Here is a 114,363-nt window from a genome sequence, read left to right as displayed (position 1 = left end):
GCGGTCCATCATCACCTTGCCGGCGATCAGGCGCAGGTCCAGGCGCTGGGCCTCCTCGAACAAGGCATCGACCGACTCGGGGTGGACGCTGCCGAACACCAGCGCCGTGGTGGTGCCGTTGCGTAGCAGTTCTTTCAGGAAGATGCCCGCCACCTTGTCGGCGTGGGCCTTGTCGGCGAATTGCTTCTCGCAAGGGAAGGTATAGGTGTTCAACCAGTCCAGCAGCTGTTCGCCATAGGAACCGATCATGCCGGTCTGTGGGAAGTGGATGTGGGTGTCGATGAAGCCCGGGGTGATCAGGGCGTCCTGGTGGTGCACCACCTCGACATCTGCACCCAGGGTGGGCAGCAACTCGCTGGCATGGCCCAGCGCGCTGATGCGCCCATCTTCGACCACCAGCAGGCCGTCTTCGTAATATTCGTGGGAAGCGTCGAGGCCCACCTCGGCCGGGTCGGCGATGCTGTGCAGGATGGCGGCTCGGTAGGCTTTGCGGGTTGCGCTCATAACGGTCTCGTCAATTGGCTTGGCTGCGCCGGGAGGGCGGCAGCAATTGGGCGATCGGGCCTGAATTGGCGGCAGCGTCGTGCTGGCCGAAGCAGGCGTTGTAGGTGGCGATGATTTCCCCGGCGATGGACACTGCGATCTCGATCGGCAGCTTGCCCTTGACCTCGGCCAGGCCCATCGGGCAGCGCATCCGCGCCACCACGGCGTCGTCGTAGCCGCGCTCGCGCAGGCGGTGTTCGAACTTGACTCGCTTGGTCTTCGAGCCGATCAGGCCGAACCAGGTGAAATCATTGCGTTTGAGGATGGCTGCGGTCAGCTCCAGGTCCAGCTGGTGGTTATGGGTCATGACGATGCAGTAGCTGCCCGCCGGCAGCTCGGCCACCTCGTCGACCGGCTCCTCGCTGACGACCTTGGTCACGCCGTCGGGGATGGTCTCGGGGAACTCCTGTTCGCGCGAGTCGATCCAGCGTACCCGGCAGGGCAGCGCGGCAAGCAAGGGTACCAGAGCACGGCCGACATGGCCCGCGCCGAACACGGCGATCTGTGCCTGCACGGCGGCCATCGGTTCGAACAGCAACACGGTGACGCCGCCGCAGCACTGGCCCAGGCTCGCGCCCAGGCTGAAGCGCTCCAGGTGCGGGGTGGTGCGTTGCTCCTGGAGCATCTGCCGGGCGATGTGCAGGGCCTTGTACTCCAGGTGGCCACCGCCGATGGTGTCGAACAGACCGGTGGCGCTGACGACCATCTTGGAGCCAGCGTTGCGTGGCGTGGAGCCACGCTCCTCGATGATGGTCACCAGGACACAGGCTTCGCCGCGGGCCTGGTGGTCGGCGAGGGCGTTGATCCATTGGTGCATGATGCAACCTCTCAAAAAGACGACACGTTTCTCTGTAGGAGCCTTGTGCCGCGAAAGGGGCGCGTAGCGGCCCCAGGATCTGGGCAACAACGAAGATTTGGGGGGCTGCTGCGCAGCCCTTTCGCGGCACAAGGCCGCTCCTACAGGGTCAATGTGTCAAAGGTTCCAGTTCCTGCTCGACAACCTGCTGCTTGGCCACCGCCTTGCGCATCTGCTCGCAGCCCCACAGCACTCGCTCAGGCGTCGCCGGTGCGTCGACCTGCGGTTGCACGCGGTAGTCGGCGATGCTTGCCACGGCGTCCTTGATCGCGCACCAGGCGGCGATGCCGAGCATGAACGGCGGCTCACCCACGGCCTTGGAGTGGAATACGGTGTCTTCCGGGTTCTTGCGGTTCTCCACCAGCTTGACTCGCAGGTCCAGCGGCATGTCGGCCACGGCCGGGATCTTGTAGCTGGCCGGGCCGTTGGTCATCAGCTTGCCCTTGGCGTTCCACACCAGTTCCTCGGTGGTCAGCCAGCCCATGCCCTGGATGAAGCCGCCCTCGACCTGGCCGATGTCGATGGCTGGGTTCAGCGAGGCGCCTACATCGTGCAGGATGTCGGCGCGCAGCATCTTGTATTCGCCGGTCAGGGTGTCGACGATCACCTCGACGCAGGCTGCGCCGAAGGCGAAGTAGTAGAATGGCCGGCCACGAGCCTGGTCGCGGTCGTAGTAGATCTTCGGCGTGCGGTAGAAGCCGGTGCTCGACAACGACACTTGGGCGAAATAGGCCTGTTGCACCAGGTGCTCGAAGCTGACGATCTGGTCGCGCACGCGCACATGGCCGTTGCGGAACTCCACGTCTTCCTCGGTGACTTTGTAGTGGCGGGCAGCGAACTCGGTCAGGCGCTTCTTGAGGATCTCGGCGGCGTTCTGGGCCGCCTTGCCGTTCAGGTCGGCGCCGCTGGAGGCCGCGGTAGGCGAGGTGTTGGGGACCTTGTCGGTGTTGGTGGCGGTGATCTGGATGCGCTCGAAATCGACCTGGAACACCTGCGCCACCACCTGGGCAACCTTGGTGTTCAGGCCCTGGCCCATCTCGGTGCCGCCGTGGTTCAGGTGGATGCTGCCATCGGTGTAGATGTGGATCAGCGCACCGGCCTGGTTGAGGAAGGTGGCGGTGAACGAGATGCCGAACTTCACCGGTGTCAGCGCCAGGCCTTTCTTGAGCACGGGGCTGTGCTCGTTGAAGCGGCGGATCGACTCGCGGCGTTCGGCGTAGTCGGCGCTGGCCTCGAGCTCGGCGGTCATTTCCTCGAGCATGTTGTGCTCGACGGTCTGGTAGTAGTGGGTGACGTTGCGCTCGGTCTTGCCGTAGTAGTTGGCCTTGCGCACCGCCAGCGGGTCGAGCGCCAGGTGGCGGGCGATGTGGTCCATCACCTGCTCGATGGCGACCATCCCCTGGGGGCCGCCGAAACCACGGTAGGCGGTATTGGAGGCGGTGTTGGTCTTGCAGCGGTGGCCATGCACCGTGGCATCGCCCAGGTAGTAGGCGTTGTCGGAGTGGAACATGGCGCGGTCGACGATCGAGCCGGAGAGGTCCGGCGAGTAGCCGCAGTTGCCGGCCAGGTCCAGGTTGATGCCATGCAGGCGGCCGGTGTCGTCGAAGCCGACGTCGTACTCGACGTAGAACGGGTGGCGCTTGCCGGTCATCATCATGTCTTCGACACGCGGCAGGCGCATCTTGGTCGGTTGGCCGGTCAGGCGCGCGATCACCGCGCACAGGCAGGCCGGGCTGGCCGCCTGGGTCTCCTTGCCGCCGAAGCCGCCGCCCATGCGGCGCATGTCCACGACGATCTTGTTCATCGGCACGGCCAGCACCTCGGCCACCAGTTTCTGTACTTCGGTGGGGTTCTGGGTCGAGCAGAAGACGATCATGCCGCCATCTTCGGTAGGCATCACCGAAGAGATCTGGGTTTCCAGGTAGAAGTGCTCCTGGCCGCCGATGTGCAGGGTGCCTTGCAGGCGGTGCGGGGCGCTGGCCAGGGCCGTGCTGGAATCGCCACGCTGGTGGGTGTGGCTGTCGAGCACGAAGTGCTTCTTGCGCAGGGCTTCGACCACGTCCAGTACCGGTTCCAGGTCCTCGTACTCGATAGTCGCTGCCATCGCCGCGCGGCGAGCGGTGTCCAGGTCGCGCGCGGCCACGGCGACCACCGGCTGGCCGAAGTATTCGACCTTGTCGATGGCCAGCAGCGGGTCACCGGCGACCACCGGGCCGATGTCCTTGAGCCCGGGGATGTCTTCGTGGGTGATGGCGATGCGCACACCCTCGAAGGCATAGCACGGGCTGGTGTCGATGCGCAGGATGCGCGCATGGGCGCGGTCGGCGGTGCGCGCATAGACGTGCAACTGGTTGGGGAATTCCAGGCGGTCGTCGATGTACACCGCTTCGCCGGACACATGCTTGTCCGCACTGTCGTGCTTGATGCTGCGACCGACTCCGGTGGTCAGGTCCTGGCTGAACAGTTCGGCCATCTCGGCCTGGCTCTTGGCTGCGTGATGGTTAGACATATGCGGTCACCCGGGTCTCGATGTGCGGCGATTGCAGTTCGATGAAGTACTTGCGCAGCAGGTTCTGCGCCGTCAGCAGGCGGTACTCGCGGCTGGCGCGGAAGTCGGTGAGCGGGGTGAAGTCCTCGCCCAGGGCCTGGCAGGCCCGTTCGATACTGGCCTGGTTCCATGGTTTGCCGACCAGGGCGGCCTCGCAGGCACGGGCACGCTTGGGGATGGCCGCCATGCCGCCGAAGGCGATGCGTGCGTCGCTGACCACGCCATCCTCGATGCGCAAATTGAATGCGGCGCATACCGCCGAGATATCGTCGTCCAGGCGCTTGGACACCTTGTAGGCGCGGAACGCCCAGGCATCGCTGGCACGCGGCACGATGATCTTCTCGATGAACTCGCTGTCCTGGCGGGCGGTGATGCGGTAATCGATGAAGTAGTCCTCCAGCGCCAGGGTGCGCTGGTGTTCGCCCTGGCGCAGCACCACCTGGGCATCGAGGGCGATCAGCAGGGGTGGCGAGTCGCCGATCGGCGAGGCGTTGCCGATGTTGCCGCCGAGGGTGCCCTGGTTGCGGATCTGCAACGAGGCGAAGCGGTGCAGCAGCGCGCCGAAATCCGGATATTCCTCGTTGAGTGCGGTGTAGCAGTCGGTCAGCGGCGTGGCGGCGCCGAGCTCCAGGTGGGTCGCGGTCTTCTCGATGCGCTTGAGCTCGGCCACGTGGCCGACATAGATCATCACCGGCAGCGCCTTGTGGAACTGGGTGACCTCCAGGGCCAGGTCGGTGCCGCCGGCCAGCAGGCGCGCCTCGGGGTGCGAGCTGTACAAGTCGGCAAGGTCGGCCACGGTCAGCGGGACCAGGCAGCGTTTGTCGCCACTGTTGAGCTCGCCGGTCTCGGTCGGGGTGATCGCCTTCAGGCGCGCGATGGTCTGGGCCTGCTGTTCGTCGAACTGGTCGCGGCAGGGGCGGGCGCAGCTCTGCTCGGCGGCGGCGAGGATCGGGCGGTAGCCGGTGCAGCGGCACAGGTTGCCGGCCAGGGCTTCCTGGGCTTGGTGCAGGTCGTGGCCGTCGCTATTTTTCTGCAAGGCGAACAGGGACATGACGAAGCCTGGGGTACAGAAGCCGCACTGCGAACCATGGCAATCGGCCATGGCCTGTTGCACGCTGTGCAGCTCGCCTTGATGCTTGAGGCCTTCGACGCTAATCAATTGCTTGCCGTGCAAGGCCGAAACGAAGGTCAGGCACGAGTTGAGGCTGCGGTAGCGCAGGGTGTCGCGGCCCTGGTCGTCCTGGGCCAGCTCGCCCACCACCACGGTGCAGGCACCACAGTCGCCACTGGCGCAGCCTTCCTTGGTGCCGGGTTTGCCCAGGTGCTCACGCAGGTATTGCAGCACCGTCATGTTCGGGTCCAGGGCGTGCTCACTACGCAGCTCCTGGTTGACGAGAAACTGGATCACGGGGAAGGCCTCGCAATGGTTTTATTGTTGTTCGGGCGGACTCTAAGCAACGGCTGACCTTTTGGTCAATAATTTTCTGACTCAAAGGTCAAGAATTTGCCTGCGGCCCTGCCCGACGGCAATGATCGTCCTGTTCCAAGCATAGTGCCTGCCAGCGTCCAGGCGGGCCCCGCAGGTCGAATAAAGCGCGTCGATCCGCTGCGCGGCGGGCAGGCAATTACGCTACAATCGCCACCTTGTGCCCCGTTCAAAGATTCTGAAGGAAAACCATGACGTTCAAGGCGCCGGACAGCCTCTCCGAGCAGATTGCCCATTACCTGGCCGAGCGGATCATTCGCGGCGAACTCAAGCCGGGCGAACGCATCCAGGAGCAGAAGGTCACCCAGGCGCTCAATGTCAGCCGTGGTTCGGTGCGCGAGGCGCTGTTGATCCTCGAACGCCGGCACCTGATCGCCATCCTGCCGCGCCGTGGCGCCCACGTCACCGAGCTGGACGAACGTGGCGTGCGCAGCCTGTGCGCCCTGATGGGCGAGTTCTACATCCTGTTGGGCAATGCGGTGGCCAGGCACTGGCGCAGTGAAGCTGATCTCGAGCCGTTCCTGGAGATCCAGCAGCGGCTGCAGCAGGCCCATGCCCGGCAGGACATCGAGGCCTTCGTCGCCGACAGCTTCGCCGTGATGCGCGCGGCCTACCCGTTCGCCGACAACCCCTACCTGCAGGAAACCGTCGAGAACCTGCAGCCGGCCATGAGCCGCGCCTACTACCTGGCCCTGGACCAGCGCCAGGCCAACATGGTCGACTACCTGGAGCTGTTCGCCCGGCTGCTCGAAGCCGTGGTCGCCCGTGACCAGGTGCGCATCCGCGAAGTGCTGGTCGCCTATAGCCAGCGCAGTTGCGAGCTGGTGCTGGCGGCGCTGGCACGGATCTGATCGATGCGCCTGAAGTGCATTCGCCTGGCCGGGTTCAAGTCGTTCGTCGACCCGACCACGGTCAACTTCCCCAGCAACATGGCTGCCGTGGTGGGGCCCAACGGCTGCGGCAAATCCAACATCATCGACGCGGTGCGCTGGGTGATGGGCGAGAGTTCGGCCAAGAACCTGCGTGGCGAGTCGATGACCGACGTCATCTTCAACGGCTCATCCGGTCGCAAGCCCGTCAGCCAGGCCAGCATCGAGCTGGTATTCGACAACAGCGAAACCACGCTGCTGGGCGAATATGCCGCCTACGCCGAAATTTCCATCCGCCGCAAGGTCACCCGCGACGGGCAGAACACCTACTACCTCAACGGCACCAAGTGCCGGCGTCGGGACATTACCGACATCTTCCTCGGTACAGGCCTGGGGCCGCGCAGCTATTCGATCATCGAACAGGGCATGATCTCCAAGCTGATCGAAGCCAAGCCTGAGGAGTTGCGCAATTTCATCGAGGAAGCCGCGGGCATCTCCAAGTACAAGGAGCGCCGCCGCGAGACCGAGAACCGTATCCGCCGCACCCAGGAAAACCTCGCCCGCCTGACCGACCTGCGCGAAGAGCTGGAGCGCCAGCTCGAACGCCTGCACCGCCAGGCCCAGGCCGCCGAGAAGTACCGCGAATACAAAGCCCAGGAGCGCCAGCTCAAGGCGCGCCTGTCGGCGCTGCGTTGGCGAGACCTGGACGAGCGTGTGCGCCAGCGCGAGGCCGTCATCGGCGATCAAGAGGTAGCCTTCGAGGCCCTGATGGCCGAGCAGCGCAATGCCGATGCAAGCATCGAGCGCCTGCGTGATGGACATCATGAGCTGTCCGAGCGTTTCAATCAGGTTCAGGGCCGGTTCTATTCGGTCGCAGGCGACATCGCCCGGGTCGAGCAGAGCATCCAGCATGGCCAGCAACGCCTGCGCCAATTGCAGGATGACCTCAAGGAGGCCGAGCGTACGCGCCTGGAGACCGAGTCTCATCTGGGGCACGACCGCACCCTGCTGGCGACCTTGGGTGAAGAGCTGGCGATGCTCGAACCCGAGCAGGAGCTGACCTTGGCCGCGGCCGAGGAAGCCACCGCCCACCTTGAGGAGGCCGAGGCGGGCATGCAGGGCTGGCAGGAGCAGTGGGACACTTTCAACAGCCAGTCGGCTGAGCCGCGACGCCAAGCCGAAGTGCAGCAGTCGCGCCTTCAGCAGCTCGAAGCCAGCCTCGAACGCCTGTCAGAGCGTCAGCGCAAGCTGGGTGAAGAACGCGACCAGCTGGGTGCCGACCCGGAAGGCGAGGTGCTGCTCGAGCTGACAGAACAGCTTGCCGGTAGCGAGTTGTTGCTTGAAGAACTCCAGCTGGCCGAGCAACAGGTGGTCGAGCAGCTGGAAGATGTACGCGAGCAATTGCAGTCGGCCACCGAGACCCATCAGCAATCCCAGGGCGAGTTGCAGCGCCTGGGTGGGCGCCTGGCTTCCCTGGAGGCCTTGCAGCAAGCCGCCCTGGAGCCCGGCGCCGATGCCGCCGACTGGCTGCGCGGCCAGGGCCTGGCGCAACGGCCGCGCCTGGCCGAAGGGTTGCGGGTCGAGCCGGGGTGGGAGCTGGCCGTGGAAACCGTGCTCGGCGCCGACCTGCAGGCGGTGCTGGTCGATGATTTCGGCAATCTGGACTTCGCTGCCCTCGAGCAGGGCGAACTGCGCCTGACCCTGGAGCAGCCCCAAGGTACCCGGCTACCAGGCAGCCTCCTGGATAAAGTCGAAGGCCACACCGACCTTGCGCCCTGGCTCGGCCAGGTGCGCCCGGTGGAGAGCCTCGAGCAGGCCCTGGCGCTGCGCGAAGGCCTGGGCCAGGGCGATAGCCTGGTCAGCCGCGACGGCTACTGGGTCGGGCGGCATTTTCTGCGGGTCAATCGGGGGGGCGAGTCCCAGGGCGGCGTACTCGCCCGTGGCCAGGAGATCGAGCGCCTGGGCCTTGAGCAGCGCGAATTGGAAGAGCGCCTGGAGCACCTCGACCGCGAGGTCCAGGCTCGTCGCGAACAACAGCGCGAGCTGGAGGCGCAGCGTGAGCAACTGCACCGGCGCACCCAGGAGGCAAGCCGCCAGCAGGGCGAGCTCAAGGCGCGCCTGTCGGCTGGTCGCGCCCGTGCCGAGCAGGTGGCGTTGCGCCAACAGCGCCTGGGTGAAGAGCTGGCCGAGCTGCAAGAGCAACGCGCCCTCGAGCATGAACAACTAGGCGAGGCGCGCCTGGTGCTGCAGGAGGCCCTGGAGCAGATGGCCCAGGACACCGAACAGCGTGAGCAGCTGATGGCCCGCCGCGACACCCTGCGCGAGGGCCTGGACCGCATTCGCCAGGAGGCTCGCCAGCACAAGGATCACGCCCACCAGCTGGCCGTACGCCTGGGCTCGCTGCGTGCCCAGCACGACTCCACCCGCCAGGCCCTGGAGCGCCTGGAACTGCAGGCGGCGCGCCTGAGCGAGCGCCAGGAACAGCTGAACCTGAACCTGGAAGAAGGCGAGGCCCCGCTGGAGGCGTTGCGCCTGAAGCTCGAAGAGCTGCTCGAGCGGCGCATGGGCGTCGATGAAGAGATGCGCCAGGCCCGCCTGCACATGGACGAGGCCGACCGCGAACTGCGCGATGCCGAGCGTCGTCGTACCCAGGCAGAGCAGCAGGCCCAGTTGCTGCGTGGCCAGCTGGAGCAGTCGCGCCTGGAGTCCCAGGGCCTGGACGTGCGCCGCAAGACGCTGCAAGAGCAATTGCTGGCCGATGGCTATGATTTGCAGGGCGTACTCGCCACCCTCGAGCCCGAAGCCGGCGAGCAGGGCACCGAGCAGGAGCTGGAGCAACTGGACGGGCGGATCCAGCGCCTGGGGGCGATCAACCTGGCGGCGATCGAGGAGTACCAGCAGCAGTCCGAACGCAAGCGCTACCTGGACGCCCAGGACGCTGACCTGGTGGAAGCCCTGGAGACCCTTGAAAACGTCATTCGCAAGATCGACAAGGAGACCCGCAACCGCTTCAAGGATACCTTTGATCAGATAAATGCCGGTTTACAGGCACTTTTTCCAAAAGTTTTCGGTGGCGGCAGTGCCTACTTGGAACTGACGGGCGAAGATCTACTCGATACAGGGGTGACGATCATGGCGCGCCCGCCGGGCAAGAAAAACAGCACCATCCATCTGCTGTCCGGCGGCGAGAAGGCGTTGACCGCCCTGGCATTGGTGTTCGCCATCTTCAAGCTGAACCCGGCACCGTTCTGCATGCTCGACGAGGTCGATGCCCCGCTGGACGATGCCAACGTCGGGCGTTACGCCAGGTTGGTCAAGGAAATGAGCGAAAGCGTGCAGTTCATCTACATCACCCATAACAAGATCGCCATGGAAATGGCCGAACAATTGATGGGGGTGACGATGCACGAGCCGGGCTGTTCACGTCTTGTTGCAGTTGATGTGGAGGAAGCGCTGGCCATGGTCGACGCCTGATGAGAGAACAGAGGGCACAAACCAGAGGGAAATGCCCCCGACATGTGCGACAGACGGTGTAAAGTTGTCTTTGGTCGTGCTAGCTTAATGTCACTTGTTTTTTGCGTGGGTAAAACGCCTGTCAGAACATAGAGTTGGCGCCACGTGTTAAAGGGCTTTGAAGCCTTTGTTTTCAAGCATATTTTTTAGAGGCACGGGATTACATGGAAATCGGTCTGCGCGAGTGGCTGATCGTCATCGGCGTCATTGTCATCGCCGGTATTCTTTTCGACGGCTGGCGCCGCATGCGCGGCGGCAAGGGCAAGTTGAAATTCCGTCTGGATCGCAGTTATTCCAACCTGCCGGACGAAGAGGGCAGCGCCGAGGTGCTCGGCCCTGCTCGCGTACTGGAAACCCAGAAGGAGCCTGAGCTGGACGAGAGCGACCTGCCGTCGGTCAGCGCGCCGGCGCGCGAGCGCGAGCCCAAGCCGGCCAAGGCCGCCAAGCGTGGCAAGCGTGCTGGCGAGCCGCAGCAGGGCGACCTGAACCTGGCTGCCGAGCCGCGCGAGCCCGACCTGTTCGCCGATGCCGACGATGACTACCCGGCCGACAAACGCCACAGTGGCGCGGCGGGCAGCAATACCGTCAAGGAGCTGCCGCCGGCGGAGGAAGTGCTGGTGATCAGCGTGATCTCCCGTGACGAGGGTGGCTTCAAGGGTCCGGCCCTGTTGCAGAACATTCTCGAAAGCGGCCTGCGTTTCGGCGAGATGGACATCTTCCACCGCCACGAAAGCATGGCCGGCCACGGCGAGGTGCTGTTCTCCATGGCCAATGCGGTCAAGCCGGGCGTGTTCGACCTGGACGACATCGACCACTTCAGCACCCGCGCGGTGAGCTTCTTCCTGGGTTTGCCCGGGCCGCGTCATCCGAAGCAGGCCTTCGACGTGATGGTGGCTGCGGCGCGCAAGCTGGCCCACGAACTCAACGGCGAGCTCAAGGACGACCAGCGCAGCGTACTGACTGCCCAGACCATCGAGCACTACCGCCAGCGCATCGTCGAGTTCGAGCGCCGCGCGCTGACCCAGAAGCGCTGATGTACCCCAGCGGGCGGATCCGGCCTCCGGATCCGCCCGCGAGATTTCATCGAAAGAGTAGCCCGCAGAGGCTGATGCTGTTCACTTAAGCTATTTGTGACATTGGTTGGGGCTGCTATGCAGCCCATCGCGGGGCGAGCCCGCTCCTACAGCGATCACACCCGCGCCGTAGGAGCGGGCTCGCCCCGCGATGGGGCGCGTAGCGGCCCCAATTGCTTAGGTACACAGCATCAGCCCCAGGCTGCTCTTTTGCTTTGCAAGAGAAAACGGACGATGAACGACGAAAACCGTATCCATGAATTGCGTGCCGAGCTCGACCAGCACAACTACCGCTACTACGTGCTCGACGAGCCGAGCGTGCCCGACGCCGAATACGACCGCCTGTTCAACGAGCTCAAGGCCCTGGAGGCCGAGCACCCCCACCTGGTGACGCCCGACTCGCCGACCCAGCGGGTGGGTGGCGCGGCGCTGGCGGCGTTTAGTCAGGTTCGTCACGAAATCCCCATGCTCAGCCTGGGCAACGCCTTCGAGGAGGACGACCTGCGCGATTTCGATCGCCGGGTAGTGGAAGGCCTGGACCTGCCGTCAGGCGACCTGTTCGCCGAGGAGGCGGCCGTCGACTACAGCTGCGAGCCCAAGCTCGATGGCCTGGCGGTCAGCCTGCTGTACCGCGATGGCCTGCTGGTGCAGGGCGCCACCCGTGGCGATGGCACCACGGGCGAGGACATCAGTGCCAACGTGCGCACCGTGCGCAACATCCCGCTCAAACTGCAAGGCAGCGGCTGGCCGGCAGTGCTGGAGGTTCGTGGCGAGGTCTACATGAGCAAGGCCGGCTTCGAACGCCTCAACGCCGCCCAGGCCGAGAGCGGTGGCAAGACCTTCGCCAACCCACGCAACGCGGCCGCTGGCAGCCTGCGCCAGCTGGACCCGAAGATCACCGCCAGCCGCCCGCTGGAGTTTTGCTGCTATGGGGTGGGCCAGGTGTCCGAGACCATCGCCGACAGCCATATCGGGATCCTCGAGAAGCTCAAGGGCTGGGGCATGCCCATCAGCCGTGAGCTCAGGCATGCCGCCGGGGTCGAACAGTGCCTGGCCTACTATCGCGACATCGGCGCCCGGCGCAACGACCTGCCCTATGAAATCGACGGCGTGGTGTTCAAGGTCAACAGCCTGGCCGCCCAGCGTGAATTGGGCTTCCGTGCCCGCGAGCCACGTTGGGCCATCGCCCACAAGTTCCCGGCCATGGAAGAGCTCACCGAAGTGCTCGATGTCGAATTCCAGGTCGGCCGCACGGGCGCAGTGACGCCGGTGGCGCGGTTGAAGCCGGTCAAGGTGGCGGGTGTCACCGTTTCCAACGCCACCTTGCACAACATGGACGAAATCGCCCGCCTGGGCCTGATGATCGGTGACACCGTGATCATCCGGCGGGCCGGCGACGTCATCCCGCAGGTGATGCAGGTGGTGGCCGAGCGCCGCCCCGAGAATGCCCGGCCGGTGCAGGTGCCCAGCCAGTGCCCGGTCTGTGGTTCGCAGGTCGAGCGCACCCAGCTGGTCAAGCGCAGCAAAGGCAAGGAAACCACCAGTGAAGGCGCGGTATACCGTTGCGTCGGCCGCCTGGCCTGTGCGGCCCAGCTCAAGCAGGCGATCATCCACTACGTCTCGCGCCGTGCCATGGACATCGATGGCCTGGGCGAGAAGAGTGTCGAGCAGTTGGTCGATGAAGGCCTGATCCGCTCGCCGGCCGACCTGTACCGCCTGACCTTCGAGCAAGTGGTCGAGCTCGAAGGTTTCGCCGAGGTCTCCAGCAACAAGTTGCTGGACGCCATCGAGGCCAGCAAGCGGCCCAGCCTGGCGCGCTTCATCTTCGCCCTGGGGATCCCGGATGTCGGCGAGGAAACCGCCAAGGTCCTGGCCCGTTCCCTGGGCAGCCTGGCGCGGGTGCAGCAGGCCTTGCCGCAGGTATTGACCTACCTGCCGGACATCGGCCTGGAAGTCGCCTACGAGATCCACAACTTCTTCGAGGACGACCACAACCGCGACGTCATCCAGCAGTTGCTCGACAGCGGCCTGCAGTTGCAGGACGAAGGCGAGCTGGCCGCCGAGTTCGCCGCCAGTACCACCCTGGACGGCATGATCGCCAAGCTCGACATCCCCTCGGTCGGCCCGACCGGTGCGCAGAAGCTGGTGGCCAAGCTAGGCACCCTGGACAAGATCATCGCAGCCGACGGCATCGACCTGCGCCAGGCCTTGAACGCCAAACAGGCCGAGGCCGTGCGCGAGTTCTTCAAGGCGCCGGCCAACCAGCAACTGGCCCGTGACATCGAGGCGCAACTGCTGGCATTCGGCATGCACTGGGCCAGCGAGAAGAAGGTCGCAGAAGGCTTGCCCCTGGCCGGGCAGACCTGGGTCCTGACCGGCACCCTGGAGCGCATGAGCCGCGACGTCGCCAAGGACAAGCTGGAAAGCCTCGGCGCCAAGGTGGCCGGCTCGGTGTCCGGCAAGACCCATTGCGTGGTCGCCGGCCCCGGCGCCGGCTCCAAGCTGGCCAAGGCCAACGAACTGGGCCTCCAGGTGCTCGATGAAGATGCCTTCGTCAGCTTCCTCGAGGCCCAGGGCATCGCCGTCTGACCGACGAATGGGACAAGTCATTGAGAAATGATGGTTTTTTCTCGATGCAGAGGTTGTAACTTCGCCCCAGACCGGTACAATGGCGCGGCTCGTCACTTGGCGAGCCGCGTAGTGGTGGCCCCATCGGTCCCCCCGCAACGATTACCCGTTAACCTGGTCAGGCCCGGAAGGGAGCAGCCATAGCGGGAACATCGTGTGCCGGGGTGTGGCTGGTGGGGCCGCCTCCATTTTTGGCCTCTGCCAAAGCCGTTTCATCCTTCCGACCTTGCCTCGCACCCAGCCGTCAACGCCTGGTAATACCGCGCACCTTTCTCCCGCCCCTTCGCGCGCCTTATCATGCAAGGCATTCCGCCAGTCCGTTTTGGCCGCGAGGTAACGACCATGGACCACATAGACGACCAGACCCGCCACAAGATCCGTGAGTGGCAGGTGCGCCGCCTGGAGATCAAGGACCTGATGGCTGCCCATCCCGAGCGGGTGCTGGAGCTGACCAAGGTGCTTGACCAGATGGAAGAAGAGCACGAGCGCATACTGGGCGAGGCCGAGGTGGTGAGCAGCGCCAAGCCTGTTGTGACGAGCCCCGGTGGGTTCGAGCTGCAGTTGCGGGTTTCGGCCGGCAACGCCCGGCACCTGCGCAAGCTGCTGGAAATGGCGTTGTACGAGCTCGACGGGGTGATCGAGGCCGACGGCGAGGCGGGCGCGGGCCAGGCGCGGGAATACCCAGGCGGGATGAGTGGCAGCCTTGGGGCCTATGAATACGCATTGCAGGTGGCGGCTGGTGCCGAGCCGTGCGCTGTTGAATGATTTTGGCGTGAGCGCGTATGCAACCTGAACACTACGATTTCACCCGCCCGGTGTTCCTGCCGGTGACCGCAGAGGCTTGCCAAGGCCTGCTCGATGCACCTGGGCTGCCTGCGCTTGAGGCTCTGGACGATCCGCAGTTGGCTGCGGTGCTGGTCATCCAGCATCTTGCCGATGTCAAAGGGCAGGTGCTCGACCCGGCGGCTGCCGAAAAAGTGCTGGCCAAGCTGCTGGCCTGGGCGGTCGATGGGCGCCATTCGCCGGGCGTTGGGCTGCTGTCGGAAGCGCGTCGGTTGTTCGATGTGCGCAAGCTGTACTTCGGCCTCGAAGTCATGAAGGGGTCGAAGCTGCATCTGTTACCGGCGGACGAAGTCGATGCGCGCGATTATCTGTTGCCCGATGGCAAGTGGGATTTCGAATTCAAGGTCCGTCGGCACCTGAACAACAACCCGTTCCGCCAGCAGGCCATCACCGGCATGAACAAGGAGCGATGGCTCACCGATGCGCAGGACAAGCTGGTCCGGGTGGTGCGGGCCAACCCGGAGGAGGACCTGCATGTGCAAGGGTATGCAGGTATCGGCAAGAGCTATCTGCTCGGCGCCCTGATCGATTGCCTGCCGGCAGGCCGGGTACTGCCGTTGGCACGTACCACCGGGAAGCTGCAAACCCTGCGCCGTCGCCTTGGCGTGCAGGCCGACAGCAAGCGCGGCAGGACCTTCGGTGAGTTCGCCCAGGAGTTGCTGCAAGGTGCACGACGGCCTGCGGCCAAGCCAGCCCGGTTGCCGCGCAAACGCGCCCTGGCCGAGGAGCTGGGGATTCTCGGCGTTCGCCAATACGGGCCGGAGAAGGCGCTGGAGATCTGCCTGGAGGTACTGAAGGCCTACTGCGAATCGTGGGACTACAGCATCACTGCCCGCCACCTGCCGTTCTTCGAGCAGCCCTTGTCGAATGTCGACAGCCGCGTCCTGCTTGAATACGCCAGTCGCCTGTGGACGTACTTGCAGGCCAACCCAGCGTGGGACAGCTACAGCGGTTTTGCGCCACTGTTACTGGTCAAGCGCGCGAGCCTGGCCGGTTGCAGCGTGCCCGCGCACTACAGCCATGTGATCATCGACGAGAGCCAGGACGTGCCGGCGTCGCTGCTGCAGATCATCGAGCGTGGCCGCCAGGTGCTGATCACCCTGGGCGACGAATACCAGCGCGCCTGGGGGCCGGGTTTGCGCAGGCAACGCGAGGTACGCCAGCGCGAGATTGCCTTCTCCGTGCGCAGTGGGCCCCAGGTCGAGCGCTTGATCAACCCGCTGATCAGCGTGCATTCGCAGAAGTCCAAGCTCGCCTTCGAGGGCGCCGGCAGCGCCGAGGTCGGGATCGAGTTCTATCCGCAAGGGTTCGTGCCGCCGGTCGGGTGCGTGGTGTTGACGGCCTCGCACTGGGACACCATGAAATGGGCCATGGAGCTGGCGGGCAAGCGTTGCGCGTTTGGCTTTGCCGAACAGTCGGGCATGCCGGCCTTCATGGAGACCGCAGTCAAGCTGTTTCGCGGCGAGCATGATGGCGATACCTCGCACCCGTATTTTGCCCATAGCGCCGACTGGCGCCAGGTACAAGATGCTCACCGTTACGACGCGTCGTTCCTCTGGGTGCAGGCCCGGCTGCAGGAAAGCTTCAGGATGGCCGACCTGAACACGTTAAAGGCACAGGTGACCGGCCAGCCGGGTAGCATCCTGCTGATGCTGGCCGAAGAGGCCGGAGGGCTGGAGTTCGATCATGTGCTGCTGACGCCGGAACTGATGAGCACCGAGCCGTTCCAGGATGCCTATGCATTCGACGCTAGGGTCTGCGCGGTGTATATCGCCTTGTCGCGCGCCCGTCGGCAGCTGTACCTGCCCTACGATGTGCAGGAGTGGGTGGCCTATCACAAGGGCCAGCCGTTCCGAGAGTCTCACGGTTATTGAAGGGGGACTGTACCGGCCCAATCGCGGGGCAAGCCCGATCCCACATGACCCTGCACGTCGTAGCCTATGGTCGATAACCCACCTTGTCGGGCTGCGAACACCGACCCTGTGGGGGCGGGCTTGTCCCGCGATTGGGCCGGCGGGCTAACACCTGCGCACCTACTTCCCGTCCGCGTATTGAACATGCTGTGTATTGTCTCGGGTATTGCGTAGGAGTTGCCTTGCAGTAGGACCGGAGATTTCCGGCATCTACGTAGGAAATTAATCCTTATTATCCAAGCTCATCACAAGAACAAGCGGAGACGCAAACATGCAGATGAGCACAATGAAACAAGAAGAACTGACCCCGCTTCAGGGTGTCGCCATTGGCCTTGTCGTGTTGGGCATCATCATTTTTCTGAGCGCTGTTGCGCTTGCGTAGCAAGGCTCATCGATCGATGGCCTGGCGGGACGCGGCTGGTTGTATCGCAGGTGCGCCGTAGCGCTGGACGATCCGGTCGATCTGCCCTGACCGCTTCATGCGTGCCAGTGCCTCGAGGATGGGCCGGGTAGGAATAGCCGGGTCGTCGCGGACCATGCAGTGCAGGTCCTGTTCCTCCAGCACGGCCAGGGCCGGCAATTGCCCGGCGGGCGGCTGCTGGCGGTTGAACCAGTGCAGGGAGAGCGCATTGCTCACGGCATGGCGATAGCGCCCGGCCTGCAGTTTCTGCAAGACCAGCAGTTGGTTGCGGCTGTCTTCGCGGTGCAACTTGCCTTGGGCGAACAGGCCCTCCAGGGCAGGGTAGCTGTACCCCAGCACGGTGCCCACCGGTTGTTGCACCAGCTGGTCTGCCTGGGTGGGGCGGTGCGTGCCAGGGCTGCCGACCAGCAGGTCGCTCTGGCGAAGCAGGGGTACGCTCCACACGAAGTTGGCGAAGCGTTCGTTGAACCATTGGGGCGTGACGTAGCAGCGTACATCGATATCGCCGCTGTCCATGGCTTGCTTGAGCCGCAGACGGGCCATCAGGTGATAGCGTGGGCGCACGCCTGCTTCGCGGGCCAGGGCCTGCATCAGGTCGAACAGGATGCCTTCGACCGGCTGACCCTGCTCCAGGCGAATCAGCGGCATGCTCCAGCTTTCGGCCACGGAAAAACGCAGCATCGGCTGCTGCGCCAGGCTGTGGCTGGCCCAGAATATGAGGATGAGCAGGACTCGCCGCACGTCAATCCTCCCTGATCGCTGCCAGAGCGTGCCTGTTCATAGCGTAGACGAGTTCGGCAGGGTGCAATTTTGCCCCCGCTCCGCTAGCATTAGCGATCTTCCGCTCGTTCAGGTTGCGATGGTTTTTGATGAGTTATCAGGTTCTTGCACGTAAATGGCGCCCGCGCTCGTTCCGCGAAATGGTCGGCCAGACCCATGTGCTCAAGGCTTTGATCAACGCCCTGGACAACCAGCGCCTGCACCATGCCTATCTGTTCACCGGTACCCGCGGCGTGGGCAAGACCACCATCGCGCGTATCATCGCCAAGTGCCTGAACTGCGAGACCGGCATCACTTCCACGCCGTGCGGCACCTGCTCGGTATGCCGGGAGATCGACGAAGGCCGCTTTGTCGACCTGATCGAGATCGACGCCGCGAGCCGCACCAAGGTCGAAGACACCCGCGAGCTGCTCGACAACGTGCAGTACGCCCCCAGCCGTGGGCGCTTCAAGGTCTACCTGATCGACGAAGTGCACATGCTCTCGACCCACTCGTTCAACGCGCTGCTCAAGACGCTGGAAGAGCCGCCGCCCTACGTCAAGTTCATCCTGGCCACCACCGACCCGCAGAAGTTGCCGGCCACCATCCTCTCGCGCTGCCTGCAGTTCTCCTTGAAGAACATGAGCCCGGAGCGGGTGGTCGAGCACCTGAGCCATGTGCTCGGTGCCGAGAACGTGCCCTTCGAGGAAGATGCCCTGTGGCTGCTCGGCCGTGCGGCCGATGGCTCGATGCGCGATGCCATGAGCCTGACCGACCAGGCTATTGCCTTTGGCGAGGGCAAGGTCTTGGCCGCGGACGTACGGGCGATGCTCGGTACCCTCGACCATGGGCAGGTCTATGGCGTGCTCCAGGCCTTGCTCGAAGGCGATGCCCGGGCACTGCTCGAAGCGGTGCGCAACCTGGCCGAGCAGGGCCCGGACTGGAACGGCGTGCTGGCCGAGATGCTCAACGTGCTGCACCGCGTTGCCATCGCCCAGGCGTTGCCCGAGGCTGTCGACAACGGCCAGGGCGATCGCGACCGGGTGCTGGCCCTGGCTTCGGCACTGCCGGCCGAAGACGTGCAGTTCTATTACCAGATGGGCCTGATCGGTCGTCGCGACCTGCCACTGGCGCCGGACCCGCGCGGGGGCTTCGAGATGGTCCTGCTGCGAATGCTTGCCTTCCGCCCGGCGGATGCCGACGATGCACCGAAGCCGGTACTAAAGCCGGTGGGGATCAGCCAGGCCACAGCTGATCCGGCAACACCGGTGGCAGCCGCGGAGCCTGCCGTCGAGCCGGTTGGCGCCGTCGAGCCGGAGCCCACCGCTGCACCAGCGGACGTAGCGGCCGTGGCCGACCCCGTCGTCGAGCCTGTCGAGGCGTTGCAACAGGCGGCTGAACCCGCTCCGCCCGCGTACCCTGAGCGCGACCCCGAGCCTGAGGTGCAGGCCGAGGTCCACGCGCCAGAGCCGCAGGTGGAGGAGGTCATCGACCTGCCATGGGAGGCGCCTGTTGCCCCGCAAGCACCTGTCGCTGCGGCACCTGCCCCTGAGCCGGTACCTGCACCAGAGCCGAGCGTGGAGCAATCGAACGACGACGAGCCACCGTTCGACCCGTCTGCGTACGGCCCTGTCGGTATGGACCGGGACGATGAGCCTCCGCTGGACGAGGATTACTACACACCGGACAGTGACCCGGCAGCCTTCAGCTACCTGGACGAGCTGGCCGAGCATGTACATGAGGCCGAACCGGCCAAGGCGCCGGAGCCACTGCCAGCGGCCAAGCCCGCCACGGGCCTGGCCTTGCAATGGCTGGAATTATTCCCGCAATTGCCTGTGTCGGGCATGACAGGCAACATCGCCGCGAACTGCACGCTGATCGCCGCTGAGGGCGATGACTGGCTACTGCACCTGGATCCAGCCCAGGGCGCGCTGTTCAATTCGACCCAGCAGCGGCGTCTGAACGAAGCGCTCAACCAGCACCTGGGGCGCACCCTGCGTTTGAAGATCGAACTGATCCGGCCGGAGCAGGAGACGCCAGCCCAGGCTGCCGCACGCAAGCGTGCCGAGCGTCAGCGCGACGCAGAAGTGTCGATCGAGCAGGACCCGCTCATCCAGCAGATGATCCGGCAGTTCGGTGCGACGGTACGGCAGGATACTATTGAGCCTGTACAGGCCCTGGTCAGCCAGGACGAATAACGGATAACCATGCGCCCGGCGCTGCGTCGGCCGCATCACATGAACCAATCGAGGTGTACCCCATGATGAAAGGTGGCATGGCCGGCCTGATGAAGCAGGCCCAGCAAATGCAGGAAAAGATGCAGAAAATGCAGGAAGAGCTGGCCAACGCCGAAGTCACCGGCCAGTCTGGTGGCGGCCTGGTGAGCGTGGTGATGACCGGTCGTCACGACGTCAAGCGCGTCAGCATCGACCAGAGCCTGATGTCGACCGAAGAGGACGACAAGGAAGTACTGGAAGACCTGATCGCGGCGGCGCTGAACGACGCCGTACGCAAGGTCGAGCAGAACAGCCAGGAAAAGATGGGCAGCATGACCGCTGGCATGCAACTGCCGCCTGGCTTCAAGATGCCGTTCTGATGCGTTGCCGGTGTTGACCGGCTGCCTATGAAGTCCGGCGTAATTCTTGTATTGCCGGCGAAATCGCGCGCCGCCCACGCGGCGCATCGCGAGCTGCGCTCGCTCCTACGTTTGTTATGGGCCAGTAACGCCTGTGACGGGCGCGCGCGACCGCTTGGTTCGTACGACACAATCTTGCGTCAGGCGCTAAAGCGTCCGCGCGAAAATCCCACAGGAATACTTCGTCCGAAACAAACGTAGGAGCGAGCGCAGCTCGCGATGCGCCGCGCGGGCGGCGCTCGATCTCCCAGGCGCCACCTCACTACCGCCATACTCGTCCACCACCCGTACAATTCGTACCCGCGTCCATTTGACGTGAATGACCCTGATGGGTATAAACCGCCTCCTATTGATCTGTCAGGCCTTTCCCATGAGCTTCAGCCCCCTGATCCGCCAACTGATCGACGCCCTGCGCACCTTGCCCGGCGTCGGCCAGAAAACCGCCCAGCGCATGGCCCTGCAGCTGCTGGAGCGCGACCGCAGCGGCGGTCTGCGCCTGGCACAGGCCCTGAGCCAGGCCATGGAAGGCGTTGGCCACTGCCGCCAATGCCGCACCCTGACCGAGCAGGAGTTGTGCCCCCAGTGCGCCGATACTCGTCGCGACGACACCCAGCTGTGTGTGGTCGAAGGCCCGATGGACGTGTATGCGGTGGAGCAGACCGGGTACCGCGGTCGCTATTTCGTACTCAAGGGGCACCTGTCACCCCTGGATGGCCTGGGCCCAGAGGCCATTGGCATTCCGCAGCTGATGGCACGGATCGAAGAGCAGGGTACTTTCAGTGAGGTGATCCTGGCCACCAACCCCACCGTTGAAGGGGAGGCGACCGCCCACTACATCGCTCAACTGCTGGCCGAGAAAGGCCTGACCGCCTCGCGGATCGCCCACGGCGTGCCGCTGGGAGGGGAGCTGGAGATGGTGGATGGCGGGACCCTGGCTCATGCATTTGCAGGGCGAAAAGCCATTTCGTTGTAAGCCGATACGCCCCTCCCTGTAGGAGCGGGCTTGCCCCGCGATCGGGCCGCAAAGCGGCCCCGCAGGCATCAATATTCGCTGAGCGAAAACTCGGTCAGGCAGAAGGTCGGCACCCCGGCCGCCTGCAGGCGACGTGAACCTTCCAGTTCCGGCAGGTCGATGATCGCCGCTGCCTCGAACACTTCGGCGCCGGTACGCCGCACCAGGTTGGCAGCCGCCAGCAGGGTACCGCCGGTGGCGATCAGGTCATCGAAGATCAACACCGAATCGCCCTCGCACAGGCTGTCGGCATGCACTTCCAGGAAGGCTTCGCCGTATTCGGTCTGGTAGGCCTCCGACAGCACGTCTGCCGGTAGCTTGCCTTGTTTGCGGAACAGAATCAGTGGCTTGTTCAACTGGTGGGCAATGATCGAGCCGATCAGGAAGCCCCGGGCATCCATGGCACCAATGTGGCTGAACTCGGCCTCGACGTAGCGCTCGATGAACTGGTCGGCGACGTAGCGCAGCCCACGGGGCGACTGGAACAGCGGGGTGATGTCGCGGAAGATCACGCCCGGCTTGGGGAAGTCCGGGACCGGGCGGATCAGGGCTTTGAGGTCGAAGGTATCGCAGTGCATGTGGCTTTCCTGGAAAACGGATGCGCCAGTATACCTTGCCGGGGAGGCTTGTTCAGGCTTCCATCGCACCGCCCGCCAGCGCGCACAGCTGGATCGGGTCGAGGATGTGCACTTCCTTGCCTTCGGCCTTGATCAGGCCATTTTGCTGGAAGCGGGTGAAGACTCGCGACACGGTTTCCACCGCCAGGCCCAGGTAGTTGCCGATCTCGTTGCGCGACATGCTCAGGCGGAACTGGTTGGCCGAGTAGCCGCGGGCGCGGAAGCGCGCGGAGAGGTTGACCAGGAAGGTGGCGATGCGCTCATCGGCAGTCTTTTTCGACAGCAGCAGCATCATCTGCTGGTCATCGCGGATTTCGCGGCTCATCACACGCATCAACTGGCGACGCAGTTGCGGCAGTTGTACCGACAACTCGTCCAGGCGCTCGAACGGGATCTCGCAGACCGAAGTGGTCTCTTGTGCCTGGGCCGATACCGGGTATGCCTCGGTGTCCATGCCGGACAGGCCGACCAGTTCGCTGGGCAGGTGGAAGCCGGTGATCTGCTCTTCGCCGCTGTCGCTCAGGCTGAAGGTTTTCAGGGCGCCGGAGCGCACCGCATACACCGAGCCGAAATTGTCGCCCTGGCGGAACAGGAATTCCCCTTTCTTCAGCGGGCGACCGCGCTTGACGATCTCATCCAGTGCGTCCATGTCCTCCAGATTGAGGGACAGGGGCAGACACAGGGGCGCCAGGCTGCAATCCTTGCAGTGGGCCTGGTTGTGAGGGCGCAGTTTGACTGGCTCGGACATTTCAATCGATCCTTGTGGGAAAGCACACATAAGCTGTAAGGGTAACTCACAGCATGGGGTGTAGGCCAGCATGCGCTATTTTGGTGCGCGCTGACCAGGCCGTGGCGTATGGCTACCCAGGCCTGTCAATTGCCCATAGTGTCCCTGGCAAGGAGGTCTGTCCATGCGGTCGATCGACTCGTATCAGATCACCCGTGAAAAACGCTGGCGGTTGTGCATGGCCAGGTAGGCATCGAACACCATGCATACCGAACGTACCAGCAGGCGCCCGGCAGGGAGTACGCGGATGCCTCGGGTGTCCAGGCTGATCAGGCCGTCTCGCTGCATGGCTTGAAGCTCTGGCCACTGCTCGTTGAAGTAGCCGCGGAAATCGATGGTGAAGGCCTGTTCGATGGTCTCGAAATCCAACTCGAAGTGGCAGATCAACTGCTGGATCACGGCGCGCCGCACGCGGTCGTCCGGGGTGCATAGCAGGCCGCGCTGGGTCGCCAGCTGGGCGGTGGAGAGGGTTTCCTGGTACCTGGCCAGGTCATTGCTGTTCTGGCAGTAGAGGTCGCCGATCTGACTGATGGCCGATACGCCCAGGCCGATCAGGTCGCAATGGCCGTGGGTGGTGTAGCCCTGGAAGTTGCGTTGCAAGGTGCCTTCCTCCTGGGCGATGGCCAGCTCGTCATCGGGCAGGGCGAAGTGGTCCATGCCGATATAGCGGTAGCCGGCGGCCGTCAGCTGCTCGATGGTGCGGTGTAGCATCTCCAGCTTGGCACCAGGCGCCGGCAGCTCATTGCTGTCGATGCGCCGCTGGGGCATGAAGCGCTCGGGCAGGTGGGCGTAGTTGAACACCGAGAGACGGTCCGGTTGCAGACGGATCACTTCCTCGACGGTACGGGCGAAGCCGTCCGGCGTCTGCCGGGGCAGGCCGTAGATCAGGTCGAGGTTGACCGAACGAAACTGCAGGGTGCGTGCAGCCTCCACCAGCGTGCGGGTCTGCTCCAGGCTTTGCAGGCGGTTGATCGCCCGCTGAACGGCCGGGTCCAGGTCCTGCACGCCCAGGCTGACGCGGTTGAAGCCCAGTTCGCGCAGCAGGCCCATGGTCGACCAGTCGGCCTCGCGTGGGTCGATCTCGATGCCGTAGTCGCCGGAGTCGTCGTCCAGCAGGTGGAAATGCTGGCGCAGGGTCGCCATCAGGTGGCGCAACTCCACATGGCTGAGGAAGGTGGGGGTGCCGCCGCCGAAATGCAGTTGCTCGACGCGCTGGTTGGGGGCCAGGTGGCAGGCGACGAGCTGGATTTCCTGCTCGAGGCGTTGCAGGTAGGGCTGGGCGCGGGCGCGGTCCTTGGTGATGACCTTGTTACAGGCGCAGTAGTAGCAGATGTTGGCGCAGAACGGCACATGCACGTACAGCGACAATGGGCGAACTGCACGGCGGCTCTCGCGCAGGGCGTGGAGCAGGTCGAACGAGCCCACTTCGCCATGCAGTTGCACGGCGGTCGGGTATGAGGTGTAGCGTGGCCCGGCCAGATCGTAGCGGCGGATCAGGTCGGAGTCCCAGCGTAGGTCGTCGAGCATGGTGGTCCCCGGATAGAGCAGCAGAGTCCGGAGTCTAGGGGGCCGGTGAAAACGCCGTCTTGATTTGCATCAACGGGCTTCGGATGACGCACCCGGGCCGCAGCGCGGCCCGATCGCCGGCAAGCCGGCTCCCACAATTACGGCGGTGTCCTTGAAAACAGGGCAGGGCAGGTGGGAGCCGGCTTGCCGGCGATTGGGTTGCGTAGCGACCCCGATCAATGCCCCATCAACCAATGCTGATGCGGCCCTGGCAGCGTCCACAGGCCGAACAGGATCACCAGCAACCCGCCCGCCATGCGCACGCCACGCTTGCGCAGCACAGCGCCGACACGCTCGGCGGCAAGGCCTGTGGCTACCAGCACAGGCCAGGTCCCAAGCCCGAACGCCAGCATCAGCACGGCACTGTGGGCCGCATTGCCCTGGCTGGCCGCCCACAGCAGCGTGCTGTAGACCAGGCCGCACGGCAGCCAGCCCCACAGGGCACCAAGCAACAGGGCACGGGGCAGGCTCGATACCGGCAGCAAGCGCGTCGCAAGCGGTTGCACATGCCGCCACAGGCCGCGGCCAAGCGCTTCGATACGCGTCAGGCCGCTCCACCAGCCGGCCAGGTACAGCCCCATGGCAATGAGCAACAGCGCGGCTACCACGCGCAGCCCTTGGGCCAATGGGCTGCTGGCCAGCGCCACGCCGGCAAGGCCCAGCACCAGGCCGGCAGTGGCGTAGCTGAGGATGCGCCCCAGGTTGTAGGCCAGCAGCAGGCGCAGGCGTCGGCCGCGTTGCTCGGGCGGGATGGCGAGGGTCAGGGCGCCCATCAGGCCGCCGCACATGCCCAGGCAGTGGCCGCCGCCAAGCAGGCCCAGGACCAGCGCCGAGCCGAGGAGCGGGAGCAGGTCAGGCACGTGGTTTGGAATCCTTGTCTTCTTCGGCGGGGGCCTGGTCAGGTTTCACGGCAGCCTGGTGGCGCGGGTCCTGGTCATCGAACAGGATGCTGTGGGCCGGGCTGTCGAGGTCGTCGTACTGGCCACTGTCCACTGCCCAGAAGAAGATGTACACGGCCACGCCTACGATCAGCAGGGCCGCTGGGATCATGACGTAGAGGGCGGGCATAGCGGTTTCCTTCCGGGTGTCGAGGGCTCGTGTGCGGCCAGGCCCGCTGCGCTGGGCAGGCGGGTCAGGCGCAGGGCGTTGAGGACCACGATCAGCGAGCTGACCGACATGCCGATGGCCGCCCAGACCGGCGTGATCCAGCCCAGGGCGGCGAACGGCAACATGAGGCCATTATACAGGGTCGCCCAGAGCAGGTTCTCGAGGATGTTGCGGCGGGTACGACGGGCCAGCTCGAAGGCCTGCACCAGCGCTTCGAGGCGGTTTGACAACAGCACCGCGTCGGCGCAGGTCTTGGCCAGGTCCGTGGCCGATCCCATGGCGATGCTGATGTCGGCGGCGGCCAGCACTGGCACGTCGTTGACACCATCACCCAGCATCAGCACCTTGTGGCCTTCGGCCTGCAAGGCCTTGAGGCGGTCCAGCTTGTCGTCCGGGCGTAGGCCGCCGATAGCCTGCTCGATGCCCAGTTGCGTCGCCACTTCGGCAACCATCGGCGAACTGTCGCCGGACAGCAGCAGCGTCTTCCACCCTCGCGCTTTGCAGGCAGCCAGCAGGGCAGGGGCATCCTCGCGCAGGCGGTCATCGAGGCCGAACCAGGCCAGGGGGCCCTGGCTATCGCCCAGCAACAGCCATTGGCCACGCGGTTGCGGCACGCTCGGCACGGGCGCGCCGCTCAAGGCGCAGACGAATGTGGCCTGGCCGATGCGCAGGCGCTCGCCTTCGAACTGCCCCTCAAGGCCCAGCCCAGGCACCGTCTGGACATCTTCGGCGGCCGTGGCGGCACGACCGAAGGCACGTGCGATCGGGTGTTCCGAGCGGTTTTCGAGCGCGGCGGCCAGGGCCAGGCAACGATCGGCGGGCAAGGCGCCCAGCGGGTGGATGCTGCGCAGGGCCAGGCGGCCTTCGGTCAGTGTGCCGGTCTTGTCGAAGATCACCGTGTCGATCTGGTTCAGGCCCTCGAGTACATGACCGCGTGTTACCAGCAAGCCTAGCCGGTGCAGGGTGCCGGTGGCTGCGGTGAGGGCGGTGGGCGTGGCCAGGGACAGCGCACATGGGCAGGTTGCCACCAGCATGGCCAGGACGATCCAGAACGCTCGGGGCGCGTCGACCTGCCACCACAGCAAGCCAATGGCGACACTGGCCACCAGCGTGAACAGCAGGAACCACTGGGAGGCTCGGTCGGCGATCTCGGCCAGCCGGGGTTTTTCCGACTGGGCCCGTTCGAGCAGGCGGACGATGGCCGAGAGGCGCGAGTCCTGGCCCAGCGCCTCGACTTCCACGGTCAGGGTGCTTTCGACGTTCAGCGTGCCGCCGGTGACGCGGTCGCCGGCCTGGCGCGCCAAGGGCAGATATTCGCCGGTCAGCAGCGACTCGTCGATGCTGGAGCGGCCGTCGACGATGCGGCCATCGGCCGGGATCACCGCGCCGGGCAGCACCTGCACCCGATCACCTTGGCGCAAGTCCGCCAGCAGGATGCGCTCGCTGTGCCCGGCGGCATCCAGGCGCAGGCACGAGGCCGGTAGCAGGTTGACCAGCTGGGCAGTGGCGGCGGCGGTGCGCTCCCGGGCACGGCGTTCCAGGTAGCGGCCGGTGAGCAGGAACAGGGCGAACATGCCGACCGTGTCGAAATACAGCTCGCCGCTGCCGGTCATGGCTGTCCAGATTCCGGCGCCGTAGGCCAGGCCGATGGCCAGCGATACCGAGACGTCCATGGTCAGGTGGCGGGTGCGCAGGTCGCGGGCGGCGCCCTTGAAGAACGGTGCGCAACTGTAGAAAACGATGGGGGTGGTCAGGAACAGCGCGACCCAGCGCAGGATGGTATGCAGCTCGGGGCTCAGGTCGATGTTGAATTCGGGCCAGGTGGCCATGGTCGCCATCATCGCCTGGAACCACAGCAGGCCCGCCACGCCCAGGCGACGCAGGGCGCTGCGGTTCTCCCGGGCCAGTTGCTCGGCGGCCTGGTCGGGCTGGTAGGGGTGAGCGGCGTAGCCGATCTGGCGCAGCTCGGCCAGCAGGTGCGAGAGCGGTACCCGGCGATCGTCCCAGGCCACCAGCAGGCGATGATTGGACAGGTTCAGGCGCGCCTCGGCCACGCCCGGCAGGTTGCGCAAGTGTTTCTCGATCAGCCAGCCACAGGCGGCGCAGCTGATGCCTTCGATCATCAGCGTGGTTTCGCGAAGCTCGCCCTGCTGGCGGACGAAGCCCTGCTGCACATCGGCGCGGTCGTAGAGCGCCAGCTCGTCCTGCAACTGGCGTGGCAGGGCTTCTGGGTTGGCGCTGGTGTCGCTGCGGTGCTGGTAGTAGCTCTCCAGGCCACCGGCCACGATCGACTCGGCCACGGCCTGGCAGCCTGGGCAGCAGAACGACCGCGGTTCACCGAGGACCACGGCGGTGAAGCGGCTGCCGGCGGGGACGGGCAGGGCGCAGTGGTAGCAGGGGGTAGGGGAGGTCATTGTGATGATGTCTTATGCCATTGGATTGCTGGGGCGGCTATGCCGCCCATCGCGGGCAAGCCCGCTCCTACAGGAGCACACGGCCTTGTGCCGCGAAAGGGGCGCAACGCGCCCAGGTCATTCCTGGTGCTCGGCACCTTGCAGGGCTTCATCGCCCAGTTCCAGGTTCACCCCATGGGCGACCTTCTCCTCCTCGAACAGCCGCCACACGCGGCCGTCCTGGCTGCCCAGCAGTTCCACGAAGCGTCGGCCTTCTACCTTGTCTTCCAGCTGGCCGACATAACGGCCAGGTTCGGTACGGGTCAGTTGTACCTTGCGGTCGCGTTCCGGCTGGGTCGGCGAGATCAGGTTCAGTTCCAGCGCTTGTGGGTCGCTGTCGCCGCTCAGGCGTACCTGGACTTCGCCGGTCAGCTCGTCCAGGTGCACGCTCGCCTTGAGGTTGAGGGTCTGGGCCAGCAACTCGCGGTCCAGAGAGCGGTTGATGCCCTTGCCAGCCTCGTAGTAGTTGTCGTTCACCAGGTTGTCGGGGTTGCGTACGGCAATGCTGACCATGGCCAGGCTCAGGCACACCGAAGTGGTCAGGATGCCGATGATGATCCAGGGCCAGAGATGCTTGTACCAGGGGCTGGCGGCGGTTGCGGCAGGCATGTCGTTCTCTCTCAGCGGATTTGCGGGCCGATGAAGCGGCTCTTGGCTTCAACCTGGGTGGCGCTGTCGTCGGCGTCCCTGAGGATGAAGGTGATTTCGTTGGTGGTCGAAGGCAATTGCTCGGGCGCGACCGACAATTGCACCGGCAGGCTGACGATATCGCCGGCGGCGACACGCACCTCGCGGTGTCCTTCGAGCTGCAGGCCGGGCAGGCCGGCGGCGTCGAGCACGTATACGTGGTCGCGCTGGTCCTTGTTCATGACCTTGAGGCTGTACACGTTCTCGATCCGCCCCTGGGCGTTCTCGCGATATAGCACGCGGTCCTTGCTGACATCGAAGCCCACCAGCGAGCGGGTGGCGAATGCGGTGACCAGCAGGCCGATCATCACCAGCAGCACCAGGGCATAGCCGATCAGGCGCGGGCGCAACATGTGGGTCTTCTGCCCGGACAGGTTGTGTTCGGTGGTATAGCTGATCAGGCCCTTGGGGTAGTTCATCTTCTCCATGATGTTGTCGCAGGCGTCGATGCACGCCGCGCAGCCGATGCATTCGATCTGCAGGCCGTCGCGGATATCGATGCCGGTCGGGCAGACCTGCACGCACATGGTGCAGTCGATGCAGTCGCCCAGGCCCTTGGCCTTGTAGTCCATGTCCTTCTTGCGTGGCCCGCGGGTTTCGCCGCGGCGCGGGTCGTAGGAAACGATCAGGGTGTCCTTGTCGAACATCACGCTCTGGAAGCGCGCGTAGGGGCACATATGCACGCACACCTGTTCACGCAACCAGCCAGCATTGCCATAGGTGGCGAGGGTGAAGAAACCGACCCAGAAATAGGCCCAGCCATCGGCCTGGCCGGTGAAGAATTCGCCGACCAGTTCGCGGATCGGCGAGAAATAGCCGACGAAGGTCATACCGGTGACGAAGCCGATCAGCAGCCACAGGCTGTGCTTGGCGGTCTTGCGCAACAGCTTGTTGCCGCTCATCGGCGCCTTGTCCAGCTTCATGCGTTGGTTGCGGTCGCCCTCGGTGACTTTCTCGCACCACATGAAGATCCAGGTCCAGACGCTTTGCGGGCAGGTATAGCCGCACCACACGCGCCCGGCGAACACGGTGATGAAGAACAGGCCGAAGGCGGCGACGATCAACAGGCCCGAGAGCAGGATGAAGTCCTGGGGCCAGATGGTAGCGCCGAAGATGTAGAACTTGCGCTCGGGCAGGTTCCACCACACGGCCTGGTGGTCGCCCCAGTTCAGCCACACGGTGCCGAAGTAGAGCAGGAACAGGATGGCTCCGCCGACCATCCGCAGCCTGCGGAACACGCCGGTGAAGGCACGGGTGTAGATCTTTTCCCGGGAGGCATAGAGGTCGAGGGATTCCTGGCCTTTCTTGGCGGGCGGGGTGACATCATGTACCGGAATTTGCTTGCTCATCATCGTGTCCCACGGCAGTGGAGAAATGCCGCGGCCAGTACCTGCCGGCCGCAGTCCTACGCATTCTGCTAGCGCTCTGCGGCCCATGATACGCCTGTGCTGGCAGGCAGGGAGCGCGCCGCGACCTTTAGTCGCATTGGGTTTATGGATTGGATCGTGTAGTGGCAGCTGTCAATTGATCCAGGTCATCAAGGGTTGAATTGTCTGGCTTCATCGCCGGCATGCCGGCTCCCACAGGTTATGGCGGTGTCTCTGAAAACAGCGTGGGGCAGGTGAGGCTTGCCGGCGATAGCGCCGGAACCCCTGCTCAAGAAAAAGGCCCCGGCAGGGTCACTGGCGGGGCCTGGGTCACACACTCACTCGGCCTTGGCCGTTTCCTGTTCCTGGTGCGAAAGGCTGTAGACATAGGCCGCCAGCAGGTGGACCTTGTCGTTGCCCTGCATCTGCGCCTGGGCCGGCATCTGGCCCTGGCGACCGTAGCGGATGGTCTGTTGCAGTTGGGCGAAGCTCGAGCCGTAGATGAACGCCTGTGGGTGGGTCAGGTTCGGCGCGCCCATGGCCGGGGTGCCTTTGCCTTCAGGCCCGTGGCAGGCCACGCAGTTGGCGGCGAAGAGCTTCTGGCCATTGGTCGGGTCGGCCTTGGCGCCTTCCGGCAGGCTGCGCCCGTCCAGGTTGGTCAGCACGAAGGCGGCCACGTCGGCCACGCCCTGCTCGCCGAGCACTTCGGCCCAGGCTGGCATCACGCCATGGCGACCATTCATGATGGTGGTCTTGATGGTCTCCGGCTCGCCGCCCCAGCGCCAATCGTTGTCGGTCAGGTTGGGGAAGCCGTAGGCACCCTTGGCGTCAGAACCGTGGCACACCGAGCAGTTGGAGGCGAACAGGCGGCCGCCCATCTTCAGTGCTTGCGGGTCCTTGGCCACTTCCTCGATGGGCATGGCGGCGAACTTGGCGAAGATCGGCCCGAAGCGGGCGTCGGCCTTGGCCATTTCCTTTTCCCACTCGTGCACGCCGGTCCAGCCCGGCTGGCCGTTGCTGAACTCGGTCTTCTTCTCGTTATCCAGGTACTGGTAGCCGGGCAGGATGCCTTTCCAGTTACCCAGGCCCGGGTACAGCACCAGGTAGCCCAGGGCGAACACGATGGTGCCGACGAACAGCCAGAACCACCACTTGGGCAGCGGGTTGTCGTATTCCTCGATACCGTCGAAGGCATGGCCGACGGTCTCGTCGGTCGCTTCCTCGCGCTGGCCCTTGCGGGTGGAAAGCAACAGCCAGGTCAGAGAGAAGATGGTGCCCAGGGTCAGGACGGTGACGTACAGACTCCAGAAGGTTGTCATTGTTCGTTGCTCCTAGAAGCTTTCGCTTGCGCTTGCTCGACGTGCTGGCTGGCCTCGGGGTCATCGGCGAACGGCAACCGGGTCGCCTCGTCGAACTCCTTCTTGCGCCGTGGGTTGAACACCCACAGCGCCAGGCCAACGAAGGCCACCATCACCACGACGGTGCCCAGGCCGCGAATCATCCCGATATCCATCAGTGTCACCGCTTGCTCTTGATGATGGTGCCAAGGCCTTGCAGGTACGCCACGATGGCGTCCATCTCGGTCTTGCCCTTGACCGCGTCGCGGGCGCCGGCGATGTCCTCGTCGGTGTAGGGCACGCCCAGGGTGCGCAGGACTTCCATCTTCTTCGGCGTATCCTTGCCGTCGAGCTTGTTCTCTACCAGCCAGGGGTAGGACGGCATCTTCGACTCGGGCACGACGTTGCGCGGGTTGTACAGGTGTGCGCGGTGCCAGTCGTCGGAGTAGCGGCCACCGACGCGAGCCAGGTCAGGCCCGGTACGCTTGGAGCCCCACAGGAACGGGTGGTCCCAGACGCTCTCGCCAGCGACCGAGTAATGGCCGTAACGCTCGGTCTCGGCGCGGAACGGGCGGATCATCTGCGAGTGGCAGCCCACGCAACCTTCGCGGATGTAGATGTCGCGGCCTTCGAGCTCCAGCGCGGTTCGGGGCTTCATGCCTTCGACCGGCTTGTTGGTCACGTCCTGGAAGAACAGCGGGACGATCTGGGTCAGGCCGCCGATGCTGACGGCGATGACCATGAAGAAGGCCAGCAGGCCGATATTCTTCTCGACTGCTTCGTGTTTCATCAGTGAGCTCCCACGACGACGATCTTGGCGGCTTCCTCAGCTTCGGCCGGCTTCGAGGCGCGGACGGTGCGGTAGACGTTGTAGGCCATCAGCAGCATGCCGGAGGCGAAGAACGCACCGCCCAGGGCGCGGACGATGTAACCCGGGTGGCTGGCCTGGAGGGCTTCGACGAAGGAATAGGTGAGGGTGCCGTCGTCGTTGATGGCGCGCCACATCAGGCCCTGGGTGATGCCGTTGACCCACATCGAGGCGATGTACAGCACGGTGCCGATGGTCGCCAGCCAGAAGTGCGCGTTGATCAGGCCGACGCTGTGCATCTGCTGGCGGCCGTAGAGCTTGGGAATCATGTGGTAGACCGAGCCGATGGAAATCATCGCCACCCAGCCGAGGGCGCCGGCGTGGACGTGGCCGATGGTCCAGTCGGTGTAGTGCGACAGCGAGTTGACCGTCTTGATGGCCATCATCGGGCCTTCGAAGGTGGACATGCCGTAGAAGGCCAGCGACACCACCAAGAAACGCAGGATCGGGTCGGTGCGCAGTTTGTGCCAGGCGCCAGAGAGGGTCATCATGCCGTTGATCATGCCGCCCCAGCTCGGGGCCAGCAGGATGATCGACATCACCATGCCCAGCGACTGCGCCCAGTCAGGCAGCGCGGTGTAGTGCAAATGGTGCGGGCCGGCCCAGATGTACAGGGTGATCAGCGCCCAGAAGTGCACGATCGACAGGCGATAGGAGTAGATCGGGCGTTCGGCCTGCTTGGGCACGAAGTAGTACATCATCCCCAGGAAGCCGGTGGTCAGGAAGAAGCCCACGGCGTTGTGCCCGTACCACCATTGGATCATTGCGTCGGTGGCGCCGGAGTAGGCCGAGTACGACTTGAACCAGCTGACCGGCAGGGACATGTGGTTGACGATGTGCAGCATCGCCGTGACCACGATGAAGCCACCGTAGAACCAGTTGCCGACGTAGATGTGCTTGGTCTTGCGCTTGACGATGGTGCCGAAGAACACCAGGCCGTAGGTGACCCAGACGATGGCCAGGAGAATCGCCAGCGGCCATTCGAGCTCGGCGTATTCCTTGGTGGTGGTGTAGCCCATCGGCAGGGTGATCAGGGCGCCGACGATCACCGCCTGCCAACCCCAGAAGGTGAAGGCGGCCATGCTGTCGGAGATCAGCCGGGTCTGGCAGGTGCGCTGCACGACGTAGTAGGAGGTGGCGAACAGTGCGCAACCCCCGAAGGCGAAGATCACCAGGTTGGTGTGCAGCGGGCGAAGGCGGCCGAAGCTCGTCCATGGCAGGTCCAGGTTCAGCTGGGGCCATACCAGTTGCGAGGCGATGAAGACGCCGAGCCCCATGCCAAGGATCCCCCAGACCACCGTCATGATGGCGAACTGGCGGACGACCTTATAGTTATAAGCAGTCGGACTGATTACAGTGCTCATTCTAAGGTTCCACGGTTTAGGGTGTTCTTGTTGGTCGAAAATCGGCGCCAGTATCGATAACCACCAGGGTTATGGCAACGCAAGGATACCTGCGCCGACCCGTGTCCAGGCCCTTTCCACCACCGTCCCGCGGTTTAGGGGCTGGATGATTGTACACAAATAAATGTTTGTAATGTGTACCGTTTTTCGCCTTTTTCTGATCGATCGGTCAAGCTTTTTCTGTGCAGGCCTTGGAGTGCGGAACGGGCTTCCAGGGCCGCGGGTGATCGAGGTCGAAGACGTTGCACGGCGTCAGGCCCCACGCCGTGCCAGAGCGTCTCGCGATAAGCGAGGCTGCTGTGGCAACAAGCTTAGTTCCGTTCAGAGGGGGTGCAAGGAGGGATGAGGCGGGGAGGGCAGTGCTGAGGCCATTGACGGATGCGGTTCGTCCTGGCACTTCGGCGGGATTTTCGCGGGTAAACCCGCTCCCACTGGGACAGCGGTGATCCTTGTGGGGGCGGGTTTACCCGTGAAGGGTGTTACTTGGCGGACACGGTTTCGGACCCGACATCCTGCGACAGGCTATACACATAGGCGGCGAGCAAGTGGACCTTGTCGTTACCCTGGATCTCGCGCTGGGCCGGCATCTGGCCCTGGCGACCGTAGCGGATGGTCTGCTGCAGCTGGGCGAAGCTCGAACCGTAGATGAAGGCCTGCGGGTGGGTCAGGTCCGGTGCGCCCATGGCTGGGGTGCCTTTGCCCTCAGGGCCATGGCAGGCCACGCAGTTGGCGGCGAAGATCTCCTGGCCCTTGGCCGGGTCGGCCTTGGCGCCTTCCGGCAGGCTGCGCCCGTCCAGGTTGGTCAGCACGAAAGCAGCCACGTCGGCTACGCCCTGCTCGCCGATCACCTCGGCCCAGCCCGGCATCACGCCGTGACGCCCATCCATGATCGAGGCCTTGATGGTCTCCGGCTCGCCACCCCAACGCCAGTCCTTGTCGGTCAGGTTGGGGAAGCCATAGGCGCCCTTGGCGTCGGAGCCATGGCACACCGAGCAGTTCGAGGCGAACAGGCGGCTGCCCATCTTCAGGGCTTGCGGGTCCTTGGCCACTTCCTCCACGGGCATGGCGGCATACTTGGCGAAAATTGGCCCGAACTTGGCATCGGCCTTGTCCATCTCCTTCTGCCATTCGTTGACCTGGGTCCAGCCATTCTCGTAGCCCGGCAGAACGCCTTTCCAGTTGCCAAGGCCTGGGTAGAGGATCAAGTAGCCGACCGCGAACACCAGGGTGCCGACGAACAGCCAGAACCACCACTTGGGCAGTGGGTTGTCGTATTCCTCGATGCCATCGAAGCTGTGGCCCATGGTCTGGTCGGTGGTGTTCCTGCTCTGGCCCTTGCGGGTGCCGAGCAGCAGCCAGGTCAGGCCGATGAGGCTGCCGAGGGTCAGTACGCTGATGTACGTACTCCAGAAGGTGGTCATTACCGGTTACTCCTTGTGGCAGGTTCCTGCCCGGCCGGGGGCAGGCGGTCATCGACGAAGGGCAGCAGGCGCGCTTCGGCGAAGTCGCGGTCGCGGCGACGGTTGAATACCCACAGGCTCAGGCCGATGAAGGCGATCATCACCATCAGGGTGCCCAGGCCGCGGATCATGCCGATATCCAATGACAGTTCCATCACTTACCTCTTGTTCTTGATCGAGGTGCCCAGCACCTGCAGGTAGGCCACCAGGGCGTCCATCTCGGTCTTGCCCTTGACCGCGTCGCGGGCGCCGGCGATGTCCTCGTCGGTGTAGGGCACGCCTAGCGTGCGCAGGGTGCGCATCTTGGTGTCGGTATGGCTGTTGTCGACCTTCTGCGCCACCAGCCACGGGTAGGACGGCATCTTCGACTCGGGCACGACGTTGCGCGGGTTGTACAGGTGCGCACGGTGCCAGTCGTCGGAGTAGCGGCCACCGACGCGGGCCAGGTCAGGCCCGGTGCGCTTGGAACCCCACAGGAACGGGTGGTCCCAGACGCTTTCGCCGGCGACCGAGTAATGGCCGTAGCGCTCGGTCTCGGCGCGGAACGGGCGGATCATCTGCGAGTGGCAGCCCACGCAGCCTTCGCGGATGTAGATGTCGCGGCCTTCGAGCTGCAGGGCGGTATAGGGCTTCATGCCTTCGACCGGCTTGTTGGTCACGTCCTGGAAGAACAGCGGGACGATCTGGGTCAGGCCGCCGATGCTGACGGCAAATACCATCAACAATGCCAGCAGGCCTACGTTTTTCTCGATGACTTCGTGTTTCATCAGGCTTCTCTCCTCAGGCCAGCTGGGCGTTCGCAGGGGCGGCGGCGGTGGCTGGTGCGCGCACGGTGCGCCAGGTGTTCCAGGCCATCAGCAGCATGCCGGTGAGGAAGATCGCGCCGCCGACGAAGCGGACGATGAAGCCTGGGTGGCTGGCCACCAGGGTCTCGACGAAGGAATAGGTGAGCGTGCCGTCGGCGTTGACCGCGCGCCACATCAGGCCCTGGGCGATGCCGTTGACCCACATCGAGGCGATGTACAGCACGGTGCCGATGGTGGCCAGCCAGAAATGCGCGTTGATCAGGCCGATGCTGTACATGCGCTCCTTGCCGAACACTTTCGGGATGGTGTGGTACAGCGCGCCGATGGAGATCATCGCCACCCAGCCGAGTGCGCCGGCATGGACGTGGCCGATGGTCCAGTCGGTGTAGTGGGAGAGGGCGTTGACGGTCTTGATGGCCATCATCGGGCCTTCGAAGGTGGACATGCCGTAGAAGGCCAGCGACACCACCAGGAAACGCAGGATCGGGTCGCTGCGCAGTTTGTGCCAGGCCCCGGAGAGGGTCATCATGCCGTTGATCATGCCGCCCCAGCTCGGGGCCAGCAGGATCAGCGACATGATCATGCCCAGCGATTGCGCCCAGTCAGGCAGCGCGGTGTAGTGCAAATGGTGCGGGCCGGCCCAGATGTACAGGGTGATCAGCGCCCAGAAGTGCACGATCGACAGGCGATAGGAATACACCGGGCGCTCGGCCTGCTTGGGCACGTAGTAATACATCATGCCCAGGAAGCCTGCGGTCAGGAAGAAGCCCACGGCGTTGTGGCCGTACCACCATTGCACCATCGCGTCGGTGGCGCCGGCGTACAGCGAGTAGGACTTGGTCAGGCTGACCGGCATCTCCAGGTTGTTGACGATGTGCAACATCGCCACGGTGAGGATGAAGCCACCGTAGAACCAGTTGCCGACGTAGATGTGCTTGGTGTTGCGCTTGATCAGCGTGCCGAAGAACACCACGGCGTAGGCGACCCAGACGATGGTGATCAGAATGTCGATCGGCCATTCCAGTTCGGCGTACTCCTTGGAGCTGGTGTAGCCCAGTGGCAGGGTAATGGCTGCCAGCAGGATCACCAGTTGCCAGCCCCAGAACGTGAACGCCGCCAGGCGCGGCGCGAACAGGGTGGTCTGGCAGGTGCGTTGCACCGAATAATAGGAGGTGGCGAACAAGGCGCAGCCGCCGAAGGCGAAGATCACCGCATTGGTGTGCAGTGGTCGCAGGCGGCCGAAGCTGGTCCACGGGAGGTCGAGGTTCAGGGCGGGCCAGACGAGCTGTGCGGCGATGAATACGCCGAGCCCCATCCCGACGATTCCCCACACCACCGTCATGATGGCGAATTGGCGGACCACCTTGTAGTTGTAGGCGGTACTGCTGGTTGTGTTCATGTATGGGTTCCCATCCACGGTTATAGGCAGGCTAGATAGCGAGGCGAAGCATGAGTAATGGGCACATTGCCGGTATTGACGGGGATCAATGGGCGCAGGTGGGAAATGTCTCAGGCTTGCGCTGCGATCCACCTCGGGTGGGGGGCAGGGAGGGTTACAAAGGCTGCCTGATCCTGGCCCACGGCGCAGGCGCGCCGATGGACAGCGGTTTCATGGAGGACATGGCGCAAAGCCTCGCGGAGCAAGGGGTAGGGGTTGTGCGCTTCGAATTTCCCTACATGGCGCAGCGTCGCGTTGGGGGTGGCAAGCGACCGCCCAATCCGCAGCCGGTGCTGCTCGATTGCTGGCGCCAGGTGTATGCCCAGGTGCGGCCATTGGTCACGGGGCCGCTGGCGATCGGCGGCAAGTCCATGGGCGGGCGGATGGCGAGCCTTCTGGCCGATGAGCTGGGCGCTGACGCCCTGGTATGCCTGGGGTACCCGTTCTATGCGGTGGGCAAGCCTGACAAGCCTCGGGTCGAGCATCTGGCGGGGCTGCGTACGCGTACCTTGATCGTCCAGGGGGAGCGTGATGCCTTGGGTAACCGGGAGGCGGTGGAGGGTTATGTGCTTTCGCCTTCGATCCAGATCTGCTGGCTGACGGCCGGGGATCACGACCTCAAGCCGTTGAAGGCGTCGGGGTTCACCCACGAGCAGCATCTGCAGGCGGCGGCGCAGCGGGTGGCGGCGTTTCTGCAGATGTAGGTGCGTTGCGGCCTATCGCCGGCAAGCCGGCTCCCACCTGTCCTGCGCTGTTTCAAGGATACCGCCATACCGGGGGAACTGGCTTGCCAGCGATAGCCGGACAAGCAACTCAAGACAGTTGTTTCCACCTGTCCTGCGCTGTTTCAAGGACATCGCCGTACCTGTGGGAGCCGGCTTGCCGGCGATGAAAAAGGCCACCGCAAGGGTGGCCTTCTTGGAAGATGCGTTCAGTGTTGCCGGGCAACGCTTACTTGCGGTCCTTCAGGTCAACGATGTCACGCTGCTCGTGGCCGGTGTACAGCTGGCGCGGACGGCCGATCTTGTACGGGCTGGAGAGCATTTCCTTCCAGTGCGAGATCCAGCCCACGGTACGTGCCAGGGCGAAGATCACGGTGAACATGCTGGTCGGAATGCCGATCGCCTTGAGAATGATGCCCGAGTAGAAGTCGACGTTCGGGTACAGCGAGCGCTCGATGAAGTATGGATCGGTCAGGGCGATCTCTTCCAGGCGCATGGCCAGTTCCAGCTGCGGGTCGTTCTTGATGCCCAGTTCGCTCAGGACTTCGTCGCAGGTCTGCTTCATCACGGTGGCGCGCGGGTCGCGGTTCTTGTACACGCGGTGACCGAAGCCCATGAGCTTGAACGGATCGTTCTTGTCCTTGGCCTTGGCGATGTACTTGTCGATGTTCGAGACATCGCCAATTTCATCGAGCATGGTCAGCACGGCTTCGTTGGCGCCACCGTGGGCAGGGCCCCACAGCGCGGCGATGCCGGCAGCGATACAGGCGAACGGGTTGGCACCCGAGGAGCCCGCCAAGCGCACGGTGGAGGTGGAGGCGTTCTGCTCGTGGTCGGCATGGAGGATGAAGATCCGGTCCATCGCCTTGGCCAGTACCGGGCTGATCGGTTTGATCTCGCACGGGGTGTTGAACATCATGTGCAGGAAGTTCTCCGCGTACGACAGGTCGTTACGCGGGTACATCATCGGCTGGCCCATGGAGTACTTGTAGACCATCGCGGCCAGGGTCGGCATCTTGGCGACCAGGCGCACCGCGGAGATTTCGCGGTGCTGCGGGTTGTTGATGTCCAGGGAGTCGTGATAGAACGCCGAAAGGGCGCCGACCACGCCGCACATCACCGCCATCGGGTGGGCGTCGCGGCGGAAGCCGTTGAAGAAGGATTTCAGCTGCTCGTGAACCATGGTGTGGTTCTTCACGGTGCTGACGAACTGGGCCTTCTGCTCGGCATTGGGCAATTCGCCGTTGAGCAGCAGGTAGCAGGTTTCCAGGTAGTCCGATTTTTCGGCGAGCTGTTCGATGGGGTAGCCGCGGTGCAGCAGGACACCCTTGTCGCCGTCAATATAGGTAATCTTCGATTCGCACGAGGCGGTCGCCATGAAACCGGGGTCGAAGGTGAAGTGACCAGTAGCCCCCAACCCGCGGACGTCGATAACATCGGGACCAACGGTGCCGGTTAAAATGGGCAGCTCGACGGGGGCTGCGCCCTCGATGACCAACTGCGCTTTTTTGTCAGCCATGTGGCCTCCTATTAATGCTTGAAATCATCAGACAGACCCCCCACGCAGGGCCCGCACCACTATAGAGGGATAAATTCGAATGTCAATTTGCCTAAAGGCTGGTTGAAACGCCCTCTGAGCCCTGGTTTTTCGCGAAATTGTCGCCCATTTACGCCTTTTATCCATTAAAGGCAATGCGCTATTTGGGCGAGCCCCTCACGTTGTCATAAGCAGCCTAACTGTCTATACTCCGCAACCGACCGCCAGGGGCTTGCAAGCCCGTTCCGCTGGGGGTCGTCGCTCCCTGGGTGGTGGGTACCTGACCAGTACACTTACCAACAACTTTGCCCTGTTAGCTAGGGGCTCTTCAGTGTGAAAAAAGCCGTGAAAAGCCAACGACCTGTAAACCTAGACCTAAGGACCATCAAACTCCCGATCACCGCATACACGTCCATTCTTCACCGTATCTCCGGCGTCATCCTGTTCCTCGGCCTTGCCATCATGCTGTATGCACTGGGCAAGTCGCTGGGTTCCGAGGAAGGCTTTGCCGAGGTGAAGGCGTGTCTGACCAGCCCGCTGGCCAAGCTGGTGACCTGGGGCCTGCTGTCCGGCCTGCTGTATCACCTGGTGGCCGGCATTCGTCACCTGATCATGGACATGGGCGTCGGTGAGACGCTGGAAGGCGGCAAGCTGGGCTCGAAAATCGTGATCGTCATCTCCGTGGTGCTGATCGTTCTGGCGGGAGTTTGGGTATGGTAACTAATGTCACGAACCTGTCGCGTTCGGGCCTCTATGACTGGATGGCGCAGCGCGTATCTGCGGTCGTTCTCGCGGCTTACTTCATCTTCCTGATCGGCTACATCGCCGTTCACCCGGGTCTCGACTATGCCCAGTGGCACGGTCTGTTCTCCAACAACGCGATGCGAATCTTCAGTCTGCTGGCACTCGTTGCCCTGGGCGCCCACGCCTGGGTCGGCATGTGGACCATTGCCACCGACTACCTGACGCCGATGTCGTTCGGCAAGTCGGCGACTGCGATTCGTTTCCTGTTCCAGGCTGTATGCGGCGTTGCGATGTTCGCCTACTTCGTCTGGGGTGTGCAGATTCTCTGGGGTATCTGATCCATGGCTAAAATTCCAACGATTTCCTTCGACGCCATCATCATCGGTGGTGGCGGTGCCGGCATGCGCGCTGCGCTGCAGCTGGCCCAGGGCGGTCACAAGACTGCCGTGGTCACCAAGGTGTTCCCGACCCGTTCGCACACCGTTTCCGCCCAGGGCGGCATCACCTGCGCCATCGCTTCGGCCGACCCGAACGACGACTGGCGCTGGCACATGTACGATACCGTCAAGGGCTCCGACTACATCGGTGACCAGGACGCGATCGAATACATGTGTCAGGAAGGCCCGGCCGCGGTCTTCGAGCTGGACCACATGGGCCTGCCGTTCTCCCGTACCGAAACCGGCCGTATCTACCAGCGTCCGTTCGGTGGCCAGTCCAAGGACTTCGGCAAGGGTGGCCAGGCCGCCCGTACCTGCGCAGCCTCCGACCGTACCGGTCACGCGCTGCTGCACACCCTCTATCAGGGCAACCTGAAGGCGGGCACCACCTTCCTCAACGAGTACTACGCCGTTGACCTGGTGAAGAACCAGGACGGCGCCTTCGTCGGTGTGATCGCGATCTGCATCGAAACCGGCGAGACCATGTACATCAAGTCCAAGGCTACCGTTCTGGCTACCGGCGGTGCGGGCCGTATCTACGCCTCCACCACCAACGCCCTGATCAACACCGGCGACGGTGTCGGCATGGCCCTGCGCGCCGGCGTGCCGGTGCAGGACATCGAGATGTGGCAGTTCCACCCGACCGGCATCGCCGGCGCCGGTGTACTGGTCACCGAAGGTTGCCGCGGTGAGGGTGGCTACCTGATCAACGCCCACGGCGAGCGCTTCATGGAGCGTTACGCGCCGAACGCGAAGGACCTGGCTGGCCGCGACGTGGTCGCCCGTTCCATGGTCAAGGAAATCATCGCCGGCAACGGCGTGGGCCCGAACAAGGACCACGTACTGCTGAAGCTGGACCACCTGGGCGAGGAAGTGCTGCACAGCCGCCTGCCAGGTATCTGTGAACTGTCCAAGACCTTCGCCCACGTCGACCCTGTGGTCGCCCCGGTTCCGGTCATCCCGACCTGTCACTACATGATGGGCGGCGTTGCCACCAACATTCATGGCCAGGCCATCACCATGGACGCCCAAGGCAACGACCAGATCATTCCTGGCCTGTTCGCCGTAGGTGAAGTGGCGTGCGTATCGGTCCACGGTGCCAACCGCCTGGGCGGCAACTCGCTGCTCGACCTGGTCGTGTTCGGCCGTGCTGCCGGCCTGCACCTGGAAAAGGCGCTGACCGAAGGCGTCGAGTACCGCGATGCCAGCGACACCGACGTCGATGTTGCCCTGAACCGCCTGAGCAAGCTCAACGAGCGCACCACCGGCGAAGACGTTGCCAGCCTCAAGCGCGAGCTGCAGAGCTGCATGCAGAACTACTTCGGTGTATTCCGTACCGGCGAATACATGCAGAAGGGTATCGAGCAGCTGGCTGGCCTGCGCGACCGTATCGCCAACGTCAAGATCAACGACAAGTCCCAGGCCTTCAACACCGCGCGTATCGAAGCGCTGGAGCTGCAGAACCTGCTGGAAGTCGCTGAAGCGACCGCCATCGCGGCCGAAGCCCGCAAAGAGTCCCGCGGCGCTCACGCCCGTGAAGACTACGAAGACCGTGACGACGAGAACTGGCTGTGCCACACCCTGTACTACCCGGGTGAGAAGCGCGTCGCCAAGCGTGGCGTCAACTTTGCGCCGAAGACAGTTCCTGCCTTCGAACCAAAAGTCCGGACTTACTAAGGGTGGCCGCTATGTTGCAAGTCGAAGTTTATCGTTACAACCCGGACACCGATTCGGCACCGAAGATGCAGACCTTCCAGGTCGACACCGGTGGCAAGGATCTGATGGTCCTGGACGTGCTGGCATTGATCAAGGAGCAGGACGAGGGCTTCTCCTACCGTCGCTCCTGCCGTGAAGGCGTTTGCGGCTCCGATGGCATGAACATCAACGGCAAGAACGGCCTGGCCTGCATCACCCCGCTGTCGGCGGCGGTCAAGGGCAACAAGCTGGTCCTGCGCCCTCTGCCGGGCCTGCCGGTCATTCGTGACCTGGTCGTCGACATGAGCATCTTCTACAAGCAGTACGAGAAGGTGAAGCCGTTCCTGCAGAACGACACCCCGGCCCCAGCCATCGAGCGTCTGCAGTCGCCGGAAGACCGCGACAAGCTGGACGGTCTGTACGAGTGCATCCTGTGCGCCTGCTGCTCGACCTCCTGCCCGTCGTTCTGGTGGAACCCGGACAAGTTCCTGGGCCCCGCCGCTCTGCTGCAGGCCTATCGCTTCCTGGCCGACAGCCGTGACACCAAGACCCAGGAGCGCCTGGCGTCCCTGGATGACCCGTTCAGCGTATTCCGCTGCCGCGGGATCATGAACTGCGTAAACGTTTGCCCGAAAGGTCTGAACCCGACCAAGGCAATCGGTCACGTACGTAACATGCTGCTGCAAAGCGGCACCTGATCCAAAAATGTTGCACCAGCAGTAAGCCGAGGTGCGGGCGTTGAGCCCGCACCGAGGTAAAACCCGAGCAAGGGCCCACAAAGCCCGCGCTCATTACCTATGAAGATATGAGACCAGCAGGGGCTTCCGGGCTGGTACCCGGAAAATCTGCAGGATCCAGGTGGCGTGGTTCAGTCGCTGTGTTCGGACTTTTCCAGGTTTGCTGTGGCTCTTGCCGATCAGTCCCCTAACCGAGGGTGACCAAGCATGCAAGAAAGCGTGATGCAGCGCATGTGGGAAAGCGCCCACCTTTCAGGTGGTAACGCTGCATATGTGGAAGAGCTTTATGAGCTCTACCTGCACGACCCTAACGCTGTGCCAGAAGAGTGGCGCACCTACTTCCAGAAGTTGCCCGCCGACGGCAGCACCGCTACCGATGTATCGCACTCTACAATCCGCGACCATTTCGTACTGCTGGCAAAGAACCAGCGCCGCGCCCAACCGGTTTCCGCCGGGAGCGTGAGCAGTGAACACGAGAAGAAGCAGGTTGAAGTTCTGCGACTGATCCAGGCCTATCGTATGCGCGGCCATCAGGCTGCCAAGCTCGACCCGTTGGGGTTGTGGCAGCGCCCTGCGCCCGTAGACCTGTCGATCAATCACTACGGCTTGACCAATGCCGACCTTGATACGACCTTCCGTACCGGTGACCTGTTCATCGGCAAAGAGGAAGCGAGCCTACGCGAAATCTTCGATGCGCTGCAGAAGACATATTGTCGCACCATCGGCGCCGAGTTCACCCACATCGTCGATTCCGAACAGCGCAGCTGGTTCCAGCAGCGCCTGGAAAGCGTCCGTGGCCGTCCTGAATTCTCCGCCGACGTGCAGACTCACCTGCTCGAGCGCGTCACCGCAGGCGAAGGCCTGGAGAAATACCTGGGCACCAAGTACCCAGGCACCAAGCGTTTCGGCCTGGAGGGCGGCGAAAGCCTGATCCCGATGCTGGACGAGATGATCCAGCGCTCCGGCTCCTACGGCACCAAGGAGGTCGTGATCGGCATGGCCCACCGCGGCCGCCTCAACGTGCTGGTCAACACCTTCGGCAAGAACCCGCGCGAGCTGTTCGACGAGTTCGAAGGCAAGAAGATGAACGAGCTGGGCTCCGGTGACGTGAAGTATCACCAGGGCTTCTCCTCCAACGTGATGACCCCCGGTGGCGAAGTCCACCTGGCCATGGCGTTCAACCCATCCCACCTGGAAATCGTCTCGCCGGTGGTGGAAGGTTCGGTTCGCGCCCGCCAAGACCGTCGCAACGACACCGTCGGTGACAAGGTCCTGCCGATCTCGATCCACGGCGACGCCGCGTTCGCTGGCCAGGGCGTGGTCATGGAAACCTTCCAGATGTCGCAGACCCGCGGTTTCAAGACCGGCGGCACCGTGCACATCGTGATCAACAACCAGGTTGGTTTCACCATCTCCAACCCGCTGGACTCGCGCTCCACCGAGTACGCCACCGACGTCGCCAAGATGATCCAGGCGCCGATCCTGCACGTGAACGGCGATGATCCGGAAGCGGTCCTGTTCGTGACCCAGCTGGCCATCGACTACCGCATGCAGTTCAAGCGTGACGTGGTCATCGACCTGGTCTGCTACCGTCGTCGCGGCCACAACGAGGCCGACGAGCCGAACGGCACCCAGCCGCTGATGTACCAGCAGATCAGCAAGCAGCGCACCACCCGCGAGCTGTACGCCGAGGCCCTGATCCAGGCCGGGCGTATCGACGCCGAGCGTGCCCAGGCCAAGATCGACGAGTACCGCAACGCGCTGGACAACGGCCTGCACGTGGTCAAGAGCCTGGTCAAGGAGCCGAACCGCGAGCTGTTCGTCGACTGGCGTCCCTACCTGGGCCATGCCTGGACCGCGCGTCACGACACCCGCTTCGACCTCAAGACCCTGCAGGACCTCTCGGCCAAGCTGCTCGAGCTGCCGGAAGGCTTCGTGGTCCAGCGCCAGGTGGCGAAGATCTACGAAGACCGCCAGAAGATGCAGGCCGGCGGCCTGCCGATCAACTGGGGTTATGCAGAGACCATGGCCTACGCCACGCTGCAGTTCGAAGGCCACCCGATCCGCATGACCGGCCAGGACATCGGCCGTGGCACCTTCTCGCATCGCCACGCGGTGCTGCACAACCAGAAGGACGCCAGCACCTACGTACCGCTGCAGAACCTGTTCCCGGGCCAGCCGAAGTTCGAGCTGTACGACTCCTTCCTGTCGGAAGAAGCGGTACTGGCCTTCGAATACGGTTACTCGACCACCACGCCGAACGCGCTGGTGATCTGGGAAGCCCAGTTCGGTGACTTCGCCAACGGAGCCCAGGTGGTGATCGACCAGTTCATCACCAGCGGCGAGCACAAGTGGGGCCGTCTGTGCGGCCTGACCATGCTGCTGCCGCACGGTTACGAAGGGCAGGGGCCGGAGCACTCCTCCGCGCGTCTGGAGCGTTACCTGCAGCTGTGCGCCGAGCACAACATCCAGGTGTGCGTACCGACCACCCCGGCACAGATCTATCACCTGCTGCGCCGCCAGGTCATCCGCCCGCTGCGCAAGCCGCTGATCGTCCTGACGCCGAAGTCGCTGCTGCGCCACAAGCTGGCCGTCTCGACCTTGGAAGACCTGGCCGAAGGCTCGTTCCAGACCGTGATCCCGGAAATCGACAGCCTCGATCCGGCCAAGGTCGAACGCCTCGTGCTGTGCAGCGGCAAGGTCTACTACGACCTGCTGGAAAAGCGCCGTGCCGAAGGCCGCGAAGACATCGCCATCGTGCGTATCGAGCAGCTGTATCCGTTCCCTGAGGACGACCTGGTGGAAATCCTGGCGCCGTACACCAACCTCAAGCATGCGGTGTGGTGCCAGGAAGAACCGATGAACCAGGGCGCCTGGTACAGCAGCCAGCATCACATGCGCCGCATCCTGACCCGCCACAACAAGGCGCTGGTCCTGGAGTACGCCGGCCGCGACGCTTCCGCCGCGCCAGCCTGTGGTTACGCCTCGATGCACGCCGAGCAGCAGGAAAAACTGCTGCAGGATGCCTTCACTGTCTAACGCCTTCGCGCACCTGAAACCGAATTTAAGGAAACACTGACAATGGCTATTGAGATCAAAGCCCCAACCTTCCCGGAATCGGTCGCCGACGGCACCGTTGCCACCTGGCACAAGAAGCCGGGCGAAGCCGTCAAGCGTGACGAACTGATCGTCGACATCGAGACCGACAAGGTCGTCCTGGAAGTGCTGGCCACCGCCGATGGCGTGCTGGGCGACATCGTCAAGGGCGAGGGCGACACCGTCCTGTCCGACGAAGTTCTGGGCTCGATCGTTGAAGGTGGCGCTGCTGCCGCTCCGGCTGCCGCGCCTGCCGCTGCTGCTCCGGCTGCCGCTGCCACCGACGCTGGCGAAGACGACCCGGTTGCCGCCCCGGCCGCGCGCAAGCTGGCTGAAGAAAACGGCATCGACCTGGCTTCCGTTGCCGGCACCGGCAAGGGTGGCCGCGTGACCAAGGAAGACGTGGTTGCCGCCATCGCCAACAAGAAGGCCGCACCTGCCGCCGCCAAGCCTGCCGCCGCTGCTGCTGCCGCGCCTGTAGTCGCTGCCGCCGGCGATCGCACCGAGAAGCGCGTGCCGATGACCCGTCTGCGCGCCAAGATCGCCGAGCGCCTGGTCGAAGCCCAGTCGAACATGGCCATGCTGACCACCTTCAACGAAGTGGACATGACCGAAGTCATGGCCCTGCGTTCGAAGTACAAGGACCTGTTCGAGAAGACCCACAACGGTGTACGCCTGGGCTTCATGTCGTTCTTCGTCAAGGCCGCCACCGAGGCGCTCAAGCGCTTCCCGGCAGTCAACGCCTCGATCGACGGTAACGACATCGTCTACCACGGCTACGCTGACGTCGGCGTAGCCGTCTCCAGCGACCGTGGCCTGGTGGTGCCGGTCCTGCGTAACGCCGAGTCGATGTCGCTGGCCGAAATCGAGAACGGCATCGCCACCTTCGGCAAGAAGGCCCGTGAAGGCAAGCTGGCCATCGAAGAGATGACTGGCGGTACCTTCACCATCACCAACGGTGGTACCTTCGGCTCGATGATGTCGACCCCGATCGTCAACCCGCCGCAGGCGGCCATTCTGGGCATGCACAACATCATCCAGCGTCCTATGGCGATCAATGGCCAAGTGGTCATTCGCCCGATGATGTACCTGGCGCTGTCCTATGACCACCGCCTGATCGACGGCAAGGAAGCGGTAACCTTCCTGGTGACCATCAAGAACCTGCTGGAAGACCCGGCTCGTCTGCTGCTGGACATCTAACGCACAGCTGCAAGCGGCAAGTGGCTGCTCCCCTCGGGAGTGCGTCGCTTGCCGCTTGAGGCTTGCCGCTTGAAGCTTAAAAGGAATCTTTTATGACCCAGAAATTCGACGTGGTAGTGATTGGTGCAGGTCCTGGCGGCTACGTGGCCGCGATCAAGGCTGCTCAGCTCGGCCTCAAGACCGCCTGCATCGAGAAATACACCGACGCCGAGGGCAAGCTGGCCCTGGGCGGTACCTGCCTGAACGTGGGTTGCATTCCTTCCAAGGCCCTGCTGGACAGCTCCTGGAAGTACAAGGAAGCCAAAGAGAGCTTCAACGTCCACGGTATCTCCACTGGCGAAGTGAAGATGGACGTCGCCGCGATGGTTGGCCGCAAGGCTGGCATCGTCAAGAACCTGACCGGTGGCGTCGCCACCCTGTTCAAGGCCAACGGCGTGACCTCGATCCAGGGCCACGGCAAACTGCTGGCCGGCAAGAAGGTCGAAGTCACCAAGCCCGACGGCACCACCGAAGTCATCGAAGCCGAGAACGTGATCCTGGCCTCCGGTTCGCGTCCGATCGACATTCCGCCGGCTCCGGTCGACCAGAAAGTCATCGTCGACTCCACCGGCGCCCTGGAATTCCAGACCGTACCCAAGCGTCTGGGCGTCATCGGCGCTGGCGTGATCGGCCTGGAGCTGGGTTCGGTATGGTCGCGCCTGGGTGCCCAGGTCACCGTCCTGGAAGCCCTGGATACCTTCCTGATGGCCGCCGACACCGCGGTTTCCAAGGAAGCCCAGAAGACCCTGACCAAGCAGGGCCTGGACATCAAGCTGGGCGCCCGCGTGACCGGCTCGAAGGTCAACGGCGAAGAAGTCGAAGTCACCTACACCGACGCCAATGGCGAGCAGAAGATCGTCTTCGACAAGCTGATCGTCGCCGTCGGCCGTCGTCCTGTGACCACCGACCTGCTGGCCGCCGACAGCGGCGTGACCATCGACGAGCGTGGCTACATCTACGTCGATGACCACTGCGCCACCAGCGTACCGGGCGTCTACGCCATCGGTGACGTGGTGCGTGGCCTGATGCTGGCCCACAAGGCTTCGGAAGAGGGCATCATGGTCGTCGAGCGCATCAAGGGCCACAAAGCCCAGATGAACTACGACCTGATCCCGTCGGTCATCTATACCCACCCGGAAATCGCGTGGGTCGGCAAGACCGAACAGGCGTTGAAAGCCGAGGGCGTTGAGGTTAACGTGGGCACCTTCCCGTTCGCGGCCAGCGGCCGTGCGATGGCTGCCAACGACACCGGTGGTTTCGTCAAGGTCATCGCCGATGCCAAGACCGACCGCGTACTGGGCGTTCACGTGATCGGCCCATCGGCTGCCGAACTGGTGCAGCAGGGTGCGATCGCGATGGAATTCGGTACCAGCGCAGAAGACCTGGGCATGATGGTGTTCAGCCATCCGACCCTGTCCGAGGCGCTGCATGAAGCCGCGCTGGCCGTGAATGGCGGTGCCATCCACGTGGCCAACCGTAAGAAGCGTTAATTATAAGAAACCACGGCGGGCTGCCCGTCGTGGGTCTTGCGTGCAAGACTCACCGCGGAACGTCCGCCGGACCGGGCCACCGGGATAACCCGGGGCAAACGGTCACAGGTGGCGCGGCGCCAGAAATGGCGCAGCGCCGAAGCGCAGTACCTAACGAAGACGGTAAAAAGCATGAATCTTCACGAGTATCAGGGTAAACAGCTGTTCGCTGAATACGGCCTGCCAGTTTCCAAGGGTTTCGCAGTCGATACCCCTGAGCAAGCTGCAGAAGCCTGCGACAAGATCGGCGGCTCGGAGTGGGTGGTAAAAGCCCAGGTCCACGCCGGTGGTCGCGGTAAAGCGGGCGGCGTCAAGCTGGTTCGCAGCAAAGAAGACGCCAAGGCGTTCGCTGCGCAGTGGCTGGGCAAGAACCTGGTTACCTACCAGACCGACGCCAATGGTCAGCCAGTCTCCAAGATCCTGGTCGAATCCTGCACTGACATCGCCAAGGAACTGTACCTGGGCGCTGTAGTCGATCGTTCGAGCCGTCGTATCGTGTTCATGGCCTCCACCGAAGGTGGCGTGGACATCGAGAAGGTCGCTCACGAAACTCCCGAGAAGATCCTCAAGGCTACCATCGACCCGCTGGTCGGCGCCCAGCCGTTCCAGGGTCGTGAGCTGGCATTCCAGCTGGGCCTGGAAGGCAAGCAGGTTCAACAGTTCGCCAAGATCTTCGTAGGCCTGGCCAAGCTGTTCAAGGACCACGACCTGGCCCTGCTGGAAGTCAACCCGCTGGTCATCAAGGCCGACGGCGACCTCCACTGCCTCGATGCCAAGATCAACATCGACGCCAACGCCATGTACCGTCAGCCTAAGCTGAAAACCTTCCACGATCCTTCCCAGGACGACGCCCGCGAAGCTCACGCCGCCAAGTTCGAACTGAACTACGTGGCGCTGGAAGGCAACATCGGCTGCATGGTCAACGGTGCCGGCCTGGCCATGGGTACCATGGACATCGTCAACCTGCACGGCGGCAAGCCGGCCAACTTCCTCGACGTTGGCGGTGGCGCTACCAAGGAGCGTGTGACCGAAGCGTTCAAGATCATCCTGTCCGACAGCAATGTCGCGGCCGTTCTGGTCAACATCTTCGGCGGTATCGTTCGCTGCGACATGATTGCCGAAGGCATCATCGGTGCAGTGAAGGAAGTCGGCGTCAAGGTTCCGGTCGTCGTTCGCCTCGAAGGCAACAACGCCGAACTGGGCGCTAAAGTACTGGCAGAAAGCGGTTTGAACATCATTGCGGCAACCAGCCTGACCGACGCTGCTCAACAAGTTGTCAAAGCTGCGGAGGGCAAGTAATGAGCGTCCTGATCAATAAAGACACCAAGGTCATCTGCCAGGGCTTCACCGGCTCGCAGGGTACTTTCCACTCCGAACAAGCCATCGCCTATGGCACCAAGATGGTCGGCGGCGTAACCCCAGGCAAGGGTGGCACCACCCACCTGGGCCTGCCGGTGTTCAACACCGTCAAGGAAGCCGTCGAGGCGACCGGCGCCGAAGCTTCGGTGATCTACGTTCCGGCTCCATTCTGCAAGGACTCGATCCTGGAAGCGGCCTTCGGTGGCATCAAGCTGATCGTCTGCATCACCGAGGGTATTCCTACCCTCGACATGCTGGACGCCAAGGTCAAGTGCGACGAGCTGGGCGTACGCCTGATCGGCCCTAACTGCCCAGGTGTCATCACCCCGGGCGAGTGCAAGATCGGCATCATGCCAGGCCACATCCACCTGCCGGGCAAGGTCGGTATCGTTTCCCGCTCCGGCACCCTGACCTACGAAGCGGTCAAGCAGACCACCGACGCCGGCTTCGGCCAGTCGACCTGCGTCGGTATCGGCGGTGACCCGATCCCGGGCTCCAACTTCATCGACATCCTGAAGTTGTTCCAGGAAGACCCGCAGACCGAAGCGATCGTCATGATCGGTGAGATCGGCGGTTCGGCCGAAGAAGAAGCCGCGGCCTTCATCAAGGCCAACGTGACCAAGCCTGTCGTTTCCTACATCGCCGGTGTTACCGCACCTGCGGGCAAGCGCATGGGCCACGCTGGCGCCATCATTTCGGGTGGCAAGGGCACTGCGGACGAGAAGTTCGCCGCCCTGCAAGACGCCGGTGTCAAGACCGTGCGTTCCCTGGCTGACATCGGCAAGGCCCTGGCCGAGCTGACCGGCTGGGAAATCAAGAAGTAAGTAACACGCAATACCCCCCACGCAACACAAAGGCCACCTTCGGGTGGCCTTTGTGTTTTCAGGGCAGGTGCTGGCAACGATTTTTTCGATGGGTTTGATAGGTATTTTCTGACAGACGCTGGTCGATGCTCCGGTGAGAATAGCCGCTGTACAGAGTCACCCAGACGACAAGAACATACGCACATCGGACAAGCACGTCTGTCCCAGTGCGTTTGCCGGGTAAAACGGTTAACCTACGCCCTCACTCTGTGCCCGTCCCCCAAAAGGGAACGACACGCTAAACGGGTCTGGCTCACCAAGCCGGGCAGCATTTCCCTCACCCATGGGGAAATCCCCTCACGAATCCCGATTTCAGCAGTGTGGTACTTCCTTAAATGAAAGTGTTAAAAGGCCAGGATATCCTGGCACTTGGCTTTATGACGTTCGCATTGTTCGTCGGCGCCGGCAATATCATCTTCCCGCCCATCGTAGGCCTGCAGTCCGGCCCGCATGTATGGATGGCGGCCCTGGGCTTTCTGGTCACCGCAGTCGGCCTGCCGGTCATCACCGTGGTCGCCCTGGCCAAGGTGGGCGGCGGCATGGACGCGCTGAGCAGCCCGATCGGCAAGTTCTTCGGCGGCCTGCTGGCGGCTGTGTGCTACCTCTCGGTAGGCCCGCTGTTCGCGACTCCGCGCACCGCTACCGTGTCGTTCGAAGTGGGCGTGGCACCGCTGACCGGTGAAAGCCCGTTGGCGCTGTTCATCTATAGCCTGGTGTATTTCGCCGTGGTACTGGCCGTGTCGATGTACCCGACCAAGCTGCTCGACACTGTCGGCCGCTTCCTCGCGCCGCTGAAGATCATCGCCCTGGCGGTGCTCGGCATCGCCGCGTTCGCGCTGCCGGCCGGCACCATCGGCGAGGCGCAGCCGCAATACGTGGCCGCACCGTTCTCCCAAGGCTTCGTCAACGGCTACCTGACCATGGACACCCTGGGTGCCCTGGTATTCGGTATCGTCATCGTCAACGCCATCCGCTCGCGCGGTGTCGAGTCGCCGAAGCTGATCACCCGCTACGCTATCATCGCCGGCCTGATCGCCGGTGTCGGCCTGGCGTTGGTGTATATCAGCCTGTTCCGCCTGGGCGCGGGCAGCCATGACATCGCCATGGGTGCTTCCAATGGCGCGGCCGTCCTGCATGCCTACGTGCAGCACACCTTCGGTTCGCTGGGCAGCGGCTTCCTCGCGGTACTGATCGCCCTGGCCTGTCTGGTCACCGCCGTGGGCCTGACCTGCGCCTGTGCCGAGTACTTCAGCCAGATCCTGCCGCTGTCGTACCGCGCGCTGGTGGTGATTCTGGCTGGCTTCTCGCTGTTGATCTCCAACCTGGGCCTGACCAAGCTGATCATGTTCTCGATCCCGGTGCTGACGGCCATCTACCCGCCGTGCATCGTTGTCGTGGGCCTGAGCTTCGTCAAGGAGCTGTGGAACTCGCCCGTGCGTATCCTGGCACCGGTGATGCTGGTATCGCTGCTGTTTGGCCTGGTCGACGCGATCAAGGGCAGCAGCCTGGCACACATGCTGCCGGACGCCATGGCACACCTGCCGCTGAGCGACCAGGGCCTGGCCTGGCTGGTGCCTTCGGTGGTCACCCTGGGCCTGGCCGTGGCATGCGACCGCATGCTGGGCAAGCCGCGCGAGGCGTTGGCCTGATGTGTTGACGCCAACTGCTGGTGCCGGCCACAAGCCCGAGGGCGCCAGCCTTGGTTGAAACCCTGACCCCGTGTCCACCCGGACACGGGGTTTTTTATTTCCGGTGCGTGCCTTTTCCCGGCCCTGGGCGTCGAAAGCCGGTCTATATCATTCACCGTGCCTGAACGATAGGAACCTGCATGAACTTCATCCAAAGCAACCTGAGCAATGTGCTCGCCATCTGCTGGTTCGCCCTGTGCTGGGGCGGCTACACCCGCTACGCCATCTGGAAGGGCCGCGACACGGCCTGCCTGGCCAGCGTACTGCACTTGTACCGGGAAGACTGGATGCGACGCATGTTGCTGCGCGACAACCGCATCGCCGATGCCAGCGTGATCGGCAACCTGGAGCGCAACGCGTCGTTCTTCGCCTCGAGCACCCTGATCATCCTGGCGGGCATCCTGACGGTGCTGGGCGCCTCTGATCGTGCGCTGTCATTGCTGGCTGACCTGCCGTTGGTGCAGGAGGCGTCGCAAGGTGTTTCCGAGCTCAAACTGCTGTGCCTGGCAATGGTGTTCGTGTATGCGTTCTTCACGTTCAGCTGGTGCATGCGTCAATACAACTTTGCAGCGGTGTTGGTCGGGTCGGCGCCGATGATCGGCGAGCGCCTGGTCAATGAATTGGAACGCAAGGCATTTGCTTCCCGTGCCGCGCGTGTACTGTCGCTGGCGGCGAACCAGTTCAACTTCGGCCTGCGTTCCTATTATTTCGGCATGGCGATGCTGAGCTGGTTCATCAGCCCATGGTTGTTCATGGCCATGAGTGTGGGGGTGGTGTGCATTCTGTATCGCCGTGAATTCCATTCCGACGTGCTGGACGTCATGGTCTTCACGCCAACCGAAAGTGCGCCGGCGGAGGCGGGCAAGGACAACGTCACCGGCATAAGCTGAAACGTTTTATTAAAAAGGCCAGGCATAAAAAAACCCGGCGATCGCCGGGTTTTTTGTGGGTGTTGCTTACTGCTTGGCTGGCTCGCTTGGGGCGGCTTCCGGAGCAGGAGTGGCTTCTGGAGCCGGAGTAGCAGGAGCAGCTTCCGGAGCAGGAGCAGCCGGGGCAGCTTCTGGAGCCGGAGCAGCAGGAGCGGCTTCAGGAGCGGCTTGCTCGGTCTTGGTTTCCGGAGCTTTCTCTTCGTTCGCCTTGTCACAAGCGGCCAGGCCCATGGCAGCGGCCAGCATCAGGGCAAAAGCAAAAGGTTTACGCATGGGGGTGTCTCTCCTTGTGGAATAACTTACTTGTTCCATTTGAGCTCAAGTAAGCGGAATTAGTTCCGCGAAGATTACAGATATATCGCGAGCGGATCTAGATAGACTTTTCACTGAATTTGTGCAGAGTGAACATCTTCACGAAAAGATAAGGTTGCCCATGTCTGATAACGACCTGATGGCCATGGCCGAGCGCTTTCTTTCGGCATTGAAACATTGCCAGCGCTTGCAGATGCAGGTGCATCATGCCAATAGCGAAGGCATTACGCTGGTACTGCCCTGGTCGCCGTCGATCGTAGGTAATCCGCAAACGGGCGCGGTGCATGGCGGTGCCCTGACCACCTTGATGGATACCACCTGTGGCATGGCCACGCTCTGCGTGTTGCCCACGTTCGAAGTGTGCCCGACCCTCGATCTGCGCATCGACTACATGCACCCGGCACAAGCCGGCAAGCCTATATATGGCCATGCCCAATGCTACCGAGTGACCCGGGACGTGATCTTCACTCGCGGTACGGCCTACCAGGACGACCCGGCCCAGCCGATCTGCCATGTGGTTGGCACCTTCATGCGCCTGGGCCAGGACATCAAGGGCGGCATCCGCTTCGGCAATACGCTCAAGGAGGGCCGCCCATGATTCCCCGGGACGTTCGCCAGCGCCTCAATGAAGCGCATGCGGTAGGCGACTACGAGCCGTTGCTGGCGTTGATTCCCTACGCCGGGCTGATCGGCATCGAATGCGCGCGTGAGAACGACGACCTGCTGTTTCGCCTACCGGCGAACCCAGACAATATCGGCAACCCGCTGCTGCCAGCGATCCATGGCGGGGTGATCGCAGGCTTCATGGAGCTTTCGGCGGCGTTGTACCTGCTCATCTACAGCGAAAGTGCGAGCATTCCCAAGATCATCGATTTTTCCATCGATTACCTGCGCGCCGGCCATTACCGTGACACCTTCGCCCGCTGCCAGCTGTGGCGCCAGGGGCGGCGGGTGACCAATGTCGCCATTACCGCCTGGCAGGCCGACCCTGCGTCGCCGATCGCCACGGCACGGGCGCATTTCAAGATCGAACCGGAAAAGCCCTTGAAATAGTCCGTGCTGCCCCCATCTGCTGGACATCCGCCGCCGAAAGCAGCCTGACAGGGCGCAAGGCGACAACTGCCATCAGATCGGAGTGTTGAAGACCATGAGTGTGGAAACTCAAAAGGAAACCCTGGGCTTCCAGACCGAGGTGAAGCAGCTGCTGCACCTCATGATCCATTCGCTGTATTCGAACAAGGAGATCTTCCTGCGCGAGCTGATCTCCAACGCCTCCGACGCCGCCGACAAGCTGCGTTTCGAGGCCTTGGCCAAGCCGGAGCTGTTCGAGAATGATGCCGACCTGAAGATCCGCGTGAGCTTCGACAAGGACGCCGGCACCGTGACCCTCGAGGATAACGGCATCGGCATGAGTCGCGAGGACGTCATCACCCACCTGGGCACCATCGCCAAGTCCGGTACTGCCGACTTCATGAAGAACCTGACCGGTGACCAGAAGAAAGACTCGCACCTGATCGGCCAGTTCGGCGTCGGCTTCTATTCGGCGTTCATCGTCGCCGACAAGGTCGATGTCTTCAGCCGCCGCGCCGGCTTGCCGGCCGCCGAGGGCGTGCACTGGTCGTCCAAGGGCGAGGGCGAATTCGAAGTCGCCACCGTCGAGAAACCACAGCGCGGTACCCGCATCGTCCTGCACCTGAAAAAAGGCGAGGAAGAGTTCGCCGACGGCTGGCGCCTGCGCAACGTGGTCAAGAAGTACTCCGACCACATCGCCCTGCCGATCCAGCTGCCCAAGGAACAGGCTGTCGCAGAAGGCGAGGAGCAGCCAGCCGAGGAATGGGAGACCGTCAACCGCGCCAGCGCCCTGTGGACCCGTCCGCGTACCGAGATCAAGGACGAGGAATACCAGGAGTTCTACAAGCACATCGGTCATGACTTCGAGAACCCGCTGGCCTGGAGCCACAACAAGGTCGAAGGCAAGCTTGAATACAACTCGCTGCTGTACGTGCCGGCCCGTGCGCCGTTCGACCTGTACCAGCGCGAAGCGCCACGCGGCCTGAAGCTGTACGTGCAGCGCGTGTTCATCATGGACCAGGCCGAATCGTTCCTGCCGCTGTACCTGCGCTTCATCAAGGGTGTGGTCGACTCCAACGACCTTTCGCTGAACGTTTCCCGCGAGATCCTGCAGAAGGACCCGATCATCGATTCGATGAAGTCGGCCCTGACCAAGCGTGTGCTGGACATGCTGGAAAAATTGGCCAAGAACGAGCCGGAGCAGTACAAGGGCTTCTGGAAGAACTTCGGCCAGGTGATGAAGGAAGGCCCGGCCGAGGACTTCGCCAACAAGGAGAAGATCGCAGGCCTGTTGCGCTTCGCCTCGACCTCCGACGACAGCGGCGAGCAGAGCGTTGCCCTGGCCGACTACCTGGCTCGCGCCAAGGAAGGCCAGGACAAGATCTATTACCTGACCGGCGAGTCCTATGCTCAGGTCAAGAACAGCCCGCACCTGGAAGTCTTCCGCAAGAAAGGCATCGAGGTCCTGCTGCTGACCGACCGCATCGACGAGTGGCTGATGAGCTACCTCAACGAGTTCGATGGCAAGGCCTTCGTCGACGTCGCCCGTGGTGACCTGGACCTCGGTGCCCTGGATTCGGAGGAAGACAAGAGGGCCCAGGAAGAAGTCGCCAAGGAGAAGGAAGGCCTGGTCGAGCGCCTGAAGACTGCCTTGGGTGACAGCGTCGCCGAGGTACGCGTCTCGCACCGCCTGACCGACTCGCCGGCGATCCTGGCCATCGGTGAACAGGACCTGGGCCTGCAGATGCGCCAGATCCTCGAGGCCAGCGGCCAGAAGGTGCCTGAATCCAAGCCGATCTTCGAGTTCAACCCGGGCCACCCGCTGATCGAGAAACTGGACAACGAACAGAGCGAGGACCGCTTCGCGGAGCTGTCGCACATCCTGTTCGACCAGGCGGCCCTGGCGGCCGGCGACAGCCTGAAGGACCCGGCGGCCTACGTTCGTCGCTTGAACAAGCTGCTTGTCGAGTTGTCTGCTTGAGTTGATGCAAGGAAAGCCCGCTTCGGCGGGCTTTTTTCATGGTGCAAGGAGGAGTTTGATGAGCAAGGTAATCGTCGAGTCGCTGGTCTATCACCTGGCCGGCAAGGCCTACGAGAGTCGCCTGGTCTACGCGCCAGGTGCATTGCCGCAGCCGGGCCTGGTGATGGCGCCGAACTGGATGGGCATCGGTGAGGGCGCCGAGCGGATCGCCAAGGAAGTCGCCAGCCAGGGCTACGTGGTGTTGATCGCCGACCTGTACGGGCAGTCGCTGCGGCCTTCGAATGCGGACGAGGCCGGGGCGGCGATGATGCCGCTCAAGAACGACCGCGCCGAGCTGCGCAAGCGCATGGAAGAGGCCCTGGCGCAGCTGTTGGGGCAGTCCAAGGCATTGCTGGCTCCGGGCAAGGTCGCGACCTTCGGCTTCTGCTTCGGCGGTTGCTGTGCCCTGGAGCTGGCCCGTACCGGTGCCGACCTGCAGGCAGCGGTCTCGTTCCACGGCACCCTGGATACGCCGAACCCGGCAGATGCCAAGCGCATCAAGGGCTCGGTGCTGGTGCTGCATGGTGCGTCCGACCCGCTGGTGCCCAAGGAGCAGTTGCCGGCGTTCGAGGACGAGATGAACGCTGCCAAGGTGGACTGGCAGCTGCTGAGCTACGGCGGCGCGGTGCATTCGTTCACCGACCCTGCGGCCAATGTGCCAGGCAAGATGCAGTATGACCGGCGCACGTCCGAGCGCGCCTTCCGGGCGATGTTCAACCTGCTGGATGAAGTGTTCCAGAAGTAGTGCGTTACCTTCATCGCGGGGCAAGTCGGACCGCGATGAAGGCGGCTTGTTGTCGCGCCTAGCGCGGCAGTTCGATCCGCGAGGTCTCCCCCGGTACCTTGGGCCAATCTCCCGCAGCCCATCTGGCTCGGGCCTGCTCGATCAACTCCGGGTCGCTGGCCACGAAGTTCCAGTTCATCCGCCGCGGCCCGTCCAGCGGCGCACCACCGATCAACACCAGCTGGCATTCGCCTTGCGCGTACAGTGTCACTTCCTCGCCTTCCGGCAGCACCAGCAGATTGCAGGGCTCGACCTCGTCTTCTCCCACCAGCAGTTCGCCATCGAGCAGGTACAAGGCACGCTGGGCATGTTCGGTGGGCACCGTCAGCGTGGTCGCCGCCTGCATCTGCACCAGGGCATACAGGGTAGGGGAGAGCACCGGTACCGGGGATTGCAGGCAAAAGCCTTGGCCGGCAATCATGCAGATGCGCACGCCCAGGCTGTCGCTGACCGGCAGGCTGGCTGCCGGGTGATGGCTGTAGCTCGCAGGCCCTTGCTCGAGCGCCCTGGGTGAAGCCAGCCAGACCTGCAGACCGTGCAGGCGCGAGCCGGCGGCGAAGGCATCGGCCGGCGTACGTTCGACATGGGCCACGCCGCTGCCTGCGGTCATCCAGCTCACGTCGCCGGGCAGTACGCGCTGCTCGGAGCCCAGGCTGTCCTTGTGCAGGATCTGGCCTTCGAACAGGTAGGTCAGGGTCGACAGGCCGATATGCGGGTGCTGGCGGATGTCCATGCCGTTGCCGGGGGCGTAGTCGGTTTCCAGCATGTGATCGAAGAACACGAAGGGGCCGACGCTACGGCACTGGGCCGACGGCAGCGGGCGCAGGATGGGCTGGCCCTCGACCGATTCGGCGCGTGGGTGGATGACCAGGGGGCGGCTCATGGCAGGGCTCCAGGCAGGCAACGGATGTCCCTAGCATAGCGGGTTGGGGCGCAGCGCTGAACCGCCTGGCTTACCTGTCGGTCTACTGTTTTCGTACGCCCGAAAAGGACATTGCCCATGATTGTCAGAGCGCTGACTTGCTTGCTGTTGTCGGGAGGGTTGTGCCTGGCGGCGCAGGCTCGCGATTACCGCTACAGCGACGCTCACCTGCACTACGTCGATTTCTTCCAGGAAAGCGAAGGCATGCCGGCATTGCTCCAGGCGATGGATGCGGCAGGCATCGACCAGTCGATGATTTCCGGTATTCCGGTGGCCAAGAAATGGCACGAGGACGAGCCCAAGCGCCCCCGCTACTACGCAGGCGACGACGCCGAAGCCTACTGGTACAGCGCCACCGATCTCTATGTGGCCGCGGCGCTGGAGAAACTGCCGGCCGAGCAGCGGCGGCGCTTTCACCCGTTCATCAGTGGCTTCAACCCGGTGGACAAGAATGCCGTGCATCATGTCGAGCGAATGCTCGCACTCTATCCCGGCCTGTGGCAGGGCATCGGCGAGGTGTTCACCCGCCACGACGACCTGACCGCCTTGACCAGCGGCGATACCCCACGGGCCAATAACGAGGCCATGACCCGCATCTATCACCTGGCCGCCGAGCACGACCTGCCGGTGCTGATCCACTCCAACATTACCTCCAAGCGCGAACGCAACCCGCTCTACTTGGCTGAGATCGAGCAGCCGCTGCGCGACCATCCGCATACCCGCTTCATCTGGGCCCATGCCGGTACCAGCATGGAGATCCACCGGCACCAGACGCAGATGAAATTCCTTCTGCCTGTGGTCACCCGGCTGCTGGAGACCTACCCGAACCTGTATATCGACCTGTCCTGGAGCATGCGCGAGCCTTACCTGCTCGATGAGCATGGCAAACCGCGCAAGGCGTGGCTGGCGCTGGTCGAGCGCTTCCCCGAGCGCTTCATGCTCGGCTCCGATGTGGTGGGGCGCTTCTCCAGCCTCGGCGAGCAGATGAAGGGCTTCGACCCGTTCCTGGATGCGCTGCCTGACGAGGTGGCCGGCAAGGTGGCGCGGGAGAACTTCCTCAGCGTATTGCCTGGGGCGCACAAATGAAAACGCCCCGAACCAGTCGGGGCGTTTTCGTTACGGCAGCGTCAGCTGTTACTTGCCGGTCCAGCGTTTGAGCACCAGGGTGGCGTTGGTGCCACCGAAGCCGAAGCTGTTGCTCATGACCGTATCGATCTTGGCGTTTTCTTCGGTCTTGCGCAGGATCGGCAGGTCGGCGACCTCCGGGTCCAGCTCGTCGATGTTGGCGGAGCCGGCGATGAAGTTGTTTTCCATCATCAGCAGGCAGTAGATCGCCTCGTGCACGCCCGCGGCGCCCAGCGAGTGGCCCGACAGGCTCTTGGTCGAGCTGATCTTCGGTGCCTTGTCGCCGAACACTTCACGCACGCCCTTGATCTCGGCGACGTCGCCGACCGGGGTGGAGGTGCCGTGGGTGTTCAGGTAGTCGATCGGGGTGTCGACGGTGGACAGCGCCTGCTGCATGCAGCGGATCGCGCCTTCGCCGCTCGGAGCGACCATGTCGTAGCCGTCGGACGTCGCGCCGTAGCCAACGATTTCGGCGTAGATCTTGGCGCCACGGGCCAAGGCGTGTTCCAGCTCCTCGACCACCACCATGCCGCCGCCGCCTGCGATGACGAAGCCATCACGGTCGGCGTCGTAGGCGCGCGAAGCCAGTTCAGGGGTTTCGTTGCGCTTGGTCGACAGGGCGCCCATGGCATCGAACAGGAACGACTGGCTCCAGTGCTCTTCTTCACCGCCGCCGGCGAAGACGATGTCCTGTTTGCCCCACTGGATCTGCTCCAGGGCGGTGCCGATGCAGTGTGCCGAAGTGGCGCAGGCCGACGAGATCGAGTAGTTGATGCCCTTGATCTTGAACGGGGTGGCCAGGCACGCCGATACAGTGCTGCCCATGGTGCGGGTGACGCGGTACGGGCCGACGCGCTTGACGCCTTTCTCGCGCAGGGTGTCCAGGGCTTCCATCTGGTTCAGGGTGGAGGCACCGCCGGAACCTGCCACCAGGCCGGTACGCGGGTTGGAGACTTGCTCCTCGGTCAGGCCGGCGTCCTTGATCGCGTCCTGCATCGCCAGGTAGGCATAGGCAGCGGCGTGGCCGACGAAGCGATAGACCTTGCGGTCGATCAGCTCTTCGAGGTTGAGGTCGATGGAACCGGAAACCTGGCTACGCAGCCCCATTTCCTTGTATTCCGGGTTGTAACGGATACCCGGACGGCTGTTGCGCAGGTTTTCGGTGACGGTAGCTTTGTCATTGCCCAGGCACGATACGATGCCCAGACCAGTGATAACGACGCGGCGCATGCGAATAACCCTTAGAAATTGTCAGTGGAGGTGAACACGCCGACCCGCAGGCCTTCGGCGGTGTAGATCTCGCGACCGTCGACGCTGACCGAACCATCGGCGATGGCCATGTTCAGCTTGCCCTTCAGGACGCGCTTGATGTGAATGTTGTAGGTGACCTTCTGAGCCGACGGCAGTACCTGGCCGAAGAATTTCACTTCGCCCGAGCCCAGGGCGCGGCCACGGCCCGGCAGGCCCTGCCAGCCGAGGAAGAAGCCGACCAGCTGCCACATGGCGTCCAGGCCCAGGCAGCCCGGCATGACCGGATCGCCTTCGAAGTGGCAGGCGAAGAACCACAGGTCCGGATTGATATCCAGCTCGGCGACCAATTCACCTTTGCCGTACTTGCCGCCTTCGGCGCTGATATGGGTGATGCGATCGACCATCAGCATGTTCGGGGCGGGCAGTTGCGCATTACCTGGGCCGAACAGCTCACCGCGACTGCAGCGCAGCAAATCTTCCCGAGTAAAGGCGTTTTGTTTGGTCATGCGAGCTCCTCAATAATCCCCGTGCGGCTGGGGCTGAATCTTCCCGGCCGGCCCGGCGTGCGTTGAGTCCGGGGCGGCAGCCTACAAGTAGACTATTGCGTTGTGGTGAAAGTCACAGCGCACCTGGCAAAGAAGTACAGGTGTGCACTGAAACGCTTATTTTCAGGGCCTGGGCAGGTCCTGTCTAGTGGCCAGGGCGCGAATTCCGATGCTTGCGTCGCCAGGCGACCCCCTCCATGACATCGAACGAGCCTCGCCCGGGCCCCTATTTCCCCTAGACTGACGCATTTGCGCGCTAATCGCCAGTGGCGGCTGTCCGGCCGGACAACCAGTGTTGCAGCACCTGCTGCAATTCCGTGCGTTTGAACGGCTTGCTCAGGTAGTCGTTCATGCCCGCGGCCAGGCACCGCTCGCGATCGCCCTGCAACGCGTTGGCGGTCAGGGCGATGATCGGCAGCTGTGCGGTATCCGGCAGCAGCCGAATACGCCGGGTGGCCTCATAGCCGTCCACCACAGGCAGGCGGCAGTCCATCAGGACGGCGGCGAATGACTGCTGGGCGACCTGGTCCACCGCCTGGGCACCATCGCTGGCGATGCTGACATCGAAGCCCAGGCTGCGCAGCATGGCATCGATGACGCTCTGGTTGACCGGGTTGTCCTCCACCAGCAGGATGCGTCCGCCTTGCAGTGGCGTCTGGCGCTCCGTGCTGGTGCTGGGCAGGGCTGCCGAGGGCGAGGCCAGGGGCAGGGGGATTTCCAGGGTGAAGGTCGAACCCAGGCCCTCGCGGCTTTCACCACGCAGTTGCCCACCCATGCGTTCGGCCAGGGTGCGCGCGATCGCCAGGCCCAGGCCGGTACCGCCATAGCGCCGGGAAATCGAACTGTCGGCCTGCTGGAACGCCACGAACATCATTTCCAGCCGGTCGCTGTCGATGCCGATGCCGGTGTCGCGTACTGCACAGGTGAACCACGCCAGCTGCGGGTCGAGCATGTGCCAGCGGGCGTCCACCTCCACCTGGCCTTGTTCGGTGAACTTCAAGGCGTTGCCGATCAGGTTCAGCAGGATCTGGCGGATCCGGGTCGGGTCGCCGGTGACCTGCAACCGGTCGATCCCTGGCAGCAGTTGCAGGCGCAGGTCCAGCCCGCGCTGCTGGGCACTGTGCTGGAACGACTGCACGCAATTGGCGACCAGCTCGCCGAGGTTGAAGCCGATCTGCTCCAGCTCCACGGCGGTGCGCTCGATGCGCGAGAAATCGAGGATGTCGTTGATCACCTTGAGCAGGTGGCCGGTCGATTCGCTGGCCACTGCGGTGTAGTCGGCCTGCTCGCTGGTCAGCTGGGTGGTCTCGAGCAGCTGCAGCATGCCCAGCACGCCGTTCATGGGGGTACGCAGTTCGTGGCTCATCATCGCCAGGAAGTCCGACTTGGCCCGGTTGGCCTGCTCGGCCTCTTCGCGGGCCTGGGTCAGCTGGGCGATGGCCTGCTTCTGTTCGGCGCTGGCTTGGTCCAGGGCGCTGGCCAGGTTGTTGATGTGGCGAGCCAGGTGACCCAGTTCACTGTCGTCGACCACCGGCAACGGCACGTTGAATTCACCCTTCTGGATGGCCTTGACCGCATGCCCCATGTCGCTGATCGGCTTGGCCAGGCTCATGGCCAGGCGCCGCGCGAGGAGAAAGGTGAACAGCAGGGCGAACAAGGCCAGGATGCCCGCCTTGGTGACGATTTCCTGCTGGCGCTGGCTGAATGCGTCGTCTGACATGCCGACGATGACGCGGCCCAGGTAGTCGTCGCCGACGCTTGGGACGGGCGTGTTGCCCTCTTGCAGGAAGTCGTTGTCCAGGCGGATCTGCTGCAGGCGGATCGGCGCCTGGAACACTTCCACACGCTGGGCTCGGTTGATGTTCTCGCCGTTCTGCTCGACGTACACCAGGATATGGTTGCGGCTGTCCTGGACTTCCAGAAAACGCACGTGGGGAATGCTCAGCGTGGCCCGCATCAGGCTCTCCAGCACCTCGTTGTTGCCGGAGATCACGCCATACTCCGAAGCGGGCGCCAGCTGGTTGGCGATCAGCTGGCCGGTATGGTTGAGCTCCTGGCGCAAGTCCTGGATACGTACGAAGGTGAAGAAACTGATCAGCAGCAAGGTGAGCAGCAGGGCAGGGCCCAGGCTGATCATCTGGGTGCGGGTATGGATGTCCCAGCTCAGGCGGTTACTCATGGCAGGGGTTCTCCTTCGGCCAGCACCACGGCTGCGGCCTCGGCGTCGATCGGCTCAAGGCCCAGGGCTCGCGCCACCTGCTGGTTGCCGGTCACCCCATAGTGCGCGGGGTAGTGGCTGCGTGGCCAACTGGCTGGAGGGCGGTCGAGCAACTGATCGAGCACGGCCAGCCAGTCGTCCTGGTCGCTGAAGGTACTGGCCAGGGCACCGGCGCGGACGAAGCCGGCATTCGGGCCTACCAGCGCCATCTGCCGGCCATAGGTGCTGAGCAGGACGTTCTTGGCGGTCTTGGAGTTGTACAGGTCCGGGTCGTCGATCCCCAGCAGGACGTCGCTGTTACCCAGCAGGCGTTGCAGGGGCCGGCTGTCACGTGGGTCCGGCCAGTCCTGGGCGACGATCTCCAGGCCCAGCGGACGGGCTGCCAGGCGCAGCTCGTCAAGCAGGAAGCGGCTGTGCTCGCCATACAGCACACCGACCCGGCGTGCCTGGGGCAGCAGGTAACGAACCAGGCGCAACTGCCGAGCGGGCGGTGGGTCGCTCCACAACAGGCAGAGGTACGCCGGCCGCGACTTTCCCAGGCGTTGTTCGGCCTGTACACGGCTGACCCTCAGGGCCAGGGCAGGCGGCCCCGCAGCCTCGCCCAGGCGCCACTCCAGGGCCGCGACATCGAGCAGCACCAGACGTACGCCGGCCTTCAACTGGCCGGGCCGCGGCAGATCCGCCACGGCCTTGAAGTGCACCTGGTCCTGCGGGCGGTGAGTTTGCAGGGCGCTGACGAAGCTGCGGATGCCCGGTTGGTCGCTGGCCCCGACCAGCAGCACCTCACTGGCCGATACCGTGCCCAGCGGCCAGAGGCAGAACAGCAACAGGCGCAGCAACAGGCGCATCAGAACTCGAGCTCCGCGCTGACACTCAGGCGATGGCGGCTGTCGTAGCGGTTCTGTTCGAGGGTGACCGGCTCGTCGTCCAGGCGTTGCTGCCACAGTGCAGCCAGCTCGAGGCTGGTGCCCTGGAAGCGAAAGCGCTTGGCCAGGCGCAGGTCCATGCGCTCGTAGCGGTAGCCGTTGAGGGCGTCGTCGCCGTAGTAGAAGAGGGCGCTCGACCAGCCCTCGCCCCAATCGCGCATCCAGCCGGCCGAACCGCTGTTGCGCGCGCTGAGGCGGCGGTCGTTGGGGTTGCTGGCCCAAGCGTCGACGTAGGCGTAGGTCAGGCGCAGGCGGTCGTGCAGGGTCGGGCGCCAGTCCAGTTGCGCCTCGCTACCACTGAAACGGGCCTTGTTGGCATTGCTGGCGATGTACTGGTTGTTGCGCAACGGCTCGCTGATCATTCCGGTGATCTCGTCGTAGAACAGCTTCACATCCATGCTCAGGTCGATGTCGCTGAAGTTGCCGTTGTAGCCCAGCTCGCGCGAGCGCATGCGTTCCTGGTCGAGGTTGCCCGGGCCACGGGTCTTGACGAAATATTCGCCGCTGTTGAACCCGTAGATGTTGTTGCTGAGGTTGTCGACCGTGTAGCTCCAGTTGACATTGTTCTCGAACATGTCCGGCGAACGCACGGCCTCGGAATACACCGCGCGCAATCCATGGCGTGGGGTGATCAGGTAGTTGACGGCCATGCGTGGCGTCAGTGAACTGCCGGAAAGCCGCGAGTCTTCGAACATCGCACCGCCCTGGACGATCCAGTGTTCGTTCGCGCGCCATTCCAGTTGGCCGAACAGGCGCCAGGTCTGGTCGTCCAGGCTGCCGTTGAAGTAGGTCTGCGAGTCGGCCCGGTCGTAACGGTAGTTCATGCCGCTGAGCAGACGCAGGTTTTCGGTCAGGCTCAGGGTGTCCTGGATCTCCAGGTCGAAGCGGCTTTCGCGGGTACTTTGGTCGACATCGCCGCAGACGGTGTCGCTGGCACCGTTGCTCCATTCATTCTGGACCTGGTCGAGCAGGTCGTTGAGCACCGGGTCGCTCGTGGTGGGCAGGCTGTCCTTGCCCTTGTTGATGTTGCGCGCCACGCGTTCGGCGAAATTCGGGTCCAGTTGCCACATCCGCGTCATCTGCGGGCTGAACGCCAGCGCGGCATCACAGGCGCGCCAGACCTGCTCGCGCTCGAAATGCTGGGCCGAGCTCTGGATATAGAAGCTGTGCTCGGGGTTGAAGTCGATGTTCCAGCGTATCGAGCCTGCGTAGTCCTTGGCGTTGACGTCGGCATTGTCACCGGTGAGGGTGTTGCGAAACACCGGCTGGTAGGTGTACGGGCGCTGGTTGCTGCCTTCCTTGGCCGCCAGTTGCCACTCCAGGGTCTGGTTCATGGCCAGGTTGTGGCTGGCACTGAGGTTGAAGCGGTTCAGGCGACGGCTGTCACGGTAGTCGTTGCCGAACTGGTCCGAATCGAAGCCATCATCCTGCATGCCTGACAGCGACAGGCGCATGTCACCGCCTTCCCAGCCAAAGCCCTGGCTGGCGTAATAGTCATTGATGCCATCCTGGCCACGGGTCACCTTAAGCCGGGTGCCGTGGCTGTCGGCCGGATTGCGGGTGAGGATGTTCACCACCGCCATCAACGCATTGGCGCCATAGCTGACGGTATTGGGGCCGCGGAACACCTCGATGCGCTCGATGTCCTCGATGGCCAGCGGGATGTCGCTCCAGTCCACCGTGGCCAGGCCCGCGCGGTACACCGAGCGGCCATCGATCAGCACCTGCATGCGCCGGGCATCGCTGACGTTGCTGCCGTGGTAATTGACCGTCGGCTGGTTGCCGGCGCCGTAGCCGACCATCATGCCGGGCACCAGGCGCATCAGTTCGGGGATATCGCGCGCACCGCTGGCGCGGATCAGCTCGGCGTCGAGCACCGTCATGCTGCCGGGTACGGCCGCCGGGGATTGTTTGAGGCGGGTTGCGGTCAGAACCTGGGGCAGGTCCTGGTTGTCGAGGAACATGTCGTCGGCCACGGCCGGGCCGCCCACGAGGGCAGTCAGCAACAACAGGCGCGGGAAGGGTGGCGTGCCAGGGAACACGGTACGGCCTTGTTTCGGGGATGAAACAGGCATGTTAACCGACCGTTTGGGTTTTGCCAGTGCTCTATGCTGCCCATGACCTGTTTGCGACAGCTCTGACACTGGCCCTGTCGCATACGCACCGTATAATGCCTCGGTCGCCACTTAACTTATTGGCTTTAACGGATTGGATATGACTGAACAGCAACCTGTTGCAGTTCTGGGAGGCGGCAGCTTTGGCACCGCCGTGGCGAACCTGCTGGCGGAGAATGGCGTGCCGGTGCGCCAATGGATGCGTGACCCGGAGCAGGCCGAGGCCATGCGCGTCAATCGCGAGAATCCGCGCTACCTCAAGGGCATCCGCCTGCATGACGGGGTCGAGCCGGTCAATGACCTGCTGGTCACCCTGCAGGCTTGCGACCTGATCTTCGTCGCCCTGCCGTCCAGCGCCCTGCGCAGCGTGTTGGCGCCCCATGCCCAACTGCTGCGCGGCAAGGGCCTGGTGAGCCTGACCAAGGGCATCGAGGCGCAAAGCTTCAAGCTGATGAGCCAGATCCTCGAAGAGATCGCTCCCCAGGCCCGCATCGGCGTGCTCTCGGGGCCGAACCTGGCACGCGAGATCGCCGAGCACGCCCTGACCGCCACCGTCGTGGCGAGCGAGGATGAAGACCTCTGCCAGCGGGTCCAGGCCGTGTTGCACGGGCGCACCTTCCGCGTGTACGCCAGCGCCGACCGCTTCGGTGTCGAGCTGGGTGGGGCGCTGAAGAACGTCTACGCGATCATCGCTGGCATGGCCGTGGCCTTGGGCATGGGTGAGAACACCAAGAGCATGCTGATCACCCGTGCCCTGGCCGAGATGACCCGCTTCGCGGTGAGCCAGGGCGCCAACCCCATGACCTTCCTGGGCCTTGCCGGCGTCGGCGACCTGATCGTCACCTGCTCCTCGCCCAAAAGCCGCAACTACCAGGTTGGCCACGCCCTGGGCCAGGGCCTGAGCCTGGAGCAGGCGGTCAGCCGCCTGGGCGAGGTGGCCGAGGGCGTCAACACGCTCAAAGTGCTCAAGGCCAAGGCCCAGGAGGTTCAGGTGTACATGCCGCTGGTGGCCGGGCTGCATGCGATCCTGTTCGAAGGGCGTACCCTGAACCAGGTGATCGAGCACCTGATGCGTGCCGAACCCAAGACCGACGTCGATTTCATTTCCATCAGCGGTTTCAACTGACCCCGGAGCCAATCCATGAATGACCCTGTAAACCGCGCCGAGCGCGAATCGATCATCCTGCGGGTGCTGTGGATGCTGGTATTCCTGTTGGTTTGGCACGTGGCCCAGCTGCTGCTGGGCGGCCTGGTGCTGGTGCAGCTGATCTACCGCCTGGTCTATGGCGCGCCCAACGGCAGCCTGATGAACTTCGGCGACAGCCTCAGCCAATACCTGGCGCAGATCGGTCGCTTCGGCACCTTCCACAGCGACCAGAAGCCCTGGCCGTTCGCCGACTGGCCAGCGCCTCGCGCCCCGGAGGGCGAGCCACCCCATGAAGTGGCCGCGGCCGCCCACCCGGTGCGTGACGAGGAGCCCAAGCTGTGAAGCTCTGGGTGCTGCGCCATGGCGAGGCCGAGCCGCGGGCCAACACCGATGCCGAGCGGCGCCTGACCGCCCACGGGCGCGAGCAGGTCGTGCGCAGCGCTGCGCGCCTGTTGGGGCAGCCATTGGATGCGATCATCGCCAGCCCCTACGTGCGGGCCCAGCAGACGGCGGCGCTGGTACACGATGCGCTCGGGTTCGCCGAACCGGTGCGCACGGTTTCCTGGCTGACCCCTGACAGCGCTGCCGGCGAGGTGATCAGCGAGCTGGACAAGCTGGGCCTGGAGCATGTGCTGCTGGTGAGCCACCAACCCTTGGTGGGCAACCTGGTGGGCATGCTGGAGCATGGCCATGGCCAGCAACCGGCGCCCATGAGCACCGCCAGCCTGGCGGAGCTCGAAGGGGATTGGCCGCTGGCGGGGTTGATGACCTTGCGGGGGCTGCATCACGCGGGGTGAGTGGTCATGCTGTACATCTAAAGCGCCTCGGTGCTTGTCAGATCGAGCGCCGCCCGCGCGGCGCTCGATCTTTCGGGCAGCACCCGTCTCAAGGCCTACCCTGACCACCTTAAATAACAGACGAATCAGCACACAAGGGCCTCAAGTGCCATAAAGGTCCGCGAGTGGCCTGATCGCCGTCTCGGATGACTTTTCCGAACGTTGCCGCCCTTGTGCCCCTTGCCGAAAATGAACGCTCATTTTCCACGCAGACCCGGCCGTCATGTCGCAGCAGATCTTCTTCGCCCACGCCAACGGCTTCCCCTCGGCCACCTACGGCAAGCTGTTCGCCGCCCTGGCGCCGGACTATCAGGTCAAGCACCTGGCCCAGCATGCCCATGACCCGCGCTTCCCGGTCGACGACAACTGGCAGAACCTGGTCGATGGACTGCTGCACCACCTTGCTCGGCAAGAGCAGCCGGTGTGGGGCGTCGGCCATTCCCTGGGCGGGGTGCTGCACCTGCATGCGGCATTACGCTGCCCGCAGTACTACCGTGGCGTGGTGATGCTCGACTCCCCGGTGCTGACCCGTGCCGACCAGTGGTTGATCCGTGCGGCCAAGCGTTTTGGTTTCATCGACCGCATCACGCCGGCTGGGCGCACCCTGGGGCGACGCGAGGCCTTTCCCGATCGTGACAGCGCCCGGGCCTACTTCGCCAGCAAGACCCTGTTCCGCCACTTCGATCCCGAGTGCCTGGAGGCGTACCTCGAGCATGGCCTGCAGGCGACCGAGGAGGGGTTGCGCCTTTGCTTCGACCCGGACACCGAAATCCGCATCTACCGCAGCATTCCCCATGTTAGCCCGGCGCCCGCGCGCCGGTTGCAGGTGCCTTTGGCCATGGTGCGGGGCGATCACAGCGGGGTGATCCGCCGGCACCATGCCCTGGCCGTACGTACCCTGCCCAAGGGTGAGTACCACAGCATCCCGGGCGGGCACATGTTCCCGCTGGAGCGCCCGGGTGATACCGCCAGCCTGCTCAAGGGCCTGTTCGACCGCTGGAGCCGCCCATGAACACACAGGTCGAGGAGGTCCGCCTCGCCCTGGGCCACATCGAGCTGGCCGCGCACCTGTTCGGCCCGGCCGATGGCCTGCCGGTGATCGCCCTGCATGGCTGGCTGGACAACGCCAACAGCTTCATCCGCCTGGCGCCGCGCTTGAAAGGCCTGCGCATCGTCGCCCTGGACCTGGCCGGGCATGGGTATTCCGAACACCGCCCCCAAGGCGCCGGCTACGCCTTGACCGACTACGCCCATGACGTGCTGCGGGTGGCCGAGCAGTTGGGCTGGCAGCGCTTTGGCCTGCTTGGGCACTCTTTGGGGGCGATCATTTCGGTGCAGTTGGCCGGCGCCTTGCCAGACCGAGTCAGTCACCTGGCGCTGATCGACGGCGTGGTGCCGCCCACCGGGCGTGAACAGGACGCTGCCGAACGCCTGGGCATGGCCCTGCAGGCGCAGCTGCGCCTGGACGGCAAGCGCAAGTCGGTGTATGCGACCCTGGAGGAGGGTGTGCAGGCGCGCATGAAGGGCATGGTCGCGGTCAGCCGCGAAGCCGCCGAGCTGCTCGCCCAGCGTGGCCTGATGCCGGTCCCGGGTGGCTACAGCTGGCGCAGCGACAGCCGCCTGACCCTGCCATCGCCGATGCGCCTGAACGACGCCCAGGCCATGGCCTTCGTCCAGCGAGTCGCATGCCCGGCCTGCCTGGTGGTGGCTGCCGACGGCATGCTCGCCCGCCACACGGCCTTGCTGGAGCAGCTACCCTTCGAGCAGGTCACCTTGCCCGGTGGCCATCACCTGCACCTGAACGACGAACAGGGTGCAACCCTTGTTGCAGACTGTTTCAATCGCTTCTTCGGCTTTTCTTGACTTGCACCGGACAAGTGTCGAGGCTTGGCGGGTTGAACAGGGAGACAACCATGCACATGCCAGACATCCTGGACAGTTTCACCGGCGCCCTGGGCGAGAAGGGTGGCCGATGAGCGCACGTATTCTTATCGCCGCATGCCTGGGCCTGGCCAGCCCGTTTTCGTGGGCGGGCAGCCTGCCGGTGCCGGTGGACGCCAAGGTGGTCGACCAGCGGCCGGCCGTGGAGCAGGAACGGGTCTACCCCATGGGCCCGCTGCGCAAGATCAGCGGCCGGTTGCGGGTCGAGGAAAAAGTCGAAAGCCGCGGGCAGGTGAGCTCCGTCACCTATGAGCTGCCCGTGGAGCGCACTGCCCGTGAAGCCTTCACCAGCGCCCGCGAAGCCCTGCAGCGCGATGGCGGCTACCCGCTGTTCTGGTGCCAGGGCCGCGATTGCGGCGAGGCCAGCCTATGGGCCAACGAGGTGTTCGCCAACGCCCGGCTCAACGGCGGCGACGAGCAGCAGGCGTTCATCCTCCTGCGCCGCTCTGCCGACGAGGCCGACACCCTGGTCTCACTCTACAGCGTCACCCGGGGCAACCGCCGCGCCTATCTGCATGTCGAGGAGTTCGTCTCCGCCAGCCCGCTGGGCGAGCTGCTGCCGACCCCGGCCACGGTGCTGCGCGAGCTGCGCGACACCGGCAAGCTGGACTACCCTGACCTGGCCGCGCCGCAACCGGCGTGGGTGGCCTTGCTCGGGCGCAGCCTGAACCTGGACAGCACCTTGCGCGCCAGCCTCAGTGGCGCCCAGGCCGAAGCCTGGCGCGAGCAACTAGTGCAGGCTGGCGTGCGCGCCGCGCGCCTGGAGGTGGGCACTGCCACCACCGATGGGCTGCACCTGGAATTGATCCGTTGAGCGGAGTGCCATGATGGCCAACAATGACCGGCTGTTGATCCAGATCCTTCTCCTGGCTTTGCTCGGCGCCGGCCTGTGGGTCATGGCACCGTTCATCTCGGCGTTGCTGTGGGGCGCGATCCTGGCCTTTGCCAGCTGGCCGTTGATGCGCCTGCTCACGCGGGCCCTGGGTGGGCGGGAAACCCTCGCTGCGGGCCTGCTCACCGCCGTGTGGATTCTGCTGGTGGCCTTGCCCCTGGTGTGGCTGGGCTTCAACCTGGCCGACCACATCCGCGACGCCACCGCTTTCGTGCGCGACGTGCAGGTCGATGGCCTGCCCGATGCGCCGGCCTGGCTGGGCAACATGCCCTTCGTGGGTGAACGCCTGGTGGCTTGGTGGGCGTCCCTGGACCAACAGGGCGCTGCGCTGCTGGCGTCGGTCAAGCCGCACCTGGGCCAGGTGGGCAACTGGTTGCTGGCACGCAGCGCGCAGATCGGCAGCGGCGTACTCGAGCTGACCCTGAGCCTGGTGTTCGTGTTCTTCTTCTACCGCGATGGGCCACGCCTGGCGGCCTTCGTCCTGCGTCTGCTGCAGCGGCTGATGGGCGAGCGCGCCGAGTACTACCTGGACCTGGTGGCCGGGACCGTGCAGCGTGTGGTCAACGGCGTGATCGGCACCGCCGCCGCCCAGGGCCTGCTGGCCATGATCGGTTTCCTGATCGCCGGCGTACCGGGCGCCATCGTGCTGGGGCTGGTCACCTTCATGCTCAGCCTGATCCCCATGGGGCCGCCGCTGGCCTGGATACCTGCCACCGGCTGGCTGGTGTGGAAGGGCGAGTACGGCATGGCGGTGTTCCTCGGCTTGTGGGGCACCTTCATCATCAGTGGCGTGGACAACGTGCTCAAGCCCTATCTGATCAGCCGCGGCGGCAACCTGCCGTTGGTGATCGTGCTGCTCGGGGTGTTCGGTGGGTTGATCGCCTTCGGCTTCATCGGCCTGTTCATCGGCCCGACCTTGCTGGCCGTGGGCTACAGCCTGCTGCTGGACTGGAGCCGCAACGCCGGGCAGCAGCCCCCGCAGGCGTAGCCATAACGATAGCCCCACGCGGTTCCCTTGTAGGAGCGGCCTCGCGCCGCGAAAGGGCCGCGCGGCGGCCCCAGGATTTCATCGATAACGCCACGACAACTGGGGCCGCCTTGCGGCCCTTTCGCGGCACAAGGCCGCACCTACTTGTCCCGCGATTGGGCCGGTTCAGGCACCGAAAACAGCTGATCTTTACGCACTCTTTATGCCCTGACCCACCCCCCGATCTCGCCCCTTTACGCCCCTGACTCGGACAATTTCCCTAAAGCGGCCCAAGCCGTGGAACGGGAGATTCGCACATGAACATGCTCGATGGGGTGTCGCTGCTCTTGGCAGTGGCGTTGGCGGTTTACCTGCTGGTGGCGCTGCTGCGCGCCGATCGCGGTTAGGGAGCGGCCATGCACAGTTACGACTATGTCTTGCTGGCGGCATTCTTCGCCATCGTGCTTCTGCCGGCGCCTTGGCTTGGGCGGTTCTGCTTCAGGGTCATGGAAGGCCGGCGGACCTGGCTGTCACCGGTGCTCGGGCCGGTGGAGCGGGGGTGCTACCGCCTGGCTGGCGTACGTGCCGAGCAGGAACAGACCTGGAAGCAGTACACCTTGGCGCTGCTGGCGTTCAACCTGGTGGGCTTCGTGATCCTGTTTGCGGTACTGCTGCTGCAGGGCAGCCTGCCGCTCAACCCGCAACACCTGGCGGGCCAGGAGTGGTCGCTGGCGTTCAACACTGCCGTGAGCTTCATGACCAACACCAATTGGCAGGCCTATAGCGGCGAGGCCTCGGTCAGCTACCTGAGCCAGATGATCGGCCTGACCGTGCAGAACTTCGTCAGTGCTGCCACCGGCCTGGCTGTGCTGGTCGCCTTGTGCCGGGGCATCGCCCGGCGTTCGGCCACCACGGTGGGCAACTTCTGGGTGGACCTGACGCGCGCCACCCTCTACGTGCTGCTGCCGCTGTGCCTGGTGCTGGCCCTGCTGCTGGTATGGCAGGGCGTGCCGCAGACCTTCGCCGACTACACCCATGCCCTGACCCTGCAAGGCGCCGACCAGACCATCCCCCTGGGCCCGGCCGCCAGCCAGGTCGCCATCAAGCAACTGGGCACCAACGGTGGTGGCTTCTTCGGCGTCAACTCCGCCCACCCCTTCGAGAACCCCACGGCCTGGAGCAACCTGTTCGAGGTGGCCTCGATCATCCTCATTCCAGCAGCGCTGGTGTTCACGTTCGGCCACTACGTCAAGGACCTGCGCCAGAGCCGCGCCATCCTCGCCTGCATGCTCGGCTTGTTCCTGATCGGCGGTGCTGCGGCGCTGTGGTCCGAGCAACAGCCCAACCCGGCCCTGCAAAGCGCCCAGGTGCAACAAGCCGCACCGCTGGAAGGCAAGGAGAGCCGCTTCGGCACGACCGCCTCGGTGCTGTGGACGGTCACCACCACGGCTGCCTCCAACGGTTCGGTCAATGCCATGCATGACAGCCTCAACCCCCTGACCGGCATGGTAGCCATGGTCAACATGATGGTGGGCGAGGTGATCTTCGGCGGCGTGGGGGCTGGCCTGTACGGCATGTTGCTGTTCGTGCTGGTCGCCGTGTTCCTGGCGGGCCTGATGATCGGGCGCACGCCGGAGTACCTGGGCAAGAAACTCCAGGCGCGGGAGGTGCAACTGCTGGTGGCGACCTTGTTGGTGATGCCGGTCGGTGTGCTGGTGCTCGGTGCTCTCGCCGCCAGCCTGCCAGGCCCTGCTGGTGCGGTGACCAACCCGGGCCCCCACGGCTTCAGCCAGTTGCTCTATGCCTACACCTCGGGCACGGCCAACAACGGCTCGGCGTTCGCCGGCTTCGGCGCCAACACCCCGTACCACAACCTGATGATCGGCCTGGCCATGCTCCTCGGCCGCTTCGGCTACATCCTGCCGGTGCTGGCGCTGGCGGGCAGCCTGGCGGCGAAGCAGCGCGCCCCCCAAGGCTTGAACAGCTTCCCCACCCATGGCCCGCTGTTCACCGTCCTGCTGCTGGTGACCATCCTGCTGGTCGGTGGCCTGACCTTTCTGCCGACCCTGGCCCTGGGGCCGATCGCCGAATACCTGAGCCTGGGTTTCTGAGGAATCCTCCATGAACATGCCCATTTCCGATGTGAACACCCATCACGCTGCTGCCGACCAGACCCGTTTTGCCGCCCTCTGGCGCCCGGCCCTGGTGCAAGCCTTCGTCAAGCTCGACCCACGCCAGCTTAAGCGCTCGCCGGTGATGCTGGTGGTTGCGCTTACCGCCGTGCTGACCACCGTGCTGTGCATGGCCCCGGGCAGTGGTGTGAGCGTAGGCGTCGCAGTGCAGATCGCCCTGTGGCTGTGGTTCACCGTGTTGTTCGCCAACTTTGCCGAAGCCCTCGCCGAAGGCCGTGGCAAGGCCCGCGCCGACAGCCTCAAGGCCGGTAGCCAGGGCCTGGCCGCGAAACGACGTAGAAGCGACGGTTCGTTCGAAACCATCGCCGCCACCCAGCTGCGCAGGGGCGATGTGGTCAAGGTCGTCGCCGGCGAGTTGATTCCGGGCGATGGCGAGGTGCTCGACGGCATCGCCGCGGTCAACGAGGCGGCCATCACGGGGGAGTCGGCGCCGGTGATCCGCGAGTCCGGCGGTGACCGCTCGGCCGTCACCGGCAACACCCGCCTGGTCTCCGACTGGCTGCTGATCCTCATCACCAGCAACCCCGGCGAGTCGACCCTGGACCGCATGATCGCCCTGGTCGAAGGCGCCAAGCGCCAGAAGACACCCAACGAGATCGCCCTGGATATCCTGCTGATCGGCTTGACCCTGATCTTCCTGATCGTGGTGGTCACCCTGCAGCCGTTCGCCCATTTCGCCGGAGGTAGCCTGCCGCTGATCTTCCTCGCCGCGCTGCTGGTGACGCTGATCCCGACCACCATCGGTGGCCTGCTCTCGGCCATCGGCATCGCCGGCATGGATCGCCTGGTGCGGCTGAACGTCATCGCCCGTTCGGGCCGTGCCGTGGAGGCCGCCGGCGATGTGCACACGCTGATGCTCGACAAGACCGGCACCATCACCTTCGGCAACCGCCGCTGCAGCGCCCTGCATGCAGCACCGGGCATCACTGCGCGCGAGCTGGGGGAGGGGGCATTGCTTGCATCGCTCGCCGATGACACCGCCGAGGGCAAGTCGATCGTCGAGTACCTGCGCCAGCAGTACGACTTCGACGAGCCTGCTGCAGGCGAAGTCGAGCCGATTGCCTTCAGTGCCGAAACCCGCTTGTCCGGCATCGACTTTCAACAGCGCCGCTACCGCAAGGGCGCGGTGGATGCGGTGCTGGCCTTCGTCGGCATGCAACGTCTTGACATGCCGGCACCCCTGGCCCGCGAGGTGGAGCGTATCGCCCAGGGCGGCGGCACGCCGCTACTGGTTTGCCTGGACACGCGCTTGTTGGGGGTGATCCATCTCAAGGACGTGGTCAAACCCGGCATCCGCGAGCGCTTCGCCGAACTGCGCAAGCTGGGTATCCGTACGGTGATGGTCACCGGCGACAACCCGCTCACCGCCGCGGCTATCGCCGCCGAGGCCGGGGTGGACGATGTGCTCGCCGAAGCCACACCGGAGAAGAAGCTGGCGCGCATCCGCCAGGAACAAGGCGACGGTCGCCTGGTGGCCATGTGCGGTGATGGTGCCAACGATGCCCCGGCCCTGGCCCAGGCCGATGTCGGCATGGCCATGAACGATGGCACCCAGGCCGCACGCGAGGCGGCCAACATGGTCGACCTGGACAGCGACCCGACCAAGCTGCTGGACGTGGTACAGGTGGGCAAGGAGCTGCTGGTCACCCGTGGTGCGCTGACCACCTTCTCCATCGCCAATGACGTGGCGAAGTACTTCGCCATCCTGCCGGCGCTGTTCGCCTCGATCTACCCGCAACTGGGCGTACTCAACCTGATGCAACTGCAGAGCCCGCAGAGCGCGATCCTCTCGGCCATCGTGTTCAACGCCCTGATCATCATCGTGCTGATTCCGCTGGCCCTGCGCGGTGTGCGGGTGCAGGCCGCGAGCGCGGCCCAGCTGCTGCGGCGCAACCTGCTGATCTACGGCGTGGGCGGCATCATCGTGCCATTCGCCGGGATCAAACTGATCGACCTGCTGCTCAATGCCCTGCACCTGGTTTGAAGGAGACGAACATGACGACCTACCTGCGCCCGGCCCTGAGCCTGGCCCTGTTGCTGACGCTGATCACCGGCGCCCTCTATCCGCTGGCAGTGACCGGCATCGCCCAGGTGGCTTTCCCCGAACAGGCCAATGGCAGCCTGGTCCACGACGAGCAGGGCCGCGTGCGCGGCTCGACGCTGATCGCCCAGGCGTTCGAGGGCGATGCCTGGTTCCATTCACGGCCTTCGGCGGGCGGCTACGCCACGGTGGCCAGCAGCGCGAGCAATCTATCACCGAGCAATCCGGCGTTGGCCGAGCGGGTCAAGGCCGATGCGGCGGCGCTCTATCACGCAGGGCAGGGCCCTGTGCCGCTGGCTTTGCTGACCACTTCGGGCAGCGGTCTGGACCCGCATTTGCCTATGCAGGCCGTGGCCTACCAGCTCCCGCGCGTGGCGGCCGCGCGGCAGGTGCCGGTGGAGCGCTTGCAAGCCTTGCTCGAAGAGGCCACCCTCCACCCATTGATCGGCCCGCCTGTGGTCAATGTGCTGGCGCTGAACCAGGCCCTGGAGCGTTTGGCGCCTGTATCCCCGCGTGTAGGAGCGGCCGCGTACATGAAGGATGAAACATGAGTAACGCCACCCGCGCCGATGCGCTCTTGGCGGGCCTGCCGCGTGAAGGTCGCGGCAGGCTCAAGGTATTTCTCGGCGCAGCCCCGGGTGTAGGCAAGACGTTCGCCATGCTCCAGGCTGCCCACGCTCAGCAACGCCAGGGCATGAGGGTGCTGGCCGGGATGGTGGAAACCCACGGCCGCGCCGAGACCGAAGCACTGCTCGGCGGCCTGCCGCAACAGCCTTTGCTGCGCAGCGAATACCGCGGCGTCACCCTCGAGGAAATGGACCTCGATGGCCTGCTCAAGGCCACTGCATCCCTGGTGCTGGTCGACGAGCTGGCCCACACCAACGCCCCTGGCAGCCGCCACGCCAAGCGCTGGCAGGACGTCCAGGAATTGCTGGCCGCCGGTATCGACATCTACACCACGGTCAACGTCCAGCACCTGGAAAGCCTCAACGACAAGGTCCGCGACATCACCGGCGTGCAAGTGCGCGAAACCGTGCCGGACTGGGTGCTGCAGGAAGCCTTCGAACTGGTGCTCATCGACCTGCCGCCCCGCGAGCTGCTGGAGCGCCTGCGCGAGGGCAAGGTCTACGTGCCGGAGCAGGCGAGGGCAGCGATCGATGCCTTCTTCTCCCAAACCAACCTCACCGCCCTGCGTGAGCTGGCCATGCAGACTGCCGCTGCCCAGGTCGACGCGGACCTTGCCAGCGGCTACCGCCAGCGCGGCCAGGAGGCTCCGGCCTTGCGCGGGCGCTTGCTGGTGGGCGTCGATGGCGACGAGCAGGCCGAGCGCCTGGTACGTCATGCCAGCCGGGTTGCCCAGCGCCGACACTTGCCGTGGAGCCTGGTGCATGTCGACAGCGGCCGGCTGCGCGACGAGGTCGCTCGGCAACGCTTGCAGGCCGCGCAACAGCTCGCCGAACGCCTGGGCGGTGAAGTGGTGGTGCTGCGTGCGGGTGAAGTGACCCGCACATTGATCCAGCACGCCATCGAGCGCCGTGCCAGCCTGGTGCTGGTCGGCCAGTCCCGTGATCGCCTGCGTCGGCGTCTGTTCGGAGGCGGTGTGGCGATGCGCCTGCTGCGCGAAAGCCACGGCCTGGAAATCAATGTGCTCGATCGTGACGGCCAGCCCGAAAAAGCAGGTGCGGCGGCCAAGCGAGTGTGGGTGTGGCGCCATTATCTCCTGGCGTTGCTGGCGACCGTGCTGGCGGCTGGCGTGTCGTGGGCCGTGTCGAGCCTGTTGCCGCTGCCCAACATGTCTCTGGTGTTTCTCGTCGCGGTGCTGCTGGTGGCGGTGCGTAGCAGCCTGGGGCCGGCCCTGGCCTGTGCGGCCCTGTCATTCCTGAGCTACGACTTCCTGTTCATTCCGCCCACCTTTTCCTTCAGCATCCAGCGTGAAGAAGACGTACTGACCCTGGTGTTCTTCCTGCTCATGGCCGCCCTCACCGGCAACCTGGCCACCCGTCAGCGCCGGCAGCTACAGGCCTTGAAAGAAACCCAGGCCGAAACCACGCAATTGCTCGACCTGTCGCGCCGGCTGACCGTGGCCACCGACCGCCAGGCCGTGTTCAGCGCTGCTGGCCAGCACCTGGACGGTTGGCAGGACATGCAGGTGTGCCTGCTGGAGCGCGACAGCGACCGCCAGCTGCGCGCCGCCAGTGGCCACGAACCGCAACTGACCGACAACGAGCGCGCCGCTGCCGAATGGGCCTGGCAACACGGCCAGGCTGCCGGGCATGGCAGCGACACCTTGCCCGACGGGCGTTGGTGGTGGTGGCCGTTGTCGGTGGAGGACCAGCCCCTGGCCCTGCTCGGTGTGCGCCCACGCGCGGATGCTTCCCTGAGCACCCAGCGCCGTCGCTTGCTCATGGCCTTGGGGCAACCCCTGGCCCAGGCCCTGGCCCGCGCCCGGCTCGGCGAGCAGCTGGAGGCCGCGCGCCTGCATGGCGAGACCGAGCAATTGCGCAGCGCCTTGCTCGCCTCGGTGTCCCACGACCTGCGCACCCCCCTGACCGCCATGCGCGGCAGCATCGACAGCCTGCTGGCGCTGGGCGATGCCATCCCCCCGGACGACCGCCGCGAGCTGCTGGAGGGCACCCGCAACGAAGCCGAGCGCCTGGATCGCTATATCCAGAACCTGCTGGACATGACCCGCCTGGGCCACGGCACCCTCAAGCTCGCCCGTGACTGGGTAGCCCCGGCCGACATCGTCGGCAGCGCCCTCAATCGCCTGCGCGTGGTCCTGGCGCCCCTACGCGTGCATACCGACGTCCCCGCCGAACTGCCGTTGCTGTTCGTTCACGCAGCGTTGATCGAACAGGCCCTGATCAACGTGCTGGAAAATGCCGCGCGCTTCTCGCCTGCCAACGGCCGCCTGGAGCTGCGCGTCGCCCTCCAGAACGAGCAACTGTGCTTTGCCGTCAGCGACCAGGGCCCAGGCATCCCGGTGGCCGAGCGTGAAATGATCTTCGACATGTTCTACACCGCCGCCCGCGGCGACCGTGGCGGGCAGGGCACCGGCCTGGGCCTGGCGATCTGCCAGGGCATGATCGGTGCTCACGGCGGCAAGATCCTGGTCGACGATGGCATCGATGGCCAGGGCACCTGCATCACTCTATGCTTGCCGCTGCCCCCTCAACCCGAACCTGAAAGCGAAGCCTCATGAGTCAATCCGCCACCCTGCTGGTCATCGACGATGAACCACAGATCCGCAAGTTCCTGCGTATCAGCCTGGCCTCCCAGGGCTACAAGGTGCTCGAAGCCGCCACCGGCAGCGAAGGCCTGGCCCAGGCGGCGTTGGCCAAGCCGGACCTGGTGGTGCTCGACCTCGGCCTGCCGGACATGGACGGCCAGCAGGTATTGCGTGAGCTGCGTGAATGGAGCACCGTGCCCGTGCTGGTGCTGTCGGTGCGTGCCAGCGAAGTGCAGAAGGTCGACGCCCTGGACGGCGGTGCCAACGACTATGTGACCAAGCCCTTCGGCATCCAAGAGTTCCTCGCGCGTGTGCGCGCACTGCTGCGCCAGGCCCCCCAGACGGGCAGCGCGCTGTCGTCGGCGAGCTTCGGGCCACTGGTGGTGGATTTCGCGTTTCGCAAGGTGACGCTCGACGGCGCCGAGGTGGCGCTGACGCGCAAGGAGTACGCCTTCCTGGCCCAGCTGGCCGGCCATCCCGGGCGGGTGATCACCCAGCAGCAACTGCTCAAGGACATCTGGGGGCCGACCCATGTGGACGACACCCACTACCTGCGCATCGTCGTGGCGCATGTGCGGCAGAAGCTGGGGGATGATCCGACGGCGCCGCGGTTCATCATCACCGAGGCGGGTGTGGGTTATCGCCTGGTTGCGCCGACGGCTTGACTGGGGCTGCTTCACAAACCGATTATCAGCGGGGCACTAGACCCGGCGCATCATTCCCAGCTCCGCATCATCCATCAGCGCCTTGGCCAGCGCCGCCAGGTAATACGACGCCCAAACCAGCTGAGGTTTGTCTTCCATCACCCCGGTGAGGGTCATATCCCGCACATACCCCATCAACTCCGAAGCCTGCTCGCGTGCATAGTGGCAGGGAATGCCAGGCTCAATGCAAAACAGCGGCTCGGTCATGCCCGCGCCCTGATAGAACTTCGTCTTGCCAACGGTGGTTTTGGCCTTGGTGTCATCTGTGGTCATTTGCTCAATCTCCCTGAAATGCTCGCTGCCCAGCCGGCCCTATCGCTGGCAAGCCAGCTCCTGCAGGTGTGGCGGTGTCTCTGAACATAGCGCAGGACCGGTGGGAGCCGGCTTGCCGGCGATAGGGCTAGCCCAGACAACGAACAACTCGATCTATCAATGCAGCGTCCGCGGCCCTGCCGGTAGCTGCATCTGCTGCAGCGCCGACTCAAGCAACACACGCAGCGCTTCAAGCTCATGCATCGAGGCCATCATCAGCATCGAGACCGGTGACTTGGGCAGTAGCTGAATCGCCTGATGCGCCACGGTCTGCGCGCACAGGGCATACTCCGAGGCCTGGATTATCGTGTCTTCGAGGGAGTGGTGGTTCTGGGGTGGATCGGGAACGATCTTCGACATTGCATACGTCCTTTAAAGATGCGACCACCTGCCTGCTGTCAAACAGAAGGGTGGCAGCTGTACGTGGGTTGACAGACCGGCGGACATAGCGAGCTCCGGCGCACGCAAGCGTGCCCGCACGTACAGCCGCCATCAAGGACGAGCTGTTTGCCATGTACCGTTACGGCCTGTCAAAGCCGATCGCTGATCTCAGCGACACGCCGAGACTAGAGCGCCGCCAGAGCGACCGCAACGGAAAAAAGGCGACAGGAGTATGTTTGGGAAATGGACTACAGGGAAGGGGGGAAGTCTGATTTTTACTGTTCAGTTCCAACCCGGAATTGGTCCGCTTGGTAGGACCGTAGCTCCATAGGGTGGGCTGCTTTCGACCCATTGCGGATGCAGAGCGGTAGCGGATTTCGTAAATGCGACACGCACTCTGTGGGAGATTACCCAGCCCTTCGGGCTGCGCTGTCGCGCAGAGAACAAGCGGCCGATGCTTGCCCCTGTGGGAGCGGCGGTGCGGCGGTCCGACTTGTCCCGCGATCAAGGGCGAAGCCCTTGCCAGGCGACGGTGATATCGGGCCCGGCCTAATCGCGGGACAAGCCCGCTCCCACAGGGTGCCGCAAATCAAATGGTCATGCGTTGTTCTATGAGAGCGGGTTTACCCGCGAAGCAGGCGCTGCGGTGGATGGCACCGGCTTTGCCGGTGTTCGCGGGTGAACCCGCTCCCACAAAGATCACCTCTTACACGACTGGCAGCCATCGCTCAGCCCCTAGGACGGCTCTACGCAAATAGCCTTTTCACACACGGGGGCGGCTCGGTAGTTTCGTAGCCCTTACCCAGCACAAGTAGCCCATCTTCAAGTAACTTATGGAATGTGAATCAACCTGCTCCAACATAATCAATTGGAAAATTTATGAAGCTTGTTGCCGCACAAATCTCGTCCTACCAAGGGAACATTGAAGAAAATATCGCCAAACACATCGCCGTCATAGAACAGGCGGTAAGCTACGGAGCGGATGGTATTTTCTTCCCTGAACTGTCTCTGACCGCGTATGAACCCTTGCTTGCTGAGGGTTTGGCCATTCAGGTCGACGATCCGAGACTAGAGGTGTTTCAGCAGCTCAGCGACCGCTCCGGGATTTTGATTGCCGTAGGTGCACCACTACGCGTCGAGCATGGCGTTCAGATTGCCATGTTTTTCTTCCAGCCCAAATCGGAGCGAATCGTCTACGCCAAGCAGCTGCTGCATGCCGATGAGCAGCCCTTTTTCTCACCTGGTGGTACCCAGCAGTTATTCACCCACGCCAATGAGGTGCTGGTTCCGGCCATTTGCTATGAGTCGTTGCAACCCGGTCATGCACAACAAGCGTCGGAGGCGGAGTCAACCATTTACTTCACCAGTGTTGCCAAATCTTCAAGAGGAGTGACTGCGGCGTACAGCCATTATCCGCAGATAGCTCGGCAATATGGAATGGCAGTCGTGATGGCCAATTGTGTGGGGCCGGCGGATAACTACATCGCATCTGGTCGTTCGGGAATCTGGAGCCGTGAAGGTAACTTGGTTACCCAAGCGGGCGAGTGCGAGGAAGCGTTGGTTATCTACAATTCGCTAACTGGCGAAGGCACGCTTCTAAGCATCTAAGAGGATTTCGACACCGAAGGCCGGCTATTTGAGGGCGATAGCCAAAGACAGGAGCGACCGCTTCCCAAGCTGCCGCTCATGGAGACAGCAAAGGCCGAAGAAGCCAGTTGCAGCCGGTATGCCAATCGTCAGATCCGAAGCCTACGCCCAGGGCTAGGAACGCGAGCATCATGAGAGACAAGCCTAGGCAACCGGAACCGCCTCCAAGAATGCCGCCTCCAACAACTGCCGCGTATACGGATGCTGTGGCGCCTGGAAGATCGCCTGCGCATCCCCTTGTTCCACCACGTGCCCATGCTTGATCACCATCAGCTGGTGGCTGAGTGCCTTGACCACCGCCAGGTCATGGCTGATGAACAGGTACGTCAGGTTGTATTTGTGCTGTAGATTACGCAGCAACTCCACCACCTGCCGCTGCACGGTCCGGTCCAGCGCCGAGGTCGGCTCATCCAGCAGAATCAACGCAGGCTTGAGTACCAGCGCTCGGGCAATGGCGATGCGCTGGCGCTGGCCTCCGGAGAATTCATGCGGGTAGCGGTGACGCGTTCGCGGATCCAGCCCCACTTCCTCAAGCGCGGCAATGATCGCGGCTTCTTGTTCAGCAGGCGTGCCGATGCGGTGAATCCGTAAGCCTTCACCGACGATATCGGCCACGCACATGCGGGGGCTGAGGCTGCCGAAGGGGTCCTGGAACACCACCTGCATCTCCCGGCGCAGGGGGCGAACGTCCTTCTGGCTGAGCCCTTCGAGATTCTGGCCATGGAAGCGGATGCCGCCGCGGCTGGCGATCAGGCGTAGGATGGCAAGGCCCAGGGTGGACTTGCCCGAGCCGCTTTCACCCACGATGCCAAGGGTCTGCCCCTGGGGCAGGCTGAAGTCGATGCCATCCACGGCCTTGACGTGATCGACGGTGCGCCGCAGCAGGCCTTTCTTGATCGGGAACCACACCCGCAGGTCCTCGACTTCCAGCAGCGGCGACCCCACCGGGTTGTCCGCCGGCGCGCCGCTGGGCTCGGCATTGATCAGCATCTTGGTGTAGTGATGCTGCGGCGAACGGAACAGCGTCGCGCAATCGGCCTGTTCGACGATCTTGCCGCACTGCATCACGCACACCCGGTGGGCAATGCGCCGCACCAGGTTCAGGTCATGGCTGATCAGCAGCAAGGCCATCCCCAGGCGTGCTTGCAATGCCTTGAGCAGGTCGAGGATTTTCAACTGCACGGTCACGTCGAGCGCGGTGGTGGGCTCGTCGGCGATCAACAGCTCCGGCTCGTTGGCCAGCGCCATGGCGATCATCACGCGCTGGCGTTGGCCGCCAGACAGCTCGTGGGGCAGGGCCTTGAGGCGTTTGTGCGGCTCGGGGATGCCGACCATCTCCAGCAGTTCGAGGGTTCGCGCGGTGGCTTCCTTGCCGGTAAGGCCTTTGTGCAGCAGGAGGATTTCGTTGATCTGCTTCTCGATGGTATGCAGCGGGTTCAGCGAGGTCATCGGCTCCTGGAAGATCATCGCGATACGGTCACCGCGAATGCGCTGCATGGGCTTCTCGCCCAGTTGCAGCATGTCCTTGTCGCCATAGCGGATGCTCCCGCTGGGGTGGCGCGCCAGCGGGTAGGGCAGCAGGCGCAGGATGGAGTGGGCGGTGACGGACTTGCCTGAGCCGCTTTCGCCGACCAGGGCCAGGGTTTCGCCCTTGCGGATGTCGAAGCTGATGCCGTCGACCACCCGATGCACGTGCTCGCCGGTGACGAATTCCACGGCGAGGTCGCGCACTTCGATCAGGTTCTGTTCGCTCATGTCATTTCCTCGGGTCGAAGGCATCGCGGGCGGATTCGCCGATGAACACCAGCAGGCTCAGCATGATCGCCAGCACGGCGAAGGCGCTGATGCCGAGCCACGGCGCCTGCAGGTTGGACTTGCCCTGGGCCACCAGCTCGCCCAGCGAGGGCGCGCCGGGCGGCAGGCCGAAGCCGAGGAAGTCCAGGGCGGTGAGGGTGCCGATGGCGCCGGTGAGGATGAAGGGCATGAAGGTCATGGTCGAGATCATGGCGTTGGGCAGGATGTGCCGGTACATGATCGCGCCGTTGCGCATGCCCAGGGCACGGGCGGCGCGCACGTACTCGAGGTTGCGCCCACGCAGGAACTCGGCGCGCACCACGTCCACCAGGCTCATCCAGGAGAACAGCAGCATGATGCCCAGCAGCCACCAGAAGTTGGGTTGCACGAAGCTGGCCAGGATGATCAACAGGTACAGCACCGGCAGGCCCGACCAGATCTCCAGAAAGCGCTGGCCGGCCAGGTCCACCCAGCCGCCGTAGTAGCCCTGCAAGGCGCCAGCGATCACGCCGACGATGGAACTGAGCACGGTGAGCGTCAGGGCGAACAGCACCGACACGCGGAAGCCATAGATCACCCGCGCCAGCACGTCGCGACCCTGGTCGTCGGTGCCCAGCCAGTTGTCCGCCGAGGGCGGGGCGGGGGCGGGGACCTTGAGGTCGTAGTTGATGCTCTGGTAGCTGAACGGGATCGGTGCCCACAGCACGAAGCTGTCCTTCGCGGCAAGCAGCTCGCGGATGTAAGGGCTCTTGTAGTTGGCCTCCAGGGGGAACTCGCCGCCGAAGGTGGTCTCCGGGTAGCGCTTGAAGGCCGGGAAGTACCACTGGCCGTCGTAGCGCACGGCGATGGGCTTGTCGTTGGCGATCAGCTCGGCGCCCAGGCTCAGGCCGAACAGCACGATGAAGATCCACAGCGACCACCAGCCGCGGCGGTTGGCCTTGAAGCGCTCGAAGCGCCGGCGATTGAGAGGGGAGAGTGCCATGTCATTGCTCCCGGCTGGCGAAATCGATGCGGGGGTCGACCAGGGTGTAGGTCAGGTCGCCGATCAGCTTCACCACCAGCCCCAGCAGGGTGAAGATGAACAGGGTGCCGAAGACCACCGGGTAGTCGCGGTTGATCGCTGCCTCGAAGCTCATCAGGCCCAGGCCGTCGAGCGAGAAGATCACCTCGATGAGCAGGGAGCCTGTGAAGAAGATGCCGATGAACGCCGAGGGAAAACCGGCGATCACCAGCAGCATGGCGTTGCGGAACACATGGCCGTACAGCACCCGTGGCCGGCTCAGGCCCTTGGCCTTGGCGGTGATGACGTACTGCTTGTTGATCTCGTCGAGGAAGCTGTTCTTGGTCAGCAGGGTCATGGTGGCGAAGTTGCCGATGACCAGCGCGGTGATCGGCAGCACCAGGTGCCAGAAGTAGTCGAGCACCTTGCCGGTGGTGGAAAGCTCGTCGAAGTTGTTGGAGGTCAGGCCGCGCAGGGGGAACCAGTCGAAGTAGCTGCCGCCGGCGAACAGCACGATCAGGAGGATGGCGAACAGGAACGCCGGGATGGCGTAGCCGACGATGATCGCCGAGCTGGTCCAGACGTCGAAGTGGCTGCCGTGGCGCACGGCCTTGGCGACCCCCAGAGGGATCGACACCAGGTACATGATCAGCGTGCTCCATAGCCCGAGCGAGATGGACACGGGCATTTTTTCGATGATCAGGTCGATGACCTTGGCGTCACGGAAGAAGCTCTCGCCGAAGTCCAGCTGGGCGTAGTTCTTGATCATGATCCACAAGCGCTCGGGCGCCGACTTGTCGAAGCCGTACATGCGCTCGATCTCGGCGATCAGGGCCGGGTCCAGGCCCTGGGCACCGCGGTAGTTGGAACCGGCCACGGCCACTTCGGCGCCGCCGCCGGCGATACGGCTGGTGGCGCCTTCGAAGCCTTCGAGCTTGGCGATCATCTGCTCCACCGGGCCACCGGGGGCGGCCTGGACGATGATGAAGTTGATGATCAGGATGCCGAACAGGGTCGGGATGATCAGCAGCAGGCGGCGCAGGATGTAGGCGAGCATGTCAGTTCGCCTCGTCTTGTTGTGCCGCAGGCTCGGCCACCGCTGGGGTCACTTCGGGCTTGATCCACCAGGTGTTGATGCCGATGTCGTACTTGGGCGACACCTTCGGGTGGCCGATGTGGTTCCAGTAGGCCACGCGCCAGGTCTTGATGTGCCAGTTGGGGATCACGTAGTAGCCCCATAGCAGCACGCGGTCCAGGGCACGGGTATGGGCGATGAGGCTTTGCCGCGAGTCGGCGTTGATCAGTTGCTCCACCAACTGGTCGATGGCCGGGTCGCGCAGGCCGATGAAGTTGCGGCTGCCGGGGTTGTCGGCGGCGGCGCTGGTCCAGAATTCGCGCTGTTCGTTGCCAGGGGAGCTCGACTGCGGGTAGCCGCCGACGATCATGTCGAAGTCGCGCGAGCGCAGGCGGTTGATGTATTGCGAGACGTCCACGCGGCGGATGTTCAGCTCGATGCCGAGGTCGGCGAGGTTGCGCTTGAACGGCAACAGGATGCGCTCGAACTCGGTCTGGGCCAGCAGGAATTCGATGACCACCGGCTTGCCCTGGGCATCGACCATCTTGTCGTCGGCGATCTTCCAGCCGGCTTCCTGCAACAGCTTGTAGGCCTTGCGTTGCTGGTCGCGGATCATGCCGCTGCCGTCGCTGACCGGGTTGTGGAAGGGCTCGGTAAAGACCTGTTCGGGAATCTTGCCGCGCAGCGGTTCGAGGACCTTCAGTTCATCGGGCCCCGGCAGGCCCTCGGCGGCCATTTCGGAGTTCTCGAAATAGCTGCCGGTGCGGGTGTAGGCGCCGTTGAACAGCTGCTTGTTGGTCCACTCATAGTCCAGCAGCAGGCTCAGGGCCTGGCGTACGCGCACGTCCTGGAACACGGGGCGGCGCAGGTTGAAGATGAAGCCCTGCATGCCGGTGGGGTTGCCGTTGGCCAACTCCTCGCGGACCAGCCGGCCTTGCTCCACGGCGGGCACGTTGTAGGCCGTGGCCCAGTTCTTCGCGCTGGTTTCCAGCCAGTAGTCGAACTGCCCGGCCTTGAGCGCTTCCAGCGCGACGGTGTTGTCGCGGTAGGAATCGTAGGTCATCTGGTCGAAGTTGTAGTGGCCGCGGTTGATCGGCAAATCCTTGGCCCAGTAGTCCTTGACCCGCTCGTAGCGCACCGAGCGGCCGGCCTTGACCTCGGCGACCTTGTACGGGCCGCTGCCCAGGGGGATCTCCAGGTTGCCACGGTCGAAGTCCCGGCCTTGCCACCAGTGCTTGGGCAGTACCGGCAACTGGCCGAGGATCAGTGGCAGCTCGCGGTTGTTCTTGTGCTTGAACTTGAACAGGACGCGCAGCGGGTCTTCGGCGACCACCTCGGCGACGTCGGCGTAGTAGCCGCGAAACAGCGGGGCGCCTTTGCTCATCAGGGTATTGAAGGTGAACACCACGTCCTCGGCACGCATCGGGTGGCCGTCGTGGAAGCGCGCTTCGGGGCGCAGGTAGAAGCGCACCCAACTGTTGTCGGGGGCCTTTTCGATCTTGCCGGCCACCAGGCCGTACTCGGTGAAGGGCTCGTCCAGGCTCTGGCGCATCAGGGTGTCGTAGATGATGCTCACGTCATCGGCCGGCACGCCTTTGTTGATGAAGGGGTTGAGGCTGTCGAAGCTGCCGAAGCTGGACTGGCGGAAAGTGCCGCCCTTGGGCGCGTCGGGGTTGACGTAGTCGAAGTGCTTGAAATCGGCCGGGTACTTCGGTGGCTCATCGTACAGGGTGAGCGCATGCTGCGGTGCGGCCATCGCGGGCAGGCTCAGGCAGGCGAGCAGCAGGCTGCCGGCCAGCCGGCGCAGAGGGTGCGTTGGCATCATTGGGCTTTCTCCGAGGTCTTGAGCCACCAGCTGTTCAGGCCCAGGGTATAGGGCGGCGTGGTGACGAAGGCGAACCGGTTGCGGTAGGCCAGGCGGTGATTGTCGAGATACCAGTTGGGGATCATGTAGTACTGCCATGACAGCACCCGGTCCAGGGCGCGGGCGGCGGCGACCTGGTCGTCACGGGTGCGGGCGGCGAGCAGGGTGTCGAGCAGGTGGTCGACCACCGGGTCTTTCACACCTGCGTAGTTCTTGCTGCCCTTGACCGAGGCCTGGCTGGAATGGAAGTACAGCCATTGCTCCAGGCCTGGGCTCAAGGTCTGGCCCAGGGTCATGAGGATCATGTCGAAGTCGAACTGGTCCAGGCGCTGCTTGTACTGGGCACGATCGACCGTGCGCAGGCGCGCGTCGATACCCATGCTGGCCAGGTTCTCCACGTAGGGCTGGAGGATACGCTCCAGGTTCGGGTTGACCAGCAACAGCTCCAGGCGGAACTGCTGGCCCTTGGCATTGACCAGGCGCTGGCCGTCGAGCTTCCAGCCGGCCTTGGCGAACAGCGCCAGGGCCTGGCGCAGGGTCTTGCGGTCGATGCCGCGGCCATCGGTGTGGCTGACCCGGTAGGGCTCGGTGAACAGCCTGGCCGGCAATTCGTCACGGAACGGCGCCAGCAACAGCCATTCCTTACCTGTGGGCAGGCCGGTGGCGGCGAATTCGCTGTTGGGGTAATAGCTGGTCGAGCGGCGGTAGGCGCTGCTGAACAGAGCGCGGTTGGTCCACTCGAAGTCGAGCATCAGCCCCAGGGCCTGACGCACCCGTGGGTCGCTGAAGGCGGCCCGGCGGCTGTTCATGAACAGGCCCTGGGTCTGGGTGGGGATGCGATGAGGGATCTGCGCCTTGATCACTTCGCCACGGCGAATGGCCGGGAAGTTGTAGCCGTTGGCCCAGTTCTTGGCCTGATGCTCGATGTAGATGTCGAACTCGCCGGCCTTGAACGCTTCGAAGGCCACCGTGGCGTCGCGGTAGAACTCGTACTCGACGCGGTCGAAGTTGTACTTGCCACGGTTGACCGCCAGGTCCTTGCCCCAGTAGTTCTTCACCCGCTCGAACACCAGGCGCCGGCCAGGCTCCACCTGGGTGATGCGGTAGGGGCCACTGCCCAGTGGCGGCTCGAAGGTGGTGGCCTTGAAATCGCGGCCTTTCCAGTAATGCTTGGGCAGCACTGGCATTTCGCCCAGGCGCAGGATCAGCAAGGGGTTGCCGGCGCGTTTGAAGACGAAGCGGATGCGCTTGGGCCCGAGGATGTCCACCCGCCGCACTTCCTGCAGGTTGGTGCGGTACATCGGGTGGCCGTCCTTGAGCAGGGTGCGGTACGAGAACGCCACGTCTGCCGAGGTGATCGGGTGGCCATCGTGGAAGCGCGCTTCGGGGCGCAGGTTGAACACCACCCAGCTGCGGTCCTCGCTGTACTCCACCGAGCGGGCGATCAGGCCGTAGCTGGAGGTGGGCTCGTCGCCGGAGGGGGCGTACTGGCCGGTGCCGACCATCAGCGGCTCGTTCAGCTCGTTGATGCCGTATTGCAGGAAGTTCGGCGTGCTGACCGGGCTGGAACCCTTGAACGTATAGGGGTTGAGGGTATCGAAGGTTCCGAATGCCATGGCCCGCAAGGTACCGCCCTTGGGCGCTTGCGGGTTGACCCAGTCGAAATGGGTGAACGTGGCTGGATACTTGAGCGTGCCGAACTGCGCATAACCGTGGCTTTCGCTCACCGTCGCGACTGCGGGAAAGCTCAAGGCCAGGCTGAGGGACAGCAGGAGGGGACGTATCAAGTCGGCATCCGATCCAGGGGCGTTGGGCTTTGATCGGGCTACAGTAACAGCTTGTCTGGGATGGAAAAAGAGTGTGTGGCGGGGGTTTTGGCGGTGGGGTTTGTGACGGGTTTTTTCTCTGGGCTGCTTTGCAGCCCTTTCGTGGCGCAGGCCGCTCGGGGTGCGCCATACCTGTAGGAGCGGCCTTGTGCCGCGAAAGGGCCGCGCAGCGGCCCTGGGCACTCGGATCAGTGCGACAGGTAGACGGTCAGTGTCTGCCCAGGCTTGAGCGCATGCCCGCTGCGCGGGTTCCAGCGCTTGAGGTGTTTCATCTCGACATTGAAGCGCTTGGCTACCGCATAGAGCGAGTCACCCTTGCGGACCTTGTATTGGGTAGAACGCTGCTTGGACGACGCGACGCGGTTGGCGGCGCCGCTCGAACTGCCGCCGCGCAGGGCAAGCACCTGCCCGGCCTTGACGCGGTTGCCGGAAAGGCGGTTCCAGCGCTGCAGGTCACGTACCGAGACGCGGTGAGCCTTGGCGATGCTGCTCAGGTTGTCGCCACGCTTGACCCGATAGCTGCGCGCCTTCACCGGTGCCTTGGCCTCGGCCAGGGCGGCCTGGAACACTGCCTTGTTCGGTTGCAGGCTGACCAGTTCCTCAGGCTTGAGGTTGGACAGGCTGTCGGACAGCAACTGCGCCTTGGCGGTGGGCACCAGCAACTGCTTGGGACCGTCCACGGTCATGCGTTTCTTGAAGGCCGGGTTGAGCTGGATCAGCTCGTCTTCGTCGATATCGGCGAACGCGGCGACCCGGGACAGGTCCAGGCGTTCGTTGATGGCGACAGCTTCGAAGTAGGGCTCGTTGGCGATCGGGCTGAGGTTCACGCCATAGGCCTCGGGGGTCAGCACCACCTGCGAAAGGGCCAGCAGCTTGGGCACGTAGTCGCGGGTTTCCTGGGGCAGGGGCAGGTTCCAGTAGTCGGTGGGCAGGCCCAGGCGCTCGTTGCGCTCGATGGCCCGGCTGACCGTGCCTTCGCCGGCATTGTAGGCCGCCAGGGCCAGCAGCCAGTCGCCGTTGAACATGTCGTGCAGGCGGCCCAGGTAGTCCAGCGCGGCGTTGGTCGATGCGGTGATGTCGCGGCGCCCGTCATAGAAGTTGGTCTGGCGCAGCTTGAAGTGGCGGCCGGTGGACGGGATGAACTGCCACAGGCCGACCGCATGGGCGCGGGAATAGGCCATCGGGTTGTAGGCGCTCTCGATCGCCGGCAGCAGGGCCAGCTCCAGCGGCATGTCGCGTTCTTCGAGGCGCTCGACGATGTAGTGCAAGTAGAGGCTGCCGCGCTCGCCCGCGCTCTCCAGGAACGTAGGGTTGCTGGCGAACCACAGGCGCTGTTGCTCGATGCGCGGGTTGACCCCGATGTCGTCCTGCAGGGCGAAGCCCTGTCGCATGCGCTCCCAGACATCCTGCGGCGCCTGCTCGACTGGCTTGACCAGCAGTGGGGCAGGCTTGTGCTTGACCCGCGCCTGGTAGCTTGCGCGAACGCTGTCGGATTCGTCGTGCTGACGGCTGCTCTGGCAGCCCACCAGGGTGGCGGCCAGGGCCAGCGCACTGATTTGGGCCAGACGCGTCAGGGCGACGGATTGAGAGGTTCTGCGGCTACGGGAAGACATCGGCTGGGACAGGTTTCCGGGCGAAAAATTTCGGCGATTCTAGAAACCGGTCCCCGCGTGGTCAACCTTTGACCACGCCTTGCGATATATCGTGGGGTTATCAGAAGGTGTCTTTCCAAGACCTCAAGGCAGCAAAAACAGCGGCTTGGCTTGGATTGGAATGCCCCTTCCATTCGTCTGCTTTTTGTTTAACGGATGTTTCAGCCGTGCGAAGAAAGGGATTGGTAGCGCGTTCCAGAGCGATGGTGGATGGCAAAGTGATGCGATCGTTGGCGCGCAAGCGGGTAACGTCGTCGAACCGTTGACCCAGCTCGCGGTTCGAAGGTTCCACTGCCTTGGCAAAGCGCAGGTTGCTCAGGGTGTACTCATGGGTGCAATACACCTGGGTTTCGGCCGGCAGCGCGGCCAGGCGCGACAGGGACTGGTGCATCTGCTCGGGGGTGCCTTCGAACAATCGGCCGCAGCCGCCAGCGAACAGGGTATCGCCACAGAACAGCAGCGGCGCACCGTAGTAGGCGATGTGCCCCAGGGTGTGGCCTGGCACGGCGATGACCTGGAAGTCCATGCCCAGCACCTGGACCCGGTCGCCGTCGTCCAGCGCCAGGTCGCGGGCCGGGATGCGCTCGTTGGCCGGCCCGCAGACCCGCGCCCCGGTCGCTTGCTTGAGGGTTTGCACGCCGCCGACGTGGTCATGGTGATGATGGGTCACCAGGATGTCTTCCAGCACCCAGCCGGGGTGGGCCTCGAGCCATTCGAGCACAGGGCTGGCATCGCCTGGGTCGACCACCGCGCAGCGGCGTTTGGCAGTATCCTGTAACAGCCAGATGTAATTGTCGGAGAAAGCGGGAAGAGCATCGATCTGTATCATGTGCGTAACCGAATCGCCTGGCGTGAACATGAAGGCATCTTAACTGCGATGGCGCAGGGGGAGAACCTTCGAGGGAGAACGCAATGACCGACAAAGCCTTTGCCCAGGCCGATCCTGACTGGATCGAACTGACTTGCCTGGCCCGTGACTGGTTCGATGGGCCGCTGGGGCAGATGATGCTGCGCGAGGAGGAAAAACTCCTCGAGGACGAGCTTGGCCGCTTTTTCGGCGGCTTCCTGGTGCACTACGGCCCGTGCGCTGAACCGGCGCCCAACGCGCCGCAGGTACAGCGCAACGTGCGCCTCGGTGCGCCGTTGCCGGGGGTGGAGATCGTCTGCGAGGAGCAGGCCTGGCCGCTTTCCGAGCACGCCGCCGACGTGGTGGTGCTGCAACACGGCCTGGACTTCAGCCTGTCGCCCCACAGCCTGCTGCGCGAAGCGGCCAGCGCGGTACGCCCCGGTGGCCACCTGTTGATCGTCGGGATCAACCCTTGGAGCAGCTGGGGCATCCGCCACTGGTTCAGCCGCGGCGCCCTGCGCAAGGCGCGCTGCATCTCGCCTTCGCGGCTTGGCGACTGGCTCAACCTGCTGGGCTTCGCGCTGGAGAAACGCCGCTTCGGGTGCTATCGTCCGCCGCTTGCCTCGCCGGCCTGGCAACAACGCCTGGCCGGGTGGGAGCGCATGGCTGGTGGTTGGCAGGGCGCCGGCGGCGGCGTCTACCTGGTGGTGGCGCGCAAGATGGTGGTGGGCCTGCGGCCGCTGCGCCAGGAGCGGCGCGAGCCGATGGGCAAGCTGCTGCCGTTGCCGCTGGCCAAGGTCAACCGCCGCCATAGCGAGCCTTGAGGGCCTGGCGTCGATAACACAGAGCGAGTACATGAGCGATAGCGTCGAGATCTACACCGATGGTGCCTGCAAGGGCAACCCGGGCCCGGGTGGCTGGGGTGTGCTGATGATTTACAAGGGCGTCGAGAAGGAGCTGTGGGGCGGCGAGCGCGAGACCACCAACAACCGCATGGAGCTCATGGCGGCGATCCAGGGTTTGATGGCCCTCAAGCGCGAATGCGAGGTGGTGCTGACCACCGATTCGCAGTACGTGATGAAGGGCATCAACGAATGGATGGCCAACTGGAAGAAGCGCGGTTGGAAAACCGCCGCCAAGGAGCCGGTGAAGAACGCCGACCTGTGGCAACAGCTCGACGAGCAGGTCAATCGGCACAAAGTGACCTGGAAGTGGGTGCGCGGGCACATCGGCCACCCGGGCAACGAGCGCGCCGACCAACTGGCCAACCGCGGCGTCGACGAGGTCCGCGCCAAGCGTTGAATCACTGGAGTGGGGGCCGCTTCGCGCCCCATCGCCGGCAAGCCGGCTCCCACTTGTACTGTGCTATTTCAGAAACATCGCCATACCTGCTTGCCAGCGATGGGCCGAGACAAGCAATCCAAGACAGTTGCCCCTGCCTGTCTCGCTGGTCTTGCAAGCACCGCTGTACCTGTGGGAGCCGGCTTGCCGGCGATACCGCGAAGCTAATGTATGGGTGGAGCTTGCAGCCTGTCGTTTGGGTTACAATCCCCGGCTTCGTCATGTGATGCAAGTTGGAGCCACCCGCGTGGAGCAGCAAGTCAACCGGTACGTCGTCCTCGATACCGAAACCACCGGTATGCCGGTCAGTGAAGGCCATCGGATCATCGAGATCGGCTGCGTCGAGGTCATCGGCCGGCGCCTGACCGGGCGCAACTTCCACGTCTACCTGCAACCGGACCGCGAGAGTGACGAGGGCGCGATCGGGGTACACGGCATCACCGATGCCTTCCTGGTCGGCAAGCCGCGTTTCGCCGATGTCGCCGAAGAGTTCTTCGAATACATCCAGGGCGCGCACCTGGTCATCCACAACGCGGCGTTCGACGTTGGTTTCATCAACAACGAATTCGCCCTGCTGGGGCAGCACGACCGTGCCGACATATCCCAGCATTGCACCATCATCGATACCCTGATGCTGGCGCGGGCCCGCCACCCGGGCCAGCGCAACAGCCTCGACGCGTTGTGCAAACGCTACGGCATCGACAACTCCGGCCGTGAACTGCACGGCGCACTGCTCGACTCGGAGCTGCTGGCCGACGTCTACCTGGCGATGACCGGTGGCCAGACCAGCCTGTCGCTGGCGGCCCACGGTGTCGAGGGCGACGAAGGCGGTGAGGGTGGCACCGGCAGTGAGATCCGGCGGATCGTCGGGCGCCAGCCGGGGCGGGTGATCATGGCCAGCGCCGAAGAGCTCGAGGCCCATGCCGAGCGCCTGGCGGCGATCGCCAAGTCGGCGGGTGCGCCGTCGATGTGGCAGGCGTTGACCGAGCCTGCCGCAGGCTGACGTCTGGGGCCGTGTAGCGGCCCCCAGGTTCTTGGCCCAACTCGCAGCCTGATCGGCCAGCTTCTACCCTGAAAGGACGGACCCGTCCTTCGGAGGTAGTACCGCGCCATGTACAAGGACCTGAAATTCCCCATCCTCATCGTCCACCGCGCCATCAAGGCCGATAGCGTCGCCGGTGAGCGGGTGCGCGGCATCGCCGATGAGCTGGCCCAGGACGGTTTCGCCATTCTCGCGGCAGCCGACCAGGCAGAGGCCCGCCTGGTGGCTGCGACCCATCACGGCCTGGCCTGCATGCTGATCGCCGCCGAAGGCGTCGGAGAGGACACCCGCCTGCTGCAGAACATGGCCGAGCTGATCCGCCTGGCCCGGCAACGCGCCCCGAACCTGCCCATCTTCGCCCTCGGCGAACAGGTGACGCTGGAGAATGCCCCCGCCGAGGCCATGAGCGAGCTCAATCAGCTGCGTGGCATACTCTACCTGTTCGAAGATACCGTCCCTTTTCTCGCTCGCCAGGTGGCCCGCGCCGCGCACAACTACCTGGACGGCCTGCTGCCGCCATTCTTCAAGGCCCTGGTGCAGCACACCGCGCAATCGAACTACTCCTGGCATACGCCTGGCCACGGCGGTGGCGTGGCCTACCGCAAGAGCCCGGTAGGCCAGGCATTCCACCAGTTCTTCGGGGAAAACACCTTGCGCTCGGACCTGTCGGTCTCGGTGCCCGAGCTCGGCTCGCTGCTCGATCATACGGGCCCCCTGGCCGAGGCCGAAGCCAGGGCCGCGCGCAACTTCGGCGCCGACCACACCTTCTTCGTGATCAACGGCACCTCCACCGCCAACAAGATCGTGTGGCACGCCATGGTCGGGCGTGACGACCTGGTCCTGGTGGACCGCAACTGCCATAAGTCGGTGGTGCACGCCATCATCATGACCGGCGCCATCCCGCTCTACCTGTGCCCGGAACGCAACGAGCTGGGCATCATCGGGCCGATCCCGCTGGGCGAATTCAGCCCGGCGTCGATCCAGGCGAAGATCGACGCCAATCCACTGGCCCGGGGGCGAACGTCGCGCATCCGCCTGGCCGTGGTGACCAACTCGACCTACGACGGGCTGTGCTACCACGCCGGGCTGATCAAACAGGTACTGGGCACCCGGGTCGAGGTCCTGCATTTCGACGAGGCCTGGTTCGCCTACGCCGCATTCCACGAATTCTTCGCCGGCCGCTACGCCATGGGCACCCCGCGAGGCGAGGACAGCCCGTTGCTGTTCAGCACCCATTCCACCCACAAGCTGCTGGCGGCGTTCAGCCAGGCGTCGATGATCCACGTGCAGGACGGCAGCCTACGGCAGTTGGACTGCGACCGTTTCAACGAAGCCTTCATGATGCACATTTCCACCTCGCCGCAGTACAGCATCCTGGCGTCGCTGGACGTTGCCTCGACCATGATGGAGGGGCCGGCCGGCACCTCGCTGCTGCAGGAAATGTTCGACGAGGCCCTGAGCTTTCGCCGAGCCCTGGCCAACCTGCGCGAGCACATCGCTGCCGATGACTGGTGGTTCAGCATCTGGCAGCCGCCAGCGACCGAGGGTGCCCAGCGCCTGGCCGCCGAGGATTGGCTGCTGCAACCGGGCGCCGAGTGGCACGGCTTCGGCGAGGTTGGGCAGGACTACGTGCTGCTCGATCCACTGAAGGTCACCCTGGTGATGCCAGGGCTGACGGTGGGCGGTGCCTTGGGTGAGCACGGCATCCCGGCAGCGGTGGTGGGCAAGTTCCTCTGGGAGCGGGGGCTGGTGGTGGAGAAGACGGGCTTGTACAGCTTCCTGGTGCTGTTCTCCATGGGGATCACCAAGGGCAAGTGGAGCACCTTGCTCACCGAGTTGCTTGAGTTCAAGCGCCACTACGATGGCAACACGGCCCTGGGCCAATGCCTGCCGAGCGTGATGGCGGTCGACCCGTCACGCTACCAGGGCCTGGGGCTGCGCGATCTGTGCGACCAACTGCATGGGTGCTACTGGGCCAACGCCACGGCCAAGCAGCTCAAGCGCCTGTTCACCTGCTTGCCGGAAATGGCCATGACCCCGGCCCAGGCCTACGACCGGATGGTGCGCGGGGAGGTGGAGGCAGTGCCGATCGAGGCCTTGCTGGGGCGGGTGGCCGCCGTGATGCTCGTGCCGTACCCACCGGGCATCCCGTTGATCATGCCCGGCGAGCGCTTCACCGAGGCCACGCGTTCGATCATCGACTACCTGGCCTTCGCCCGGGCCTTCGACAGCGGCTTCCCTGGCTTCGTCGCCGATGTCCATGGCCTGCAGCGCGAGGATCATGGCCAGGGGCGGGTGTACACGGTCGACTGCATCAAGGAATGCGGATGAGTTCGACGCCGCTGTGGGCCAATTCGAAACGGTCTTCGCCCAGGTGGCGGACGCGGTCGCCGACAGGCAGGCGGTAGGTCACGATCGGCGCACCGAGGCTGCTGCCGTCGGCCTGGAGGGTGGACTCCTGGTACTCATGCACGGGGTAGATACGGCCCTCGGCGTCACGTGCGTGGAATTGGCCGACCAGTATTGCTGCCATTTGCGGGAAAACCTCTGAAATTTTTGGGAAATAGCTGCAGGCATAGACCCGTGCAGGCGGCTGGAAGTTTTCTGTTGATGGCAAAAAAACTCTGGTGGCGGGGATCGGTCATCTATAACTACAACTTTCCCTAGCCAGCAGAGGTTGCAAACACCATGAGCCAGGTCTATTCGGTAGCGGTCGTCGTCGGCAGCTTGCGCAAGGAGTCCTACAACCGCAAGGTGGCCCGGGCCCTCGGGGAGCTGGCGCCGTCCAGCCTCGCCCTGAAGATCGTCGAGATCGGCGACCTGCCGCTGTACAACGAAGACGTCGAGGCCGAGGGTGCACCGGAAGCCTGGACCCGTTTTCGCGATGAGATCCGCCGCAGCGACGCGGTGTTGTTCGTAACGCCCGAGTACAACCGTTCGGTGCCGGGCGGCCTGAAGAATGCTATCGATGTCGGCTCGCGGCCTTATGGCCAGAGCGCCTGGAGCGGCAAGCCGGCGGCGGTGGTGAGCGTCTCGCCCGGCGCCATCGGGGGCTTTGGCGCCAACCATGGCGTGCGCCAGTCCCTGGTGTTCCTGGACATGCCGTGCATGCAGATGCCCGAGGCGTACATCGGCGGGGCGGCGAGCCTGTTCGACGAATCGGGCAAGCTCAATGACAAGACCCGGCCGTTCCTGCAGGCGTTCATCGACAAGTTCGCGGCGTGGGTGAAGCTCAACCGCGCCGTTTGACCTGATCGGGGCTGCTTTGCAGCCCTTTCGCGGCACAAGGCCCACAGGAAGCGCGATGTACCTGTAGATACCGTCTTGACCCTCACCCCGCAAGGGCGATTTGAGGGTCAAACGGTTTACCGGACTTCACCACGCCATACACCAGGTGCAAAAGCTTGCGCATAGCAGCGCAAACTATCTGCTTATAGGCTTTACGCCGGCTGTTCAAACGCTCTGCCAGTGCCTTCACGACCGGGTTGTGTCTGATCGAGACCGTGCCTGACATCCACAAGCCGGCGCGCAGCCTCGGCGCTCCTGTGCGAGAAATGGTCGATTGGCCAATCTTCTCCCCCGATTGATGGATCATCGGGTTCAGACCTGCAAACGCAACAATGGCTGACGGGCTTTCGTATTTCAGCGGATCACCCAGTTCTGCGAGGATCAGTGCGGCTGTGGTATCACCCAGACCATCAATCGATGTAATCAGTTTTCGCCGTTGGCGCAGATCCGGATCGTCATCGATCGTCTGCTCAATCGCCTTGCGGGTTTTCTCTATTTCTTCGGTGATATGCCCAATTACAGCTCTGATTGACTCCTGCACAGCTGTCTGCGCCACATCCAGACGGTTCTGCTCCATCTGCTGCATTTCTTTCAGGTCGTCCAGACGCCGTACTAAGGCCCGCAAACGCCGCTGAGCTGGCGGCTCAGGCTCCCACTGACGGAGCTCATCCTGTTTTTGCTGGCCATAAGCAGCAATAACTTTGGCATCAGCCTTATCGGTTTTGACGCGTCGAAGGTCGGCCTCGGCAAACTTGGCAATTACGGCGGGATTCAGAATGCACACCCGGTAACCCTTGGCATGAAGGCAATCGGCAAGCGCCTCGTGATAAGTGCCAGTAGCCTCCATGACAACCCAGGCACGCGGTTCGGCATGTTTCTCAAGCCAGGTTGCGAACTGCTCAAAACCACTCGGATCATTGGACAGCTTGGCCTTGGTGCGAACCTTCCCATTGGGAAGTGGAGTCGCAATATCGAAGGATCGCTTGGCTACATCGACGCCAACAACAACAGACATGATCTTCTCCTTCAGACAACGAAAGTTCGATCACCCAGCACTCGGTTCAACCTTGTGAATGCGTGCTCACGCCGGGGGCGGGCACTAGATACCGTTCGAACTGTTCGAGTGGGGTTGGAGGGTCTGAGCGTTATCTACAATACGGGCTCGATGCCCTTGGAGCGGCTCCGCTTCATGACCCTCCCTCGATGATCAGTCGAGAACTTTCGCCTCTTGGAAGGCGAAAGTCGAGATACAAGGAGCGGCCTTGTGCCGCGAAAGGGCCGCAAAGCGGCCCCGGCATTACGACGCCTGCGGCATTTCGCCCTTGGCCAGGCGACGATTGATGTCGGCGATGACTTCGGGCAGCTCGTTGATGGTGTCGATCAGGTAGTGCGGGCGGGAGCTTTCGAACATCGCGTGGATGCGCTTGCGCTCGCTTTCCAGCTTCTCGGCGCTCAGGGCGCGGTAGCCTTCCCAGGTCAGGCCCAGGGCGTTGCCCGAGCATACCAGGGCAACGGTCCACATGCCGGCGCGACGGCCTTCGAGGATGCCCGGCACGGTGTCGTCGACTTTTACGCAAGCGGCCACATCATCGATGCCCAGGGCGATCACGTTGGCCAGGGCCTGGGCCGGCCATGGGCGGCCATTGGGGGTTTCGTCGGTGGCCACCACGTGGTCGGCGACATAGCCGTTCTGTTTGGCCAGCTCCACCACCTTGTCCATCACCACTTTCGGGTAGCCGGAGCAGGAGCCGATCTTCAGGCCGTCCTTGCGCAGGCCCGTGAGGGTGTCCAGGGCGCCGGGGATCAGCGCCGAATGCACGGCGATCTTCTCGATCTGCAGCGGCATGAAGCGCTCATAGATGGCCGTGACATCGTCGTCGGTCGGCGTACGGCCGAACACCTTGCGGTAGCGTTCGGCGATTTCGGGCACATTGCACAGGGTGCGGATGTGATCCCACTTGCCCATGCCCATCGGGCCACGGGCTTCTTCGATGGACACCTGGACGTCGAACTCGGCGAAGGCCTCGACGAAGATCTGGGTCGGGGCGAAGGAGCCGAAGTCGACCACGGTGCCGGCCCAGTCGAGGATGGCGGCTTGCAGCTGGGTGGGGTTGCTGTAGTTCATGTGCGCGGTTTCCTGGCAATTCGGGTCGGTCGTTGAGTTAGATGTCCAGCACTTCCATTTCCCGCAGCACTTCGGCTACGGCGTCGACGGCAGCTTGCATGCCTTCGGCTCCCACCACGCCGATGCAGCCGACGCGGAAGGTTTCCACCTGGGTCAGCTTGCCCGGGTAGAGGATGAAGCCCTTGGCCTTGACCCGCTCGTAGAAGTCCTTGAACTGGTAGCGGGCGTCTTTGGGGGCATGGAAGGTAACGATGATCGGTGCCTGGATCTCGGCGGGCAGGAAGCTGCGCAGGCCGATCTTGGCCATGCCATCGAGCAGGGTCTTGCAGTTATCGGCATAGCGCTGGTGGCGCGCTGGCAAGCCGCCTTCCTCGTTGTATTGCACCAGGGCTTCGTGCAGGGCGGCGACCACATGGGTCGGCGGGGTGAAGCGCCACTGGCCGGTCTTGGCCATGTACGCCTGCTGGTCCTGCAGGTCCATCGCCAAAGAATGGCTGTTGCCTTCGGCGGCGGCCAAGGCGTTCTTCTCAGCGAAGACGAAGCCCATGCCTGGCACACCTTCCAGGCACTTGCCGGAGGCAGCGATCAGGGCTTCGAACGGCACTTCGCTGGCATCGATCGGCAGGGCGCCGAAGGAACTCATGGCATCGATGACCAGGCGTTTGCCGTGGCGTTTGACCACCTGGGCGATCTCCGGCAGCGGGTTGAGGATGCCGGTGCTGGTTTCGCAGTGGATCAGCGCCACGTGGGTGACGGCGGGGTCGGCGGCCAGCAGGCGGTCGACATCGGCAGCGGTGGTCGGCTGGTCTTCGGCAGTCTCGAAGGTGCTGTAGGCACGGCCCAGGACCTTGCAGATCTTCGCCAGGCGCTGGCCATAGGCACCGTTGATCAATACCAGGACCTTGCCATCGCGCGGTACCAGGGTGCCGATGGCCGCTTCCACGGCGAAGGTGCCACTGCCTTGCAGCGGGACGCAGTGGTGGGTGGCGTTGCCGTTGACGATGGCCAGCAGTTGTTCGCACAGACTGGCGGTCAGTTGGTTGAAGTCGCGGTCCCAGGAGCCCCAGTCCACCAGCATGGCTTGGCGGGTGCGGGAAGAGGTGGTCAGTGGGCCGGGGGTCAGCAGGATCGGGGCGTTGCTCATTCCGTTATTCCTCACAAGCGGTGGGCTGAAACTACGGGGCCTAAGTTGCAATTTGCCGCTCCATCAATCAAATTGTTTGTTGTTATGCCAGCCATAAGTCAGGCCGATAGACATGAACCTGTTCCAGCTGCGTGCCTTCGATGCGGTGGCCCGTGAAGGCAGCTTCACCCGTGCTGCAGAGCGCCTGTTCATCAGCCAGCCGGCGGTGACCGGGCATGTGAAGGCCCTTGAAGAGCACTACCAGATCACCTTGTTGCGACGCACCGCACGGCGGGTGGAACTGACCGAGGAGGGCACGCGCCTGGCGGCCATCACCCGGGCGATGTTCAGCCTGGCCGAAGAAGCCCAGGCCATGCTCGAGGCCAACCGGCAGTTGCTGACCGGGCGCCTGGAAGTGGCGGCGGACGGGCCCCACCGGGTGATGCCGATGCTGGGCATGCTGAGGGCGCGCTACCCGGGTATCACCGTCAACCTGCGCCTGGGCAACGCCCAGGAAACCCTGGCGGCGCTGGTGTCCGAGCATGCCGACGTGGCGGTGCTGACCGAGGTCGAACCGCGCAAAGGCCTGTACCTGCAAAGCCTGGGCGAGTCGCGTATCTGTGCATTGTTGCCAGTGGGTCACCCGTGGGCGGTCGGCGAGGGGGACCTGCCCCTGGCGGAGCTGGACCGGCAGATCATGGTGTTGCGCGAGCCCAGTTCGATCACCCGGCGTACCTTCGACCAGGCCTGCGGCGAAGCCAAGGTGCAGCCTCGGGTGCTGCTGGAGCTGGACAGCCGCGAGGCGGTCACCGAGGCGGTGGCGGCGGAGCTGGGGATCGGTATCGTGTCGTCGATGGAGGTGGCCCATGACCCACGGGTGGTGGCGCGGCCGCTGGCGGGGGGAGGGTTGGTCAACCGGCACATGATCGGCTGCCTGGAGCGGCGCCGTGAGCTGCGGTTGATCCAGGCGTTCCTGGGGTTGGCGGCGAGCTTGTGAGCCTGTGCGGGCCCTATCGCGGGACGAGCCCGCTCCCACAGGTGCACCGCCGCCGTTAAGGGCAGTCCATACCTGTGGCGGCGGGCTCGTCCCGCGATAGGGCCCGCACTGGTAAGATCGGGGCTGAATAAACACAGGCGCTGGACGGCCAATGAGCGACAAAGACACCATTTCCATGCAACTGGTGCGCGAGGCACTGCTACAGACCTGCCCGGCCGGCCACCCCGATGCGCCCTTGCTGGCCCGCGCCGGCATCGATGCCGCCGAGCTCGAGCAGCCCGATGCCCGAGTCACCGCCGAGGCCTACGCCCGGCTCTGGCGCCTGTTGGCCCGGCGTTGCAACGACGAGTTCTTCGCCATGGACCCGCGCGGCCTGCGCACCGGGAGCCTGGCCTTCCTGTGCCGGGCGAGCATGGCGCAGCCAACGCTGGGCGCGGCGCTGGACACCGTGGTGAGTTTCCTCTCGCTGATGCTCGAAGACCTGCAACCGAGCCTGGTGCGCCAGCAGAGCCTGGCCGAGATCGTCATCTACGAGCCCCGTGACGAACCCCGGCGCGCCTTTACCTACTTCACTTTCTGGATGATCGTCCATGGCGTGGCCTGTTGGCTGGCCGGGCGGCGCATTCCGATCCTGGCCATCGACCTGCGTTGCGCCGAGCCGCCGTTCTGCGATGACTACCGGGTGATGTTTTCGGAAAACTTGCAGTTCGACCGGCCACGCACACGCATGATCTTCGCCGCCGATTGCCTGGACGTGCCCTTGCGCCGCACGCCTGAGGAACTGCAACGGTTCCTGGCCGAGGCGCCGGGCAATATCCTGGTCAAGTACCGCGACCCGGCCAGCTTGGCCCGGCGTATCCGCCACGACCTGCTGGCGCTGGACCCAGCCGCCTGGCCCGATGCCGAAGCGCTCGCGCGCCAGCTGTGCCTGTCCGTCTCGACCCTGCGTCGCCGCCTGGCCGATGAAGGCCAGACCTACCAGGGGCTCAAGGACAGCGTGCGGCGCCAGCTGGCAATTGCATGGCTGGCCGATTGCGAGGTGGCCTTGGGTACCATTGCCGAGCGCCTGGGCTTTGCCGACAGCAGCTCGTTCTACAAAGCGTTTCGCAAGTGGTTCGGTTGCAACCCTGGGCATTATCGCGAGCTGATCGGCGCCTGTGACGTCAAGCCATCGCCTTAGCCTGTCATCGCCGGCAAGCCGGCTCCCACAGGGATTTCGCAAGTCGTGAGAGCAGCGCAACCTCGGTGGGAGCTGGCGACAGCCTGCGATGGGCTGCAAAGCAGCCCCAAGCCCTCAAACGCTGGATCCCCAGGCTCAAGGAGCCGCTTTGCGGCCCATCGCAGGCTCCCACACATACGACGTCAGCGCTGGCCCTGCGGCCAAACCGGTCATCGCGATTGACAGGTTTGGCCATTGCCGGCCTGGGTGGTCGGCGCGAACATCGTCAGGCAACCAGTGCACTCCAATAAAAACAAGCAGGAGTCTGACGATGCGTGACTACGCTCAAGCCGCCCGTTCGTTCGATTACAGCCGGGCTGTCCAGCAGGCGCTACAAGGCAGCCTCGAGGCCATGAACGCCTGTGTCGAATGTTGCGACCGCCATGTCGGTGGCGACCGAACGGCGTTGGTCTGGGAAGATCGCGACGGCAACAGCGCGCGCTACAGTTTCGAGCAACTGCAGGCCCTGGCGGCGCGCTTGGCCAATGTCCTCAAGGGTCAGGGCGTGGCAGCGGGGGACCGGGTCGCCGGCCTGATGCCTCGTACCCCTGAATTGCTGGTGACCATCCTCGCCACCTGGCGCCTGGGCGCGGTCTACCAGCCACTGTTCACGGCGTTCGGCCCCAAGGCGATCGAGCACCGTCTTGAGCAATCCCATGCCCGGGTGGTGGTCACGGATCGCCACAACCGCCCCAAACTGGACGAGATGCAGGGCTGCCCGACGATCATCACCGTCGGTGCAACGGCCGGTGAGCTGGATTTCCACACCGCTGTCGACACTGCCGACGCTGACTGCGAGCCGGTGCTGCGCACAGGCGACGACCCGTTCCTGCTGATGTTCACCTCAGGCACCACAGGCCCCGCCAAGCCGCTGGAAGTGCCGCTGCGGGCCATCGTCGCGTTCCAGGGCTACATGCGCGATGCCATCGACCTGCGCCCGGAGGACCACTTCTGGAACCTGGCCGACCCCGGCTGGGCCTATGGCCTGTACTATGCGGTCACCGGCCCGTTGTCCCTGGGCCACGCCACTACGTTCTACGATGGCCCGTTCAGCGTCGAAAGCTGCGCGCGGATGATCGACAAACACGACATCAGCAACCTGGCCGGGTCGCCCACGGCCTATCGCCTGCTGATCGCTGCCGGCAGCGAGTTCTCGGCGCCGATCAAAGGCCGCCTGCGAGTGGTCAGTAGCGCCGGCGAGCCGCTCAACCCGGAGGTGATCCGCTGGTTCGCCGACGAGCTGGACGTGACCATTCACGACCATTACGGCCAGACCGAGCTGGGCATGGTGCTGTGCAATCACCACGCCCTGGTGCACTCGGTGCATCCCGGCTCGGCGGGTTTCGCTATTCCCGGCCACCGCATCGTGGTACTGGATGAGCAAGGCAATGAACGGCCGGCCGGGCAACCGGGGATCCTGGCGGTCGACCGCGAGCAATCGCCATTGTGCTGGTTCGGTGGCTACCACGGCCTGCCGACCAAGGCCTTCGTCGGCAAGTACTACCTGAGCGGCGACACCGTCGAGCTCAATATCGACGGCAGCATCAGCTTCGTCGGGCGCAGCGACGATGTGATCACCACATCCGGCTACCGGGTCGGGCCGTTCGATGTGGAAAGCGCGCTGATCGAACACCCCGCTGTGGTCGAGGCCGCCGTGATCGGCAAGCCCGACCCCGAGCGTACCGAGCTGATCAAGGCATTCGTGGTGCTGGCCAAGGGCGTCGAAGGCAGCGCCGAATTGCAAGAAACCTTGCGCCAGCATGTCCGCCAGCGCCTCTATGCCCATGCCTACCCCCGGGAAATCGAATTCGTCAGCGAGCTGCCCAAGACCCCGAGCGGCAAGCTGCAACGCTTCATCCTGCGCAACCAGGAAATCGCCCTACAACAAGCCGCGCTGGCCACCCGCGCCAGCGCCTGAAGGAACAACACCATGCACATAGCCAACAAACACTTCATCGTCAGCGGCGCCGCCTCCGGGCTCGGTGCTGCCACCGCGCAGATGCTGGTCGAAGCCGGCGCCAAGGTCATGCTGGTCGACCTCAATGCCGAGGCGGTCGCGGCCAAGGCCCGCGAGCTGGGCGAGCAGGCCCGCTTCGCTGTGGCCGACATCAGCGACGAGCAGGCCGCCCAGGCGGCGGTGCAGGCCGCCGTCAGCGCCTTCGGCAGCCTGCACGGGCTGGTCAACTGCGCCGGCATCGTCGGCGCTGAGAAGGTCCTGGGCAAACAAGGCCCCCATGGGCTGGCCAGTTTCGCCAAGGTCATCAACGTCAACTTGGTCGGCAGCTTCAACCTGCTGCGCCTGGCCGCCGCGGCCATGGCCGAGGGGCAGGCGGACGAAGGCGGCGAGCGTGGCGTGATCATCAACACCGCCTCCATCGCTGCCTACGACGGCCAGATCGGCCAGGCTGCCTATGCGGCCTCCAAGGGCGCCATCGCTAGCCTGACCTTGCCGGTCGCCCGTGAACTGGCGCGTTTCGGTATCCGCGTCATGACCATAGCCCCGGGCATCTTCGAAACGCCCATGATGGCCGGTATGACCCAGGAGGTCCGCGATTCGCTGGCCGCAGGCGTGCCATTCCCGCCGCGCCTGGGGCGCCCGCAGGAGTACGCAGCCCTGGCCCGCCATATCATCGAGAACAGCATGCTCAACGGCGAGGTGATCCGCCTCGACGGTGCCCTGCGCATGGCTGCCAAGTAAGGAGAACCGCACATGACTCTCGCCAACGACCCGATCGTCATTGTTAGCGCCGTGCGCACGCCCATGGGTGGCCTGCAGGGCGACCTCAAGAGCTTGACTGCACCGCAGCTGGGCGCCGCCGCCATTCGTGCAGCGGTCGAGCGCGCCGGTATCGCCAGCGACAGCGTCGAGCAGGTGCTGTTCGGCTGCGTGCTGCCGGCTGGGCTCGGCCAGGCGCCGGCCCGCCAGGCCGCCCTGGGTGCAGGTCTGGACAAGCACACCACCTGCACCACCTTGAACAAAATGTGCGGCTCGGGCATGCAGGCGGCGATCATGGCCCATGACCTGCTGCTGGCCGGCAGCGCCGATGTGGTGGTGGCCGGCGGCATGGAAAGCATGACCAATGCCCCGTACCTGCTGGACAAGGCCCGTGGCGGCTACCGCATGGGCCACGGCAAGATCATCGACCATATGTTCATGGATGGCCTGGAAGACGCCTACGACAAGGGGCGCCTGATGGGCACCTTCGCCGAGGATTGCGCCCAGGCCAATGGGTTCAGCCGCGAGGCCCAGGACCAGTTCGCCATCGCCTCGCTGACCCGCGCCCAGGACGCTATCAAGAACGGCCGCTTCGCCGCCGAGATCGTGCCGGTGGAGGTCACCGAGGGCAAGCAAATGCGCGTCATCCGTGACGACGAACAGCCGCCCAAGGCGCGCCTGGACAAGATCGCGCAACTGCGTCCGGCGTTCCGCGAAGGCGGTACGGTGACTGCCGCCAACTCCAGTTCCATCTCCGACGGTGCCGCTGCGTTGGTGCTGATGCGCCGCAGCGAAGCCGAAAAACGTGGCCTCAAGCCCTTGGCGGTGATCCACGGCCATGCGGCCTTCGCCGATACGCCGTCGCTGTTCCCCACCGCGCCGATCGGCGCCATCGACAAGCTGCTCAAACGCACCGGCTGGAACCTGGCCGAGGTGGACCTGTTCGAGATCAACGAAGCCTTCGCGGTGGTCACCCTGGCGGCCATGAAGCACCTGGACCTGCCCCACGAGAAGGTCAACATCCATGGCGGCGCCTGCGCCCTGGGCCACCCGATCGGCGCGTCCGGCGCACGGATCCTGGTGACCCTGCTGTCGGCCCTGCGCCAGAACAACCTGCGCCGTGGCGTGGCGGCCATCTGCATCGGCGGTGGCGAGGCCACGGCCATGGCCGTCGAATGCCTGTACTGAGGTGCGCCATGCTGGTAACTGACGAGCAACAACAGATCGCCGACGCCGTCCGCTCATTCGCGCAAGAGCGCCTGAAGCCCTTTGCCGAGCAATGGGACAAGGAACACCGCTTCCCCCGCGAGGCCATCGCCGAGATGGCTGACCTGGGCCTGTTCGGCATGCTGGTGCCAGAGCAGTGGGGTGGCAGCGACACGGGCTACGTGGCCTATGCCATGGCCCTGGAAGAAATCGCCGCCGGCGATGGTGCCTGCTCGACCATCATGAGCGTGCACAACTCGGTGGGTTGCGTGCCGATCCTGCGCTTTGGCAACGAGCAGCAGAAGACGCAGTTCCTGATGCCGTTGGCCAGCGGCCAGATGCTCGGGGCGTTCGCCCTGACCGAGCCCCAGGCCGGCTCCGACGCCAGCAGCCTGAAGACCCGGGCGCGCCGCGATGGCGACCACTATGTGCTCAGCGGTAGCAAACAGTTCATCACCTCCGGGCAGAACGCCGGGGTGGTGATCGTCTTTGCCGTGACCGACCCTGACGCCGGCAAGCGTGGCATCAGTGCGTTCATCGTGCCCACCGACTCACCGGGTTACCAGGTGGCGCGGGTCGAGGACAAGCTGGGCCAGCATGCCTCCGACACCTGCCAGATCGTGTTCGATGAAGTGCGTGTGCCGGTGGCGAACCGCCTGGGCGAGGAGGGCGAGGGCTACAAGATCGCCCTGGCCAACCTGGAAGGCGGGCGTATCGGCATCGCCGCCCAATCGGTGGGCATGGCCCGCGCGGCGTTCGAGGTGGCACGCGACTATGCCAACGAGCGACAGAGCTTCGGCAAGCCCCTGATCGAGCACCAGGCGGTGGCCTTCCGCCTGGCCGATATGGCCACGCGTATCGCCGTGGCCCGGCAGATGGTGCTGCATGCCGCGGCCCTGCGCGATGCTGGCCGCCCGGCGCTGGTGGAGGCGTCCATGGCGAAGCTTTTCGCCTCGGAAATGGCCGAAAAGGTCTGTTCGGACGCCTTGCAGACGCTCGGCGGATATGGCTATCTGAGTGACTTCCCGCTGGAACGGATCTACCGCGACGTTCGGGTCTGTCAGATCTACGAAGGCACCAGCGACATTCAGCGCATGGTCATTGCGCGCAATCTTTGAAGGAGCAGTCTGCATGGCATTCGAAACCATCCTGTTGGACATCCACGGCAAGGTCGGCCTGATCACCCTCAACCGCCCGCAGGCGCTCAACGCCCTGAACGCACAGATCGTCGGCGAGATCAACCAGGCCCTGGACCAACTCGAGCGAGACCCGAACATCGGCTGCGTGGTGCTCACCGGCTCCGCCAAGGCCTTCGCCGCAGGTGCCGACATCAAGGAAATGGCCGAGCTCAAGTACCCACAGATCTACGTAGAGGACCTGTTCAGCGACGCCGACCGCATCGCCAACCGCCGCAAGCCGATCATCGCCGCGGTGTCCGGCTTCGCCCTGGGCGGTGGTTGCGAACTGGCGATGATGTGCGACTTCATCCTGGCCGCCGATAACGCCAAGTTCGGCCAGCCGGAGATCAACCTGGGCGTGCTGCCGGGCATGGGCGGTACCCAGCGCCTGACCCGCGCGGTGGGCAAGGCCAAGGCCATGGAGCTGTGCCTGACCGGGCGCCTGATGGGTGCCGAAGAGGCCGAGCGCGCCGGGTTGGTGGCCCGCGTGGTGCCACAGGCTGAGCTGCTCGAGGAGGCCCTGAAGGTCGCCGCGACCATCGCCAGCAAATCCATCCCGGTGAGCATGATGGTCAAGGAAAGCGTCAACCGCGCCTTCGAAGTTACCCTGAGCGAGGGCGTGCGCTTCGAGCGTCGGGTGTTCCACGCAGCCTTCGCCACGGAGGATCAGAAAGAGGGCATGGCTGCCTTCATCGCCAAGCGCGAGGCGCAGTTCAAGGATCGGTGAGAACAGTCGGGGCGCCTGAAGGCGCCCCGGTCGTTTCAGACGTTGAAGAAGTACTGCTGCGCATCGGCCAGGGAAATCGGGCTGCGGTAGACCTCTTCGAGCTGCCCTGTGTCCGGTCGGTTGACCTGAGCGCCTTGGGCGTATCGCTGCGCGGCCGGCTTGAGGTGCCCGGCGACGAAGGCGCGCTTGTCGGCCTCGAGCGTGCGGTAGTGAAAATGCGCGACCCACAGCAATGAATCGTCCTTGTAGATCCCATAGTCATCCAGGTAGTCCGCAGGCCTGCCCTTGACCCGGGCGAGCAGTTTGCGCGGGCTCTCCACGCGGACGGTCACAATCCCCTGATCGATGAGAAAACGCAGCTCGGGCATACGTGGTTTTTGTTCCAGCGCCGCTTTGGTGCGCAACTCGATTGCTTTGCGGGTCAGTTGGGCGTCCAGGTCCTCCAGCGCCTTGATCGTCTCCGCGGCATCGCGGTTGCCACCGACCTCGTCCGTCTGGTTGTCCGCCGTCAGGTGCTGCTCGATCGCTTCGCGCAAGGTGCGCAGGCGGTCGCGCTGATGGTGCAGCAGTTCTTCGATCTCGATGGGCAGGTACTGGCTGAAGGTGCCGCCGTCCAGGCGTTGCAGTTCTTTGCGTGCGGTCTGCAGGCGCGCTTGGCTGTCCTTGAGCAGGTGTTTGAGTTTGCGCACGGCGGTGGGCTTGGCAGGTGCCTGCGCCGCAAGCTCCACCCAACGATCGTTCTCCAGTTTGTAGCTGCGTGAACTGGCATTGTTGGGTGCTGTCGGGATATCGACGACGGTGTCGTCGTCAGGGCGGGCATTGCCCAGCAGCACATCGCCTTCCTGGGTTTCGATCAGGCCTGGCACCTGCTTGCGCAGTTGGGTGACCGTGTTGCTGGGCAGCGTTGCTGCGTATTCGTCGAGCGTGGGTTGCAGCTCCTTGGCCGCGCTGTCGATGTCTTCTTGTAGTTGAGTGAGGGGCTGTTGGGCTGTGTCCAGGTTCAAATGGGCCTTGAGGTTGCCCAACCGGCGACGTGCGGTCTTGAAATGACCATCGATGCTGACGGCCAACCGACTGAGCACATCGTCATTGGGCTGCTCGAGGGCCAACAGTTGCTGTCGCTGGGCAAATGCCAGGTCAAGGCTTTCGCCAAAGCGTTGCAGCCAGTATTCGCTGTCGTCGTCGAGCGTTTCGAGCAGCGACAAGCGGTTGACGCAGGCCTCGATGCGCGACCAGCGCCACGTCAGCGGTGACTTGACCAGCTCCCAATCGATCGAGGCCGCGTCGCGGTATTCGATGATCTTCGGTTGAGAACGGCTGGCAAGGCGCTGAAGTTGCTCCATGCCATCGAGCAAGCGCTGGCTGTTGTCCAGCAACTTGCCCAGCAGCGGCAGCAATGTGTCGATGCGCTGGCCGAGGCTGCGCTTGTCGGCTTCGGTCAGCTCGTAACCCCCGTGCTGCAGCTTGATCATTTCATCGATCTGTTCCCGGATGGGCGCATGCAGCCAGGACAGGGTTTCATCGATCTTCTTTGCATAGTGCAACTGCTGGGACAGGGCATAGGCACGTTTGACTTTGTATTCGCGCAGCGGCTTGAGCCCATTGAACTGATTGATACGTTGCAAATGCTCTTGCCAGAACGTGGTGAAGTCCTCGAGCTTCGTCAGATAGTTGCGCAGGATGCTTTCAGGTGCCTTACGGTGGGCCAGCCGAGCCACCTTGTCGAGGTATTCGCGCTGGGTCTTCTGGTAGGTCACGTCCTGCTGGATCTGCGTCTGTAGCGTTGCCAGCTCCTGCTGGTTGGCGTTGCGCAGCTGCTCGACCCGACGATACAGCGGCATGCCGGCACGCAGGCGCAGCCCCAGATCCAGCTGCCAGCGACCGGCCTCATCGCGTCGCAACCAAGGGCCCTTGATCAGTTCGTCTTTGCTGTCGACGATGCGCGGACACTGTTGATTGGCGTCGTATTCGACCTGGTAGACCTTGTCGTCGAGGGCAACCCAGCTTCTGTCTTTGTAGAAATACAGGTCCTGCAAGGGGCCGTTGGGGATGGGCTTGCCCAACCGGGCCAGGGGCGTATCGGTACAAAATACCGCTAGGTTTCTTCGCTGTACGGGGTCGAGCGTGCGCTTGGGGTTCGCCCAGGAAAAGTCCAGGACCTGCTCCTGGGGCGACACGGTCAGCGTAGGCAAGGCCGGCAGCAAGGCCGTAGCAGGGTCGGTGCGAGATCGCCGGGAAGCGGCCTGGCGCAGCACCTCGATGCGCTTGAAGGCATGGTTGAGCAGGAGCAATGCCAGGTTGACGAGAAATTCCACGAGAGCAGCGATGCGTTCGCCAGCGCTCCGCTGTTGCTGTTCGCCCACCAGTTCGAGGAAGGCCGTTTCCAGCTGGATGGCCCAGATCGGCGCGGCCAATGGCTCGGCTGTGAAGGGCAGTGCAGTATTGAGCAGCAGCCAGCCCAGGGATTTCCATCGTTCCCAACGGGCCTGGGCGCTGGTCTGGGCATGGGCTTGGAACTGGTTGATGGTTTCATCGATGCACCCTTGGTAGACGGCGTGGGCAGGGTCGGCCAATGCCGGTTCCTGTGCCAGGGTGACCGGCGCGGGGGCACCGAACGGGACGGCCCAGTCGTCTTCCAGGGGGTGGAACAGGTGCGGTTCGAGGAAGCCGCCATGGGCATAGACCTTGCGGTCCTGTTCGGGCAAGCGATCGAGCAGATCGTCTTGCAGTGCACCGGGGGCAGCGATCGCGTCAAGCAGCGCCTGCCTGTCGTCGAACGCCAACAAGGGTTCGCTGTGCAACGGGCGGTACAGCAGGCACGGCTGCGAGGTGGCGGTTTGTGCCTCGATCAGCCATGTATTGAGCGGATGGTCGGGGCTGGCATCCAGGCTTCTGAGCAACCCGAACCGACGCAGTTGCCAGCAAGTGCTGCGTTGCGGGGCCTCGCCAAACACATCGCCGATACCTTTTATGACGTCGAAGTCTATCGGTTTGCCCTGCAGGTTCAGCGCCATGGCAAGGGCGGGCAGCTGGGTGTGCAGTTGCCGCCTGAGCAGCGATTCGCGGCGCGACCGCTGCGACGGATCGTCCAACAGGGTGGCGCGCAACATGGCGGGGTAGTGTTTCGCGACATCCGCTTCGGTGATGAGGTTGCGCAAGTAGGATTCATCGAACCAGTTCGGCACCGGCTTGCCGTCGAGCGCCTGCAGCGTGATCTTGCCTGGGCGCAGCAGCCCCAAGTTGCTGATCGCCAGTTGGGGGAGGGTGAATGTTTCGGTATGGAGCATGTTGTCCGTGACGATGCTTTCGTGGACAGGCAATGCACCGATGGTCGTTTGGGCGTTGACGACCCTGAGCATCGAGAGGTCCAGGTCGGCCTCGGGGTGATCGCTCTGGATGCGAGTCAGAAGCCGTTGCGTGGCGAAGGTCTGGGCATCGGCCACGCCATCGAGCCACGAGGTGTACTGGGCGTCATGATAGCCCTGAGCGATCTGGGTCAGCTGCGTGCTGTAGCGCAACAGTTTCTTCGGGGAAGCCTCTTTCAGCCAAGCGGGCAAATGGCTTGCCAGGCGCTCGTGCAAGCTGGCCTCGGCCGGGCTGCACAGGCCGAACATCGATGTCAGTCGGTCCAAGGCGATCGACAGATCGGCTGCGCTGACCAGATCGTCCCCCTGCCAGGCGGTCAGCTGCGATCCATGCAACTGCTGGCACAACACGCCGAGCGCCTGGTGTTGGAAGTATGGCAAAGTCGGGGATACCAAATGCACCTGCGGCCCGGAAACCCCGGACAACAGTGGCCAGGGCCTGGCGGCATGGCTCAGCAGCGTTTGGCGTGAAGGGAAGGACACCAATTTCCCGGTAGGGGTGTAGAGCAATGTCGTGCCCCGTTCGGCCGGGGCGTCACTGCGTTCGATCAAAAGGGCACTGGATAGCTCCGGGTCAAGTTGCCAGTTGCTCACGAAATCCATGCGCAGGTTGCTGACCCGAACCTGAAAGGGTTCCAGGCTGGCTTGCGTGCGTGGATCAGGATGCGCTTGCACCCATAGCGCTGTGCTCAGCGCCTCGGGAAGCAGCGTCGCGTCACGCTTGCCGTCCAGGACGGCCTGGGTGAACTGTTGCTGCAGGTAATCGCTGTACCAGTGCCAGGGCGTCTGTCCCTTGTCGTCGCTATCGCTCCAGAAGCTGATCAAGGCCTG

At 64.1% G+C, this 114,363-nt stretch carries 95 protein-coding genes and 1 other RNA gene (2 of these 96 cut by a window edge); 53 read left to right on the top strand and 43 right to left on the bottom strand.

All coding sequences use genetic code 11. The annotated features are described in order from the left end of the window. The 4 genes from guaD to xdhA all read right to left on the bottom strand — a co-directional run. On the bottom strand, positions 1-504 hold the 5' portion of the coding sequence (gene guaD, locus ACXHGZ_RS13795; RefSeq protein ID WP_480460287.1) for a guanine deaminase. The gene continues 801 nt to the left of window position 1, outside the view; the window shows 504 of its 1,305 coding nt (coding positions 1-504); its start codon is at positions 502-504; its stop codon lies beyond the left edge, outside the window. A gap of 10 nt (positions 505-514) precedes the next feature. Further along, positions 515-1,360 (bottom strand): xanthine dehydrogenase accessory protein XdhC, encoded by an 846-nt coding sequence (xdhC, locus tag ACXHGZ_RS13790; RefSeq protein WP_480460286.1) that lies wholly within the window; start codon positions 1,358-1,360, stop codon positions 515-517. A 148-nt stretch (positions 1,361-1,508) separates the two neighbouring features. Next, positions 1,509-3,908, bottom strand: a complete 2,400-nt coding sequence (gene xdhB / locus ACXHGZ_RS13785) for a xanthine dehydrogenase molybdopterin binding subunit (RefSeq protein ID WP_480460285.1) — start codon at positions 3,906-3,908, stop codon at positions 1,509-1,511. Further along, positions 3,901-5,355 carry a xanthine dehydrogenase small subunit gene (gene xdhA, locus ACXHGZ_RS13780; RefSeq protein ID WP_480460284.1) on the bottom strand — a complete coding sequence of 485 codons (1,455 nt, stop codon included), beginning with the start codon at positions 5,353-5,355 and terminating at the stop codon, positions 3,901-3,903. Before xdhA ends, xdhB begins: the two co-directional genes overlap by 8 nt. A 269-nt stretch (positions 5,356-5,624) precedes the next feature. Here xdhA and ACXHGZ_RS13775 point away from each other — a divergent pair, with 269 nt between their 5' ends. The 7 genes from ACXHGZ_RS13775 to ACXHGZ_RS13745 all read left to right on the top strand — a co-directional run bounded on the left by ACXHGZ_RS13775 (position 5,625) and on the right by ACXHGZ_RS13745 (position 16,233). Next, on the top strand, positions 5,625-6,284 hold the full coding sequence (locus tag ACXHGZ_RS13775) for a GntR family transcriptional regulator (RefSeq protein WP_084854634.1): 660 nt from the start codon (positions 5,625-5,627) through the stop codon (positions 6,282-6,284). Positions 6,285-6,287: 3 nt separating this feature from the next. After that, on the top strand, positions 6,288-9,776 hold the full coding sequence (gene smc, locus ACXHGZ_RS13770) for a chromosome segregation protein SMC (protein ID WP_480460283.1): 3,489 nt from the start codon (positions 6,288-6,290) through the stop codon (positions 9,774-9,776). Between the two features lie 203 nt (positions 9,777-9,979). Beyond that, complete coding sequence (zipA, locus tag ACXHGZ_RS13765; protein ID WP_324813784.1) at positions 9,980-10,849, top strand: cell division protein ZipA; 870 nt, start codon at positions 9,980-9,982, stop codon at positions 10,847-10,849. A gap of 273 nt (positions 10,850-11,122) precedes the next feature. Next, on the top strand, positions 11,123-13,477 hold the full coding sequence (gene ligA / locus ACXHGZ_RS13760) for an NAD-dependent DNA ligase LigA (protein ID WP_480460282.1): 2,355 nt from the start codon (positions 11,123-11,125) through the stop codon (positions 13,475-13,477). 121 nt (positions 13,478-13,598) lie between these two features. Continuing rightward, positions 13,599-13,695, top strand: an RNA gene (gene ffs / locus ACXHGZ_RS13755) — signal recognition particle sRNA small type. Positions 13,696-13,858: 163 nt separating this feature from the next. Next, the gene (locus ACXHGZ_RS13750; protein ID WP_480460281.1) at positions 13,859-14,281 is read left to right on the top strand and encodes a hypothetical protein; all 423 of its coding nucleotides are present in this window, start codon (positions 13,859-13,861) and stop codon (positions 14,279-14,281) included. A 17-nt stretch (positions 14,282-14,298) separates the two neighbouring features. After that, entirely contained in the window at positions 14,299-16,233 is a 1,935-nt protein-coding gene (locus ACXHGZ_RS13745) for a hypothetical protein (protein WP_480460280.1), read from the top strand. A 427-nt stretch (positions 16,234-16,660) separates the two neighbouring features. Here ACXHGZ_RS13745 and ACXHGZ_RS13740 read toward each other — a convergent pair whose 3' ends face one another. Next, a complete protein-coding gene (locus ACXHGZ_RS13740) occupies positions 16,661-17,434 on the bottom strand; it encodes a substrate-binding periplasmic protein (protein WP_480460279.1) in 774 nt (257 codons plus the stop codon). A gap of 128 nt (positions 17,435-17,562) precedes the next feature. On the opposite strand from ACXHGZ_RS13740, the gene dnaX reads away from it, so the two are divergent. From dnaX to recR, 3 genes are all read left to right on the top strand, one after another. Beyond that, positions 17,563-19,650 carry a DNA polymerase III subunit gamma/tau gene (gene dnaX / locus ACXHGZ_RS13735; protein ID WP_480460278.1) on the top strand — a complete coding sequence of 696 codons (2,088 nt, stop codon included), beginning with the start codon at positions 17,563-17,565 and terminating at the stop codon, positions 19,648-19,650. Between the two features lie 62 nt (positions 19,651-19,712). Next, on the top strand, positions 19,713-20,048 hold the full coding sequence (locus ACXHGZ_RS13730) for a YbaB/EbfC family nucleoid-associated protein (protein WP_084854642.1): 336 nt from the start codon (positions 19,713-19,715) through the stop codon (positions 20,046-20,048). A 409-nt stretch (positions 20,049-20,457) separates the two neighbouring features. Then, positions 20,458-21,060, top strand: coding sequence for a recombination mediator RecR (gene recR, locus ACXHGZ_RS13725; RefSeq protein ID WP_224456340.1), 603 nt, complete (start codon positions 20,458-20,460; stop codon positions 21,058-21,060). 68 nt (positions 21,061-21,128) lie between these two features. Here recR and ACXHGZ_RS13720 read toward each other — a convergent pair whose 3' ends face one another. The 16 genes from ACXHGZ_RS13720 to ccoN (ACXHGZ_RS13645) form a co-directional block, all read right to left on the bottom strand. After that, complete coding sequence (locus ACXHGZ_RS13720; protein WP_084854644.1) at positions 21,129-21,677, bottom strand: adenine phosphoribosyltransferase; 549 nt, start codon at positions 21,675-21,677, stop codon at positions 21,129-21,131. A 52-nt stretch (positions 21,678-21,729) separates the two neighbouring features. Then, complete coding sequence (fnrA, locus tag ACXHGZ_RS13715) at positions 21,730-22,464, bottom strand: Crp/Fnr family transcriptional regulator FnrA (protein ID WP_480460277.1); 735 nt, start codon at positions 22,462-22,464, stop codon at positions 21,730-21,732. Positions 22,465-22,647: 183 nt separating this feature from the next. Continuing rightward, a complete protein-coding gene (gene hemN / locus ACXHGZ_RS13710) occupies positions 22,648-24,030 on the bottom strand; it encodes an oxygen-independent coproporphyrinogen III oxidase (protein WP_084854646.1) in 1,383 nt (460 codons plus the stop codon). A gap of 215 nt (positions 24,031-24,245) precedes the next feature. Continuing rightward, complete coding sequence (locus ACXHGZ_RS13705; protein WP_480460276.1) at positions 24,246-24,929, bottom strand: sulfite exporter TauE/SafE family protein; 684 nt, start codon at positions 24,927-24,929, stop codon at positions 24,246-24,248. Further along, positions 24,922-25,137: a cbb3-type cytochrome oxidase assembly protein CcoS gene (gene ccoS / locus ACXHGZ_RS13700; protein ID WP_084854648.1), complete on the bottom strand. Its 216-nt coding sequence runs from the start codon at positions 25,135-25,137 to the stop codon at positions 24,922-24,924. The genes ACXHGZ_RS13705 and ccoS overlap by 8 nt, the downstream gene beginning before the upstream one ends. After that, positions 25,116-27,590: a heavy metal translocating P-type ATPase gene (locus ACXHGZ_RS13695; RefSeq protein WP_480460275.1), complete on the bottom strand. Its 2,475-nt coding sequence runs from the start codon at positions 27,588-27,590 to the stop codon at positions 25,116-25,118. The genes ccoS and ACXHGZ_RS13695 overlap by 22 nt, the downstream gene beginning before the upstream one ends. A gap of 117 nt (positions 27,591-27,707) precedes the next feature. Beyond that, positions 27,708-28,238 carry a FixH family protein gene (locus ACXHGZ_RS13690; RefSeq protein ID WP_480460274.1) on the bottom strand — a complete coding sequence of 177 codons (531 nt, stop codon included), beginning with the start codon at positions 28,236-28,238 and terminating at the stop codon, positions 27,708-27,710. A gap of 11 nt (positions 28,239-28,249) precedes the next feature. Beyond that, entirely contained in the window at positions 28,250-29,665 is a 1,416-nt protein-coding gene (gene ccoG, locus ACXHGZ_RS13685) for a cytochrome c oxidase accessory protein CcoG (protein WP_324812204.1), read from the bottom strand. Positions 29,666-30,021: 356 nt separating this feature from the next. After that, complete coding sequence (gene ccoP, locus ACXHGZ_RS13680) at positions 30,022-31,002, bottom strand: cytochrome-c oxidase, cbb3-type subunit III (protein ID WP_480460273.1); 981 nt, start codon at positions 31,000-31,002, stop codon at positions 30,022-30,024. Continuing rightward, positions 30,999-31,196: a cbb3-type cytochrome oxidase subunit 3 gene (locus ACXHGZ_RS13675; protein WP_084854741.1), complete on the bottom strand. Its 198-nt coding sequence runs from the start codon at positions 31,194-31,196 to the stop codon at positions 30,999-31,001. Before ACXHGZ_RS13675 ends, ccoP (ACXHGZ_RS13680) begins: the two co-directional genes overlap by 4 nt. A gap of 5 nt (positions 31,197-31,201) precedes the next feature. Beyond that, positions 31,202-31,810 (bottom strand): cytochrome-c oxidase, cbb3-type subunit II, encoded by a 609-nt coding sequence (gene ccoO, locus ACXHGZ_RS13670; protein WP_084854653.1) that lies wholly within the window; start codon positions 31,808-31,810, stop codon positions 31,202-31,204. Beyond that, positions 31,810-33,252, bottom strand: coding sequence for a cytochrome-c oxidase, cbb3-type subunit I (gene ccoN, locus ACXHGZ_RS13665; protein WP_224456332.1), 1,443 nt, complete (start codon positions 33,250-33,252; stop codon positions 31,810-31,812). Before ccoN (ACXHGZ_RS13665) ends, ccoO (ACXHGZ_RS13670) begins: the two co-directional genes overlap by 1 nt. Before the next feature lie 518 nt (positions 33,253-33,770). Beyond that, positions 33,771-34,712, bottom strand: a complete 942-nt coding sequence (gene ccoP, locus ACXHGZ_RS13660; protein ID WP_480460272.1) for a cytochrome-c oxidase, cbb3-type subunit III — start codon at positions 34,710-34,712, stop codon at positions 33,771-33,773. Continuing rightward, the gene (locus ACXHGZ_RS13655; RefSeq protein WP_084854742.1) at positions 34,712-34,900 is read right to left on the bottom strand and encodes a cbb3-type cytochrome oxidase subunit 3; all 189 of its coding nucleotides are present in this window, start codon (positions 34,898-34,900) and stop codon (positions 34,712-34,714) included. The genes ccoP (ACXHGZ_RS13660) and ACXHGZ_RS13655 overlap by 1 nt, the downstream gene beginning before the upstream one ends. A 9-nt stretch (positions 34,901-34,909) precedes the next feature. Beyond that, positions 34,910-35,518 carry a cytochrome-c oxidase, cbb3-type subunit II gene (gene ccoO, locus ACXHGZ_RS13650; RefSeq protein WP_084854656.1) on the bottom strand — a complete coding sequence of 203 codons (609 nt, stop codon included), beginning with the start codon at positions 35,516-35,518 and terminating at the stop codon, positions 34,910-34,912. Positions 35,519-35,531: 13 nt separating this feature from the next. Further along, complete coding sequence (ccoN, locus tag ACXHGZ_RS13645) at positions 35,532-36,956, bottom strand: cytochrome-c oxidase, cbb3-type subunit I (protein WP_084854657.1); 1,425 nt, start codon at positions 36,954-36,956, stop codon at positions 35,532-35,534. Between the two features lie 50 nt (positions 36,957-37,006). Here ccoN (ACXHGZ_RS13645) and ACXHGZ_RS13640 point away from each other — a divergent pair, with 50 nt between their 5' ends. Next, entirely contained in the window at positions 37,007-37,699 is a 693-nt protein-coding gene (locus ACXHGZ_RS13640) for an alpha/beta family hydrolase (protein ID WP_480460271.1), read from the top strand. 247 nt (positions 37,700-37,946) lie between these two features. Here the strand turns inward: ACXHGZ_RS13640 and gltA are convergent, their stop codons facing one another. Then, positions 37,947-39,236 carry a citrate synthase gene (gltA, locus tag ACXHGZ_RS13635; RefSeq protein WP_084854659.1) on the bottom strand — a complete coding sequence of 430 codons (1,290 nt, stop codon included), beginning with the start codon at positions 39,234-39,236 and terminating at the stop codon, positions 37,947-37,949. A 351-nt stretch (positions 39,237-39,587) separates the two neighbouring features. Here gltA and sdhC point away from each other — a divergent pair, with 351 nt between their 5' ends. From sdhC to ACXHGZ_RS13580, 11 genes are all read left to right on the top strand, one after another. Further along, on the top strand, positions 39,588-39,974 hold the full coding sequence (gene sdhC, locus ACXHGZ_RS13630; protein ID WP_172402947.1) for a succinate dehydrogenase, cytochrome b556 subunit: 387 nt from the start codon (positions 39,588-39,590) through the stop codon (positions 39,972-39,974). After that, on the top strand, positions 39,968-40,336 hold the full coding sequence (gene sdhD, locus ACXHGZ_RS13625; protein WP_224456327.1) for a succinate dehydrogenase, hydrophobic membrane anchor protein: 369 nt from the start codon (positions 39,968-39,970) through the stop codon (positions 40,334-40,336). Before sdhC ends, sdhD begins: the two co-directional genes overlap by 7 nt. Positions 40,337-40,339: 3 nt before the next feature. Continuing rightward, positions 40,340-42,112 carry a succinate dehydrogenase flavoprotein subunit gene (sdhA, locus tag ACXHGZ_RS13620; RefSeq protein WP_084854661.1) on the top strand — a complete coding sequence of 591 codons (1,773 nt, stop codon included), beginning with the start codon at positions 40,340-40,342 and terminating at the stop codon, positions 42,110-42,112. Between the two features lie 11 nt (positions 42,113-42,123). Continuing rightward, the gene (locus tag ACXHGZ_RS13615; RefSeq protein ID WP_196144745.1) at positions 42,124-42,828 is read left to right on the top strand and encodes a succinate dehydrogenase iron-sulfur subunit; all 705 of its coding nucleotides are present in this window, start codon (positions 42,124-42,126) and stop codon (positions 42,826-42,828) included. Between the two features lie 246 nt (positions 42,829-43,074). Further along, the gene (locus ACXHGZ_RS13610; RefSeq protein ID WP_224456326.1) at positions 43,075-45,906 is read left to right on the top strand and encodes a 2-oxoglutarate dehydrogenase E1 component; all 2,832 of its coding nucleotides are present in this window, start codon (positions 43,075-43,077) and stop codon (positions 45,904-45,906) included. Positions 45,907-45,948: 42 nt separating this feature from the next. Further along, positions 45,949-47,163 (top strand): 2-oxoglutarate dehydrogenase complex dihydrolipoyllysine-residue succinyltransferase, encoded by a 1,215-nt coding sequence (gene odhB, locus ACXHGZ_RS13605; RefSeq protein WP_480460270.1) that lies wholly within the window; start codon positions 45,949-45,951, stop codon positions 47,161-47,163. A gap of 92 nt (positions 47,164-47,255) precedes the next feature. Further along, positions 47,256-48,692, top strand: a complete 1,437-nt coding sequence (lpdA, locus tag ACXHGZ_RS13600; protein WP_084854665.1) for a dihydrolipoyl dehydrogenase — start codon at positions 47,256-47,258, stop codon at positions 48,690-48,692. 171 nt (positions 48,693-48,863) lie between these two features. Continuing rightward, positions 48,864-50,030, top strand: a complete 1,167-nt coding sequence (gene sucC, locus ACXHGZ_RS13595) for an ADP-forming succinate--CoA ligase subunit beta (RefSeq protein ID WP_011534748.1) — start codon at positions 48,864-48,866, stop codon at positions 50,028-50,030. Next, positions 50,030-50,914, top strand: a complete 885-nt coding sequence (gene sucD / locus ACXHGZ_RS13590) for a succinate--CoA ligase subunit alpha (protein ID WP_084854666.1) — start codon at positions 50,030-50,032, stop codon at positions 50,912-50,914. The genes sucC and sucD overlap by 1 nt, the downstream gene beginning before the upstream one ends. A gap of 374 nt (positions 50,915-51,288) precedes the next feature. After that, a complete protein-coding gene (gene brnQ / locus ACXHGZ_RS13585; RefSeq protein WP_480460269.1) occupies positions 51,289-52,602 on the top strand; it encodes a branched-chain amino acid transport system II carrier protein in 1,314 nt (437 codons plus the stop codon). A 179-nt stretch (positions 52,603-52,781) separates the two neighbouring features. Further along, entirely contained in the window at positions 52,782-53,531 is a 750-nt protein-coding gene (locus ACXHGZ_RS13580; protein WP_480460268.1) for a DUF599 domain-containing protein, read from the top strand. A 66-nt stretch (positions 53,532-53,597) separates the two neighbouring features. On the opposite strand, the gene ACXHGZ_RS13575 is transcribed toward ACXHGZ_RS13580, so the two are convergent. Continuing rightward, entirely contained in the window at positions 53,598-53,843 is a 246-nt protein-coding gene (locus ACXHGZ_RS13575; RefSeq protein WP_084854669.1) for a hypothetical protein, read from the bottom strand. A gap of 160 nt (positions 53,844-54,003) precedes the next feature. Between ACXHGZ_RS13575 and ACXHGZ_RS13570 the strand changes: the two genes are divergently transcribed. From ACXHGZ_RS13570 to ACXHGZ_RS13555, 4 genes are all read left to right on the top strand, one after another. Further along, entirely contained in the window at positions 54,004-54,480 is a 477-nt protein-coding gene (locus tag ACXHGZ_RS13570; protein ID WP_480460267.1) for a PaaI family thioesterase, read from the top strand. Further along, complete coding sequence (locus tag ACXHGZ_RS13565) at positions 54,477-54,935, top strand: PaaI family thioesterase (protein ID WP_480460266.1); 459 nt, start codon at positions 54,477-54,479, stop codon at positions 54,933-54,935. Before ACXHGZ_RS13570 ends, ACXHGZ_RS13565 begins: the two co-directional genes overlap by 4 nt. Positions 54,936-55,029: 94 nt before the next feature. Continuing rightward, entirely contained in the window at positions 55,030-56,934 is a 1,905-nt protein-coding gene (gene htpG, locus ACXHGZ_RS13560; RefSeq protein ID WP_480460265.1) for a molecular chaperone HtpG, read from the top strand. Positions 56,935-56,992: 58 nt separating this feature from the next. Next, positions 56,993-57,718 (top strand): dienelactone hydrolase family protein, encoded by a 726-nt coding sequence (locus ACXHGZ_RS13555; protein WP_084854673.1) that lies wholly within the window; start codon positions 56,993-56,995, stop codon positions 57,716-57,718. A 58-nt stretch (positions 57,719-57,776) separates the two neighbouring features. On the opposite strand, the gene ACXHGZ_RS13550 is transcribed toward ACXHGZ_RS13555, so the two are convergent. Then, positions 57,777-58,640: a pirin family protein gene (locus ACXHGZ_RS13550; protein WP_480460264.1), complete on the bottom strand. Its 864-nt coding sequence runs from the start codon at positions 58,638-58,640 to the stop codon at positions 57,777-57,779. A 117-nt stretch (positions 58,641-58,757) separates the two neighbouring features. Here ACXHGZ_RS13550 and ACXHGZ_RS13545 point away from each other — a divergent pair, with 117 nt between their 5' ends. Further along, positions 58,758-59,765 (top strand): amidohydrolase family protein, encoded by a 1,008-nt coding sequence (locus tag ACXHGZ_RS13545; protein WP_480460263.1) that lies wholly within the window; start codon positions 58,758-58,760, stop codon positions 59,763-59,765. Between the two features lie 48 nt (positions 59,766-59,813). On the opposite strand, the gene fabB is transcribed toward ACXHGZ_RS13545, so the two are convergent. From fabB to ACXHGZ_RS13520, 5 genes are all read right to left on the bottom strand, one after another. Continuing rightward, entirely contained in the window at positions 59,814-61,034 is a 1,221-nt protein-coding gene (gene fabB, locus ACXHGZ_RS13540; RefSeq protein ID WP_084854676.1) for a beta-ketoacyl-ACP synthase I, read from the bottom strand. Positions 61,035-61,045: 11 nt separating this feature from the next. Further along, positions 61,046-61,561, bottom strand: a complete 516-nt coding sequence (fabA, locus tag ACXHGZ_RS13535; RefSeq protein ID WP_043211383.1) for a 3-hydroxyacyl-[acyl-carrier-protein] dehydratase FabA — start codon at positions 61,559-61,561, stop codon at positions 61,046-61,048. Between the two features lie 295 nt (positions 61,562-61,856). Then, positions 61,857-63,779 (bottom strand): ATP-binding protein, encoded by a 1,923-nt coding sequence (locus ACXHGZ_RS13530; protein WP_480460262.1) that lies wholly within the window; start codon positions 63,777-63,779, stop codon positions 61,857-61,859. After that, positions 63,776-64,666: an ABC transporter substrate-binding protein gene (locus ACXHGZ_RS13525; protein ID WP_480460261.1), complete on the bottom strand. Its 891-nt coding sequence runs from the start codon at positions 64,664-64,666 to the stop codon at positions 63,776-63,778. Before ACXHGZ_RS13525 ends, ACXHGZ_RS13530 begins: the two co-directional genes overlap by 4 nt. Continuing rightward, positions 64,666-66,819, bottom strand: a complete 2,154-nt coding sequence (locus ACXHGZ_RS13520; protein ID WP_480460260.1) for a TonB-dependent receptor plug domain-containing protein — start codon at positions 66,817-66,819, stop codon at positions 64,666-64,668. Before ACXHGZ_RS13520 ends, ACXHGZ_RS13525 begins: the two co-directional genes overlap by 1 nt. Before the next feature lie 139 nt (positions 66,820-66,958). Between ACXHGZ_RS13520 and ACXHGZ_RS13515 the strand changes: the two genes are divergently transcribed. From ACXHGZ_RS13515 to ACXHGZ_RS13455, 13 genes are all read left to right on the top strand, one after another. Beyond that, entirely contained in the window at positions 66,959-67,984 is a 1,026-nt protein-coding gene (locus ACXHGZ_RS13515; protein WP_480460259.1) for an NAD(P)H-dependent glycerol-3-phosphate dehydrogenase, read from the top strand. Positions 67,985-67,999: 15 nt separating this feature from the next. After that, complete coding sequence (locus ACXHGZ_RS13510) at positions 68,000-68,347, top strand: DUF4389 domain-containing protein (protein ID WP_084854681.1); 348 nt, start codon at positions 68,000-68,002, stop codon at positions 68,345-68,347. Continuing rightward, a complete protein-coding gene (gene sixA, locus ACXHGZ_RS13505; protein ID WP_480460258.1) occupies positions 68,344-68,802 on the top strand; it encodes a phosphohistidine phosphatase SixA in 459 nt (152 codons plus the stop codon). The genes ACXHGZ_RS13510 and sixA overlap by 4 nt, the downstream gene beginning before the upstream one ends. Before the next feature lie 262 nt (positions 68,803-69,064). Continuing rightward, a complete protein-coding gene (locus ACXHGZ_RS13500; protein ID WP_480460257.1) occupies positions 69,065-69,853 on the top strand; it encodes an alpha/beta fold hydrolase in 789 nt (262 codons plus the stop codon). Further along, complete coding sequence (locus ACXHGZ_RS13495) at positions 69,850-70,704, top strand: alpha/beta hydrolase (protein WP_480460256.1); 855 nt, start codon at positions 69,850-69,852, stop codon at positions 70,702-70,704. The genes ACXHGZ_RS13500 and ACXHGZ_RS13495 overlap by 4 nt, the downstream gene beginning before the upstream one ends. Before the next feature lie 109 nt (positions 70,705-70,813). Beyond that, on the top strand, positions 70,814-71,596 hold the full coding sequence (locus tag ACXHGZ_RS13490; protein WP_480460254.1) for a DUF4892 domain-containing protein: 783 nt from the start codon (positions 70,814-70,816) through the stop codon (positions 71,594-71,596). Between the two features lie 13 nt (positions 71,597-71,609). Further along, the gene (locus tag ACXHGZ_RS13485) at positions 71,610-72,662 is read left to right on the top strand and encodes an AI-2E family transporter (RefSeq protein ID WP_480464055.1); all 1,053 of its coding nucleotides are present in this window, start codon (positions 71,610-71,612) and stop codon (positions 72,660-72,662) included. Positions 72,663-72,958: 296 nt separating this feature from the next. Beyond that, on the top strand, positions 72,959-73,048 hold the full coding sequence (gene kdpF, locus ACXHGZ_RS13480; protein ID WP_224456305.1) for a K(+)-transporting ATPase subunit F: 90 nt from the start codon (positions 72,959-72,961) through the stop codon (positions 73,046-73,048). A gap of 9 nt (positions 73,049-73,057) precedes the next feature. Further along, positions 73,058-74,752, top strand: coding sequence for a potassium-transporting ATPase subunit KdpA (kdpA, locus tag ACXHGZ_RS13475; RefSeq protein ID WP_324812264.1), 1,695 nt, complete (start codon positions 73,058-73,060; stop codon positions 74,750-74,752). Positions 74,753-74,762: 10 nt separating this feature from the next. Next, complete coding sequence (kdpB, locus tag ACXHGZ_RS13470) at positions 74,763-76,817, top strand: potassium-transporting ATPase subunit KdpB (protein WP_480460253.1); 2,055 nt, start codon at positions 74,763-74,765, stop codon at positions 76,815-76,817. Between the two features lie 11 nt (positions 76,818-76,828). Further along, a complete protein-coding gene (gene kdpC, locus ACXHGZ_RS13465; RefSeq protein ID WP_480460252.1) occupies positions 76,829-77,425 on the top strand; it encodes a potassium-transporting ATPase subunit KdpC in 597 nt (198 codons plus the stop codon). Continuing rightward, positions 77,422-80,076, top strand: coding sequence for a DUF4118 domain-containing protein (locus ACXHGZ_RS13460; RefSeq protein ID WP_480460251.1), 2,655 nt, complete (start codon positions 77,422-77,424; stop codon positions 80,074-80,076). Before kdpC ends, ACXHGZ_RS13460 begins: the two co-directional genes overlap by 4 nt. Beyond that, positions 80,073-80,768, top strand: a complete 696-nt coding sequence (locus ACXHGZ_RS13455) for a response regulator (RefSeq protein ID WP_084854691.1) — start codon at positions 80,073-80,075, stop codon at positions 80,766-80,768. Before ACXHGZ_RS13460 ends, ACXHGZ_RS13455 begins: the two co-directional genes overlap by 4 nt. 36 nt (positions 80,769-80,804) lie before the next feature. Here ACXHGZ_RS13455 and ACXHGZ_RS13450 read toward each other — a convergent pair whose 3' ends face one another. Together ACXHGZ_RS13450 and ACXHGZ_RS13445 are read right to left on the bottom strand one after the other, a co-directional pair. After that, positions 80,805-81,080, bottom strand: coding sequence for a DUF3077 domain-containing protein (locus ACXHGZ_RS13450; RefSeq protein ID WP_084854692.1), 276 nt, complete (start codon positions 81,078-81,080; stop codon positions 80,805-80,807). Positions 81,081-81,236: 156 nt separating this feature from the next. Next, positions 81,237-81,479: a hypothetical protein gene (locus ACXHGZ_RS13445; RefSeq protein ID WP_480460250.1), complete on the bottom strand. Its 243-nt coding sequence runs from the start codon at positions 81,477-81,479 to the stop codon at positions 81,237-81,239. A 900-nt stretch (positions 81,480-82,379) separates the two neighbouring features. Between ACXHGZ_RS13445 and ACXHGZ_RS13440 the strand changes: the two genes are divergently transcribed. Next, positions 82,380-83,108, top strand: a complete 729-nt coding sequence (locus ACXHGZ_RS13440; RefSeq protein ID WP_480460249.1) for a carbon-nitrogen hydrolase family protein — start codon at positions 82,380-82,382, stop codon at positions 83,106-83,108. Between the two features lie 183 nt (positions 83,109-83,291). Here ACXHGZ_RS13440 and ACXHGZ_RS13435 read toward each other — a convergent pair whose 3' ends face one another. The 7 genes from ACXHGZ_RS13435 to gloB all read right to left on the bottom strand — a co-directional run bounded on the left by ACXHGZ_RS13435 (position 83,292) and on the right by gloB (position 93,187). After that, positions 83,292-84,902, bottom strand: coding sequence for an ABC transporter ATP-binding protein (locus ACXHGZ_RS13435; RefSeq protein WP_480460248.1), 1,611 nt, complete (start codon positions 84,900-84,902; stop codon positions 83,292-83,294). A 1-nt stretch (position 84,903) separates the two neighbouring features. Next, positions 84,904-85,923 carry an ABC transporter permease gene (locus ACXHGZ_RS13430; protein WP_084854701.1) on the bottom strand — a complete coding sequence of 340 codons (1,020 nt, stop codon included), beginning with the start codon at positions 85,921-85,923 and terminating at the stop codon, positions 84,904-84,906. A gap of 1 nt (position 85,924) precedes the next feature. Continuing rightward, positions 85,925-86,998: a microcin C ABC transporter permease YejB gene (locus ACXHGZ_RS13425; RefSeq protein ID WP_084854702.1), complete on the bottom strand. Its 1,074-nt coding sequence runs from the start codon at positions 86,996-86,998 to the stop codon at positions 85,925-85,927. Position 86,999: 1 nt separating this feature from the next. After that, complete coding sequence (locus tag ACXHGZ_RS13420) at positions 87,000-88,841, bottom strand: extracellular solute-binding protein (RefSeq protein WP_480460247.1); 1,842 nt, start codon at positions 88,839-88,841, stop codon at positions 87,000-87,002. Then, entirely contained in the window at positions 88,838-90,667 is a 1,830-nt protein-coding gene (locus tag ACXHGZ_RS13415) for an extracellular solute-binding protein (RefSeq protein ID WP_480460246.1), read from the bottom strand. The genes ACXHGZ_RS13420 and ACXHGZ_RS13415 overlap by 4 nt, the downstream gene beginning before the upstream one ends. 227 nt (positions 90,668-90,894) lie before the next feature. Continuing rightward, positions 90,895-92,319, bottom strand: coding sequence for a lytic transglycosylase domain-containing protein (locus ACXHGZ_RS13410; RefSeq protein WP_480460245.1), 1,425 nt, complete (start codon positions 92,317-92,319; stop codon positions 90,895-90,897). Positions 92,320-92,419: 100 nt separating this feature from the next. Then, complete coding sequence (gene gloB / locus ACXHGZ_RS13405) at positions 92,420-93,187, bottom strand: hydroxyacylglutathione hydrolase (RefSeq protein ID WP_480460244.1); 768 nt, start codon at positions 93,185-93,187, stop codon at positions 92,420-92,422. An 83-nt stretch (positions 93,188-93,270) separates the two neighbouring features. On the opposite strand from gloB, the gene ACXHGZ_RS13400 reads away from it, so the two are divergent. The 4 genes from ACXHGZ_RS13400 to ACXHGZ_RS13385 all read left to right on the top strand — a co-directional run bounded on the left by ACXHGZ_RS13400 (position 93,271) and on the right by ACXHGZ_RS13385 (position 97,919). After that, complete coding sequence (locus ACXHGZ_RS13400) at positions 93,271-94,029, top strand: class I SAM-dependent methyltransferase (protein ID WP_084854706.1); 759 nt, start codon at positions 93,271-93,273, stop codon at positions 94,027-94,029. A gap of 31 nt (positions 94,030-94,060) precedes the next feature. Beyond that, positions 94,061-94,507 (top strand): ribonuclease HI, encoded by a 447-nt coding sequence (gene rnhA / locus ACXHGZ_RS13395; protein ID WP_196145729.1) that lies wholly within the window; start codon positions 94,061-94,063, stop codon positions 94,505-94,507. Positions 94,508-94,844: 337 nt separating this feature from the next. Continuing rightward, positions 94,845-95,549 (top strand): DNA polymerase III subunit epsilon, encoded by a 705-nt coding sequence (gene dnaQ / locus ACXHGZ_RS13390; RefSeq protein ID WP_480464053.1) that lies wholly within the window; start codon positions 94,845-94,847, stop codon positions 95,547-95,549. Between the two features lie 108 nt (positions 95,550-95,657). Further along, a complete protein-coding gene (locus ACXHGZ_RS13385) occupies positions 95,658-97,919 on the top strand; it encodes an Orn/Lys/Arg family decarboxylase (protein WP_480460243.1) in 2,262 nt (753 codons plus the stop codon). On the opposite strand, the gene ACXHGZ_RS13380 is transcribed toward ACXHGZ_RS13385, so the two are convergent. Continuing rightward, entirely contained in the window at positions 97,903-98,121 is a 219-nt protein-coding gene (locus tag ACXHGZ_RS13380) for a hypothetical protein (protein WP_084854710.1), read from the bottom strand. The genes ACXHGZ_RS13385 and ACXHGZ_RS13380 overlap by 17 nt on opposite strands. A 155-nt stretch (positions 98,122-98,276) precedes the next feature. On the opposite strand from ACXHGZ_RS13380, the gene ACXHGZ_RS13375 reads away from it, so the two are divergent. Continuing rightward, positions 98,277-98,837: an NADPH-dependent FMN reductase gene (locus ACXHGZ_RS13375; RefSeq protein ID WP_084854711.1), complete on the top strand. Its 561-nt coding sequence runs from the start codon at positions 98,277-98,279 to the stop codon at positions 98,835-98,837. Positions 98,838-98,919: 82 nt separating this feature from the next. Here the strand turns inward: ACXHGZ_RS13375 and ACXHGZ_RS13370 are convergent, their stop codons facing one another. From ACXHGZ_RS13370 to ACXHGZ_RS13360, 3 genes are all read right to left on the bottom strand, one after another. After that, entirely contained in the window at positions 98,920-99,891 is a 972-nt protein-coding gene (locus tag ACXHGZ_RS13370; RefSeq protein ID WP_480460242.1) for an IS110 family RNA-guided transposase, read from the bottom strand. Positions 99,892-100,173: 282 nt separating this feature from the next. After that, entirely contained in the window at positions 100,174-101,001 is an 828-nt protein-coding gene (gene phnX / locus ACXHGZ_RS13365) for a phosphonoacetaldehyde hydrolase (RefSeq protein ID WP_084854712.1), read from the bottom strand. A gap of 37 nt (positions 101,002-101,038) precedes the next feature. Further along, positions 101,039-102,145 carry a 2-aminoethylphosphonate--pyruvate transaminase gene (locus ACXHGZ_RS13360; RefSeq protein WP_084854713.1) on the bottom strand — a complete coding sequence of 369 codons (1,107 nt, stop codon included), beginning with the start codon at positions 102,143-102,145 and terminating at the stop codon, positions 101,039-101,041. Between the two features lie 112 nt (positions 102,146-102,257). On the opposite strand from ACXHGZ_RS13360, the gene ACXHGZ_RS13355 reads away from it, so the two are divergent. From ACXHGZ_RS13355 to ACXHGZ_RS13325, 7 genes are all read left to right on the top strand, one after another. Continuing rightward, positions 102,258-103,121: a LysR substrate-binding domain-containing protein gene (locus tag ACXHGZ_RS13355; protein WP_480460240.1), complete on the top strand. Its 864-nt coding sequence runs from the start codon at positions 102,258-102,260 to the stop codon at positions 103,119-103,121. Positions 103,122-103,272: 151 nt separating this feature from the next. Beyond that, positions 103,273-104,301 carry an AraC family transcriptional regulator gene (locus ACXHGZ_RS13350; protein ID WP_480460239.1) on the top strand — a complete coding sequence of 343 codons (1,029 nt, stop codon included), beginning with the start codon at positions 103,273-103,275 and terminating at the stop codon, positions 104,299-104,301. A gap of 310 nt (positions 104,302-104,611) precedes the next feature. Continuing rightward, on the top strand, positions 104,612-106,258 hold the full coding sequence (locus tag ACXHGZ_RS13345) for an AMP-binding protein (RefSeq protein WP_480460238.1): 1,647 nt from the start codon (positions 104,612-104,614) through the stop codon (positions 106,256-106,258). A gap of 12 nt (positions 106,259-106,270) precedes the next feature. Then, positions 106,271-107,038: an SDR family NAD(P)-dependent oxidoreductase gene (locus tag ACXHGZ_RS13340; protein ID WP_480460237.1), complete on the top strand. Its 768-nt coding sequence runs from the start codon at positions 106,271-106,273 to the stop codon at positions 107,036-107,038. A gap of 12 nt (positions 107,039-107,050) precedes the next feature. Beyond that, positions 107,051-108,244, top strand: a complete 1,194-nt coding sequence (locus tag ACXHGZ_RS13335; RefSeq protein ID WP_480460236.1) for an acetyl-CoA C-acyltransferase — start codon at positions 107,051-107,053, stop codon at positions 108,242-108,244. Between the two features lie 8 nt (positions 108,245-108,252). Continuing rightward, the gene (locus ACXHGZ_RS13330) at positions 108,253-109,380 is read left to right on the top strand and encodes an acyl-CoA dehydrogenase (protein ID WP_480460235.1); all 1,128 of its coding nucleotides are present in this window, start codon (positions 108,253-108,255) and stop codon (positions 109,378-109,380) included. 13 nt (positions 109,381-109,393) lie between these two features. Next, entirely contained in the window at positions 109,394-110,167 is a 774-nt protein-coding gene (locus tag ACXHGZ_RS13325) for an enoyl-CoA hydratase (RefSeq protein ID WP_043213863.1), read from the top strand. A gap of 35 nt (positions 110,168-110,202) precedes the next feature. Here the strand turns inward: ACXHGZ_RS13325 and ACXHGZ_RS13320 are convergent, their stop codons facing one another. Next, positions 110,203-114,363 carry the 3' portion of a hypothetical protein gene (locus ACXHGZ_RS13320; RefSeq protein WP_480460234.1) on the bottom strand. 384 nt of this gene lie beyond the right edge of the window, so 4,161 of the gene's 4,545 nt are visible here — the last part of the coding sequence; its start codon lies off the right edge, out of view; the stop codon is at positions 110,203-110,205.

It is taken from the genome of Pseudomonas shiyinii (assembly GCF_056725765.1).
This window is presented reverse-complemented; position numbering and strand designations above follow the sequence as displayed.

What these genes read in the sequence shown, in the direction of transcription:
- xdhC (WP_480460286.1), bottom strand. Translation starts at nt 1,360, where the DNA reads ATGCACCAATGGATCAACGCCCTCGCCGACCACCAGGCCCGCGGCGAA.
- xdhB (WP_480460285.1), bottom strand. Translation starts at nt 3,908, where the DNA reads ATGTCTAACCATCACGCAGCCAAGAGCCAGGCCGAGATGGCCGAACTG.
- ACXHGZ_RS13775 (WP_084854634.1), top strand. Translation starts at nt 5,625, where the DNA reads ATGACGTTCAAGGCGCCGGACAGCCTCTCCGAGCAGATTGCCCATTAC.
- smc (WP_480460283.1), top strand. Translation starts at nt 6,288, where the DNA reads ATGCGCCTGAAGTGCATTCGCCTGGCCGGGTTCAAGTCGTTCGTCGAC.
- zipA (WP_324813784.1), top strand. Translation starts at nt 9,980, where the DNA reads ATGGAAATCGGTCTGCGCGAGTGGCTGATCGTCATCGGCGTCATTGTC.
- ligA (WP_480460282.1), top strand. Translation starts at nt 11,123, where the DNA reads ATGAACGACGAAAACCGTATCCATGAATTGCGTGCCGAGCTCGACCAG.
- ACXHGZ_RS13750 (WP_480460281.1), top strand. Translation starts at nt 13,859, where the DNA reads ATGGACCACATAGACGACCAGACCCGCCACAAGATCCGTGAGTGGCAG.
- ACXHGZ_RS13745 (WP_480460280.1), top strand. Translation starts at nt 14,299, where the DNA reads ATGCAACCTGAACACTACGATTTCACCCGCCCGGTGTTCCTGCCGGTG.
- dnaX (WP_480460278.1), top strand. Translation starts at nt 17,563, where the DNA reads ATGAGTTATCAGGTTCTTGCACGTAAATGGCGCCCGCGCTCGTTCCGC.
- ACXHGZ_RS13730 (WP_084854642.1), top strand. Translation starts at nt 19,713, where the DNA reads ATGATGAAAGGTGGCATGGCCGGCCTGATGAAGCAGGCCCAGCAAATG.
- recR (WP_224456340.1), top strand. Translation starts at nt 20,458, where the DNA reads ATGAGCTTCAGCCCCCTGATCCGCCAACTGATCGACGCCCTGCGCACC.
- ACXHGZ_RS13720 (WP_084854644.1), bottom strand. Translation starts at nt 21,677, where the DNA reads ATGCACTGCGATACCTTCGACCTCAAAGCCCTGATCCGCCCGGTCCCG.
- fnrA (WP_480460277.1), bottom strand. Translation starts at nt 22,464, where the DNA reads ATGTCCGAGCCAGTCAAACTGCGCCCTCACAACCAGGCCCACTGCAAG.
- hemN (WP_084854646.1), bottom strand. Translation starts at nt 24,030, where the DNA reads ATGCTCGACGACCTACGCTGGGACTCCGACCTGATCCGCCGCTACGAT.
- ccoS (WP_084854648.1), bottom strand. Translation starts at nt 25,137, where the DNA reads ATGCCCGCCCTCTACGTCATGATCCCAGCGGCCCTGCTGATCGTAGGC.
- ACXHGZ_RS13695 (WP_480460275.1), bottom strand. Translation starts at nt 27,590, where the DNA reads ATGACCTCCCCTACCCCCTGCTACCACTGCGCCCTGCCCGTCCCCGCC.
- ACXHGZ_RS13690 (WP_480460274.1), bottom strand. Translation starts at nt 28,238, where the DNA reads ATGCCTGCCGCAACCGCCGCCAGCCCCTGGTACAAGCATCTCTGGCCC.
- ccoG (WP_324812204.1), bottom strand. Translation starts at nt 29,665, where the DNA reads ATGAGCAAGCAAATTCCGGTACATGATGTCACCCCGCCCGCCAAGAAA.
- ccoP (WP_480460273.1), bottom strand. Translation starts at nt 31,002, where the DNA reads ATGACAACCTTCTGGAGTCTGTACGTCACCGTCCTGACCCTGGGCACC.
- ACXHGZ_RS13675 (WP_084854741.1), bottom strand. Translation starts at nt 31,196, where the DNA reads ATGGATATCGGGATGATTCGCGGCCTGGGCACCGTCGTGGTGATGGTG.
- ccoO (WP_084854653.1), bottom strand. Translation starts at nt 31,810, where the DNA reads ATGAAACACGAAGCAGTCGAGAAGAATATCGGCCTGCTGGCCTTCTTC.
- ccoN (WP_224456332.1), bottom strand. Translation starts at nt 33,252, where the DNA reads ATGAGCACTGTAATCAGTCCGACTGCTTATAACTATAAGGTCGTCCGC.
- ccoP (WP_480460272.1), bottom strand. Translation starts at nt 34,712, where the DNA reads ATGACCACCTTCTGGAGTACGTACATCAGCGTACTGACCCTCGGCAGC.
- ccoO (WP_084854656.1), bottom strand. Translation starts at nt 35,518, where the DNA reads ATGAAACACGAAGTCATCGAGAAAAACGTAGGCCTGCTGGCATTGTTG.
- ccoN (WP_084854657.1), bottom strand. Translation starts at nt 36,956, where the DNA reads ATGAACACAACCAGCAGTACCGCCTACAACTACAAGGTGGTCCGCCAA.
- ACXHGZ_RS13640 (WP_480460271.1), top strand. Translation starts at nt 37,007, where the DNA reads ATGAGTAATGGGCACATTGCCGGTATTGACGGGGATCAATGGGCGCAG.
- gltA (WP_084854659.1), bottom strand. Translation starts at nt 39,236, where the DNA reads ATGGCTGACAAAAAAGCGCAGTTGGTCATCGAGGGCGCAGCCCCCGTC.
- sdhD (WP_224456327.1), top strand. Translation starts at nt 39,968, where the DNA reads ATGGTAACTAATGTCACGAACCTGTCGCGTTCGGGCCTCTATGACTGG.
- sdhA (WP_084854661.1), top strand. Translation starts at nt 40,340, where the DNA reads ATGGCTAAAATTCCAACGATTTCCTTCGACGCCATCATCATCGGTGGT.
- ACXHGZ_RS13615 (WP_196144745.1), top strand. Translation starts at nt 42,124, where the DNA reads ATGTTGCAAGTCGAAGTTTATCGTTACAACCCGGACACCGATTCGGCA.
- ACXHGZ_RS13610 (WP_224456326.1), top strand. Translation starts at nt 43,075, where the DNA reads ATGCAAGAAAGCGTGATGCAGCGCATGTGGGAAAGCGCCCACCTTTCA.
- odhB (WP_480460270.1), top strand. Translation starts at nt 45,949, where the DNA reads ATGGCTATTGAGATCAAAGCCCCAACCTTCCCGGAATCGGTCGCCGAC.
- lpdA (WP_084854665.1), top strand. Translation starts at nt 47,256, where the DNA reads ATGACCCAGAAATTCGACGTGGTAGTGATTGGTGCAGGTCCTGGCGGC.
- sucC (WP_011534748.1), top strand. Translation starts at nt 48,864, where the DNA reads ATGAATCTTCACGAGTATCAGGGTAAACAGCTGTTCGCTGAATACGGC.
- sucD (WP_084854666.1), top strand. Translation starts at nt 50,030, where the DNA reads ATGAGCGTCCTGATCAATAAAGACACCAAGGTCATCTGCCAGGGCTTC.
- brnQ (WP_480460269.1), top strand. Translation starts at nt 51,289, where the DNA reads ATGAAAGTGTTAAAAGGCCAGGATATCCTGGCACTTGGCTTTATGACG.
- ACXHGZ_RS13580 (WP_480460268.1), top strand. Translation starts at nt 52,782, where the DNA reads ATGAACTTCATCCAAAGCAACCTGAGCAATGTGCTCGCCATCTGCTGG.
- ACXHGZ_RS13575 (WP_084854669.1), bottom strand. Translation starts at nt 53,843, where the DNA reads ATGCGTAAACCTTTTGCTTTTGCCCTGATGCTGGCCGCTGCCATGGGC.
- ACXHGZ_RS13570 (WP_480460267.1), top strand. Translation starts at nt 54,004, where the DNA reads ATGTCTGATAACGACCTGATGGCCATGGCCGAGCGCTTTCTTTCGGCA.
- ACXHGZ_RS13565 (WP_480460266.1), top strand. Translation starts at nt 54,477, where the DNA reads ATGATTCCCCGGGACGTTCGCCAGCGCCTCAATGAAGCGCATGCGGTA.
- htpG (WP_480460265.1), top strand. Translation starts at nt 55,030, where the DNA reads ATGAGTGTGGAAACTCAAAAGGAAACCCTGGGCTTCCAGACCGAGGTG.
- ACXHGZ_RS13555 (WP_084854673.1), top strand. Translation starts at nt 56,993, where the DNA reads ATGAGCAAGGTAATCGTCGAGTCGCTGGTCTATCACCTGGCCGGCAAG.
- ACXHGZ_RS13550 (WP_480460264.1), bottom strand. Translation starts at nt 58,640, where the DNA reads ATGAGCCGCCCCCTGGTCATCCACCCACGCGCCGAATCGGTCGAGGGC.
- ACXHGZ_RS13545 (WP_480460263.1), top strand. Translation starts at nt 58,758, where the DNA reads ATGATTGTCAGAGCGCTGACTTGCTTGCTGTTGTCGGGAGGGTTGTGC.
- fabB (WP_084854676.1), bottom strand. Translation starts at nt 61,034, where the DNA reads ATGCGCCGCGTCGTTATCACTGGTCTGGGCATCGTATCGTGCCTGGGC.
- fabA (WP_043211383.1), bottom strand. Translation starts at nt 61,561, where the DNA reads ATGACCAAACAAAACGCCTTTACTCGGGAAGATTTGCTGCGCTGCAGT.
- ACXHGZ_RS13530 (WP_480460262.1), bottom strand. Translation starts at nt 63,779, where the DNA reads ATGAGTAACCGCCTGAGCTGGGACATCCATACCCGCACCCAGATGATC.
- ACXHGZ_RS13525 (WP_480460261.1), bottom strand. Translation starts at nt 64,666, where the DNA reads ATGCGCCTGTTGCTGCGCCTGTTGCTGTTCTGCCTCTGGCCGCTGGGC.
- ACXHGZ_RS13520 (WP_480460260.1), bottom strand. Translation starts at nt 66,819, where the DNA reads ATGCCTGTTTCATCCCCGAAACAAGGCCGTACCGTGTTCCCTGGCACG.
- ACXHGZ_RS13515 (WP_480460259.1), top strand. Translation starts at nt 66,959, where the DNA reads ATGACTGAACAGCAACCTGTTGCAGTTCTGGGAGGCGGCAGCTTTGGC.
- ACXHGZ_RS13510 (WP_084854681.1), top strand. Translation starts at nt 68,000, where the DNA reads ATGAATGACCCTGTAAACCGCGCCGAGCGCGAATCGATCATCCTGCGG.
- ACXHGZ_RS13500 (WP_480460257.1), top strand. Translation starts at nt 69,065, where the DNA reads ATGTCGCAGCAGATCTTCTTCGCCCACGCCAACGGCTTCCCCTCGGCC.
- ACXHGZ_RS13495 (WP_480460256.1), top strand. Translation starts at nt 69,850, where the DNA reads ATGAACACACAGGTCGAGGAGGTCCGCCTCGCCCTGGGCCACATCGAG.
- ACXHGZ_RS13490 (WP_480460254.1), top strand. Translation starts at nt 70,814, where the DNA reads ATGAGCGCACGTATTCTTATCGCCGCATGCCTGGGCCTGGCCAGCCCG.
- ACXHGZ_RS13485 (WP_480464055.1), top strand. Translation starts at nt 71,610, where the DNA reads ATGGCCAACAATGACCGGCTGTTGATCCAGATCCTTCTCCTGGCTTTG.
- kdpF (WP_224456305.1), top strand. Translation starts at nt 72,959, where the DNA reads ATGAACATGCTCGATGGGGTGTCGCTGCTCTTGGCAGTGGCGTTGGCG.
- kdpA (WP_324812264.1), top strand. Translation starts at nt 73,058, where the DNA reads ATGCACAGTTACGACTATGTCTTGCTGGCGGCATTCTTCGCCATCGTG.
- kdpB (WP_480460253.1), top strand. Translation starts at nt 74,763, where the DNA reads ATGAACATGCCCATTTCCGATGTGAACACCCATCACGCTGCTGCCGAC.
- kdpC (WP_480460252.1), top strand. Translation starts at nt 76,829, where the DNA reads ATGACGACCTACCTGCGCCCGGCCCTGAGCCTGGCCCTGTTGCTGACG.
- ACXHGZ_RS13460 (WP_480460251.1), top strand. Translation starts at nt 77,422, where the DNA reads ATGAGTAACGCCACCCGCGCCGATGCGCTCTTGGCGGGCCTGCCGCGT.
- ACXHGZ_RS13455 (WP_084854691.1), top strand. Translation starts at nt 80,073, where the DNA reads ATGAGTCAATCCGCCACCCTGCTGGTCATCGACGATGAACCACAGATC.
- ACXHGZ_RS13450 (WP_084854692.1), bottom strand. Translation starts at nt 81,080, where the DNA reads ATGACCACAGATGACACCAAGGCCAAAACCACCGTTGGCAAGACGAAG.
- ACXHGZ_RS13445 (WP_480460250.1), bottom strand. Translation starts at nt 81,479, where the DNA reads ATGTCGAAGATCGTTCCCGATCCACCCCAGAACCACCACTCCCTCGAA.
- ACXHGZ_RS13440 (WP_480460249.1), top strand. Translation starts at nt 82,380, where the DNA reads ATGAAGCTTGTTGCCGCACAAATCTCGTCCTACCAAGGGAACATTGAA.
- ACXHGZ_RS13435 (WP_480460248.1), bottom strand. Translation starts at nt 84,902, where the DNA reads ATGAGCGAACAGAACCTGATCGAAGTGCGCGACCTCGCCGTGGAATTC.
- ACXHGZ_RS13430 (WP_084854701.1), bottom strand. Translation starts at nt 85,923, where the DNA reads ATGGCACTCTCCCCTCTCAATCGCCGGCGCTTCGAGCGCTTCAAGGCC.
- ACXHGZ_RS13425 (WP_084854702.1), bottom strand. Translation starts at nt 86,998, where the DNA reads ATGCTCGCCTACATCCTGCGCCGCCTGCTGCTGATCATCCCGACCCTG.
- ACXHGZ_RS13420 (WP_480460247.1), bottom strand. Translation starts at nt 88,841, where the DNA reads ATGATGCCAACGCACCCTCTGCGCCGGCTGGCCGGCAGCCTGCTGCTC.
- ACXHGZ_RS13410 (WP_480460245.1), bottom strand. Translation starts at nt 92,319, where the DNA reads ATGTCTTCCCGTAGCCGCAGAACCTCTCAATCCGTCGCCCTGACGCGT.
- gloB (WP_480460244.1), bottom strand. Translation starts at nt 93,187, where the DNA reads ATGATACAGATCGATGCTCTTCCCGCTTTCTCCGACAATTACATCTGG.
- ACXHGZ_RS13400 (WP_084854706.1), top strand. Translation starts at nt 93,271, where the DNA reads ATGACCGACAAAGCCTTTGCCCAGGCCGATCCTGACTGGATCGAACTG.
- rnhA (WP_196145729.1), top strand. Translation starts at nt 94,061, where the DNA reads ATGAGCGATAGCGTCGAGATCTACACCGATGGTGCCTGCAAGGGCAAC.
- dnaQ (WP_480464053.1), top strand. Translation starts at nt 94,845, where the DNA reads ATGCCGGTCAGTGAAGGCCATCGGATCATCGAGATCGGCTGCGTCGAG.
- ACXHGZ_RS13385 (WP_480460243.1), top strand. Translation starts at nt 95,658, where the DNA reads ATGTACAAGGACCTGAAATTCCCCATCCTCATCGTCCACCGCGCCATC.
- ACXHGZ_RS13380 (WP_084854710.1), bottom strand. Translation starts at nt 98,121, where the DNA reads ATGGCAGCAATACTGGTCGGCCAATTCCACGCACGTGACGCCGAGGGC.
- ACXHGZ_RS13375 (WP_084854711.1), top strand. Translation starts at nt 98,277, where the DNA reads ATGAGCCAGGTCTATTCGGTAGCGGTCGTCGTCGGCAGCTTGCGCAAG.
- ACXHGZ_RS13370 (WP_480460242.1), bottom strand. Translation starts at nt 99,891, where the DNA reads ATGTCTGTTGTTGTTGGCGTCGATGTAGCCAAGCGATCCTTCGATATT.
- phnX (WP_084854712.1), bottom strand. Translation starts at nt 101,001, where the DNA reads ATGAACTACAGCAACCCCACCCAGCTGCAAGCCGCCATCCTCGACTGG.
- ACXHGZ_RS13360 (WP_084854713.1), bottom strand. Translation starts at nt 102,145, where the DNA reads ATGAGCAACGCCCCGATCCTGCTGACCCCCGGCCCACTGACCACCTCT.
- ACXHGZ_RS13355 (WP_480460240.1), top strand. Translation starts at nt 102,258, where the DNA reads ATGAACCTGTTCCAGCTGCGTGCCTTCGATGCGGTGGCCCGTGAAGGC.
- ACXHGZ_RS13350 (WP_480460239.1), top strand. Translation starts at nt 103,273, where the DNA reads ATGAGCGACAAAGACACCATTTCCATGCAACTGGTGCGCGAGGCACTG.
- ACXHGZ_RS13345 (WP_480460238.1), top strand. Translation starts at nt 104,612, where the DNA reads ATGCGTGACTACGCTCAAGCCGCCCGTTCGTTCGATTACAGCCGGGCT.
- ACXHGZ_RS13340 (WP_480460237.1), top strand. Translation starts at nt 106,271, where the DNA reads ATGCACATAGCCAACAAACACTTCATCGTCAGCGGCGCCGCCTCCGGG.
- ACXHGZ_RS13335 (WP_480460236.1), top strand. Translation starts at nt 107,051, where the DNA reads ATGACTCTCGCCAACGACCCGATCGTCATTGTTAGCGCCGTGCGCACG.
- ACXHGZ_RS13330 (WP_480460235.1), top strand. Translation starts at nt 108,253, where the DNA reads ATGCTGGTAACTGACGAGCAACAACAGATCGCCGACGCCGTCCGCTCA.
- ACXHGZ_RS13325 (WP_043213863.1), top strand. Translation starts at nt 109,394, where the DNA reads ATGGCATTCGAAACCATCCTGTTGGACATCCACGGCAAGGTCGGCCTG.